This window comes from Vibrio sp. 2433-A1 (assembly GCF_056726085.1).
In genome coordinates this window covers 57672-173014 of sequence record NZ_JBRESC010000003.1, presented here as the reverse complement: position 1 = coordinate 173014, position 115343 = coordinate 57672, and the positions used below count along the sequence as shown (strand labels likewise).

Sequence of the window (115343 nt, the reverse complement as noted above, 5' to 3'; positions counted from 1 at the left end):
ATGTGAAGCAGCACCAGTTAGCTGAATGGGTTATGGTTCATGACGCAGCAAGACCGTGTGTTGATTTAACGGATATTGATCGTCTGATTGAGAGTTCCCTAGCCAATCAATTAGGGGGGATCCTCGCAGCTCCGGTTCGAGATACGATGAAACGCTCGAACCAGAATCAAGAGATTGATCATACTGTCGATAGGGAAGCACTGTGGCACGCACTTACTCCACAGATGTTTAAAACTCAGATGCTAACGCACGCTTTGGCTGACGCCTTGAAACAAGGTGTTCAAATTACTGATGAAGCTTCAGCTATCGAGTGGCTAAATCATAAGCCAGCTCTAGTTCAAGGTCGCTCAGACAATATAAAAATAACTCAGCCTGAAGATTTAGCATTAGCCGAGTTTTATCTAAATAGAAACAAAGGATAACTCATGATTCGAATTGGCCACGGCTTTGATGTGCATAAATTTGGTGGCGAAGGCCCTGTGATTATTGGCGGTGTTGCTGTTCCCTATGAACAGGGGCTTATTGCTCACTCTGACGGTGACGTGGCGCTACATGCACTGTGTGATGCGCTTTTAGGTGCAATCGCCGAGGGCGATATTGGTCGCCACTTTCCTGATACTGATGACAAGTGGAAAGGAGCAAATAGTCGAGATTTGCTAAGAGATGTCTACCGCCGCGTAAAAGAAAAAGGCTATGTGCTAGGTAATGCAGATGTCACCATTATGGCTCAAGCACCTAAAATGGCGCCTCATATAGAATCTATGTGCCAAGTGATTGCACAAGATCTTGAAACTGAACTTGGTAATGTCAACGTCAAAGCGACCACCACGGAGCGACTAGGCTTCACTGGACGCAAAGAAGGCATTGCAACGGAAGCGGTTGTACTACTGCTTAAAAAATAATGAATGCTAGGTTGCTTTACACTATCTAAAGCGACCTAGTAGTGGAAAGAGTATGTCTGATATTTTATCTTCTTTGGCTTATCTTAATGGCAAGCCAAATGCGAAAGGCAAATTAAAAGCCAAAGCTGAGCATTTTCAAGTTAACGAAAACCTAGGTTTCGAATTTACCGGCTCGGGTGAGCATCTGATGGTGCGTATCCGTAAAACGGGTGAGAACACTAGCTTTGTTGCCAATGAACTGGCGAAGACTTGTGGTGTCAAATCCAAAGATGTGAGTTGGGCTGGCTTGAAAGACCGCCATGCGGTGACGGAGCAGTGGTTGAGTGTGCACTTACCTAAGGGTGATACACCTGACTTCAGTCAGTTTCTAGCTCAGTACCCTAATATTGAAATTTTAGCGACTGACCGTCATAACAAAAAGCTGCGCCCTGGTGACTTAGAGGGTAACCAATTTGTGGTGACGTTATCAGATATCAGCGATGTGGATGAAGTATTAGCGCGACTCGAGTCGATTGCGAAAACCGGGGTGCCAAACTATTTTGGTAGCCAGCGTTTTGGTCATCAAGGTAACAACCTAGAAGAGGCTCGTCGTTGGGGGCGTGAGAACGTTCGTACTCGTAATCAGAATAAGCGTAGTCTTTATCTTTCTGCTGCTCGTTCATGGATTTTTAATACCATTGTTTCTGAACGTATTGAAAAAGGTTGCTTTGACCAAGTTCTATTGGGTGATCTCGTTGAAATTAATGGCCAGCAAGAATCAGTGACGGCCGATACGGAAGAGGCCTTCAATAATGGCATTGCGGAAGGTACGACACAGTTAACAGCAGCACTTGCTGGTGATAATGCACTACCGACAACTGAGCAGGCATTAGCTCTAGAGCAGCCTCACTTAGATGCAGAGCCTGACCTAATGGCGCTAATTCGTGGTAATCGTATGCGCCATGATCGCCGCGCTATTTCTTTAATGCCACAGGATCTCACTTGGCAAATTGATGGCGATAACATCACACTACGTTTTTCATTAGATGCAGGCTGTTTTGCTACGGCTATCATCCGAGAGCTGATTGAAGAAGTTGAAGTGGAGCGCCAATATTAATGAGCGACAACTTACTTAAAATCTTAATAAGTAATGACGATGGTGTGCACGCTGAAGGTATTCATACTTTGGCTGATGCACTGCGTGATATGGCTGAAGTCACGATTGTTGCCCCTGACCGAAATCGTTCCGGGGCATCAAACTCATTAACGCTCGAACAGCCTTTACGTGTTACTGAAATTGCGCCGAGAATCTATTCGGTACAAGGCACGCCGACCGACTGTGTTCATTTCGCTCTTAATGAGTTGATGAAAGATGAACTGCCAGATTTAGTGCTGACAGGCATTAACCATGGTGCGAACCTTGGTGATGATGTCCTTTATTCTGGTACGGTTGCGGCAGCGATGGAAGGGCACTTCCTTGGAGTGCAATCTATCGCATTCTCGCTGGTGGGTAAGGAAAACTTTGCCACTGCGGCGGTGATAGCGCGTCAATTGGTTTCACAGCATGCGAATAAGCCAATTCCAACTAACCGTTTGTTAAATGTCAATGTGCCTGATTTACCTTATGGTGCACTCAAGGGAACGCAAGTAACGCGACTTGGTGCGCGTCATCACGCTGAAGCGATGATTAAGCAGAAAGATCCTCGTGGGCATGATATTTATTGGTTGGGTCCTCCGGGCAAAGAGCAGGATGCTGGAGAGGGCACGGACTTTTATACTATCGAACAAGGCTTTGTTTCAATCACGCCATTACAGGTGGATTTAACGGCTCATGAGTCGATACAAAGCATGGGTAATTGGTTAAAGGATAGTTAAGCATGACAAACCCACATGCCGATAGATTACGAGATTTTCTGGTTGCGAATGGGATTCAAGACCAGAAAGTGCTAGAGGCAATTTACAGATTGCCGCGAGAGCAATTTGTCTCTCAGGCAATGATTCATCAAGCGTATGACAACAATGCATTGCCAATAGGGCAAGGGCAGACTATTTCTCAGCCATACATAGTGGCCAAGATGACAGAGATGTTGGAACTCACGCGCAGCAGTACGGTACTTGAAGTAGGCACTGGCTCTGGTTATCAGACCGCGGTGTTGTCACAACTTGTTGAGCACGTCTATTCGATTGAGCGTATTAAGGCCCTGCAATGGGAAGCAAAGCGTCGCCTAAAGCAGTTGGATATCTACAATATATCCACTAAACATGGTGATGGCTGGCAAGGCTGGGCAGCGAAAGGTCCATTTGATGCCATCATTGTTACTGCTGCGGCTGAATCCGTTCCTTCTGCACTGTTAGAGCAACTGAAAGAGGGCGGGATACTGATGATCCCTGTCGGCACGGATGAACAGCAATTGCTAAAAATCGTTCGTAGTGGCGATGAGTTTCTCTCTCAAGTGGTAGAAATGGTTCGTTTTGTTCCTTTGATTGCTGGTGATCTAGCTTAGCGATGAAGTTTACGTCTTACTTTCTATTAGTCTTAGGTATTTGCAGTACATTATTAGGATGTGCTGCGCATTCCCCTGCGCCTGTGACTGGATTGAAGAAAGATTATAGCTCTGTTTCACGAGGGAGTTATCGAGGCAGTTACTATCAGGTCGACAAAGGCGATACGCTGTATTTTATAGCCTATGTCACAGACAAAGATGTAAATGAAATCATTAGTTACAACGGTTTAACCAAGCCTTACACTATCTTTCCTGGTCAAAAACTCAAACTTTGGCAGCCTGCTTATAATGCGCCAGCGTACGGTGGCACAGGGGCTGGCGTCTCAGTTGCTGCAGTTGCTCCCCCTTCTACTCCAAAACAGAATACGGCATCGAGCAAAAACTCTACCCAGAAGGTTAATACGAGTAGTTTGAAAAATAACCAACAAACGGTGGCAAAACAACCACCAAAGAAGGTTGATCAATCGAAATCAAAGGAGTATGTTAAATCTACTGGTAAACAAAATGTTAACAAAAATACCAGTAGTACATCGACAAACAACAATAAAGTTTCCAAGTGGTTATGGCCAACTAAAGGGAGAGTAATCAAGAACTTTTCTGCTGGGGATCAAGGAAATAAAGGCATTGATATCGCAGGGCAGCGTGGGCAATCCATTGTTTCTACAGCAGGCGGCACCGTGGTTTATTCGGGCAATGCACTACGTGGTTACGGTAATCTCGTGATTATAAAACATAACGACAATTACCTGAGTGCATACGCACATAATGATCGGTTGCTAGTACGCGAAGGGCAAAGTGTCAAAGCTGGTCAAAAAATCGCAACAATGGGCAGCTCTGGAGCCAGCAGTGTTCGCTTACACTTTGAAATTCGCTATCAAGGTAAGTCAGTGAATCCAAAACGCTACTTACCGTAAAAACTTACTGTTAGGTAATATAGCGACATTAGACGTAGTAATGTCTTGCTAGCTCGCCAGGGGGAGGCGCTATGAGTATCAGCAATGCAGCAACGAAAGTCGAAGAATTCGAAATCGATCAAGAAACTGTTCAAACGTTTCAAAAGCAAAAACTGACCAAATCTACACAAGCTGAAGAGGCTAAAGAAGAGTTTGATGCATCGACGAAAAGTCTAGATGCGACACAACTTTATTTAGGTGAAATTGGCTTTTCTCCACTACTTACCGCCGAAGAAGAAGTTCTCTACGCCCGTCGTGCCTTGCGAGGTGACGAAGCTGCGCGTAAACGTATGATTGAAAGTAACCTTCGCTTAGTAGTGAAAATTTCCCGTCGTTACAGTAATCGTGGTTTGGCATTACTTGATCTTATTGAAGAAGGAAACCTCGGTTTAATCCGAGCAGTAGAGAAGTTTGACCCTGAACGTGGTTTTCGATTCTCTACCTACGCAACATGGTGGATTCGTCAAACCATTGAGCGTGCTTTGATGAACCAAACACGTACCATTCGTTTACCTATCCACGTAGTTAAAGAGCTCAATATTTATCTGCGAACTGCTCGTGAGCTATCGCAAAAACTTGACCATGAGCCAACGGCGGAAGAAATTGCAACTCAGCTTGATAAACCCGTTGATGATGTGAGCAAAATGCTACGTTTGAATGAACGAATTAGCTCAGTTGATACGCCAATTGGTGGTGACGGTGAAAAGGCTCTACTTGATATCATTCCTGACATTAACAATTCTGACCCTGAAGTTTCGACGCAGGATGATGATATTAAGAGCTCGCTTATTCATTGGTTAGATGAGCTGAATCCTAAGCAGAAAGAAGTGCTAGCACGTCGTTTCGGTTTGTTAGGTTATGAACCATCAACGCTGGAAGAGGTAGGTCGTGAAATCAATCTAACTCGTGAGCGTGTTCGCCAAATTCAAGTAGAAGGGCTACGCCGCTTAAGAGAGATTCTGATCAAACAAGGTTTGAATATGGAAAACCTATTTAGTGTGGCAGAAGATTAAGTACGATAAAGATGGAAAAAGCCTCGGATTACCGAGGCTTTTTTGATTGTGCAGTTTAAGGTTACTCTGTCTTAATCATTGGGAATACTTTGACCAGCTTAATTCGATTTTCTTCGAGCTCAACGATTTCCATTGGGTGCCCTGATACCTGGACACTTAAATGACTTTCTGGAATGTCTTCTAAATGCTCTAAGATCAGACCGTTCAATGTTCTTGGTCCATCGGTTGGTAGCTTCCACTTTAAGCCTTTATTGATATCACGGATATTGGCACTGCCCTCAATAAGGAAACTACCATCACCTTGTGGTGTGATTTCATCAGACAAGCTTGGTGCAATCGATGTGGTAAATTCGCCTACGATCTCTTCGAGGATATCCTCTAAGGTCACAAGGCCAATAATGTCACCATACTCATCGACGATAAGACCAATACGCTCTTTATTGCGTTGAAACTTAAGTAGCTGAACATTAAGTGGGGTGCTTTCTGGAATAAAGTACACCTCATCAGCGGCGCGAAGCAACGTCTCCTTGGTGAACTCATTTTTCTCCAGCATTAAACGGTATGATTCACGTAAGCGCAGCATACCGACTACTTCATCAATCTGATCGCGGTAGAGAACTACGCGACCGTGAGGAGAGTGAGTTAACTGTCTAACGATCGACTTCCAATCATCATTGATGTCGATCCCGGTAATTTCATTTCTCGGCACCATGATGTCGTTTACCGTAACATGCTCTAAGTCGAGAATCGAAATCAGCATATCTTGGTGACGGCGCGGGATCAGGCTGCCAGCTTCATTGACTACGGTGCGGAGCTCTTCAGAGCTGAGGTGATCATCACCGCCATGATCGACTTTGATGCCCAGCAAGCGAATAAAGCCATTGGTAATAAAGTTAACTAACATCACTAGCGGTGAGAGTAGCTTCATTAAAATAGTAAGAACAATACTGCTGGCGTAAGAAACGCGCTCAGGATAGAGCGAAGCGAGTGTTTTTGGTGTTACTTCAGCAAAGACAAGCACCACCATGGTCAGAGCACCAGTGGCGATTGCAACACCGAGATCGCCATAAAGGCGCATACCTAAAATGGTCGCGATAGCTGAAGCGAGAATATTAACGAGGTTATTGCCGATTAAGATAAGCCCAATAAGGCGGTCTGGACGGTCGAGCAGTTTTTCAACTCGCCTTGCACCTTTGTGGCCATTATTAGCTAGGTGCTTGAGGCGGTAGCGGTTCAAAGACATCATCCCTGTCTCTGAGCCTGAAAAATATCCTGAAATAATGATAAGACACGCGAGTAGCGCAAATAAGATACCCGTTGATATGTCGTCCAAAGCTTATCTTTTCCTTATGATTGTTTGGTTAATTTATGACCTAAACTGCGCGCTAAGTCAATTTCAAATACAGAATGAAGCATTGTAAATTAAAGGTGCACTTAACGCATCTTTCTACGTTGATTAGTTAAGAATGATTTCGCGGACAAAGCGACTACCGAAATAGGCTAAGGTAAGCAAGGTAGCACCTGCGACTGCAAACCACGTTACCTTGCGGCCGCGCCAACCTTTGCGGTAATGACCCCAAAGCAGGACTGAGTAAACCACCCAAGCAATAAAGGATAGAATACCTTTATGCGCTTTACCCTGAGCAAACATATCTTGAACAAACACAAAGCCGGTTAATAACGTACCCGTCAGTAGCAAGTTACCGATCAAAATAATATTGAACAGCTGACGCTCGACCATAAGTAATGGTGGCAGGTTTGGGTTGATCGCTAGTGCTTTCTTCGCTTTCAACTTGTAATCCAACCACGCCAGTTGCAGTGCATATAGAGCACCAATGTTTAAGGTTGAATAGGAAAATAGCGCTAAAGAGATATGAATCAGTAGCTTAGGGTCTTGCTCTAGATGGGTAATATACGTGCTTGGTAAGAAAGCTGCTGCGATTAAGTTAAGCGCTGAGAAACTGTATACCACAGGTAATAAGAACCACAGGCGAGTTTTCAACATTGCCCCGCTCATCACCAAAGCAATGATAAAGCTAATCAGAGAAGCAACATTGAGGATACTTAGGTTTTGACCTGAGTAGCCTAAGATAAGATCGTTAAGCAACCACGCATGAAAAGCCAGCGCAAGAATAGCACTGACGAAAACGGTTTTAACGCGGATCCCTGTTTGATGAACAAGTCCCGGAACTATGGTTGCAATCGCTAACGAATAAAGTATTGCAGCAACAACGGCGATTAAGTTGTCCATTATTCTCTAACAGCTGGTGGATTTTTAACAAATTATACCCTGCATCAACGGCTTGAGCTATGAATTATCACTTTCATTTCCTTAGCATGAGATATCAAAAGTAATCTAGGCAGTGTCAAGCTAGGGTTGGCTAAGGTATACTCATAGTAATTTTTCGCTAAAAGTGATGGGCGAGCCTACTTGCAACCGTCTAGGTAAAGAGACAAAGATGTTTGAGAATTTAACGGATCGATTATCCAAAACGCTGAAAAACATCAGCGGTAAAGGTCGACTGACCGAAGATAATATTAAAGATACGTTGCGCGAAGTGCGCATGGCACTTCTTGAAGCTGACGTAGCACTGCCTGTAGTACGTGACTTTATTAAACGTATTAAAGAGAGTGCAGTGGGTGTAGAGGTGTCGAAATCTCTAACGCCAGGACAAGAGTTCATTAAGATTGTTCAATCTGAGCTTGAAGCAGTAATGGGAGAGTCTAACGAGGCTCTTAACTTAGCGGCTCAACCTCCAGCAGTGATCTTAATGGCAGGTCTACAGGGGGCAGGTAAAACGACCTCTGTCGGTAAGCTATCTAAACTTTTAACAGAGCGTGATAAAAAGAAAGTCCTGGTTGTTTCTGCCGACGTTTACCGCCCGGCGGCGATCAAACAATTAGAAACGTTGGCATCTGATGTTGGTGTGGACTTCTTCCCATCGACAGCCGATCAGAAGCCTATCGACATTGCTAACGCAGCGATTGACCACGCGAAGAAGAAATTCTACGACGTACTTATTGTCGATACCGCAGGTCGTTTAGCGGTTGATGAGCAGATGATGGCTGAAATTCAACAGCTACATAGTGCAATTAACCCGGTTGAGACACTATTCGTTGTTGATGCAATGACAGGTCAAGATGCGGCGAATACGGCAAAAGCTTTTGGTGACACACTTCCACTAACGGGTGTGGTTCTAACCAAAGTTGATGGTGATGCGCGTGGTGGTGCTGCGCTGTCTGTTCGTCATATCACAGGTAAACCGATTAAGTTCTTAGGTGTTGGTGAAAAAACTGATGCTCTAGAACCGTTCCACCCAGATCGTGTTGCTTCACGTATTCTTGGTATGGGTGACGTACTGTCCCTGATTGAAGACCTTCAGCGTAATGTCGATACCGAAAAAGCAGAGAAACTAGCTAAGAAGTTCAAAGAGAAGAAAGGTTTTGACCTTGAAGACTTCCGTGAACAGCTAGGACAAATGCAAAACATGGGCGGCATGATGGGCATGATGGATAAGCTGCCAGGCATGAACAATCTACCGGACAACGTGAAAGATAAAGTTGACGATAAGATGTTTAAGCAGATGGAAGCGATCATCAACTCAATGACGATGAAAGAGCGTCAGCGCCCTGAGCTAATTAAAGGTTCGCGTAAAAAGCGTATTGCTGCGGGCTCTGGTACTCAAGTACAAGACGTTAACCGTTTGCTGAAGCAGTTCACCCAAATGCAGAAAATGATGAAGAAGATGCAGAAAGGTGGCATGAAAGGCATGATGCGCAATATGCAAGGCATGATGGGCGGTATGGGTGGAATGGGCGGAGGTGGTGGCTTTAATCCATTCGGTCGTTAATTTCGTCTAGCGATAAAAATTTCAAGGTGTTAGCTAGCTCACAAACTTAAAAGCAGTTTTATGTTGGTGAAAAAGTAGCTAAAGACCTTGCATTGCTCCGGAATAAGAGTAAAATTCCGGAGCTTTATTTTGGCACGAGCCCCAAATCATTTAGCAATAAATGATCTCTGGGGTTAATTTTATTTTTGAGAAGCAAAGAGGACGACATGGTAACCATTCGTTTGGCACGTCACGGCGCTAAGAAGCGTCCATTTTATCAAATCGTAGTAGCGGACAGCCGCAATGCAGCAACTGGCCGTTTCATCGAGAAAGTTGGTTTCTTTAACCCAACAGCTCAAGGTCAAGAAGAAGGTCTACGCCTAGACCTAGATCGCGTTAACCACTGGGTTGGTCAAGGCGCATCTCTATCTGACCGCGTTGCTAAGCTAGTTAAAGACGCTCAAAAAGCGGCTTAATTCTTATCAAAAGAAGAAATTAGCTTATGTCGATGAAAGGTAATGAAACGATGAGCGATAACAAGATTGTTGTGGGTAAGTTCGGTGCTTCTTACGGCATTCGTGGATGGCTTAAAGTTTTATCCTACACAGACAATGCTGAAAGCATATTTGATTACGCTCCTTGGTGGATTAACCAAGGTGGTCAGTGGGTCGAATACAAAGCAGAAAGCTGGAAGCGCCATAACAAAGGTTTGGTGGTAAAGCTGGAAGGTCTGGATGTGCGTGAAGAAGCGCAATTACTGACAAACTTTGAGATTCTAATTGACCCTGCGGTATTACCAGAATTGCCATCAGACGAGTTCTATTGGCGTGATTTGATTGGAATGCAAGTAGTAACTGATAAAGGTTACGATCTAGGTACTGTCTCTGACATGCTAGAAACTGGCTCCAACGATGTTTTGGTAATTAAAGCAAATCTTAAAGATGCTTTCGGGCAAAAGGAACGATTAATCCCGTTCCTTGAAGAGCAAGTGATCAAAAACATTGATCGCGAAGCTCAACGGATCGAAGTTGACTGGGATCCTGGATTCTAAACTCCAAATATTCAGAGCGAGATAAACATGTGGGTTGGCGTTATTAGCCTATTTCCTGAAATGTTCCGTTCTGTTACCGATTTTGGAGTAACAGGTCAAGCGGTTAAAAAAGGTCTTTTGTCGATTAAGACTTGGAATCCTCGTGATTTCACGCACGACAAACATCGCACTGTTGATGACAGACCTTATGGTGGTGGCCCAGGTATGCTGATGATGGTACAGCCTTTGCGCGATGCTATTCATACAGCTAAGCAAGCCTCACCAGGTAAGACGAAAGTCATTTACCTTTCTCCTCAAGGTCGAAAACTAGACCAAAAAGGAGTTGAAGAGCTGGCAACAAATGAGAACTTGCTTCTAATTTGTGGTCGCTACGAAGGGGTAGATGAGCGCGTCATCCAATCCGAAGTTGATGAAGAATGGTCAATTGGGGATTTTGTGATGACGGGTGGGGAAATCCCAGCCATGACGCTAATTGATTCAGTATCTCGGTTTATTCCGGGTGTGCTTGGAGATTTTGCGTCAGCAGAAGAAGACTCTTTTGCGAATGGCTTGTTAGATTGTCCACACTATACGCGTCCTGAGGTGTTAGACGGTAAAGAAGTGCCTGCGGTACTCAAATCTGGTAACCATAAGGATATTCGTCACTGGCGACTTAAACAGTCGTTAGGCCGTACTTGGCTTAGAAGACCAGAACTCCTGGAAAACCTAGCTCTGACTGACGAACAGGAACAATTACTGGCCGAATTTATCAAAGAGCACCGCTCTGATAACAAGTAAGCAGTAACCTATTAAATTTAGTATCAGTTTATTCTAGGAATATAAAAAATGAGTAACATCATCAAGGCTCTTGAAGAAGAGCAAATGAAAAAAGACCTACCTAACTACGCACCTGGTGACACAGTTGTTGTTCAAGTTAAGGTAAAAGAAGGTGACCGTGAGCGTCTACAGGCTTTCGAAGGCGTTGTAATCGCAATCCGTAACCGTGGTCTACACTCTGCATTCACTGTACGTAAGATTTCTAACGGTGAAGGCGTAGAGCGTACGTTCCAAACTCACTCTCCTATGGTTGATAGCATCGAAGTTAAACGCCGTGGTGCAGTACGTCGTGCCAAGTTGTACTACCTACGTGAGCGTTCTGGTAAGTCAGCTCGTATCAAAGAGAAACTTGCTAAGAAGTAATGCTATAACTAGCGTTCTCATAGTATTAGCGGAGGCCCTTAGGCCTCCGCTTTTTTATTCTTTGCTTATAACTTGCTATTTCCCTCTCTACCGTTGTCATCGGTGCTCATTTACTGGCGTAAACTCCGCGCCTCTTCCTAGGTAGAAAGACAAATATCTACGTTCTAAGCTAAAAATAACGTATGACATGACAGCCCAAGTAATGCGACGGATACAAAAAAAGCCGATGTTCTTACATCAGCTTCTCTTCTTTCATATCCTGTAGTGCAGCGCTCTCGACCTACTAGTATTGGTCTTCTGACCAACCATCTGAATCAGACATATCTGGTGCGCCAGGAATGGTGTTCTCTTCATCAGCCCACTCGCCGAAATCGATCATTTGACACTGCTTACTACAGAATGGGCGGAAAGGGCTTTGCTCGCCCCATGGAACGTCTTGGCCACATTGCGGGCATGGCACTATGGTAATTTTTGACATGGTAATTCTCTAACTTAAGGCGAACGATATCGCTAGTATACTAGGAATAATAAGGTAATCGGGGTGGATTAGCAGCAAACTGCTAATTTGAAGTCAATATCTGCGGTCGAAGCTTGGCCCGACTCAAACTCGATAAACTTGATAGCAAAGCGATTTTTGTGGCCAGAAATCATTGGGTACACCCCGTAATGAATTGGCAGCTCAAGGCGCAAAATATTTGCTTCCTCAGCATCGCTTTGGTAAAAGCCTGACTTTGCTTGAATCGCACGAAAGTGTCCTGTTTCACGAGTGAGTTTGAGCCATTGCTTGAGAGCGATTGAGAGAGGTTCTAATGTGCTCAACCATTTATTCGCATCGGCACGTTTTTTCTCGATAGGTAGATGTAACCAGTGATGCAGCGCTGGTAGGTCAAAACAGCATGAGCCACCTGGTAAATTGAAACGTTGGCGTATGGCACTTAAGAAGCGATCTTCCTTTAAGCTCTGACCGAAACGTTCTGCACCCATTAACCCACTGTGCGCAGCATCTACTTCCGTTAATACATTTTTTAGCATCTCTTGGTCAACACCTTCGACATTGAGCCAAGAACGATAAGCAAGGCGTTGCTTCTCGATATCTTTAGCCAATTCACTTTTGAGTTGGATTTGCTCGAAGATTTCGACGATATCAAACAGAGAGCGATAAAAGGTCAGGTGCTGCATGTCGTCACTAAACTTCGCCGCAATATTTAGCTGATTGAGCAGGGCTTCTACTCTCAGGTAAATACGGGTTTTTTCATTGAGTGGGTGTTCGAAGTAGTGGGTTGTCATCAATATGCAGCTCTGGGTTCTTGTCATCCTATTTTCACAGATTTTCACTGCACATTTCTAGGAACTTTTGGTGCAATTCTGTGATTTGAGGCAAAAGTTTTTGGTTTTTTGTATCATTTTTAATCACATAGTCAGCGATGGCCAGTCGTTGCTCTCGGCTTGCTTGAGAGGCTAGGATGGATTTCGCTTGAGATGCGCCCACCTTATCACGCTCTACGGTGCGTTGGATCTGAGTTTCTTCATCGACATCAACAACTAAAATCTTATCTGCCAGAGCTTGTAGATTGTTTTCGACCATCAACGGGATAACCAGTAGCGCATAGTCAGATTTAACCTTAGTAAGCTCATCAAGCATTTGCGTTCTGATCATCGGATGCAGTAGTTGGTTTAGCCAGGTTTTACTCTCTGGTTGGTTAAATATGATTTCTCTAAGCTTTGCTCTATCGAGCGTGCCATCATGTTGTATAACTTGATGACCAAACTTCTCCATGATGGCATTAAGCCCCGGCGTTCCTGGTTCAACGACTTGTCTCGCGACAATGTCAGCATCAACAATCTCAATTCCAAATTCTTGATTGAAGAGATCCGCTACGGTTGTTTTGCCACTGGCTATGCCGCCAGTTAATCCAATCACTAAGGCCATATTTAAATACCTACAAAGTTGCCCAAATACCAGTCAAGGATAAGGTCGCCCCACATTAAACTGATCCAACCTGCGATTGCGAGGTAAGGGCCAAAAGGGAAGGCTTTATCAATACCTTGTCGCTTAAGTCTTAATTGAATCAATCCAAATACCAGCCCAACCAATGAAGAGATCAAAATGATCATAGGCAGGTATTGCCAGCCTAACCAAGCGCCCAATGCAGCGAGTAATTTGAAATCGCCATAGCCCATACCTTCTTTGCCTGTCGTGAGCTTAAATGCCCAATAGACAATCCAGAGTGCTAAGTATCCACCGATGGCGCCGATAACGGCATCTGGCAATGATACAGGGCTGATACCAATAAGTGCTACGGTTATACCTGCCCAGGTTAACGGCAGAGTTAACTGGTCCGGCAGTAACATGGTATCTAAGTCGATAAAGGTGGCGGAGATGAGCACGAAGGTGAAAAATATTAGGCAAATAGCATAAAAGCTAAAGCCAAATTGATAGGCCACCATCAATGACATTAATCCGCTCAGTAGCTCGACAAACGGATAGCGTGGACTAATTTTATTGCTGCATTGGTGGCACTTTCCTCTTAGTATCAACCAGCTAATGACGGGGACATTGTCGATAATACGAATGCGGGTATCGCATTTAGGGCAAGTTGAAGCTGGGATGCTCAGGTTATAAGTCCCTCTCGGCGGCTCAATTTTATATTCAGGGAAGCTTTCCGCGCACTCTTTGCGCCACTCGCGCTCCATTATGATTGGCAGACGGTGGATGACGACATTGAGGAAGCTACCTATTATCAGACCGAAAATAGTGGCCAATACAGGAAATAGCCAAGGGTAATAATAAAAAATATCCATAAATAGGTGCAGCTTGGTCGCCAATAAAGAGTGTTGATTTGTATCTTATCCTAAGACACTCATTAAGTTAAAGATAGGCAGGTACATTGCCACCACTAATCCACCGACGACAGTGCCAAGGAATACAATTATCATAGGTTCTAGCGCCTTACCTAGATTATCGACGGTATTCTCAACTTCAAACTCATAGATGGCGGCGACTTTGTTAAGCATATCGTCTAAGCGTCCCGACTCTTCACCAATCATCACCATTTGCAAGACCATCTCGGGAAAACAGTTTGCGTTGCGCATAGCAATATAGATAGGGACTCCGGAAGCGGTATCATCATAAATACGCTCAATTGCCTGCTGATAGTAGGTGTTGTCCGCCGTTTTGGCTGAACTTGTTAAGCAACTAAGAATTGGGATGCCGGCGTTTAAGCTGGTTGCTAATGTACGGCTGAACTTGGCGATTGAAGCTTTACCAATGACAGCCCCAATGACCGGCATTTTAAGTCCTAGTCGACTAGCACTCAGGCGTGCACGAGAAGATCGCTTACTGATTTGACTCATGATGAAGACAGCGCCGCCAAGCGTTAAGAATATGGTCGAGCTGTAAGTCTGAGTGAAATAAGAGAACTGAAGAACCTTTTCGGTAAACCATGGTAGGTCTGCGCCAAACCCTTTAAACATAGATTCAAATTGAGGAATAACCATAGTGAGCATTAAGTAGGAAACCATTATCGCCGTGACGACTACCATGCAGGGGTAAATCAAAGCCTTAATGACTTTTGCTCTAAGCCGCTCTGATTTTTCTCGATAGTCGGCGATACGCTCAAAGGCGTCAGACAGGTTACCGGTTTGCTCTCCTGTGGCGATCAGATCAATGTATAGACTGTCAAAGTGATTGCTTGCCGCGTGTATGGCTTTTGACACTGGCGCACCTGACTCTACTCCTTTCGATATTTGTGCGAGTATTGATTTCATTTCTGCTTTACGGTGATTATCGGCCACCAGTTTTAGCGCATGAATGATTGGTACCCCTGTCGAGAGCATGGTTGCAAGCTGCCGAGTTAAAAGAGTCACGTCTTTGCTTTTTGCCTGCTGAGCGAAACGAGTAAAGGCTGAGACCCTTTTCGCCTTGAGTTTTCTAATTCGTATCTGTTGTTGCTTAAGCTTCTCCCTTACGTCGGTTTCATTTAACGCCAGAAGTTGTCCAGAGACACGCTTACCTGAACGATGGGTACCTTTCCAACGATAGTTTTTTAATTGAATTTGTGAGCGCTTTGTCATCTGCATTTCTCGTTAAATGTAGAGCACTCGCTGCAGCTCTTGATAGCTGGTTATTCCGGCCAGTAGTTTTTCAATACCAGACTCCTTTAAGGTCTGCATACCTTGCTGCTTAGCGAGGGTTTCGATCTGTTCTATATTTGCGTCTTGATTGACAGCTTGCGCTAGGCAGTGGTCAAAGGGCATCATTTCGTAGATACCTGTTCGACCGGAGTAGCCTTGGTTGCATTCGCTACAGCCCTTCTTACTGGCTTGATAAATGACCTTCTCCGGAGCAAGGTTCAGTTGTTGTTCTATTGAGTGAGGCAGAGAGGCTGGTTGCTTACAGTGAGGGCAGAGTTTTCTCGCCAGACGCTGGGCTATAATTAGGCTTAAGGATGAGGCGATATTAAATGGCTCTATACCCATATTACGCATTCTAACCACGCTCTCAGCAGCAGAATTGGTATGTAGGGTAGATAGTACCAAATGGCCAGTTTGTGCCGCTTTAACTGCAACTTCGGCTGTTTCTAAGTCGCGAATTTCTCCAACCATCACAACATCAGGGTCTTGGCGAAGAAATGCACGCAGTGCCTGTGCAAAGTCGAAGCCGATTTGTGGTTGGAGTTGTACTTGGTTGATTCCGGCTAGGTTGATTTCTATCGGATCTTCGGCGGTGGCGATATTCACCTCGCTGGTATTAAGAATTTGCAGTCCAGTGTAGAGGGAGGTGGTTTTGCCGCTACCAGTCGGCCCAGTCATTAAAATCATCCCCTGTGGCTTGTTTAAGGCGGACAAGTACAGTGCTTGCTGCTGAGCGTTATAACCGAGACTGTCTATATTGAGGGTTGTACTGCTGCTGTCTAAAATTCGCAGAACAATTTTTTCTCCCCATTGTGTGGGTAAGGTTGAGACTCGCATATCCACCGATATCTCTGAATTCAGCTTTAGTTTAATTCGCCCATCTTGAGGTAAACGTTTCTCGGCGATATCGAGCTTGGCGAGTATTTTTAGTCGAGCCGCGAGGCGGCGATTAAGGTGGTGCGTAGGTTGCTGAGTTTCAATTAAAATACCATCGCAACGGAGCCGAATTCGGTAAAGGTGCTCATAGGGTTCGAAATGAACATCAGACGCCCGCTTTCGCACGGCATCAAGTAAGACTTGATGGATGAAGCGGCTGATTGGTGCTTCATCGGTACTCAGATCTTCAATGTTTGTTAGCTCATCTGCAGACACTTGGACTAATGAGGCGAGTTGTTGTTCATTGAGCTCTTTGTTGTTGGTCAAGGTTTCTCCAGCAATTGCCTGACCATAGACTTGACGAATTGCTCCCTGAAGTTGCTTTATATCAGCCAAGACAAGTTCGACTTGTACCCCAGTTGCAAAGCGAAATTCATCTTCAACTTCTAAATTGGTCGGGTCGGCGACGGCTAGGGTTAAAAGCTGTGAAGTTTGATTGATAGGCAGGGCTTGAAAGCGGCTGATAAGTTCTCTTAAGCCAAGTTTGTTGCACAAAGTCTGGTAGTTAAACTGACTGAGAGTTGTTTCTGGCAGGCCAAAAATCATTGAGAGTTGTTTAGTGAGCTCACGATGTTCAATGAAACGTAACTCAACTGCAGCTTCAGGCACCGTTACGCCCGAAGCTTGAACGTATTCAACCAGTTGGGCTTCTTGCGCCGTGTCGATGAGTTGAGCTTGGCGCAAGATAGAAGGAAGGTTGGTTAGCATAGTTTGCTTTCTAACATCCGGTTAACGTTGGAACTGTGCTGGTGGCGCTACAGCTCCATCCACTCGCACTATCGCGAGAGTAGGTGAGAACTTCTGAGCTGGTCATTGAGCTGCCAGATCCGAAGGTAAACTTAAGTGTCGGCGCAGACCCTGAACTAGCCAGTTCTGATACGAGAGCGCCCAACTTATTGGCGCTACTGTCTGTACCTAATTGAGCCAATGTGGCAGCGGAAGTGGTGCCATTCTCTTGATAGAAAAGTTCAGCGGGAGTAATCAGTGATTTGAGCGTTGCCAAAGCTGAGGCTGCTTCAGACTGTTTGACGTAGTTGGTATAGGCCGGGATAGCAATGGTTGCCAGTACGCCAATGATGGCGACAACAATCATCAGTTCAATCAGGGTAAAGCCCGTCTGATAGCGGTGTTGTTTAGCTTGCATTATTTCTCTCCATGGACGAAATGCGAAAAGTGGGAGAGAGGATAATCACTATGTATCAGTGAAGATAACGCTGGCTTAGGGCTTTCCGAGCCGATTGTGGAAACTTGCTACGTTATTTGATTTTGCTTTGCATATTCATTGGAGCGAGCGCAAAGTTTATGGGGAGATATTAGTTAGATACAAAAACAGAGACTCAATGGTCTCTGCTTTGGGAGTTAATAATCAGTGCTATTCGCTAACGTTGATTACTTAAAACGCATCGAAAGATCCATCGCTTTCAAGTGTTTAGTCAGTGCACCTACTGAGATATAGTCAACACCCGTTTCAGCGTACTCACGTAGCGTCTCAAGAGTCACGTTACCTGAGTTCTCTAACGCAGCGCGACCAGCATTAAGCTTGACGGCTTCTCGCATCATGTCGGTAGTGAAGTTATCCAGCATGATGATATCTGCGCCTGCTTCAATCGCTTCTTGCAGCTCTGCAAGGCTTTCTGTTTCAACTTCTACAGGCTTACCTGGGTTAAGCTCTTTAGCGGTTTTGATCGTCTGAGCAATGCCACCATTGGCGATGATGTGGTTTTCTTTAATGAGGTACGCATCAAACACGCCAATACGATGGTTAAAGCCGCCGCCACATGCTACCGCATACTTTAATGCGCTGCGCAGGCCAGGAATGGTTTTACGTGTATCGAGTAGTCGACAATCCGTGCCTTCAAGCTCTTTTGCATATTGGTCGGTAATCGTTGCACAGCCAGAAAGCGTTTGAATGAAATTCATCGCATTACGCTCGCCAGTTAGCAGCGCGCGTGCTGGGCCTGAAAGGGTACAAAGTACTTGGTTCGGTTCAACGCGATCACCATCTTCGACGTTCCACTTGATAACCACTTCGCCGCCAAGCTGTTTGAATACTTCATCCGCCCAAGCTTTACCACAGAAGATACCGTGTTCACGAGTGATCAGCGTTGCCTCATTGTGAGCATCGGCCGGAATTAGACTTGCGGTAATATCTGCAGCAGGATCGAGTGTTCCACCTAGATCTTCCTTAATCGTTTCGGCAACAGTGCGAGCAATTTCTAGAGGCAGTTGCTGTTTCAAATATTCGAGGCGTTCTTGGCTGTTATGTGTGTTTTTCATCGCAAATCTAATACGCAGTTGAACAAGTGGTGGGCATGATACGATGACTAAGCATGAAATTCAGCCATTAATCTCGCATTTCATGGTCAAAGGGATAAAATCATCATTGATTAGGATAGAAAGAGCTGAAAAATGATTGATAACCAAGGCTGGCACAGTAACGCAAGACATGTCCCTTCACCGTTTTATGACCACAGAACCGATGAGGCGGATATCTCACTGCTAGTGGTGCACAACATTAGTCTGCCTCCGGGCCAATTTGGTGGGCCTTATATCGAGCAGTTCTTTACCGGAAAATTGGATCCTAACGAGCACCCGTTTTTTAAAGTCATTCACCAAATGGGTGTATCGGCCCATTGCTTGATTCGACGTGATGGTGAAGTAGTGCAATTTGTCCCTTTTACTGCCCGCGCATGGCATGCAGGAGCCTCCAGTTTTGCTGGTCGAGATAAGTGTAACGACTATTCGATTGGTATTGAGCTAGAAGGGAGTGACTTTGTTGCTTATACCGATGATCAATACGCGGCGTTAACTGAGCTGACCAAGCAGATACAGACTACATATCCGCTGATTACTTTATCGAGAATTACTGGCCATCAATATATTGCGCCGTTGCGTAAAACCGATCCGGGTCTGGTGTTTGATTGGGGTAGGTACAGAAACGGGCTGCGCCCTTAGGAACGCTGCGCTCCGAGAATCGAGATCGGGCTTCGTCATTCGAGAGGAGAGTGTTGCAATATACCGTCATTCCCTAGACTGACGAAGGAAGGAGTAGGGAATCTCATAGAGCGGTTGACTTGCTTTAAGAGATCCCCAACTCTCTCATTCTTCGTTCTTGAGGATGACAGTTTAATTCATTGAAATAAAGGGTTTAAGCAAAGCGCCAACCCTCCAAAATTTTCTCGCTTCTCGCTTCTCGCTTCTCGCTTCTCGCTTCTCGCTTCTCGCTTCTCGCTTCTCGCTGTTAAAGCGACTCTTGGTACTCAACAAGAATTTGCTCAACCCAAGTTGCGATACGCTCATCGCTGAGTTCATATTGCGAGTCTTCATCCAGAGCGAGGCCGACAAACTTAGTGTCATTTTCAGTTAGCGCTTTCGACGCTTCAAACTCATAACTGTCGTCATTTGGCCAGTAACCGACGATATTGGCGCCAGTCTTTTTAACCTCGTCGTGCAGGAGCCCCATCGCATCGAGATACCATTCGCCATAACCTTCTTGATCGCCTAAGCCGAACAGAGCGACGGTTTTGCCAGCGAGCGCTACGCCCTCGATTTGATCCCATAATTCGCTCCAGTCTTCTTGGATTTCTCCAAAGTCCCACGTCGAGATACCTAAGATTAGAAAATCATACTCCGCCATTAAAGAAAGAGGAGATTCTTTAACATTATGAATATCAACAATATCAGCACCAATGATATCGCGGATCTTCTCTGCCGCCATTTCTGTGTAGCATGTGGTTGAGCCGTAAAATAGAGCGATTTTCATAGTATTCTTTATTATCGTGACAAATTGGTGGTGAATTCTAACCACAAATTGGCGAGCTTTGCAGCGAATATCGATCTCTGATGTGATTTTTTATAGCTTTATTTGTGTCGGACACTTACATTTGAGCGCATAACGAAAATTAGAGGTGTGCTGTGTCAGAACAAATGTCACCCGATCAAGGCATTGTAGAGCAGTTTCTCGACGCGATGTGGATGGAGCGCGGATTGTCCGAAAATACGCTCGCTTCCTATCGTACCGATTTAGTCAAACTGCTGCGTTGGATGTCGACAAATAACTATAAGTTGGATTTTATTAGTCTATCGGGTTTGCAAGAGTACCAAGCTTGGTTGGTAGACGAGGGATATAAGCAAACCTCTCGAGCAAGAATGCTTTCAGCCATTCGCCGTCTGTTTCAATACCTCCATCGAGAGAAGGTTCGTGGTGATGACCCGAGTGCGTTATTGGTCAGCCCTAAACTGCCGAAAAGATTGCCTAAAGATCTCAGTGAAGAACAAGTTGATGCGTTGCTTGATGCGCCCGATCCTAATGAGCCGATGGAACTGCGCGACAAAGCGATGTTGGAACTGCTGTATGCTACCGGTTTACGTGTGACCGAATTGGTTAGCTTAACGATGGAAAATGTCAGCTTGCGTCAAGGGGTTGTAAGGGTAACGGGTAAAGGCGGTAAAGAGCGCTTGGTTCCAATGGGCGAAAATGCGGTTGATTGGATTGAAACTTTTTTGCAACAAGGGCGGTCTGAGTTACTTGGGGAAACGACATCCGACGTGGTTTTTCCGAGTAAGCGAGCAAGGCAAATGACCAGACAGACCTTTTGGCATCGTATTAAGCATTACGCGGTAATTGCGGGGATTGATACTGAACAGTTATCACCACACGTATTACGCCATGCGTTTGCGACACATTTACTCAATTACGGTGCAGATTTACGTGTTGTGCAAATGTTGTTAGGCCATAGTGACTTGTCTACCACACAAATTTATACTCATGTAGCGACAGAGAGATTAAAACAGCTACATAGTGAACATCATCCGAGAGCCTAACGAACAAAGTTAAGCTTAAATTGATTTAAGGTGAATTGAATGAGCGTATTACGCCGAATGACTCTACTTACGTTGCCATTACTATTGGCGGCGCAGAGCGTGTCAGCAAACGAAGTAAAATTTGATAAAGGCCAGCTAGAAGAACGATTTTCAAAACTGGGCCTTGAAGTTAAAGAAGTTGCTCCTGCTGACATTGATGGATTGGTAGAAGTTCAGACCAGCGGCGGCATCTTGTTTGCTTCTCCAAACGGAGACTACTTCTTAGCGGGCACTTTGTATAAGTTAGATGAAAACGGTCAATATGAAGATGTATTGGCTAAACGCCAAGCACCCATCAATGCCGCTAAGATTGAAGCGTTTAAAGACAGCATGATTGAGTTTAAGGCGGACGACGAAAAGTACGTTGTGACTGTTTTTACTGATATTACTTGTGGTTACTGTGTTCGTCTGCATAGCCAAATGAAAGGCTATAACGACTTAGGTATAACAGTTCGTTACATGGCTTACCCGCGTCAAGGTGCTACAGGTGATGTTGCCGATCAAATGGCCGCAATTTGGGGCGCAGAAGATCCGCATACAGCGATTCATAATGGTAAGGTAAAGCGTGAGATCCCTGAGCAAGGTAAAGACTTTGCTAAGTACCAAGAAATCATTAAGCAGCATTACACGCTAGGTCGTGAGCTAGGTATTACTGGTACGCCTGCTATCTTCTTGCCAAATGGCGAAATGGTTGGTGGATATTTACCGCCAGCGCAACTTATTAAACGCTTAGAGCAAACTAAATAAATTGAAAAAGAGCCTCTTCACGAGGCTCTCATATTTTTTATGATAGAAATCCAACGTAGACCCGAGATCGACCTAAACTTACTTCCTGATACGATACCTGCCTTGCTGAAGCGAATTTACATTTCGCGTGGTATCCATAGTCTTGAACAGCTAGAAACTACCGCACGTTCGCTGCATTCTTATCAAAAGCTTCACGGTATTGAGCTAGCGGTTGAGCTGCTGTTCAAGGCGATCCAAGACAGCAAGCGTATTATTGTCGTTGGAGACTTTGATGCCGATGGCGCGACGAGTTCAGCGCTATCGGTACTGGCTCTGCGCATGTTGGGGTCGAGTAATGTTGACTATCTGGTACCCAACCGCTTTGAAGATGGCTACGGTTTAAGTCCTGAGGTTGTTGACCAAGCGATTGAACTTGGCGCGCAAGTTATTATGACCGTGGATAATGGTGTCTCTTCCATTGATGGTGTTCGTTACGCTAAAGAGAAAGGGCTGCAAGTTCTGGTGACTGATCACCACTTGCCAGGGCATGAGTTACCCAACGTCGATGCCATGGTCAATCCGAACCTTCAAGAATGTGCCTTTCCATCAAAAGCACTGGCGGGTGTTGGTGTCGCTTTCTATTTAATGATGGCGCTGTGTGTTCATATGCGAAAAGTTGGATGGTTTACTCAGCAAGGTATGACTGAACCTAAGCTAATGGAGCTCATTGACCTAGTCGCATTGGGCACCGTTGCGGACGTGGCACCGCTTGATGAAAATAATCGCATTTTGGTTCACCAAGGGCTGCAACGCATTCGAGCAGGCAAAGCGCGCCCAGGTATTCAAGCGCTGATTGAAGTGGCGAAACGTGACGCCAAAAGGCTAGTCGCGTCTGATTTTGGTTTTGCATTAGGACCACGTATCAATGCGGCAGGCCGACTGGATGATATGTCATTTGGTGTTGAGCTGCTGCTGAGTAACAATATTCATGCTGCCCGCCGCATGGCTACTGAGTTAGATGGCCTTAACCAAACTCGTAAAGAGATTGAAGAGGGTATGAAGCAAGAAGCGATGGCTATTTGTGAGCGTCTTCAATTCGGTGAGAACATGCCTCACGGTTTGGTTATGTTTCAGCGTGATTGGCACCAAGGTGTTATTGGCATTTTAGCTTCGCGTATTAAAGAAAAATTTCATCGTCCAGTGATTGCATTCGCTGATGGCGGAGAGGGTAGCATCAAAGGTTCATGTCGTTCTATTCCCGGCTTGCATATGCGTGATGTGCTAGATCGCATTGATACGCAAAACCCTGGATTGATTGTGAAGTTCGGTGGCCACGCGATGGCCGCAGGCTTAACTATCATGGAAAACAACTTTGAGCATTTTTCTAAGTTGTTTGATGAGGCAGTGAAACAGGACTTAGATGAAGCGGCATTGAAAGGTGTGTTTTTATCCGATGGTGAGTTAACGCCAGAAGAGTTCTCGATGCATACTGCGGAAATGCTGCGCGCTGGTGGACCTTGGGGACAAGCTTTCCCGGAGCCGATGTTCGATGGTGAGTTTAAAGTGTTACACCAGAAGTTAGTTGGTGAAAAACACTTAAAGCTGATGCTTGAACCACTGCACAAAGGCCATCCGACTAATATTATGATTGATGGTATAGCGTTTAATGTTGATCTGCGCCGCTGGCCAGATGCCTCAGCTAAAACGGTCCGACTTGCCTATAAACTTGATATCAACGAGTTCCGTGGTAATCAGTCACTGCAATTGATGATTGACCACATTGAGGCCAGCTAGTAGGGAACCCCTATAGGTTTCTACTCGCTTTAAAAGATCCCCAACTCGTTCGTGCCTCACTCTTGAGGATGACACTATTTCGTATGGTTTGATATCTGAATTGTCATTCCATAGAGCGACGAAGGAGTGAGTAGGGAATCTAAAAGGTTCTCTACTCGCTTTAAGAGATCCCCGACTCATACGTGCCTCACTCTTGAGGCTGACGCTGTTTCGTATGGTTTGATATCTGAATTGTCATTCCATAGAGCGACGAAGGAGTGAGTAGGCAATCTAAAGGTTTTCTACGGGCTTTAAGATATCCCAACTCATGCGTCCCTCACTCTTTAGGATGACGCTGTTTCAAAGTTTTACTCTTGTAAATCATCTATCCCTTCACACTTTTCTTCTCACTCCCTAATAACCTTTCATACTTATTTAAAACTTACCAATCAAACTGTGATGGCTGGCACGTTTTTCCCCCATCTGTTTATATTTTGTAATTGGTCAGACCAATTTAATTGCTGTTTTAATCGACTATTGTTATCAAAGTGTTTATACACCACTCATTCTATGATTTGGGTCAATTTTTGACTGGAACTTGCGTTTTAATTATGTTAATTTTCTTGCCAACTTAAAATTGGTATTACCAATTACCTGCAAAGAGTAGAAGAACAATAACTATGGCTTATCAAAGGATTCGTCAGCCAAAACTTTCTGATGTCATTGAACAAGAATTGGAAAGGCTGATTGTGGAAGGAACATTGTCTCCGGGGCAGCAGCTGCCACCTGAGCGTGAGCTGGCAAAGCAGTTCGATGTGTCCCGTCCATCAATCCGTGAGGCGATTCAACGCCTTGAAGCTAAACGTCTTCTTACTCGTCGCCAGGGCGGTGGCACATTTGTTAGCGAGAACATCTGGACCAGCTTTTCAGATCCTCTGCTAAATTTATTGTCTAGTCACTCTGAGACTCAGCTGGATTTACTGGAAACGCGCCATGCGATGGAAGGTATTTCTGCTTACTTTGCAGCGGTTCGTGGTACCGAGGAAGACTTTGAGCGAATTCAGGCTTGCCTGACAAGTATCAGTGAAGAGCAAGTGAACAAAAATGTTGAAGCAGAAGCGGCAGCGGTTATGCAGTTTTTGATTGCTTTAACGGAAGCGGCTCACAATGTTGTGCTTCTTCATATCGTTCGCAGCTTAGCACCACTGCTTGAGCAAAATGTCTTACAGAATTTAAAGCTCTTACATCGCCGCGATGAAGTGGTCGAAAAAGTAAGTAAACACCGAGCTAATATTGTCGATGCGATTGTTTCGGGCCAGCCAGAGCAGGCTCGTGAAATGTGTCATTCACACTTAGCTTATATCGAAGAAACATTGTTGGATTTGACTCGTGAAGAGTCGCGCAGAGAGCGCTCTTTGCGTCGAATTCAACAAGGTAACGACTCTTAAAGTCGTTGCGTAAATAACTAGATCCAACCAACAGAAGGATAGATCGCCATGTCTGACATGAAGCATGACGTAGACGCACTGGAAACTCAAGATTGGCTACAAGCCCTAGAGTCAGTAGTACGTGAAGAAGGTGTAGAACGTGCACAGTTCCTACTAGAAACCGTTCTAGAGAAAGCACGTCTAGACGGCGTTGATATGCCAACTGGTATCAACACTAACTACATCAACACGATTCCGGCAGCACAAGAGCCAGCATACCCTGGTGATGTAACTCTTGAACGTCGTATTCGCTCAATCATTCGCTGGAACGCAATCATGATCGTATTGCGTGCTTCTAAGAAAGACCTAGACCTAGGTGGTCACATGGCTTCTTACCAGTCAGCGGCTGCATTCTACGAAGTATGTTTCAACCACTTCTTCCGCGCTCCAAACGAGACGGACGGTGGCGATCTAGTTTATTACCAAGGTCATATCTCACCGGGTATCTACTCTCGTGCATTCGTTGAAGGTCGTCTAACTGAAGAGCAGCTAGATAACTTCCGTCAAGAAGTAGACGGTAAAGGTATTCCATCATACCCGCACCCTAAACTGATGCCTGAGTTCTGGCAGTTCCCAACAGTATCTATGGGTCTTGGTCCTATCTCTGCTATTTACCAAGCACGTTTCCTTAAGTACCTAAACGGCCGTGGCCTTAAAGATACCTCTGCTCAACGTGTATACGCTTTCCTAGGCGACGGTGAGATGGATGAGCCAGAATCACGTGGTGCAATTTCTTTCGCTGCGCGTGAGAAACTAGACAACCTATGTTTCCTAATCAACTGTAACCTACAGCGTCTAGATGGCCCTGTAATGGGTAACGGTAAGATCATTCAAGAGCTTGAAGGTCTATTCAAAGGTGCAGGTTGGAACGTAGTTAAAGTTATCTGGGGTAACAACTGGGATGCACTACTAGCTAAAGATACGACTGGTAAGCTACTACAGCTTATGAACGAAACGATCGATGGCGACTACCAAACATTCAAATCTAAAGATGGCGCATACGTACGTGAGCACTTCTTTGGTAAGTACCCTGAGACTGCTGCACTAGTTGCAGACATGACTGACGACCAAATCTTCGAATTGAAGCGTGGTGGTCACGATTCTTCTAAGCTGTTTGCTGCATTTAACAATGCAAAAGAAACAAACGGCAAGCCAACAGTAATCCTAGCTAAGACTGTTAAAGGTTACGGCATGGGTGAAGCGGCTGAAGGTAAGAACATCGCTCACGGTGTTAAGAAGATGGACATGACTCACGTACAATACCTACGTGATCGTCTAGGTCTACAAGACATTCTTTCTGATGAGAAAGTAGCTGAACTGCCTTACCTAAAACTGGAAGAAGGTTCTGCTGAGTACGAATACCTACATGCTCGTCGTAAAGCTCTGAAAGGTTACACGCCACAGCGTCTACCTAAGTTCACACAAGAGTTCAAAGTACCTGAGCTAGAAGAGTTTGCTCCTCTACTTGGTGCTCAGAAGCGTGAAATCTCAACGACTATGGCTTACGTACGTACGTTGAACATCCTGCTTAAAGACAAGAACATCGGTAAGAACATCGTTCCTATCATCTGTGATGAAGCGCGTACGTTCGGTATGGAAGGTCTATTCCGTCAAGTGGGTATCTACAACCCAGACGGTCAAGAATACACACCTGAAGATAAAGGCATCGTTTCTTACTACAAAGAAGCAACATCAGGCCAAGTTCTTCAAGAAGGTATCAACGAACTAGGTTCAATGGCATCTTGGGTTGCTGCTGCTACTTCTTACAGCACAAACGATCTGCCAATGATCCCGTTCTACATCTACTACTCAATGTTCGGTTTCCAACGTATTGGTGACATGGCATGGCTAGCAGGTGACCAACAAGCTCGTGGCTTCCTACTAGGTGCTACAGCTGGTCGTACAACACTGAACGGTGAAGGTCTACAGCACGAAGATGGTCACTCGCACATTCAAGCGAACACTATCCCGAACTGTATCTCTTACGACCCAACATTCGCTTACGAGCTAGCAGTAATCATGCAAGATGGTATCCGTCGTATGTACGGTCCTGAGCAAGAAAACATTTACTACTACCTAACAGTAATGAATGAAAACTACGCAATGCCAGCAATGCCAGAAGGCGCTGAAGAAGGCATCCGTAAAGGTATCTACAAGCTTGAGTCTCACGAAGGTGCTAAGGGTAAAGTTCAGCTAATGAGCTCTGGTACTATCATGAACGAAGTACGTAAAGCAGCGACTATCCTAAGCGAAGAGTACGGCGTAGCATCTGACGTGTTCTCTGTAACTTCATTCAACGAGCTAACTCGTGATGGTCAAAATGCAGAGCGTTACAACATGCTTCACCCAGAAGCTGAAGCGAAAGTGCCTTACATCACTACTGTTCTTGGTAACGAACCAGCAATCGCTGCGACGGATTACATGAAGAACTACGCTGAGCAAGTACGTGCATTCATGCCAACTGAGTCTTACAAAGTTCTTGGTACTGACGGCTTCGGTCGCTCAGACAGCCGTGAGAACCTACGTCGTCACTTCGAAGTTAATGCAGGCTACGTGGTAGTTGCAGCACTAACTGAACTAGCGAAACGTGGTGATGTTGAGAAGTCTGTTGTTGCTGAAGCAATTGCTAAGTTCAACATCGACACTGAAAAAACAAACCCACTTTACGCTTAATACAGCGCTTAACTAGAAGGTAAATAAGCAATGGCAATCGAAATTAATGTACCTGACATCGGTGCGGATGAGGTTGAAGTTACTGAGATTCTTGTAAGCGTTGGCGACAAGGTTGAAGAAGAACAGTCTCTGATCACTGTTGAAGGCGACAAAGCTTCTATGGAAGTTCCAGCGTCTCAAGCAGGTATCGTAAAAGAAATCAAAGTTGCGGAAGGCGATTCAGTAACAACTGGTTCTCTTATCATGATTTTCGAAGCTGAGGCGGCCGGCGCTCCGGGTGCAGCTGACGCTGCACCTGCTCCTGCGGCGGAAGCAGCTCCAGTAGCAGCTCCAGCTCCAGCAGCAGCGGCAGCAGAACTAAAAGAAGTTCACGTTCCTGATATTGGTGGCGACGAAGTAGAAGTTACTGAGATCATGGTTAAAGTTGGCGATGCAGTAGAAGAAGAGCAATCACTTCTAACTGTAGAAGGCGACAAAGCTTCTATGGAAGTACCAGCACCATTTGCAGGTACGGTTAAAGAGATCAAGATTGCTGAAGGCGATTCAGTAACAACTGGCTCTCTTGTGATGGTATTCGAAGTGGCAGGCTCTGGTGCGCCAGTAGCAGCTGCTCCTGCAGTTGAAGCGGCTCCAGCAGCAGCTCCTGCGGCATCCGCAGCGCCGGCCGCAGCCGAAAAAGAAGTTAACGTTCCAGATATCGGCGGTGACGAAGTAGAAGTTACTGAGATCATGGTTAAAGTTGGCGATACAGTAGAAGAAGAGCAATCTCTAATCACTGTTGAAGGCGACAAAGCTTCAATGGAAGTACCAGCTCCATTCGCAGGTACAGTGAAAGAGATCAAGATTATTGAAGGCGACAAAGTAACGACTGGTTCTCTAATCATGGTATTTGAGGTAGCAGGCGCAGCTCCGGCACCGGTTGCAGCTCCTGCTCAAGCAGCGGCACCTGCAGCACCAGCTCCTAAAGCTGAAGCCCCAGCGGCAGCAGCTCCAGCAGCGGCTGGCGATTTCCAAGAAAACAACGATTACGCGCACGCTTCTCCAGTTGTTCGTCGTCTTGCTCGTGAATTTGGCGTTAACCTATCTAAGGTTAAAGGTACTGGTCGTAAGAGCCGTATCCTAAAAGAAGACGTTCAAGCTTACGTTAAAGAAGCGCTTAAGCGTCTTGAGTCTGGTACTGCGGCATCTGGCAAAGGCGGTGACGGCTCTGCTCTTGGTCTACTACCATGGCCAAAAGTTGACTTCAGCAAGTTCGGCGAAACTGAAGTTCAAAAGCTTTCTAAGATCAAGAAAATCTCTGGTGCAAACCTACACCGTAACTGGGTAATGATCCCTCACGTTACACAGTGGGATAACGCAGACATCACTGAGCTTGAAGCATTCCGTAAAGAGCAGAACGCAATCGAAGCTAAGAAAGACACGGGTATGAAGATCACTCCACTTGTGTTCATCATGAAAGCGGTTGCGAAAGCACTAGAAGCGTTCCCAGCGTTTAACTCTTCTCTTTCTGAAGATGGCGAAAGCATCATTCTTAAGAAGTACGTAAACGTAGGTATCGCAGTCGATACGCCAAACGGTCTAGTTGTTCCAGTCTTCAAAGACGTGAACAAGAAAGGCATCTACGAGCTATCTGAAGAGCTAATGGCAATTTCTAAGAAAGCACGTGCTGGTAAGCTAACAGCTGGCGATATGCAAGGCGGTTGTTTCACAATCTCTAGTCTTGGTGGTATCGGCGGTACAGCATTTACGCCAATCGTAAACGCTCCAGAAGTAGGTATCCTAGGTGTATCTAAGTCTGAAATGAAGCCAGTGTGGAACGGCAAAGAGTTCGAACCACGTCTACAGCTTCCACTGTCTCTATCATACGACCACCGTGTGATTGATGGTGCCGAAGGTGCACGCTTCATTACTTTCCTAAACGGCGCACTATCAGACATTCGTCGCCTAGTACTGTAATTTAGAAAGTAATAATTAAGGTGGCTTTCGAGTCACCTTAATTCTTTATAGAAGAATAATTTTAGACAGCATTTTCAATTCTCTTTCAGAAACTGAAAGGTGAATTGTTGTCTAGCTCACAGGCTAACTTAAAGCTACTTTCACACGGTTAACAACTCTGTAAAATGTTGACCGTTTGAAAGCCCATATTTAAGAACATCTACTCAGCCTGTTAGGGATAATGACTACAAGAGGTCACAATGAGCAAAGAAATTAAAGCCCAAGTTGTTGTACTTGGTTCTGGTCCTGCTGGTTACTCAGCGGCATTCCGTTGTGCGGACTTAGGTCTAGAAACAGTACTAGTTGAACGTTACAGCACTCTTGGTGGTGTATGTCTAAACGTTGGTTGTATTCCATCTAAAGCACTTCTTCACGTTTCTAAAGTAATCGAAGAAGCGAAAGCGATGGCTGAGCACGGTGTTGTGTTTGGCGAACCACAAACTGACATCAGCAAAATCCGTATCTGGAAAGAAAAAGTTGTGAACCAACTGACGGGCGGTCTTGGCGGTATGGCTAAGATGCGTAACGTTACAGTAGTTAATGGTTACGGTAAATTCACTGGTCCTAACTCTATCCTTGTAGAAGGCGAAGGCGAGTCAACAACAGTTAACTTCGACAACGCTATCATTGCTGCGGGTTCACGCCCAATCAAACTTCCGTTCATCCCGCATGAAGACCCACGTATTTGGGATTCAACGGATGCATTAGAGCTGAAAGAAGTACCAGAAAAACTGCTTATCATGGGTGGTGGTATCATCGGTCTAGAAATGGGTACGGTTTACCACTCTCTAGGTTCTAAAGTTGAAGTCGTTGAAATGTTCGACCAGGTAATCCCTGCGGCGGATAAAGACATCGTTAAAGTCTTCACTAAGCGTATTAAAGACAAGTTCAAGCTAATGCTTGAGACGAAAGTAACAGCAGTTGAAGCGAAAGAAGACGGTATCTACGTTTCAATGGAAGGCAAGAAAGCGCCAGCGGAAGCTGAGCGTTACGATGCAGTTCTTGTTGCTATCGGTCGTGTTCCAAACGGTGCACTTATCGATGCTGAAAAAGCGGGTATCGAAGTGGACGAGCGTGGCTTCATCAACGTTGATAAGCAGATGCGCACAAACGTACCTCACATCCACGCGATCGGTGACGTAGTTGGTCAACCAATGCTTGCTCACAAAGGTGTGCATGAAGGTCACGTAGCGGCAGAAGTTATCTCTGGTAAGAAGCACTACTTCGACCCTAAAGTAATTCCATCAATCGCGTACACTGAGCCAGAAGTTGCATGGGTTGGTAAGACTGAGAAAGAAGCAAAAGCGGAAGGCATCAACTACGAAGTTGCGACTTTCCCTTGGGCTGCTTCTGGTCGTGCAATCGCATCTGACTGTGCTGATGGTATGACGAAGATGATCTTCGACAAAGATACTCACCGTGTAATTGGTGGTGCAATCGTTGGTACTAACGGTGGTGAACTACTAGGTGAAATCGGTCTAGCAATCGAAATGGGTTGTGATGCAGAAGATATCGCGCTAACTATCCACGCTCACCCAACTCTACACGAGTCTGTGGGTCTAGCTGCGGAAGTATTCGAAGGCTCAATCACTGACCTTCCGAACAAGAAAGCTGTGAAAAAGAAAAAGTAAATACCTTTATACTTGAAGCCGCTGAGTAATCAGCGGTTTTTTTATGTCTGCGATTTAGTGATGAATGCTCAGATATGTAGAAAAAAAAGCCGATGCATGAACATCGGCTTTTCGTTTTCTCAAATCTAGAGGTTAGCTTTCATTTTTGTAGATACAAAGCATGTCTAAGTGACTTAGAGTCAAGCGTCGAATCGAATCTTCATCTTGAATACGGTTTGCTTGAATAAACAGTGAGTAGCAAATGCCGTGGAACAAGGTTGCCAGATCAGAGGGATCGTGACGGTCACACACTTCACCACGCTCAATTGCTTTGATAAACATGTTCTGAACAAGCAGTTGGTTAGTACGGTTGGTCGTTACGAACAGAGGCCATACTTCATCACGCGTTGACGTACTCCATTCAAACCAAACTTTTAGCCAGTGGCAGTCTGCGATAACAAGCTCAGTCATTGCAGCGGTCAGGTTGGTTAAGTTTTCTTTTGCGTGAAGATCAAGGTCGATATTGTCCGAAAGGAAGTTTGAGAATTGACGAACAACGTGGTTTAAAACGTCATCGACTAAATCTTCACGAGTTGGGAAGTAGTTAAATACAGTTGCAACGGATACCTGAGCGATCTCTGCAATGTCAGCGTGACCACCGCGGCCAATGCCACGACGAGCAAATACTTCCAGCGAGATTTCCATCAGCTGTTGCTTTCGTTTTTGTGGAGATAGACGCGTACGCGGGCGTTTCTCTATAGAGTCCATAGTTATTTCCTTGCCAAAAGAGTTGTTTATAGTTATTGGGCTTTTCGCCCTATTTAGTATTTTATTAATTTTGCTATGACGCTTTATGAGTGTAATGGTGCATATAGGCAAGGTCAACGGTTTCTGGCTGTTTTATAGCCATCTTTGTTAATGCCGTGCTAAGGATCAATATGCAATACTCCAAACAATTGGGTTAATTTGAGGCAAACGTTTTTCCTCGTGGCTAGCTGGTGTTAAACTATTCGCCTGCAAAATCAGACCGTATTTGAGCGAATATAATAGCGCTCAACACGACTAACGCGAAAAACGAGATTGGTATGAAGCATACAGTAGAAGTTATGATTTCTGAGCAAGAGGTCAGCAAACGAGTACAAGAGCTAGGTAAACAGATTACTGAGCACTATAAAGGTAGCGAAGATCTGGTCATGGTTGGCCTGCTACGCGGATCATTTGTATTTATGGCTGATTTGGCACGTGCGATCGATATTACTCACTGCGTTGATTTCATGACGGCATCGAGCTACGGCAACACAATGGAAAGCTCGCGTGATGTTCGCATCCTTAAAGATCTAGATGATGACATTAAGGGTAAAGATGTCCTACTTGTTGAAGACATCATTGATACGGGTAATACACTGAACAAGGTAAAAGAAATCCTGTCGCTACGTGAGCCTAAATCTATCGAGATTTGTACGCTGCTAGACAAGCCTTCTCGTCGTGAAGTGAACGTTGACGTGAAGTGGATTGGTTTCGAGATTCCAGATGAGTTCGTTGTTGGTGTGGGTATTGATTACGCTCAGAAATACCGTCACCTACCATTTATCGGTAAGGTTGTACCTCAATAGTAATCCCACTCTAGTGTAAGAATAAACAAACGCCCGCTAACTTAGCAGGCGTTTTTGTTTGGCTAGTTTTAGCGACGTGAGCTTAGCGACAAAGAAGTTTATGCTCTGGGTTGAGAATAGACTCCATTGCTACTTGGTAGGAAGTATCAACGCTTTCTTGAGAGTTAGAGCGAACACCTAAGTACTCTAACTTACCATCACCGATACCATAGACAACACCGTGGATCTCGATGTCTTGGCCTCTCTCCCATGCGTTTTGCATGATGGTGGAATTAGCAAGGTTATAGACTTGCTCGGCAACGTTAATTTCACCTAGCTTATCAGCACGATCATCCTCTGGCATTGCTTCTAAGTAATTACGGTGTTTGAAGTAGAGATCGCGGATATGTAGCAGCCAGTTGTTGATCAGACCAAGCTGCGGGTTATCAATCGCCGCTTTTACGCCGCCACAACCGTAGTGACCACATACGATGACGTGTTTAACCTTCAATACATCGACCGCGTATTGCACTACAGATAGGCAGTTCAAATCGGTATGAATAACTTGGTTAGCGACATTACGGTGGACAAACAGTTCACCAGAATAAAGCCCGGTTAGGCGCTCTGCGGGTACTCGGCTGTCTGAACAACCAATCCATAGAAAGCCTGGACTCTGACCCTCTTCAAGTTTAGCAAAATACTCAGGGCGTTCTGCTTTGATCGATTCAGACCACTTTGAGTTGTTTTCAAATAGCTGTTTAATTTCCGGCATCTCGTTCGCAATCCTTAAAAAATTCTTGCATCACTATACACAATGTTACAATTTCGTTCCCGCTAATATTGCTCGAAAAGGCACTCATCTGACGTGTTTGAGTGCCAAAAATCATAAACTTAGCACTCATCCTAACTAACAGTTATAACGTATGAGTGATGAAATGTGATTAACACTTATCTCTCTGAAATAACATTTGTTAATATGATGAAGTTAGCTACATTTCGCAGCATTTTGATTACATTTCTCGCGAGATATAGCTACAAAGTTCAGGGTTATTCTCGCTTACCTCTAGTGTATAGCAGCTTAACCTAAAAGTAAGATGTCGTTATTGCACCTCATTCAGTTTGAATACTGGGTGATTGAACGCATGTGCTGCGTTTAAGGTGTGCACATTTAGCAGGGAGTAGCATTGTGTTCGCTAGTCGTTTTGAAGATATGAATCTCAAAGGAGATCTGTTTGGTGGCGTGACCACCGCTATTATCTCTTTACCTTTAGCGCTTGCCTTTGGTGTTGCATCCGGTGCGGGCGCAGAAGCAGGCCTATGGGGCGCCATAATGGTGGGCTTATTTGCCTCACTGTTTGGTGGCTCAAACACATTAATCTCGGAACCGACCGGTCCGATGACGGTGATTATGACCGCGGTATTAACCAGTATGATGGCCAAATACCCTGAAACAGGTATGGCAATGACCTTTACTGTGGTTATGATGGCCGGCGCTTTCCAGATACTTCTAGGTACATTGAAGTTAGGTAAATACGTTACTTTGATGCCATATAGCGTGATATCGGGCTTTATGTCGGGTATTGGCGTTATTCTTATCATTCTCCAGCTCTCACCATTACTTGGCCATGCAGCTCCGGCCGGTGGGGTAATGGGAACCCTTTCTGCATTGCCTGATACCGTTGCAAACATGAAGTTCAGCGAGTTATTTTTAGGTTTGCTAACCCTTGGTATCTTGTTTTTCTTCCCTAAACGTTATCGAAAGTATGTGCCGGCTCAGCTGGTAGCCTTAGTGGCGGTAACGCTACTTTCCGTTATCTTTTTTGATACTGACACGATACGCCGAATCGGTGAGATCCCAGCGGGTTTACCGTCTTTGGTTGTTCCACATATTGATGCGTCGATGTTCACTGAGATGGTGATTGACGCTTTGGTACTGGGTACGCTGGGTTGTATCGATACGCTTTTGACAGCGGTAATTGGTGACTCGCTAACACGTAAAGAGCACGACTCAGATAAAGAACTGCGTGGCCAAGGTCTAGCTAATATGATTTCAGGCCTGTTTGGTGCCTTGCCTGGTGCAGGTGCTACCATGGGAACAGTAACCAATATTCAGGTTGGTGCTCGTTCACCATTGTCCGGTGTGGTTCGTGCATTGATGCTAGCGCTGGTAGTACTGGTTGCGGGTGGATTGACTGAGCCGATCCCAATGGCGGTACTGGCAGGTATTGCAGTGTATGTTGGCTTCAACATCCTCGATTGGAGTTTTATTCAGCGTGCGCATAAAGTGAGTTTTGCGGGCATGGCGGTCATGTATGGCGTGATGCTGCTGACTGTGTTTGTTGATTTGATTGTTGCGGTTGGCCTTGGAGTCTTCATTTCTAACATTATTATTATTGAGCGTTTGAGCCGTGAGCAAGCGCGTCAAGTGAAGGCGATCAGTGATGCTGAAGAAGATGATGTGCCGCTTAGTGACAGTGAACGTGGCTTGCTTGATATGGCCAACGGCAAAGTGTTGTTTTTCTATCTGTCAGGTCCAATGATCTTCAGTGTCTCTAAGGCGATATCTCGTCAGCACACCAGTATCTCCGATTATGAAGTGATGATTCTTGACTTGACCGATGTACCTATGATCGATGTGACGGTAGGTCTTGCGTTAGAGAATGCGATCAAAGATGCGTTAGATGCCGACTGTCAGGTCTACTTACTCTGTCCGAATGATAAAACGCGTCAGCAACTTGAGAAGTTCCATGTTATCGACTTAGTAGCGGACGAAAACACATTTAAGTTCCGCTATGAAGCGCTTAAAGCTGCGATCAAGCATGTTGAGGCAGACGAACACCAGACTACTGTTGTTTAATTAACTAACTGTTTTATAAAACAAACGCCGCAGGGATATTCTGCGGCGTTTTTATTTCTTACGTTCAATCGTGATAACATTTCCAAATTATTCGAAAGGTTTAATTGTAATCATCGTTATTCAACGATAGACTTGTTTACGATTGGATAAGCAATGGCAATATTATTCTATGTATGCACTCGAAATTGAGCAGCTTCGCAAGACCTACGCGGGAGGCTTCGAAGCGTTAAAAGGTATCAGCCTTAATGTCAAAAAAGGCGATTTCTACGCGTTACTCGGGCCTAACGGCGCAGGAAAATCGACAACGATCGGTGTTATTTCATCTTTGGTCAATAAGACCGCAGGCAAGGTTAAGGTCTTCGGTTTTGATATTGATAAAGACCTTGAGCTGGCAAAACAGAACCTAGGCTTAGTACCGCAGGAATTTAATTTTAACCAGTTTGAGACAGTTGAGCAGATTGTCCTACAGCAAGCGGGTTATTACGGAGTGTCTAAATCCCTCGCTAAAGAACGAGCAAAAAAATACCTAACTAAGCTCGATTTGTGGGGGAAACGTAGCGAACGTGCGCGTAACTTATCAGGTGGTATGAAGCGACGTTTAATGATTGCTCGCGCCTTAATGCATGAACCACAGTTACTGATTCTTGATGAACCAACCGCTGGGGTTGATATCGAGCTGCGTCGATCGATGTGGGAGTTCCTCAAAGAAATTAACTCTGAGCAAGGCATTACCATTATTCTAACGACTCATTATCTAGAAGAAGCAGAAATGCTGTGCCGCAATATCGGCATCATCAACAAAGGTGAGCTGATTGAGAATACCACCATGAAAGCCTTACTCGGTAAGCTTCATGTTGAGACGTTTATTCTTGATCTTGAAGAGGGCAGTGCTGAACCGAAATTAGATGGTGTAAATAACCAGACCTTTACTAATGGTTCTTTAGAGCTTGAGATTGAAAAGAGCCAAGGGTTGAATGGCATCTTTGCTCAGCTTTCAGCACAAGGCATTAAAGTGCTGTCGATGCGCAATAAAGCTAATCGTCTTGAAGAGTTGTTCGTCAGTATTGTACGAGAGGGGAGCCAATAATATGTATCGTTTGTATTGGACTGCGTTTTGCAGCTTGCTGACTAAAGAAGTGAACCGCTTTACTCGTATTTGGGTTCAGACTCTGGTTCCGCCAGCGATCACTATGACGCTTTACTTCATTATCTTTGGTAGCTTGATAGGTTCGCGCATTGGTGAGATGAACGGATTTAGCTACATGGAGTACATAGTACCGGGCTTGATCATGATGTCGGTGATTACTAACTCCTACTCAAATGTCGCCTCGTCATTCTTCAGTGCTAAGTTTCAAAAGAACATCGAAGAGTTGCTTGTCGCGCCAGTACCCAACTATGTGATCATCTTAGGCTTTGTTATGGGTGGCGTTGTTCGTGGCCTACTGGTTGGAACGATTGTTACATTTGTATCGCTGTTCTTTGTTGATCTACAAGTCGATCATTGGGGCATCATTATCGCAACGGTGTTTATGACCTCAGTAGTGTTTGCACTAGGAGGTTTGATCAATGCGGTGTTTGCCAAGACATTTGATGATATCTCGATCATTCCTACCTTTGTTTTGACACCTCTGACCTATCTTGGCGGTGTATTCTATTCGATCAGTTTGCTGCCTGAATTCTGGCAAGGCGTATCTAAGATCAATCCGATCGTCTATATGGTCAACGCGTTCCGTTATGGTTTCTTAGGTGTGTCGGATGTGGGTATTGTGACTTCGTTTAGTGTGCTCGGTGTGTTTGTTGTGGCACTTTACGTGGTGGCGCATTTCCTAGTGACACGCGGAATTGGCTTACGCAGTTAATAGCCTAAGGTAATTCTATAGAGCGACGCAGGAGAGAGTAGGGAATCTCCTTACGTTTTCAACTTGTTAGAAGAGATCTCCATTTCATTGTTCCTCACTCTCGAGGGTGACAGTAATAAAAAAGGGTTGATGCTTTCGCATCAACCCTTTTTAGCTTTTCATTAAGCTCTATTCTGCGCTTTCTGATGGTGCTTCAGGCGCTTCTTCTTCCTTCGACTCGACAACCATTTCAACTACTTGGTTATCAATCAAGCGAGCTTTGCCAAGGAATGCAGACATTAGAATCACCGCTTGAGTCGTCTCTTCGGTTACTGCTTGCAGTGTGCGAGCATCACGAATAAAGATCTCATCGGGATGCAGTCCTGCTGCGCGCAGTTGATCGCTAGCATCTTCAATTACCGAAGCGTAATCATCACGACCGCCACGCATAGCACTGCTGATCCAACGCATTGTACGTGCAAGTACTGGAGCACGTTGGCGTTCATCAATTGTCAGTAAGCCATTGCGAGAGCTCATTGCTAGGCCATCCATCTCACGTACTGTTGTGACGCCGATGATTTCGATATCGATTGCCAAGTCTTCAGTCATCTTACGAATGACAGCTAATTGCTGGAAGTCTTTTTCACCGAAGCAAGCTACGTCAGGTTGAACGATATTGAAGAGTTTCGTCACCACGGTGGCAACACCACGGAAGTGGCCTGGACGCGAGGCACCTTCAAGAATATTAGAAAGTCCCGGAACTTCCACTGAACTCTGAGTTTCTACTCCGTATGGGTAGATAATCTCAGGTGTTGGAGTGAACACTAACTCAACACCTTCAGCAGTTAATTTGCTGAGGTCGTCTTCTAACGTACGTGGGTAATTATTTAAATCATCAACACGGTCAAACTGCATCGGATTGACAAAGATGCTGACAACGACGATATCCGCATGTTCACGTGCTTTACGTACTAAAGTCAGGTGACCTTCGTGCAAGTTGCCCATGGTTGGGACAAATGCCACTTTACGGCCATCACGTTTGTACTGCTTGATTTGCTCACGAAGAGCGGCTATTTCGGCAAAAGTTTGCATGGCTAAATCCTTACGCGATGGTATGTGCTTCGCTAGGGAAGGCACCACTTTCTACATCTTCCTTGTATTTAGCGACAGCTTTACGCATGTCCCCCGTTTCAGCAAGGAAGTTTTTCGAGAATTTTGGCATGTAGTTCGCTGCAATTCCAAACATATCGTGCATAACTAAGATCTGACCATCAGTGACGTTACCTGCGCCGATACCAATGACAGGTACGTCACAAACTTCAGTAATTCGTGCGGCAAGCTCTTTAGGTACACACTCAAGTAGGATGATTTGAGCACCGGCTTCTTGAAGCGCAAGTGCATCACGTACCATGCGGTCTGCTTTATCTTGCTCACGGCCTTGAACTTTGAAGCCACCAAAGATATTCACCGATTGAGGTGTTAAGCCTAGGTGTGCACAAACCGGCACTGCACGTTCTGTAAGCGTCTTAACGGTATCAACTAACCAATCACCGCCTTCGATCTTAACCATGTTTGCTCCAGCACGCATTAGCGCAGCAGCGCTCTCAGACGCTTGCTCAGGCGTTGCGTAGCTCATGAATGGCATATCAGCCATTAATAGGCAGTTAGGGCTACCAGCGCGTACACAGCGCGTGTGGTAAGCAATATCTTCTACAGTGACAGGTAAAGTAGAAGATTCGCCTTGAAGAACCATGCCTAAAGAGTCACCGACCAACAGTACTGGCATCTCTTGGCTTTCGAATAGCTGGGCAAAGCTTGCATCGTAAGCGGTAGAAGTCGCGAATTTACGGCCTTCTTGCTTCCACTTCATCAGATCATTGATGGAAATTTTTTTCATGATTTTTCCTTACAGAATTTGGCTATGATTGCCAAATACGCAGACCGTTTTGGGCAACGACTTTGAGTAAGTCATCCAGTCTAGTCCCACATGGGAGGGTTAAATTTGGTGCGATTTCTGCGAGCGGGTAGAGCACAAACTCACGCTCTTTCATTCCATAGTGTGGAACGGTCAAACGCTCGGAATCCATCACCTCATTGCCATAAAGCAGAATATCGAGATCTAAGGTTCTTGGGCCCCAGCGTTCTTCTTTACGGACGCGCCCTTGCTCTAACTCAATTGTTTGAGTGCAATCGAGTAGTTCAAGTGGCGTTAATTCTGTTGTCAGCTCGATAACCGCATTGATGTAGTCAGGTTGATCCTGAGGCCCCATCGGTGTACTGCTGTAGAGCGACGAAGTTTGTACAAATTGCGTTTTAGGCAACTGTTTTAATGCATCAATAGCTACGTTAGCTTGAGATACTGGATCACCTAGATTACTGCCAACAGCGACAAATACTGTGATCATGATGATGCCTTAGGCTTTTTCTTGCGGTAATTTTTACGGCGGCGCTGACGCGGTTGGCCATCGCTACTTACGTCTAGGTCTGCCGCCATCGCTTGGCGCATGTTGCGACCAGCATTTTGGAAGGTTTCCCACCACTTAGCGAGTTCTTTGACTTCACCTTGCTCGATTTCACCACGCATTTCTAAGAAGTCGAAACCAGCGCGGAACTTATTAAGCTCCATCAAGCGGAAGGCACGTTTACCATTGCGGCGAGGCATACGCAGCTGTAACTGCCAGATCTCACGGATGGTCGCAGTATGGCGACGAGGAATCGCAATGGTACGTACTTGATCGTCAAGGATGTAGTTACTCGCTTCCATGATCGCATCGTAAGAGGAGAGTTTGCGTTTCTCCATCAACTGCTTGGCTTTCTCCTGCAGTGGATACCACAGCATGGCAGCGAACATAAACGCTGGGTTGATACGCTTACCTTCTTCGATACGTTGGTCGGTAGAATCAAGCACTAGGTCCAACATCTGCTCTGTTGGTGAGTCATACTCTTCAGTAAAGAACTCGGCAATGGTTGGGAATAGCTGCTGGAACAGGTTGTACTCACGCATTAAGTGATACGTCTCTAGACCATGACCAGACTGCAGCATTTTCAGTGACTCTTCGTACAGGCGAGCTGCCGGAATATCTTGCAGTAAGGCCGCCATCTCTTCGATTGGCGCAGCAGTATCTTCTTCGATATCAAAATCGAGCTTCACCGCAAAGCGAATCGCACGCAGCATACGCACTGGGTCTTCGCGGTAGCGTGTTTCAGGGTCGCCGAGCAAGCGGATAAGCTTATCTTCTAAATCTTCATGGCCGCCAGCGTAGTCGTGAATAGAGTAGTCGCCGATGTTGTAGTACATCGCATTGACGGTAAAGTCACGACGTTCAGCATCTTCATCGATTGTGCCATAAACGTTGTCACGAAGTAGCAATCCTTCTTTAGACTGCTGAGAAACGTTTTTGCTTGGCTCTTGGTGGTGGCCACGGAAAGTCGCGACTTCAATGATGTCACGACCAAACATAATATGTGCGAGACGGAAGCGACGGCCAATCAGACGGCAGTTCTTAAACAGCTGTCGGATCTGCTCTGGTGTTGCATTAGTCGCAATATCAAAATCTTTAGGCTGCTGTCCTAGTAATAAGTCACGAACGCCACCGCCGACTAGGTACGCATCAAAGCCAGCACCATTCAGACGGTATAACACCTTCAATGCATTATCACTGATCTGTTTGCGCGAGATGTTATGTTCTTGGCGAGTAATAATATTTAAAGCGAGCTCAGAGAATGTTTCTGTTTCGCTAGGTGTATAATCGTTTTTGTTCATGTGCATCTGGCAATAATTGGGCAAGCCAACCTTGCTTGAGTTTAATATTTTTGGGCCCATAAGGGGCGAATTTGCGGCTAATAATAGCTTACAGCGAGCGGTTTGAGAATATTGGCGTGATCTCGGTCGTTTCTGGTAGTTGAACTACGCGCCAATTTTTAACGCCCCATGCAATGATTTCTTCCACGCTAGCAGATTGAATTTCTTTATCAATATCAAAGCCTAAGAAACTCATTGCATCCAATAGTGCGGGCTTTGGATTGCTATTATCAATCGCTTTTGCATGATTTTGTTTGGACAATTTATGTCCACTTTCATCCAGTGCTAATGGTAGATGTAAGTAGCTGACTGGCTCTGCATCAAGCATTTGATAGAGACTAATCTGACGTCCAGTCGGTTCGATTAGGTCAGCGCCTCTCACCACTTCGGTGATGCCTTGTTCGATGTCATCTAATACTACGGCAAGATTGTAAGCAAATAACCCATCTCGGCGCTTTATAATAAAATCTTCATCTGCCAATACAGCAGGAATAGTTAAAATACCATGACGCTGATCTTCAAATTGGTAGATCGGATGTGTCATGCGCAGTCGAATCGCACATTGTTGATGATTCTGCAAAGCTAAACCGCGACAGGTACCGGTATAAAACCCACCTGACGCTTTAATTTGTTTGCGAGTACATTGGCAGTAATACGCTTGACCAGACTGAAGCCAACGATTGATTTGCTCTTGATACCGTTCGTGACGCTGGCTTTGGTAAACGACTTCGCCATCCCAATGGAGCTGATATGCTTCTAGAGTTTCGAGAATAAGTGAACTCGCGCCCAGCATTTCTCTAGGCGGATCAAGATCTTCAATGCGAACTAACCACTGGCCTTGTTGTGACTTTGCTTGAAAGTAACTGCCGAGTGCAGCAATCAGTGAGCCAAAGTGTAATGGACCAGAAGGAGAGGGGGCGAAACGGCCAATATAACTCATAGATGGGTACTGTTTTTAATAAACCAAAAAGGGAGCCAAAGCTCCCTTCAATAGTCAGACAAAGCAATAATTAGCCTTGCATCTGCTTCTCTTTGATTTCTGCAAGTGTTTTACAGTCAATACAAAGGTCTGCAGTTGGACGAGCTTCAAGACGGCGGATACCAATCTCGATGCCACAAGATTCACAGAAGCCAAAATCATCTTCTTCGATTTTATTTAGCGTCTTTTCAATCTTCTTGATTAGGCGACGTTCACGATCACGGTTACGTAGCTCTAAGCTAAACTCTTCTTCTTGAGAAGCACGGTCAACGGGATCTGGAAAATTTGCTGCTTCGTCCTGCATGTGGTGCACAGTGCGATCAACTTCTTCCATGAGCTGGTTGCGCCAAGCTGATAAAATTTTTGTAAAATGAGCCATTTGCTCAGGTGACATGTATTCTTCACCTGCTTTCTCTTGGTATGGCTCAACCCCTGCAATGGCTAGGATGCCTAGCGCTTTTTTCTTTGATTCTGGCATGCAGCATCTCCTACTAACACCTAATCAACTGCGCTCGCAGTTAATTTAAGGCGGGTATCTATAGCAAAAAGAGTCATCAGAGGCAAATACTGGTGAGTAAAGTTATTGTCAATGTGAAGGCGTCATCACTTTTAGCCGTTAATGACTGAAATTAAGCGCTTCGACTAATTTTATCTCACTGTTGGAAAGTTGTGCTTTGTAGCACACCACTTCCACCCCTTGCTCTTGTGCGTATTTAAGTAATTGTGAATATTTGGCGTCTATATGGGTTGCAGGAGAAACTTTTTCAATACCTGAATGTAAAACAGTAAACAAAAGTACCGCTCTGCTTCCATTTTGCGCCATTTCTGTGAGTTCTCTCAGATGCTTCTGACCACGTGTGGTAACCGCATCTGGGAAATACCCTTGCCCCGGTTTTTTCTCATCCAATAAGGTGACGCTTTTGACCTCTATATAGCATTTTGGTGCATTTTCTGAATTGAGCAAGATATCAATCCGGCTATTTTCTTTGCCATATTTCACTTCAGTTTGAAGTAGGTCGTATCCTTGGAGCTCTTTAATGACACCAGACTCGATAGCTTCAACGGCCAATTGGTTTGCTCTGGCGGTATTGATGCAGATGCGGTGACCTAAGGTGGTTTCAGTCAGTTCCCAGCTATTTGGGTACTTTCTCTTTGGGTTATCAGAGGTGGAATACCACACTTTATTGCCTTGAGTCGCGCAACCTGTCATCGCACCCGTGTTGGCACAATGGATGGTTCGCTCGCTTCCATCTGGCAAAGTAATGTCAGTCAGAAAACGTTTGTAGCGCTTGATTAGTGTTGCTTGTTCTAATGGTGGTTCGAACTTCATTTGGCACTGTTTTTATGTACAATAGTTCCACTCATTACACCACAAGGTTTCCCCATTGTCACAATTGCCTATTCAAGGCGTGATGCCAGAACTACTCTCTGGTGTACGCGAAAGCTCTCAGCTGATTTTAAAAGCGGCTCCTGGTGCAGGTAAATCGACCTACTTTCCTTTGCAATTGCTACTAGAAAACGTAGTTGATGGCAAAATCATCATGCTTGAACCAAGACGTTTAGCGGCGAGAAACATTGCTCGTTATCTTGCCAACCAACTGGGTGAAAGTGTCGGTGAGCGTATTGGTTATCGTGTCCGCGGGGAGAACAAAACCAGTGCGCGTACTCAGCTTGAAGTCGTGACCGAAGGGGTTCTAACTCGTATGATCCAATCGGATCCTGAACTGTCAGGTATTGATTTGGTTATCTTTGATGAGTTCCATGAACGTAGCATTCATGCCGATACCGCGTTAGCTTTTTGTCTAGAGATTCAAGAGGCGTTACGTGACGATCTTAAATTGGTGGTGATGTCGGCGACACTTGATCAGCATGCGCTTGGCAAATTGCTGCCTGAGGCGGTGTTTATTGAGTCGCACGGGCGCAGTTACCCCGTTGAGTATCGCTATATCAATGCCAAAGCTAATGATCGTTTAGAAGATTTGATGGCGAAACAGATCACTAGCCTGATGAGTAGCGAAAGCGGCTCTTTACTCGCATTTTTACCCGGCGTGGCAGCCATTAAGCGGGTTGAAGATAAATTGCAAACTCTTCCTGCTAACGTTCAAGTGTGTCCTTTGTACGGACAATTGGATTTTGCTCAGCAGCAAGCGGCGATTCAACCAGCAAGAGATGGGCAACGTAAGGTAGTGTTGGCAACCAACATTGCTGAAACGTCATTAACGATTGAGGGTATCCGCTTGGTGGTCGATTCAGGTTTAGAGCGTGTCGCTAAGTTTGATCTAAAAAGTGGTGTTACGCGCTTAGAGCAAGTACGAATTGCGCAATCTTCTGCTGAGCAGCGCGCAGGGCGAGCGGGGCGTATCGAAGCTGGGATTTGTGTTCGTCTCTACAGTGAAGGTCAACTCAATCAGCAACCTTATGTGCCTCAAGCTGAAATTGTGCATAGTGATTTATCAAATTTAGTTCTAGAGCTAGCACAATGGGGTGCACAAAACCCAGAAGACTTGTGCTGGTTAGACACTCCTCCTGCGGCGGCGGTTAATCAGGCCAAGTCGCTATTGCTGCAACTTGGCCTCATCGATAGTAAAGGCCAGCTCACCGAAGCGGGCGTATTAGCGGGTGAGCTTGGATTAGAGCCAAGAACCAGTGCGATGCTAGCCAATGCGGGTGGTGAATTGAATACTGCGCTGGCGATTAGTGCGTTACTCGAAGAGCCTGAGCGAAACACGCTCGACTTTATGCATAGCGTTCACCGCTTAAAATCGGTTAAACACAGTAAGCAAAAGCTAGTGACTCAACGAACCAAAACGCTAGCGGCTAAGATGAAGCATCGTTTTGAGCTCTCACAGATTAATGAATCTCAGGTTGCTTGTTTGCTGGCGATGGCGTTTCCGGACCGAGTTGCGCAGGCGCGGCGCAATCAATTGGGCCGGTTTATTCTCGCTAATGGTCACGGTGCGCAGCTGCAAGATACCGAACGTCTGGCAGCCAGTGAGTATTTAGTTGTTATCGATCTGATGCGCGGTCAGTCTGACTCGTCGATGATCTACTCTGCGCTTGAGTTAGATATTGCTCAGCTGCAATCGCATTGCCCTGATTTATTTGTAGCTATTGATAGCGTTGATTGGGATGAACAGAAAGGACGTTTGGTTGCAGAGCGACAGACAAAACTAGGTAGGCTTGTTATTGACAGTAAAGCGCTGCCTGAGCCATCTAGCGAAAAAATGACCGAAGCTTTACTTACTTTTATTCAGCGTAAAGGGCTATCAGTATTAAATTGGACGCCAGCGAGCCAAGAGCTATTAGAACGGCTGCGCTGCGGACAGGAGTGGTTGCCAGAGCAGTCATGGCCAGATCTTGATGATGCAAGTCTGTTGGCTAATTTAGATGGTTGGTTAGCGCCTTACTTGAATGGCATTAACTCAGTTAAAGCAATGGCTAAAGTCGATCTTGAAGCGGCGTTATTGGCGTATATAGGTTGGCCACTGAATCAAGACATTGAACAGTGGTTGCCAACTCATTACCAAGTTCCAACTGGTAGCAGAAAGAAAATTCGTTACCAACAAGGGCAAGAGCCCGTATTATCGGTGCGCATGCAAGAAGTATTTGGTGAGCAAGCGTCACCAGAAATCGCGCAAGGAAGAAAGCGACTGGTATTGGAGTTACTCTCTCCGGCTCAAAGGCCGCTGCAGGTGACCCGAGACCTAGCAAGCTTTTGGACGGGCGCTTACAAAGAAGTACAAAAAGAGATGAAAGGGCGCTATCCAAAACATGTTTGGCCGGATAATCCAGCGACACATGTAGCGACAACTAAAACCAAACGACAGTTAAACTCATGACCAAGAAGAACACGACGGCGAGCGCAAAAAGTAAAACAACCAAAACGGCCAAAAAGCCAGCTCGTAAATCGAGTCGCAAGCCGACCAAACGTAAAACGAATAACTCAGGTCAGCGCCATTGGCTGAAAATGCTCTGGGGAATTGGTTGGAAACTAGGTATAGCTGTATTCGCTGTGCTGTTATTCGTCGGTATTTACCTTGACAGCGTCGTCAAACAGCGCTTTGAGGGACAGTTGTTTGATTTGCCTACAGTAGTGTATGCACGCATCTTGAATCTTGCGCCTGGTGATGCGGTTACCATTCAGGAAGTGCGTAACGAGTTAGATGTGCTGAACTATCGTAAAGTGCGCCAGCCTCGTTACCCTGGTGAATACTCTTCATCCTCAACCAAGATTGAGCTGATTCGTCGACCGTTTGAGTTTAGCGATGGCCCTGAGCCTGATCGTCATGTAATGCTATATTTCGATTCCAACAGCCTAACCCGTATTCAATCTCTGGAGAAAAAAGGAGATATGGGGTACTTGCGTATCGAACCAAAAATGTTGGGGATGTTGGAAAAGAATAACGATCAACAACGTCTGTTCTTACGCCGTGACCAATTCCCTGAAGTGATGGTTGATGCATTACTCGTCACAGAAGATCGCGACTTCTATCAGCATGATGGTGTTTCCCCGTTGGCGATTGCTCGTGCTTTAGTTGCCAACGTCAAAGCGGGTCGCACGGTTCAAGGTGGCAGTACCTTGACTCAACAGTTAGCAAAAAACATCTTCCTGTCTAGTGATCGCACCTTGTGGCGAAAAGTGCGTGAAGCCTATATCGCACTTATTCTCGACTACCGTTACAGCAAAGATCGCATCTTAGAAGCGTATCTAAATGAAGTCTATTTGGGTCAAAGCGGCGGTGAAGCGGTGCATGGTTTTGGTCTTGCATCTCGCCTTTACTTCGGTCAGCCGATTCAAGAGCTACGCATCGATCAATTGGCTTTGCTAGTAGGTATGGTGAAAGGCCCATCTTATTACAACCCGATTCGTTTTCCTGAACGTGCCAAAAAGCGTCGTGATTTAGTTTTGCGTCTTATGATGCAACAAGGCATCTTAACCGCGAATCAATTTGATATGGCGGCGAGTCGACCACTGGATATTCAAGACAACCCACGTATTGCCAGCAGACAGCCTGCTTACTTTCAACAGCTTAAAATTGAACTGAAAGAAAAAGTCGGCGAAGCGTTTCAGTCGGATGTTGGTCTACGAGTATTCACTTCACTTGATCCGGTTTCACAGCAAAAATTGGAGCAAGCGATCGCGCGTAAGATCCCTCAGTTAGCCAATGTTGCAGGTAAGTCCTTGGAAGGTGCAGCGGTAGCGGTTGACCGTCATACGGGGGAAATTCGCGCTATGGTTGGTGGTAAACGTACTGGCTATGATGGCTTTAACCGCGCGCTAAATGCCAGTCGTCAAATTGGCTCGTTAGCGAAACCTGCTGTTTATCTTGCCGCGTTAGAGCAGCCGGAGAAATATAACTTAGCCACGACCTTGCATGATAAGCCAATTAGCTTAAAGGGCAGCAAAGGCAATATTTGGTCACCAAGAAACTATGACCGCAAGTTCCGGGGTGACGTACCGCTTTATACCGCATTGGCTAAATCACTCAATGTCCCAACGGTTGAACTGGGCATGCGGGTCGGTATACCTAGTGTGGTCAAAACCTTAGAGAAACTTGGCGTTGATAAAAGTGAAATACGCCCAGTGCCATCAATGTTCTTAGGTTCATTTACTCTGACGCCATTCCAAGTTGCACAGATGTACCAAACGCTGACTAATTCTGGTAAACAAGCGAAGTTGTCCGCGCTGCGTTCAGTGATTGATCTTGATGGCAATGTACTATTCCAATCATTGCCACGAGTTTCTCAAACTGTAGACCAGCAAGCAGCATGGCTTACCACTTATGCCATGAAGCGCGGCGTGTTAGAAGGCACCGGGCGTTACCTCAATCATCAATTTGCTTGGGCGGCGTTAGCGGGTAAAACTGGTACCAGTAATGACACCAAAGATAGTTGGTTTGTCGGTGTGGATGGTCGTGAGGTGACCACTATTTGGCTTGGGCGTGACGATAATAAGTCGACCAAGCTAACAGGTGCGAGTGGTGCACTGCGAGTTTACGCTGAGTACCTAAAGCATCGTATTCCTCAAAAGTTAGCATTGCCTTGGCCACATGAGATCTCAACGTATGGCTTTGCAAAAACTGCACAAGGCAATTTGGCTCTCGATTGCAGTAACGATTTTAAGCTACCAGTCTGGGATGCCGAAGGAACGTTTAAAAGCCAGTGTGACAACCAACCGAAGCAATGGATCCACAAGCTATTTAACTGGTAGCGATCAATTTGATGAATAATTATAAGAATTAGGCCTTTACGCCATTTTACGCACCCAGTATAAACGTAAGAACGAACTTAGAAAGGAACTCGCACTGTGAGAAAGATGACTTACCTCATCATAAGCATATTCAGCATGATGACATTTGGTGTGATGGCGCAATCGCCCGGTAAGGAAGCGTCAAGACCAAAAGTTGCTTTAGTTCTGGCTGGTGGTGGAGCCAAAGGTGCAGCACATATTGGCGTGCTAAAAGCGCTCGAAGAGCTCAGAATTCCTGTTGATTACATTACTGGCACCAGTATGGGGTCCTTTGTTGGTGGATTATACGCGACAGGAATGAGCGCTGAAGAGATTGAATCTTTTATTGATACCGTCGACTGGAATAGTGGTTATCGCGATCGCGTTGATCGTAGTCAGCGAAAAGTGCAAGACAAAGAGTACGAAGATAGATACCAGCTGACCACTGATCTTGGTCTACGCTGGGGCGAGGTTCGCGCGACTAAGGGGATTGTTCAAGGGCAGGGGATGCTGAAATTATTACGTGAAACTGTGGGGAATCTACCTCCTTTTCACTCGTTTGATCAATTAGCGATCCCCTACCGTTCTGTGGCGACGGACATTGTTCATTTAAAGCCAGTCATCATTGGTGAGGGATATCTTGTTGATGCCATGATGGCGAGTATGTCGGTGCCGGGGGCATTGCCTCCATATAAGTTAAATGGACAGTTATTAGTTGATGGTGGCGTGACCAATAACATGCCTGTTGACGTGGCTCGTGAGCTTGGTGCTGATATTGTTATTGCTGTGGATATCAGCACTGAGTATAAAAATGAAGAGGACTTTACCAACTTATTTAGTGTCGCTGATCAGCTTTCTAATTACTTGGTGCGCAGTACCACTAACAGTCAAGCTGAAACCTTAACTGACAAGGATTATTTCTTACACCCCAAAGTAGGCAAAATGCAAACCACAGAGTTTGACAAAATGCCTGAAGCGTTCGAAAAGGGCTATCAAGAAGCGATGGCGTTCAAGGATAAGTTGAGTAAGCTCAGCCTATCGTCGGCAGACTATCAAGCCTATTTAGAACATAAGCAAAATGCTCGGAAAAAGCTGCGTTATGGCGACAATATTACGGTTGAAAATATCGTCATTAATAATAATACCCACTATTCTGATGACCTACTTGAGAAGCGTTTAGGTTTAAAAGAGGGAGAACAGTACAAAATTGCTCAAGTGGAAGATAGTGTCCAAGCGCTTTATGCCCTAGACCGCTTTGAGTTGGTGACCTATCGTTATGATAACCTTAATGGGGAAGACAGCCTAATATTCGACGTAAACGAAAAGTCTTGGGGGCCAAATTACCTCAATTTTCGTTTCTTTTTAGAAGATGATTTTTCGACAGATAGCCAATATTCATTAGGTACCTCAGCTAATTTCACTGACCTGAACTCTGAAGGTGCGGAGTTAAGAACTAACTTCGAAATCGGTACCGACAAACTTATCGAATTTGAGTTCTACTCCCCTTTTCTGTCTAGTCAAAAAAGTTTTACTACATTAGAGCTTGCGTACCGCAATGAAAAGCATAATGCGCCGCTATCTGGATTTGAGGATACATCTCTTAAAGCAACAAAGGACTATCTGCCAGTCTCTTATCGTCAGTGGTCAGCAGAATGGGCACTTGGCTATCAAGATACCTTATGGCGTCGTTTCATGTTGGGTATCCGTTATGTGGATGGAACAGGGGGCTTGTCGACTTTACCAAGTTATGGCGACTCCAGTTATACTCGCTTAGGCGCTTTTGCTAGCTACAAAATTGATACCTTAGATAACTTTAGTTTACCAACCAAAGGCATCTATTTAGATCTCGATTATATGGTGTCTCATGATAATAGTTTGAATGAAGCCCAACTCTCCAATCCGGAGAGAGAAAAGGATACTTCTTATGAGTTTGGTGCTAAGTTTATCGCCGCTCATACTTTTTCTCGCCATACTTTGGTCGCGAATGCTGATCTTGGTTTTGTGACGAGTAAGAACTCGTCAGTCCCACTTGATCCTAAAGCTATTGGTGGTTTTTTAAACCTGTCAGGGATCCCTCGCAATAGTTTAATTGGTGAGAATAAAGTGTATGGCAGTTTGATCTATCGTTACCGCTGGTTTGATAATGACTTTGGCCTCTTTACATCACCTTTCTATGTCGGTACATCTTTAGAGTATGGTGGTGTCTGGTCAGGAAAGGATACCGATTTGAGCGAAGCGCCGTTGTATGTCGCAGGGTCAGTGTTTGCTGGGGTCGATTCACCAATAGGCCCGATTATGTTTGGTTATGGCCGAACAGAGAAAAACTATGACTCGGTCTATTTGATCATAGGTACGACCTTTAAGTAGCTAAAAAGGTATGCCTTATAGTAGTCTTCCATTCTTATTGAGCGGGATATTACACTGACTTAACAACGAAAATCATAGAACTTTAGTCTTAAGTTGCTATGTTGGTCAAAATGATGAGATTTTAATTTAAGGTTAAATTTGCTATTCTACCGCCCACAGTTTGGCCTCTCTGGCACTGTTTCTCAGTCAGCATTGAATGAAAAATATGGCAAGGAGAGCCAAGTTTCCAAGGATGTTCACTCCCTTATTCTTTGAATAAATAGTAATAAGAGGGAGGAACCGCAATGAGAGGAAAAAAGTCGTGCTTGAAGCCTACCGTAAACACGTCGAAGAGCGTGCTGCCGAAGGAGTTGTTCCTAAACCACTAGATGCTGAGCAAGTTGCCGGCCTAGTTGAACTTCTTAAAACCCCCCCTCAAGGTGAAGAGGCATTTATTCTTGACCTACTAGAGAATCGAATCCCACCTGGTGTTGATGAAGCTGCATACGTAAAAGCAGGCTTCTTGACGGCAGTAGCAAAAGGTGAAGTGGAATCACCGCTTGTAAGCCGTGAAAAAGCAGCGGAATTACTTGGTACTATGCAAGGTGGTTACAATATTGCACCGCTTGTCGAGTTCTTAGATGATGAACTACTTGCCCCGATCTCTGTAAAAGCGTTATCTCATACGCTACTTATGTTTGACGCTTTCTACGACGTAGAAGAAAAAGCAAAAGCAGGCAATAGTTACGCACAACAAGTACTTCAGTCATGGGCGGACGCTGAGTGGTTTACTGCAAAAGAAAAAGTCGCAGAAAAGATCACCGTTAAAGTATTCAAAGTCACTGGTGAAACAAACACTGATGACCTATCTCCAGCACCCGATGCATGGTCTCGTCCTGATATCCCAGTACACGCGAAAGCGATGCTGAAGATGGAGCGTGATGGCATTAACCCTGATGATGCAGGTAATGTTGGTCCAATCAAACAAATCGAAGAGCTACAGAAAGACGGTATCCCACTTGCTTACGTAGGTGATGTTGTTGGTACTGGTTCTTCACGTAAATCTGCGACAAACTCTGTGCTTTGGTTTATGGGTGAAGATATCCCATACGTACCGAACAAACGCACTGGTGGTGTGTGTCTAGGTGGTAAGATCGCGCCAATCTTCTACAACACAATGGAAGATTCAGGTGCACTACCGATCGAATTAAATGTGCAAGACATGAACATGGGTGATGTGATTGATATCTACCCATACGAAGGTGTTGTACGCAAAGACGGCGCGGAGATCTCAAGTTTTGAATTAAGCAAAGTACTACTTGATGAAGTGCGTGCTGGTGGTCGTATCCCACTGATCATCGGTCGTGGTCTAACAAGCCGTGCTCGTACATCTCTAGGTCTAGAAGAAACAGACCTATTTGCTAAGCCTGTTGACCCATCTGCTTCAGATAAGGGCTACACGCTCGCTCAGAAGATGGTTGGTAAAGCATGTGGTGTTGAAGGCGTTCGCGCAGGTCAATACTGTGAGCCTAAAATGACAACGGTTGGTTCTCAGGATACTACGGGTCCTATGACGCGTGATGAGCTAAAAGACCTTGCGTGTCTAGGCTTCTCTGCTGATCTTGTGATGCAGTCTTTCTGTCATACATCGGCATACCCTAAACCAGTTGACGTAAATACTCACCACACACTACCTGATTTCATCATGAACCGTGGCGGTGTATCACTACGTCCGGGTGATGGTGTTATCCACTCATGGCTAAACCGTATGCTACTACCTGATACAGTAGGCACAGGTGGTGACTCGCATACTCGTTTCCCACTAGGTATTTCGTTCCCTGCGGGTTCTGGTCTTGTAGCATTTGCTGCAGCGACAGGTGTTATGCCACTTGATATGCCAGAATCAATCTTGGTGCGCTTCAAAGGTGAAATGCAGCCAGGTATCACGCTACGTGACCTAGTACATGCCATTCCACTATACGGCATCAAGCAAGGTCTACTAACGGTAGAGAAAGCCGGTAAGATCAACGAATTCTCTGGCCGCGTTCTAGAGATCGAAGGTGTTGAACACTTATCTGTTGAGCAGGCATTTGAGCTTTCAGATGCATCGGCAGAGCGCTCTGCTGCAGGCTGTACCGTTAAGCTGTCTCAAGAGTCTATCGAAGAGTACCTAAACTCGAACATCACTATGCTTAAGTGGATGATCGCAGAAGGTTACGGTGACGTACGTACGATTGAGCGCCGCATTAAAGGCATGGAAGAGTGGTTGGCTAACCCTGAACTTCTATCGGCAGATGCAGATGCAGAATACGCACACGTAATCGAAATCGATCTAGCGGATATTACAGAACCAGTGCTATGTGCACCAAACGATCCAGATGACGCACGTCTACTGTCTGAAGTGCAAGGTACAGAGATTCAAGAAGTGTTCATCGGTTCTTGCATGACGAACATCGGTCACTTCCGTGCAGCGGGTAAGATGCTAGAAGAGTTTAATGGTTCTCTAAGCACTCGCCTATGGGTTGCGCCACCAACTAAGATGGATAAAGACCAGCTAACGGAAGAAGGTTACTACGGTATCTTTGGCCGCGCTGGGGTTCGTATTGAAACTCCGGGTTGTTCTCTATGTATGGGTAACCAGGCACGCGTAGCAGACAAAGCAACAGTAATGTCTACATCAACGCGTAACTTCCCGAACCGCCTAGGTACAGGTGCTAACGTTTACCTAGCGTCTGCAGAGCTTTCTGCAGTGGGTGCAATCTTAGGTCGTATTCCGACTAAAGAAGAGTACCTAGAGTACGCGAAGAAGATTGATGCAACGGCAGCAGATACATACCGCTACCTCAATTTCCATCGTATGGATCAGTACACCAATAAAGCGGACCAAGTGATCTTCCAAGAGCCAGCTTAATGGCATCATGAATATTGACTAGCTAAACAAGCGCCCACCTATTGGTGGGCGCTTTTTTTTCAGCGTTACTTGCGACTGAACTTCACAAGGCCGAATCCAGCACAGCGAGTATATTGAGTCGAAAGCTTCAAGTTAAAGTAAAGACTAGCGCTTGAAAGTGAATTGGCGGTTTATTTTTCTGTAAATTCGACCTCTTCATTCGAGACTAGAGGAGCAATACACTTGGTGAAATTTCGTAATTCTGATACAGGTACTTCGGATTCAGTTTTATCGCCATTATCTACTGATAATAATTTAACCTTGGCCTTTTCATCTTTAACAACGATTTCCACTCGAACAGAGTATTTTCCATCGGGAAGCTGGTGATTATCTGCACAGTGAATGATGTATGGGGAATCTTGTTCTGCATACGCGAAACTTGAAGTAAATAGAGCGGCAGCGACTAACGTAAAGAATTTCATGGAAAATGTCCTTATATAGGTGTGGTCATAGTGACTCTATATGGACAATCCCACTCACAACAAGTTCATGGAATTGAACGAAGTTTCGTCAAATGGCATAAACTGACCACTAATATGTTGGACGCATCTGCGTTGATGTAGTTTTATAATGCCGAAAATCAAACTTGTGGAATAAATACGAGGTCTGCTGTGGAATTTGAATTCATTCGTAATACCTTGATGGGCGAATACTATGTTAAGTCCAGTATGGGGCATGAAATTGTAGCTCGTTGGTTACAAGAGGAAATAAGCAATGATTGGCAGAAAATCGAGAAAGTAGAAAACCTGCTTGAGCAAGTTCGCCAAGCGCCTCAACTTGAACACACGCTTGTCGGTGCGGAGATTTCACTCAATGCCCAAGGTGACGAGATTGTGGTACAAGAAAATGTGCTTGGCCACGGCCAAGAGATAGACGCAGGCAGTGAGTTTGATTTTTACGATAGTGAAAGTACCGCTAGCTGCGGCATTGATGATTTTGAAGATCTTATTGAGCAGTGGAAAACGTTCTTAACGACTAAGTAGTGCACTTAATTGGTGAACGTTAGTTATGTTGCTTTAATGTTGTGAAAAGGGCGCACCGATATGGTGCGCCCTTTTTGTTTTTATGTTGCTCTTTAAATGTATTTTCTATTTAAATCAATGAGATATAAAGTTGGCACGCACCTTGGATTGTATAAGACAAAAGGATGACAGCTTGCAGAGAGGATGCGATGAAACTTATTAATGCGATTATCAAACCGTTCAAATTAGATGACGTACGTGAAGCCCTAGCCGATGTTGGTATTGAGGGTATGACGGTCTCAGAGGTAAAAGGTTTTGGCCGTCAGAAAGGCCACACTGAACTGTACCGTGGTGCAGAATACCAAGTGGACTTCTTACCGAAAGTAAAACTAGAGATCGCAACTCAAGCGGAAAATGTTGATCGAGTGATTGAAGCGGTATCTAAAGCTGCGCACACCGGGAAAATTGGCGATGGTAAAATCTTCGTGTATGACCTTAGCCAAGCCGTACGTATTCGTACCGGTGAAATGGACGCTGAAGCGCTATAAGAATTCAAAGGACTGGAGACAATAAGATGGAATTATCAACAACAGTAACTGAGTTACGTTACGCACTAGACACTTTTTTCTTCCTAATTTCAGGTGCGTTAGTAATGTGGATGGCAGCGGGTTTTGCAATGTTAGAAGCAGGCCTAGTTCGCTCTAAAAATACAACCGAGATCTTAACTAAAAACATCTGCCTATACGCGATTGCTTGTACCATGTACCTGATTGTGGGCTACAACATCATGTATGTCGATAATGGCGATAGCAGTTGGCTACCATCGTTTGGCGCACTGATCGGCACTCAAGGTGAGGGCGCAGACCACTCACTTGAATCTGACTTCTTCTTCCAAGTGGTATTCGTTGCAACAGCAATGTCAGTGGTATCAGGTGCAGTAGCTGAACGTATGAAGCTTTGGTCATTCCTAATCTTCTCAGCTGTTCTAACGGCGTTTATCTACCCAATGGAAGGTTACTGGACTTGGGGCGGTGGTTTCCTATCACAAGCGGGTTTCAGTGATTTTGCTGGCTCAGGCATCGTTCACATGGCAGGTGCTGCGGCGGCGCTAGCAGGTGTACTACTACTAGGTGCTCGTAAAGGTAAATATGGTAAGAACGGTGAAATCTACCCAATTCCAGGTTCGAATATGCCTCTAGCAACATTAGGCACATTCATCCTTTGGTTCGGTTGGTTTGGTTTCAACGGTGGTTCGCAGTTGATGGTTTCTGATTTTGAGAACGCAACAGCCGTTGGTCAAATCTTCCTTAACACAAACGCAGCAGCAGCAGCGGGGGCAATTGCAGCGCTACTTGTATGTAAAACGACTTGGGGCAAAGCAGACTTAACCATGATTCTAAACGGTGCATTAGCAGGTCTTGTTGCAATTACTGCAGACCCTCTATCACCATCACCGTTATACGCTGTTGCTATTGGTTCAGTTGCGGGAGCACTCGTGGTATTTAGTATCATCGGTTTAGACAAGGTTAAGATTGATGATCCAGTAGGTGCGATTTCAGTTCACGGTGTGTGTGGTTTCTTCGGTCTAATGGTTGTGCCGCTGAGTAATGCAGACGCGACATTTGGTGCTCAGCTACTTGGTGCTGCCGTGATATTTGCTTGGGTATTTGGTGCAAGCTTGGTGGTGTGGGCTATCCTTAAAGCGACAGTAGGTATTCGAGTTTCAGAAGACGAAGAGCTAGAAGGTATGGATATGCATGACTGTGGTGTTGGCGCTTATCCTGAGTTTGTAACGGTGAAATAATTTACAAGCGGTTACATATTTCTAAGGCAAAAACCTGCTCAGATGAGCAGGTTTTTTTGTTCATAGTCATTGTTTTCTAAATTATGATGAATATAATAACGCAACTGATAAACGTTATCATTACGATATTAAAGGACTGAACCAATGAAAAAATTGCTGACTCTTTCTGCATTAGCTTGTGCGACAATTGCACCAACAGCGGCAATCGCTGCAGAAGAAGTGAACGTATACTCTTACCGTCAACCTTTCCTAGTTGAGCCTATGTTCAACGAGTTCACTAAAGAGACGGGCATTAAAGTAAACGTTAAGTTTGCAAAGAAAGGTCTAGCAGAGAAGCTGGCTCAAGAAGGCGAATACAGCCCAGCTGACGTTATCCTAACGGTAGATATCAGCCGTCTATCTGAGCTAACTAAGAAAGACCTCGTTCAAGCGGTAGAAAGCGACGTCCTTGAGAAAAACATCCCAGCGCAGTACCAAGATACTGACAATAAGTGGTTTGCTCTAACAACTCGTACTCGTAGCGTTTACTCTTCACGTGACCGTGTTGGTCGTCTAGGTGATGATTTCACATATGCAGACCTAGCTAAGCCTGAGTTCAAAGGTAAGATCTGTACTCGTAGCGGTAAGCACCCATACAACGTATCTCTAGTATCTGCGATGATCGCTCATAAAGGCGAAGCGGAAACGAAAGAGTGGCTAGAAGGCGTGAAAGCAAACCTAGCTCGTAAACCTCAAGGTAACGACCGTGCACAGGTTAAAGCGATCAAAGAAGGTCTATGTGACGTTTCTCTTGGTAACAGCTACTACCTAGGTAAGATGGTTAACGATAAAGAGCAGAAAGCATGGGCTGACGCGGTATACATTAACTTCCCTAACCAAGAGACAACAGGTACTCACGTAAACATCTCTGGTATGGCGATGGCTAAGTACTCTCCTAACAAAGAGAACGCAGTTAAGCTAATGGAATTCCTAGCGGGTAACACAGCTCAGAGCATGTACGCAGAAGTTAACTACGAATACCCAGTGAAAGCAGACGTGAAACCTTCTGAGCTAGTTGCATCTTGGGGTGAATTCAAAGCAGACACTATCTCTCTAGATGCAATTGCTGATCACCACGAAGCGGCAATTAAACTTCTAGATGAAGTTAAATTCGACCTATAATAGTCTGAATAGTGGGTCTCTGACCTATTAGAGTACAACCTCAAGCTGTCTGGTTTTAAGGCACTTGGGGTTGTTTGTTTTATACTGAAACACTTCCACTGCACGCTAATGTACAGTGTACCTTGAAGTCACTTACGTATATCGGTATAAATACCCCTAGACTATCAAAGGGATATGAGATGTATTTGCAAACGCATTTATATTTCATACAGCCTCGTTGTAATTAGGCGATGAAAGAAAAGAATTACTTATGGAAAACCAGTAGCGGAGTATTAGCTGTGCTACTGGTTTTGCCGATCTTAGCAATATTCACTACCGCTGTTGGCGAAACAAATGAGCTTTTCACTCATTTGATGTCCACAGTGATGCCCACCTATGCCTACAATACAGTTGTCCTCGTGTTAGGTACTATGGCGCTTTCTCTTGTTCTAGGTATTCCTTCTGCGTGGATTATGGCAATGTGCCGTATCCCCGGTGAGAAAGTACTGCAATGGGCACTGGTGCTTCCTCTCGCGATGCCAGGCTATATTGTCGGTTATATTTTTACGGACTGGTTTGATTTTGCAGGGCCAATTCAAATCCTATTGCGTGATGTAACTGGCTGGGGACCTGGGGAGTATTGGTTCCCAGATATTCGCACCATTAGCGGTGCGATCATCGTTCTATCGTTAGTATTGTATCCATACGTCTATCTACTTTGCCGCGCTGCATTTATGGAGCAAAACGTCTCGCTACTGCAGTCAGCTCGTCTATTAAAGTGCTCTCCTTGGGAGAGTTTTCGCCGCATCTCACTACCTCTAGTTCGTCCTTCGATTGCGGTTGGTCTTTCTCTGGTTGCGATGGAAACCATTGGTGACTTTGGCACGGTCAGTTACTTTGCGGTGAATACACTAACTACGGCGGTTTATGACACTTGGCTTGGTTATTCGAGCCTGACCGCTGCAGCCAAGATCTCTGCAATTATGCTAGTGGTGGTTATCTTGCTGCTTAGCTCTGAAAGATATAGTCGTCGCAAGCAGAAGCTATTCCAAAATCAATTTAGCAGTCGCGAAGATTTTCGTTACGTGTTGGTAGGGTGGAGAAAGTGGTTAGCGGTCTCTTGGTGCTGGGGATTAGTTTGTATCGCCTTTATTTTCCCGCTTGGTCAGCTCATTATCTATGCTTACAAGTATTTTGCCCAAAGTTGGACTGCAGAGTTTCGTGAGTACGCACTGAATAGTCTATATGTTTCGTTCACTGCGGCGATTATTGGTGTCTTGGTTGCGCTGGTGGTTAACTTCTGCCAACGAGTAAATCCAGGCCGAAGAAGTTTGGCATTTATGCGTATCTCATCGATGGGCTATGCTGTACCGGGAACTGTCTTAGCGATTGGTGTCATGGTTCCAGTTTTATTTATGGATCATTTAGTGAATGATGTTGCTAAGTGGATGGAGTGGGGTAGACCGGGGCTGATTTTCTCGGGCTCAATGTTCGCACTGATTTTTGCCATGGTAGTGCGCTTTTCTGCGGTAGCAATTGGCAGTATTGAAAGCAGCTTGAGTAAAGTCTCTCCTTCGCTCGATATGGCTTCTCGCACTATGGGCTGTAACGCTAACTCGATGCTATGGCGCATCCACTTTCCATTGGTTCGTCGTGGTGCTTTGATTGCTGGCCTACTTGTCTTTATCGAGTCAATGAAAGAGCTTAATGCCGCGCTATTACTAAGACCTTTTAACTTTGAAACCTTGGCTACGTACGTTTATAACTTTGCCTCTGATGAGCACTTGGAACTGGCTGCGATGCCGGCGGTGTTGCTTGTTTTGGTCGGTTTAGTTCCGCTAGTCATTGTTAACCGTTCTTTGGAGCATTCCCACTAATGAGCTGTGCATTATCTATTAATAACTTAACGTGTAAATACGATGAGCAGACAACGGTTTTAGAGTCTTTGTCACTCGAAGTTGCTCAAGGTGAGATTGTTTGTCTGCTAGGTGCAAGTGGCTGTGGTAAGACAACTTTACTTAAAGCTATTGCGGGCTTATTGCCATTAAGTTCAGGCACTATGAGCTTGAATTGTATGATGATTGATGATGGAGCGAATTGGTTACCACCCGAGCAACGTAATATCGGCATGATCTTTCAAGATTATGCGCTGTTCCCTCATCTGACAGTGGCAGAAAACGTCGCTTTCGGTCTACGTGATGTTTCTGCAGCTGATAAAAATGCCAAAGTTGCCGAGATGCTGGATCTAGTACATCTATCCGGTTATGCAGAGCGTTATCCTCACCAACTCTCTGGTGGTCAACAGCAACGTGTCGCGATTGCACGTTCACTGGCGTATAAGCCAGATCTATTGCTGCTTGATGAACCGTTTTCGAATATTGATACTCAAGTGCGTCATGAGTTGATTGGTGAGATCCGTAAGATCTTCAAGAAGCAGGGGGTGACCGCTATTTTTGTGACTCACAGCCGTGAAGAGGCGTTCGCATTTGCTGATAAAATGGCCGTGATGAACCACGGTGTTATCGAGCAATATGGCACGGCAAGTGAGCTCTACTATCAGCCGTCAAGTAAGTTTGTTGCTGATTTCTTAGGTGGAGGTAGCTACTTGAGCGCGACTCGTTCATCTGAGTCTGAGTTTGAAACTGAGCTTGGTATAGTGGAAGCGACAGCGCAGCAGCATATTCAGATTGGCGATCAGTGTGAGTTACTACTGCGCCCACAGCATGTACAAATTAGTGCTGCAGAAGAGAGTGCTGTGACCGTACTTGAGCAGCAGTTTATGGGCGACCATTGCCGTTATGTGATTGATGCGAGTGGCAGTCGTCTATTAGCAAGCTCAGCTGAGCCATTAACGATTGGCCAACAGGTGTCAGTCAAGGTGGAAACCCAAGGTGTTCTAGCCTTCTAAAGATAAAAAAGCCCGGTATGCAATCCATACCGGGCTTTTTAGTTTCAAATTAAGTCTAGTGAGACTATAGCTGCAAAAAGTCTTTCACTTGCTGAACAACTGTCTCTGCGGTCTCTTTATCCGCCATTTCTGCAAAGATACGCAGCAGTGGTTCAGTACCAGAGAAGCGAGCGATCACCCAGCCACCATTCTTAAAGTACACTTTGGCCCCATCGTCATAGCTAACCTTGTCGATCTCATACTCAAACTCAGGTAACTGTTTTTCAACATAGATACGGCTGTACAGAGTCTCTTTCTGGGCAGGCTTAAAGGTGCAGTCACCCTCTGCGGTATAAGCGTAGCCATATTTACCGTAGATTTCATCAAGCAGCTCAGACAGTTTTTTGCCAGTAACGGATAGCATTTCTACCAATAGGCTTGAAGCAAACACACCATCTTTACCTTTGATATGGCCACGAATCGTTAGACCACCAGAGCTCTCACCGCCAATCAGTGAGTCATCGGCTTCCATCTGCGAGCTGATGTGCTTAAAGCCCACTGGAACTTCGAAAGATTTCTCGCCATGATCTTCAGCGATCTTATCGAGAATATGTGTGGTAGCAATATTACGTACTACCGACCCTTTCCAGCCTTTGTATTCCAGTAGGTAGTAGTAAAGCAGCATTAGCACTTCATTCGGGTGAATAAAGTTACCTTTTTCATCGATGATCCCTAAGCGGTCAGCATCGCCATCAGTACCAATACCAATATCGTAGCCTTCAGCCGCCACAAGGTGTTTTAGGCGATATAGGGTTGCGGCACTTGGTGATGGCATTAAGCCACCAAAATCAGGGTTTTTGCCGTCATTGATTACGTCAACATCACAACGACCATTGATCAATACTGTCTGTAGCGCATTTTTCGCCACACCAAACATTGGGTCGATCAGTACGCGTAAGTTGGCTTTTTTGATTGATTCGATATCAATGAAGTTAATGATCGAGTCAACAAACTCGTTCATTGGGTTAATCACTTCAACCAGCTTATCTTCAACCGCTTGTTCAAATTCGACTGACTTTACTTTAGCTAGCGTTAGTTGAGCGATTTGAGTTTCAATTTTTTCAGTGATGATTTCATCTGCATCACGTCCGCCTTCAATAAACACCTTAATACCGTTGTAGTCGGCCGGGTTGTGTGAAGCCGTGATACATGCCGAGTAGGCACAGCCCATCTCTTTGGCCTTGAACATCACGATGGGGGTTGGGACAAACTTATCAATAAAGCTAACTTTGATAGCATTGGCTGCGAGTACTTCTGTAAACCAGCGGCCTGCTTTGTCTGATAAAAAGCGGCGGTCATAGCCGACCACGAAACCTTTGTCTGCCACTTGTTCGTTGTTAATGATGTTTGCTAGTGCTTGGGCGACGAGTTGGACATTGTCTTTGGTAAACTCTTCGCCGATAAATGCGCGCCAACCACCTGTTCCGAACTTAATCATGGTTTAATCCTTTAAGTAAACAAAGAGCCTCTGTGAAGAGGCTCTGCCGACAATTAACCGAGTACAACAACAACGTCGTTGACGCTGCCATCAGCTTGAACTGGAACAGCATTACCGGTGATAAGCTCACCGTTAACAGTGATTGATTTAACGCCTTTGCTCACTGAGCTCGGGTTTTCAACTTTGATGTTGTAAGTCGCACCTAGCCATTGACGAGTTACCTCGAAACCAGGCCAATCCGTTGGGATACATGGATCAATCGTTAGACCATCGAAGCCAGTGCGTACACCAAGGATAAAGTTGGTTACCGCAAAGTATGCCCAGCCAGATGTACCTGTTAGCCAAGGGTGGTTTGCACGGCCATGGTCTTGGTGATCGCGACCCATGATGAACTGAACGTATGAGTATGGTTCTGCAATACGTTTTTCGATGATGTCATTTTGGTTGTATGGGTTAAGTGCGTCGTAGAACTTCATTGCACGGTCACCACGGCCAAGCTTCGCTTCAGCAACCCATGCCCATGGGTTAGGGTGTGAGAAGATAGCGCCGTTCTCTTTCACGCCTTGGTATACGCGAGTTACAAAGCCAATATCATCGTTTGGTGTCGCGAATGATGGTGAGTTTAGATGTAGGCCGTATTCAGAGAATAGGTTTTCATCTACTGCATCCATCGCTTTCTCGCCACGCTCCTGAGAAACCGCACCAGAAAGAACGGCTAGGGTATTTGACTCTAGGTGTACACGGCCTTCAGCTTGTTGTGCAGTACCAATCTTATCGCCGTTCTTAGTTAGACCACGAATGTACCAACCGCCTTCTTCATCCCAAAGGTGACTTTCACATGCTTCACGAACGTTCGCTGCCATTTCAGTGTACTTAGCGACATCTTCATTTTTATCAAGGAACTTAGCGAGGTCGATAAACTCTTGTAGCGCCCAGAAATGTAGGAATGACACCATTGATGATTCACCGCCACCTAGGTTTAGACAGTCATTCCAGTCTGCGCGAAGACCTTTACAGATACCAGTTTGGCCTACGTACTCAGCAGAGAAATCTAGCGCTGCTTTCATGTGTTCATAAACAGACGCATCACCGCCGTCTGCGTATGGAATCACTTCATCAAAGAAGCTGTGCTCACCAGTTTCCATTACGTACTTACAGATAGTTGGAACTAGCCATAGGTGGTCATCAGAACAGGTATCTTCAATACCGTGGATCTTGTCATCGTCTGATGGTGTAGGAACAACAGTTGGAGATTTAGATGGTGCGACATCGGCCTTCTCTGGATCGAACCAATCTGGATCAAACAGGTGAAGACCGTAACCCGCTTTCACCTGACCACGTAGCAGGTCAACGATACGCTTACGCGTCATTGCAGGGTTGGCATGTGGAACAGAAATCGCGTCTTGCGCAGTATCGCGGTAACCAAGACCGGTACGTCCACCAACTTCAATAAATGAAGCGAAACGAGACCATACAACACAGGTTTCTGCTTGGTAGAGTGTCCAAGCGTTGATCATAGTGTCTAGACCTTCGTTTGGAGACTTCACTTGGAATTTCTCACAACGTTCATTCCAGTGCTGTTTAATGCCAGCAAATGCAGCATCAACATTAGCAAGATCTTGGTACTTCTCACGTAGGCGCTCACCATTGCCTTTACCTATACCTAGAATGTAAGCAAAGCGTACTTCTTCACCCGGCTGGATAGTGAACTGCTTGTGTAGTGAACCACAATGGTTGTAACAAGTTTGCGCTGTGTTCGAACACTTACCTTGCTCTACTGCGATTGGGTTTGCTTCATCGCGGTATAGACCTAAGAAGCTATCACGTTGGCCATCGTATGAGTCTGGGCTAAATGTTGAAGCTAGGTAGTAGAAACCTTCAAACTCATTGGTGTTGTAGTAAAGGTCGTATTCGATCACGCCTTCACGGTACTCAGTCCCCGCAGAGTAAAGAGACATCTGATGGTTTTGGTTATCAGATTGAATGTGGCTAAATGAGAACTCAACAAATGAGAACGCACTGATTGTACGTGGCTTGTCAGAGGTGTTCTTAATCACCACATCCCATACTTCTGCATCTTCACCTTTAGGCACGAACAGTGTTTTCGTTGCCGAGATACCGCTGTAGTCACATTTGAATTTTGAGTAAGAAAGACCGTGACGAACTTCGTAGCTAGCCTCGTCTAAGCTTTTTGCTACTGGTTGCCAAGAGATTGACCAGTAATCACCAGTTTCATCATCACGTAGGTATACATAGTGTCCAGGGCGGTCAAACGTTGCGTTCGGACGGAACTTAGTAACACGGTTATACTCTGGAGAGTTGTAGAAAGAGTAGCCTCCAGCGTTGTGTGAGATAACGGTACAGAACTTTTCTGTGCCTAAGTAGTTAGTCCATGGCGCAGGGACGTCAGGGCGAGTAATGACGTATTCGCGATTGTCGTTATCGAAATAGCCGTATTTCATGTTAATTTCCTTTTTACCAAGCTACCAGTGGGGTAGCCAAAACTTTAAGCTAGTGAAAACTGCGAATGGATACCATTCGCTCAGTTGTTATTTCCACGGTTGGCGGTATTCAATCTCTTGTTTATCAAGTAGAACTAAATGACTCTTCAACCGTGATAGATAATCTTCCCAATCCCGCACTGGCTTTTCGGTCCAACAGGCTTCTGCCATAGCGGTCAATCTTGGGAAAATCATGTAATCCATGCGAGATTGGGTCGTGACAATCTCACTCCATAAAGCACATTGAATGCCTAAAATACGTTTACGAATTGGGTCATGTTCAGGAACCTGAGCCAGTGGTTCGTAGCGATATGCGCTTTCTAACGGAATCACCGCAGCCCAATCGACACCAGGCTCCTCCGGACTATAGTCTTGAGTCATATCTAGATATGTTGACTGACCCGGCTGCAAGATCACATCGAAGCCTTGTTTGGCGCAGTTAAGCGCAGCTTCTTCGCTAAGCCATGAATAAATCACCGTATCTTTGCTGACTTTGTCGCCATGTTGCGCTTCTTCCCAGCCGACCATACGTTTGCCAAGTGAACGAAGCTTTTTCTCAGCGTAGCGAAGTAGGTGGCCTTGAAGCTCCTTAGCACTTTGGTAGCCTTCCTGCTTCATCAATGCTTGGCAGGCAGGGCTTTCAAGCCAAACTCCATCAGGTACTTCGTCTGCGCCGATATGAATCCAAGTAGAAGGGAATAGTTCTGCGACTTCTTCTAATACTTTATCTAAGAACAGATAGGTTCCTGGTAGCGCAGGAGAAAGCACATTGTCGTTGTAGTGCTGGATACTGCGGTATTGAGAACGATCTTCCGGATCAGCAAGTAGTTCAGGTAGTGATTTGATTGCCGCGCGGCAGTGACCGGGGATATCGATCTCTGGGATGACGTTAATGCCTCGCTCTTGCGCATAGGCGATCACTTCTTTGATCTCTTCCTGGCTGTAATAACCACCGTACACATCCGCTAAATGGCTGTATTGCGGTTCGAGTGCTGTTTGAGTACCGCGGTAAGCGCCAGCAGACGTCAGCTCTGGCAGTGATTTGATTTCAATGCGCCACCCTTCATCGTCTGTAAGGTGCCAGTGAAAGGTATTGAATTTGTAGTGAGCAAGTTGATTGATCAGTCGCTTAACCATTTCGAGTGAATGGAAGTGGCGAGCACAGTCCAGCATCATGCCACGGTATTTAAAACGTGGGCGATCGATAATTTTAAGATAAGGGATCGAAAGGTTGTTTTGTTCGTCCACTTTAATTAATTGGATCAGAGTTGCACTTGCATGGACAAAGCCTGAGCGAGAACCAGACTCTAGTCGAGCGCCTGAGCTGTTGACCGTTAATTGGTATTCCCCTTCATCAAGTGTTGGGTTGTTGCGATAGACAATGTCACTTTGACCAATCGCTGGCGCAGTGAAGTCATATAATTGCGTTAGCTCTTGTTGTAACCAAGTTGCTGCTTTTTCAGCCAGCGATGTCTGAAGAGTAATCTGGCTTGAGTGAGTAAGAGAGAAATGGCCCTCTTGAACTTCGATGTGATTCGGCTTTGGAATCAAGGCTAGCTCACTTGGTTTGGCCTGCGGGAGTTCGCTGCGTTCACGGTAAGGTGAAGCTAAAGCAATTGGGGTTAGGGTGACTGGGTATTTATTTTCGCCGCCATCAGCCACAATCAATGCGTCTTTAAAGCCGTCGGTATAAAAACGCAGTGGAGCGGTACCAATGCTAAATTCACAATAGTAATGTTGGTTCGCTGCTAGGCAGTCGACGTCGGGCTGCACGGTGCAGAAGCTACCAATTTGTTCCACTTCACCGTGAGTAAAACTGTCAGGTAAAATAAAGCGATCAATGATGAATTGTAGGCACCAGTCGGTTAAATCCTTGTCACTTAGGTTATGAATAGTTAGGCCGAAGCGGCAAAATTGTTTTTGCTCGGAAAGTACTGCAAGTTCAACGCGGTAGCTCATAGTTCTCGTCCTTAATACAAATTATGTTCAGGCTTGCCTGCAAACATAAGAGCGCCTTCAATTGCATCAAACTGAGGTTCAACAACCCAAGCTTGTACGGGTGGAGATAGCCACGCTTTGATTCGTTCAGCGATACTACCCATTAAACAGATACGCGTGGCTCCTTTACGATTCAGTGCAACAAGAAACATCTCTATATCAGCAGCTGTTTGTTGCAGCATTTTGATCGCTAATGGATCGCCTTGATCGGCATGTTGGAAAATCGCAGGTGAAAACTGACCGTAATCGCGAGGCAGTGCGCTTTTTGACCATGCGACGATTTGATCGACATCGTGGTTAAAGTGAGCCATTACATGTTGAGAAAGTGGTGTTTTCTCAATGATATCGTCTTGTGCGAGTAGTACTTGCTGGATCAGATGAAGGCCCATCACCGCGCCACCACCTTGATCGGAAATTGGGAACTCTCGGCCACCAACAACGTGCTGTGTGCCACCCGCTAGGTATATGCCGCACGAACCGGTACCTGCAATCATGATCGCGCCTTCATCACCATTATGCGCACCAACACATGCACCGTAAGCGTCAGTATTGAGTACCATAGAGGCAAATGGGTGAGCCAAAGCCATAAATTGCTGCCAAGCTGACTTTTGCTCTGCGCCTGCCAAAGCAAGGCCTACGTGCATGGAACCAAAATCAGACTCACTTAGGTCGCCTTGTTTAGCCGCTTGAGTAATCGCATCGACAATTGACGTCATTGCGACATCGATGCCTAATAAAATATTGGCGCTACCACTTTTGGCTTCGCCGATAAACTCGCCGCTTTCAGTACGAATACGTGCGCGGCAAGAAGTACCACCGCCATCAATGCCAACATAGTAAAGGGTCATTGTTGCTCTCCCTTAGCGATGAAGTAAGTAGAGTGGTTAAGAATCGCTAGTAGGTACCAAGCGCCGTGAGGGATCCATTGCTCACCCCAGCGCCAATTCTGCAGCATGTCATCTTTCTGTTTCGGTGGGTTGAAGGCGATGTCTTCTTCATCCTCAAATCCACCAGTAATGCCGTTGCAAACACCACCTTTGGCATTGAAAAAGCCAAGATCAGGCAGGTAGTCCGGATTGTTATACCCGTGACCATCCAGCATGCACATATGGTACGGGTTTAGGCCTAAAATCCAGTTGAGGCAATCTTGTGAGAAAGTCATCAGTTGCTGTTTCAGTGCCGGATCTTGCAGGTATGGTAAGGCAAAGAAAACCATGCTGCTTAGAGAGCCTAAACGTGCATTTTCACCTTGCCACCAATACCCTGTTTCGTTGTTATGTGCGACAAAGAAGGCATCACGTTTATCACTATCAACCGCTTTGACATATTGGCGTGGGTAACCAAATGGGTTCGCTACGTGGGAAGTTATCGCCAGTTCAAATTGCAGTGCTTGAGTCACGGTATTGAGTGCAGCTGCGTAAAGCGCTTCATCAGATTCAATTGCGAGGTATTCACATAGGGCGATGACAGGTAAGCCAGCTTCAGCTGCGTGATAATATGGACGACTGCCATCACTATTGGCTGACCAGAAGTGATTAAACTGCTCATCAGAGTATTGGCGCTGCTGAAGTTTCTCGCTCCAAACACGCGATTCTGTTAGAAATTCAGCGTTGTTAGTGCTCTTGTATAATTCGATGGCAGCAAGCAAAGCACAGTACTCATCGATAATGTTCTCTTCACCGTCGTTTAAGTACTGATGGTTGTGCTCTTTTAAGTGCCAGTAACCGCGAGTTGCGGCATCTAAGTAATCACTGGATTGGAATTCACCATGTTCAGCTTGGCGTGCTGCAGCGGCTAAAGCTGCAATCGCAACGCCACCACCTTGTCGGTACGCCGCTTGATAATCTTCCGACTTAATGCCTTCTTGGGTCGCATAGGCACAGATTTCGCGTTGCTTGATGTCTTTCGACCATTTGTCGAATACCGTCATGTAGAAGAAACCGGTTTCATCTTGCATGCGGACCAAGAAATCAGCGCCGAATAGCGCTTCTTCGGTCAGGCGAACTTTAGAAAATAGCGGGACGTTATCATTGTCGCTAATGAGCTCGGCACCTTTAAACATATTCCACACAACCATTGGAATTTGTTGCGGGTTAAGGTAGTTGGCGTATGAAAGGTGGCTTAGGTATTTACTCACGTCACCTGAGGCATCATACCAACCGCCATGGACGTCAGCAGTTTTGTCTGAACCAAGCAATGGAGCTTGACGATCTTGCTGGTCAAAACGGCCACCACATCGCTGAGACTTAAAGTAATGTAGAACGTCTGAGAAGGTATTTTTCAATAGTAAGCCTTCAGCGACCTGAAATATTTCAGAGCGTAAATTGTCGACTCTTAGGTAGTAACGTCCAGTTTGTTCAAAGTGGGAAAATTCGATGCGAAAAAAATTCCCTTGGTGCCAGTTGGCGACCTTAGTACCCTTATTGATACTAAAAGACGCTACAGTTTGATGACTGTCAGCACAGACTAACAGCGCAGTGGTAGAAGAAAGTCGTGGCTTACGTGTCATCAAAACGGCCTGCTTAGGCCCAAGGGCTTCATAACCAATATGGTTAGTAAGTAGCAGCATCAAAATCTCCGAAATTAATATGTTATAGGTCTAGTTGAAGCGCCAAGAGCTGAGGCCCTTGGCGTAGGTTATTAATTTTCGTATAGGTAACAACGGACAAAGTGGTTTTCAGACAGCTGAGTTACTGCTGGTAATTGTTCACGACACTTGTCTGATGCGTGTTGGCAGCGGCCTGCAAATGGACAGCCAGCAGAAGCAGGAGTCCAAAGAGGGATTTCCCCTTTGTTGCCTTTCAGCTTCTCATGGATCGATTTGCTTGGATCTGGTACCGCTGAAACCAAAAGTTGGGTGTATGGGTGTTGCGGGTTATGAATGATCTCATCAGTGTCACCCCATTCCACCATATGGCCCACATACATAACCGAAAGATCTTCAGCGATGTAACGTGCGGTTGCGATATCATGCGTGATGTAAAGCAGAGACATCTGCTTTTCAAATTTCATCTCTTCCATCAGGTTTAAAACGCCCGCACGGATTGATACATCAAGCATCGACGTCGGTTCATCTGCCAATACCACTTCAGCGCCAACAGCAATGTTACGAGCAAGGTTTACACGCTGACGTTGACCACCAGAAAGTTGGTGAGGGAACTTCTGCGCTGTCTCTTTTGGCGGTATCAAACCTACTTGTTCTAGTAGATCGTACACGCGTTCTTCCTGCTCTTTCTTATTGCGTGGGTCGACTTTTTTGTGGATCAGCAGTGGACGTAAAATATGGTGAAAGATGTTATGAGTTGGGTTAAGCGAACCAAATGGGTCCTGCCATACCATCTGCACACCTTCACGGTAATTCATGACATCAGAACGTGAAGTGATGTTTTGAATATCACGCCCTTTGTATTCGATGGTGCCTGACGTTGGTGCGTACATTTTGGCAATCATCTTCGCGGTGGTCGATTTACCAGAACCAGACTCACCCACAACAGCAAGGCCGCGACTTTTATACATTTTGAAAGACACGTCATTGATTGCACGCATCATAGGTTGTTGTAAGGAATTACTATTGATCGGGAAATCCTTAATTAGGTTTTTTCCTTCGACTAGTAGTTCACCAAATTCTTTGCTCATGATTGTCTCCAGTAATCTTTATTATTATTTCTCAATCGCTTTCTAGAGCTTCGCCTGAGCGATTGGCTCACCATATAGGTGGCAGTTTGAGAAACGATTTGGCTCAATTTGTCTTAGCTGAGTAGGGACGCGAGTACAAGCTTCATGAACACGGTCACAGCGAGCTTGGAAACGACAGCCTTGAGGTATCTCTAAAAGGTTTAGAGGGTTACCTGGAATCCCTGTTAGCTTAGTTTTAGGGCCTGTTAATGGAGGGAAAGAACTACCCAAACCTTTCGTGTATGGGTGGAAAGGGCTTTCCAAGATCTCTTTTGATGGCGCAACTTCGATCAGTTCACCAGAGTACATGATGCCGATGCGGTCTGAGAATTCGACCATCAAAGAAAGATCGTGAGTAATGAATAGGATAGAGAAACCAAACTCTTCTTTTAGCGCATAAATCTTTTGTAGGATTTCCCGTTGTACAACCACATCTAGTGCAGTTGTTGGCTCATCCATGATGATCATTTTCGGGTTAAGCGCGAGTGCAATCGCAATAACTAGGCGCTGACGCATACCACCAGAAAACTGGTGAGGGTAGTCATTAAGACGGCTAGGGTGAATATCAACGATTTCCAATAGACCTTCAGCGCGCTTACGTGCTTGTTCACGAGTCATGTTGGTATGACGCATGATTACGTCGCAAAATTGGTCTTCCATTGTCAGTACTGGGTTTAGCGCGTTCATCGCACTTTGGAACACCATGGACATCTCACTCCAGCGGAACGCCTGCATATGCTCATCGCTGTATTTCAGAATATCTTCACCGTTGAAGATTACCTCACCACCAGTAATAAATGCTGGCGGCTTGTGAAGGCGCATTAGTGAGAATGCGACGGTTGATTTACCACAGCCTGACTCGCCTGCTAGGCCGAAAACTTCGCCTGGTGCAATATCAAAGCTCACATTGTTACAGGCACGGACGTCGCCCGCTTCTGTAATATAGTCAACGCATAAGTTGCGGATAGAAATGAGTGGTGCTGTCATGATTATTTATCTCCGCTCCAAAGTGCATTTTGAGGTGGTAGTTCTGGCTCACGCTCTTTTTGGTCTTGTGCTGCTAGCTTCTTCCAACGCTTCATTCCTTTGTGCGAACGAAGTTGTGGGTTAGCAATTTCATCAACTGCGAAGTTTAGGAGTGCTAGGCCAGTAACTAGAACTGTTAGTGCGATACACGGTGCAACAACTTCCCACCATGCGCCAATTAGCATTGCAGATGATGTTTGTACGTTGTACAGCATGATGCCCCAACTGATGGTGCTTGGGTCGCCTAGACCTAGGAATGAAATAATCGACTCCATACCAATTGCGTACATTACTGAACCAATGAAGCTTGCGCCTACGATTGGGATTAGATTCGGTAGAATCTCAACGAAGATGATTCGGAATGAAGACTCACCTAATACTTCAGCGGCTTTTACGAACTCTTTTTCACGTATCGCTAAAGTCTGAGAGCGTATTACCCTCGCACCCCAAGCCCAGGAGGTACAACCAATTATGATAGCAATGGTGAGTGGGCCTGCTTCTCCGATGAATGCAGCAAGAACGAACAGTAGTGGATATTGCGGAATTACCAGCATGATGTTCATCGCAGCAGTGAGCACGTCATCAACGCGACCGCCAAAGTAACCGGCTGAGATACCGATGATTGTTGCTAAGAAACAGACTGTTAGGCCGGCACCAAAGCCCACACCTAGCGAGATACGTGCACCGTAAACTAGCTGTGACCAAATGTCACGGCCCATGCGGCTTGTACCCAAAATGTGATCCGCTTTCTTTGACATGATCATAGTGCGGCGGTCAGTTGCCAAGTTTTTAGCGATCCAACCATCTGGGTTTGCTTGAGCTGATTTTACGATATAGCTTGGGTATTCGTGTGGGTTACCCGTACGTTTATCAGGAGCATGCTTAGCGATAAGTGGCGCAGCAAGAGCCATAAAGATAAACAATGAAACAATCACTAAGCCTACGCATGCGTATGCGTTACCAAGAATAAGTTTGAATAGGTTTTTCATAATTATTTCCCTCCCTTACGAAGGCGAGGATCTAGAACAACGTAAAGCATGTCGGCAATAAGGTTAAATGACAGCATGAATAGCGTCATGATGATTAACTGCCCTTGCAGTACTTGATAATCGCGAGCGTGGATAGCATTAAGAAGAACCGTACCAAGACCTGGGTAGTTAAAGATGATTTCAATGATTAACTGACCACCGATTGCCATACCTAACGACATAGATAGAGCGGTGACACTTGGCAGTAATGCGTTACGAGCTGCGTAGTTGAAGACGACGCGGTTTTCACTTAGGCCCTTACCTTTTGCCATTGTGATGTAGTCTTCAGCCAGTAGGTTGATCATGTTGTTACGCATGTTCACTAGGAAGCCGCCGACTTGGATAATAGATGCACAGAAAAGAGGCAACACGGCGTGATAAGCTACGTCTTTATAGAACGCCCAGCTCGTCCAGTCTGGCACTGTGCCTGCAGTGTAAGCGTATCCTGTAGGAAACCATTTCAAGCCAATTGCGAAAATAAACAATGCTAGCATTGCAATTACTACTTGAGGCACTGCCTGAATAATTAGCATTCCTGGTGTAACAAACGCATCGTATTTACTACCGCGTTTCCAAGCTGCGAAAATACCGAGGATCGAACCTAGCGAGAAAGAAAGGATAACCGCAGAGCCCGCTAAGAAGAGAGACCAACCGAAAGCACCGCCCAGTAGTTTATTTACTGATAGCGGGTAGAACTGGATAGAAGTACCTAGCTCCCAGCTCAAAATATTTTTCATGTAGGTAATATATTGTGTAAATAGACCGCCATCGACAAAGCCTAGTAGCTCTTTCATAGCAGCAATACGTTCCGGTGTTACCTGTACCGAAGCGTTAGCAAACATCATGGTGACCGGATCGCCCGGCATCGCACGAGGAATAATAAAGTTTAGTGTCGCAGCAACTAATAACGCGACAAAGTAAAACGACAAACGTCTTAAAAAATAACCCATAACTCACACCTTACAGACCCAGATTTTCCCTGTTTCTGGTTTCAGGTCGCTCCTAGTGAAAACTCAAATTTGGAGCGAATAATCCCCTGACGACAGGCGCCATATTGTAAATAACTCATAGAGTGGGGGATTGAGTGGCGCACAGAGTGTGCGCCACGAGATAGAACAACTACTTATTTAACTGGTTTTAGGTCCAGTACTTGAAGTAAACGCTCTGGGATACCTGCCCAAATGTTTGGACGACCTTTTGGATTGTCTTCGTTCCACCAACCTGTAAAGCGAGTTGTGTTGTATTGGAACATGTATGCACCAGACATCACTGGAATCGTTACTTGGTCAGCGGCGATGATTTGCTGGATGCCGTGAGCGATTTCAAGTTGCTCGTTCTTATCAGCCGTTTTGTAGAAGCTGTTTAGAAGATCATCTAGCTTTTTGTTCTTGTAGAAGTGCATCGCGAAGCGTGGCATACCTTCACCAGATTGAAGTGCTGAGTTGTAAGCACTATTCCAGTAAGTGTATGGATCTGCACCGTGGAAGTAGTTTGTGTAAGCTACATCATATGTGCCTTCTAGCATTGCTTGGTTGTATACCGAGAAGTCAGGTGTACGAGCCTTAGCTTTAATGCCTACTTCAGCGAGTTGCTCAACGGCTAGTTGAACAGTGTTATTGAAGTCCGTCCAACCGTTTGGTGATTGAATTAGAAGTTCGAAAGATTTACCAGATGGAGTGTCAACAAAACCGTCATTGTTGACATCTTTAAATCCAGCTTTCTTAAGCAGCTCTTTAGAACCCTCAACATTGTACGTGTTGTAGCGTTTGTACTTGTTGTGTACTTTTTCGTCAGACCAAGCTTCAAATGCGTAGCCCAGACCTGATGCGAAGTCATTCACTGTACCGCCACCGTAGAATGCGATATCAATAATAGTTTGACGGTCAAGAGCCATTGAGAACGCACGACGGAAGTCAACGTTAGTTAGCGCTTCTCTTTTCGCTGGATCAGGGTCTTTGAAGTTAACCATGAATGCTTGAGTACCTGCTGGCGGGTACCAGTAGTGATGATTAGGACTTGCTGCTGCGTAAGTGCGGTCGATGTCAGGAATGAACGAAGAAGACCAGTCCAGTTCGCCGTTAACAACTTTACCTAGGAATTGATCGTTGTTCGCGATCTGTGGAACACGTAGACAATCAACATCTAGGTTGTCAGCATCCCAGTAGTAGGGGTTAGCACACTGAATGTACAGTTGCGGTGTAAATGTATCAATTTCAGTAAACGGACCCGAACCTACTGGGTTTTCGTTCGTAAACGTCGAAGGGTCTTTAACGTTCTTCCAAATATGCTCAGGTACAACAGGTACTTTAGCAATTTCGTAAGGAACATTTGAGTTCGCTTCTGTTAGGTTAAATTTGACTTGGTAGTCGTTTAGTTTCTCAACAGAAGATACCCAAGAGTTGATACCACTTTGGTCTAATTCTGGCTTCTCTTTAACTAGATTGAAAGAGTAAACCACATCATTAGCATCAAAAGTTTCGCCATCTGACCACTTCACGCCCTTACGAATATCGAAAATTACGCTCTTTAAGTCGTCAGACATTTTAAAGTTTTCTGCTAAACGGAATACTGGCGTGTTGCCGTGCATTTCGTTGAAAACAACTAGCGGCTCATAAAGGAAGTCAGTAGTTGTATGTAAGTTGGTCGCACCAAGGTACGGGTTAAAGTTACGAACAAAAGTTGTATATTCTTTAGGGTGGATCGTTAGTTCACTGCGTTCAGCTGCTGCTGCAACAGATGTGAATCCAGTTGCTGCTGTTGCAATAATTGCTGTTGCTAGTGCTGTTTTTTTTATGTTGGCAAGCATAGCTGTTCCTTACTATTTGCTTTCATTTCACTTATGTGGATGGAATGTCATCAATTGATAAACACTCACTAAGGCCTACCTCTCTGTCTGAACATCTTCCGGTGGAGGTTGAGGTTCGAGAGTGGCCTGTAGGCCTTAGGCACAGTAAGAAAACACCTTAACGTTAATTTTCGCAATTGCTATTCCCGTTAAAACCGTTAAAACACTATCTAGCATCGTTAATTCCGTTGAAAAATTTGATTTTGTTGTTTTTTTGTTCGAATTTTTCACTTTGAACTGAGTCGCATAAAACCCTACCTTAGAACTTTTATGTGAGTGGTTACTTACTCTTTAAGGTTTTACTAACAATGTTTTTTTTGGTGGTTGATTATCTTGAGATCTCGATCACTGGTGAGAATTGGTGTTAATTTATGTGCCTAAATAAAAACTGCCGTCTTGTTGTGATTGTCTTCGCAATATGAACTCTTTTTATCCAATTAACGCGATTTTAGGCAGATTTAGACGCCCTATGGACGCTTATATACCGCTGCTGGTTGACGTGAAATAGTGTTGTTTCACGCAGCGTAATAACTATAAGTGAAGGCGATATTGGTGATTTCTAGCCATAAAGAAGCCCGCACATGGCGGGCTTCTTTGTTGAGTGTTGGGATTTTCTTTAATTGGTGAGCAAGTGTTGTAGTTTATCGCGGAGTGCTTCGATATGGCTGCGTTCAGGGCTTTGCTCATTACAGTGCTCTAAGATGTAATCTAGAGAGCTCAAAACCGTTCTCCAGCGCGGGGTTTTTGGCAAAGTTTCTGGGCGTAGATACTTATCAAGAGTTCGTGTCTGTAAGGTACTACGGTCAAGGTATACACGCCATAAACCGCTCTGCTCTGCGAATGCGAACTTGGTTTGCCCTGTGACTGATTCCCAATAGTTTAGTGCACTTGTCATGGCCTCTACTAGAACCTCACGCATAATGTCTTGCTTAGACTTACTATCACTTGCGACGCGTTCCGCTAGGCGGGTAAATTCGCCCCCCAGCTCTTTTAGTTCTTGAAGCTTGGCTTTATCTCCTTCAAAGGCAAAGCTTGAAAGCGCCTCAATTGCGGTCTCTAAATTATTAATACGAGATGCATTTATGCTACCGCCAACATTAAAGATATACATCGACTTCAAGCCCGCACCTTCTGGCAGTTTAAGAATGTCGGCAGAGAGGTGCTGTCTGACATCTTCCACATAGATATCAATAAGGCCACAGTAATGCTCCTGCACGACATTTAAGAACTTAGGTGCGATCAGTTCGTCAGCATTAGAGCGTTTCAACTGCTCTGTCGAACGTTTGAATAGGCGCGAAGCCGCTTCATTAGCAAAGCGAATCTTATTGTCATCTCGAATACAGACAATCGCTTCAGGGGCGGTTTCAAGTTGCTCAAGTAGGCGGCCTTGTGTTTCCAATAAGCTTGCTTCAACCATTGCACGGTGCTTAAGCTCTTGTTGTAGAGACTGATTTTCTAAGCGACGTTGCTCTGCCTTGCTTGCAGTTAGATGAGCGACAATACGAGCAGCCAGTTCTTGCTTATTAAATGGTTTGGATAGGTAATCGTTCGCGCCAGCATTAAAGCCACGTACTCTATCATCGCTTTGGTTTAGTGCCGTCAGCATGATAATTGGAAGTTCTGCGTGATCGTAGCGTTCACGTAACGTTTCACACACTTGGTAGCCACTCATACCTGGCATCATGATATCGAGTAGTACTAACTCTGGTTTCTCTTTTTCGACAGCAGTAATTGCATCATGACCATCTTTAGCTGTTCGTACTCGGTAGCCCTCAATACGTAAGAAACTGCCTAATACTCTTAAGTTGACCGGTTCATCATCAACGACGAGTAATAGAGGACCATCAGGGTTTTCTGGCTGGTTAGCAGATTCTGTTAACTCAATATTTCCTACTTCTGGCGCTTTAAAGTGTGGCGCTTCATACTGGCTAGCGACTTCGATTTGCTCAAGTGAAGCGATTGGTAGAGTAAAGCTAAAGGTAGTACCGACCATTGGCTGGCTGCTGACATACAACGAGCCGTTCATTAACTCAATGAGTTGACGACTGATTGATAGTCCGAGGCCCGCCCCTTGACGGTAACGACTAGAATCATTGCCTGCCTGAATTAACGGTTCGAAGATATGTTCAAGCTGATCGGCTGGGATACCTTGACCAGTATCGACCACTTGTACACGAATATTGTCATCAACCTCAGTAGCCGAAATAACGATCTTACCTTCACTGGTGTATTTGATCGCATTGCCAACTAGGTTATACAGCACTTGCTCTAAGCGCTGAGGATCTGCGCTAACCCAAACTGGTTCATTCGGCACTTGGTTAATGATGCGAATCGGTTTACTGCCCAATAAATGTGAAGAGAGCTCAAGTACGAGGCTGGTTGAACCTGAAAGATCAACCGCACTGGTCTCAATGTCTAAGTTGCCATAGCGCATCTTGTGGTAGTCGAGCAGGTCATCCACCAAGGTGGCGAGCCGTTGGCCGCTACTGATGATGATATCAAGTTGATACTTATGCTCTGAGGTGATGGGCCCATTCGCGCCAGAGGCCAAAGCTTCGGCGATGCCTACCATACCGTGCAGAGGAGTGCGCAGTTCGTGAGAGGTGGTTGCTAAGAATTCATCTTTTAGCTTGTTGGCTAGTTGTAACTCATCATTTTGCTTTTGAATAAGCTTAAGGTTGCTTTCTAGCTCTTCGTTTTGCTGCTTAATGAGCAAGAGCTTTTCACGAATCGAACGTTGCATACGCTCAAAACTAACCGCAAGTCGGCCAATCTCATCTTTGCGTTGAGTATTGGTCATATCTGCATCGAGGTCACCCGCCGAGACTTTTTCCGCAGCCCAAGTCAATTTAAGCAGCGGCGCAGTGATAAAGTTAGAGAGATAATGAGAGGCCATCACTACTAGCAAAATAGCGGTCAACATGGCGAAGATAAACAGCGTTTCGAGTTGATTAACTCGCGCAAAAGCCACATTTTCAGGCACTTCAACAATAATCGCCCAATCAATACCAGTTAGGGAAATTGGACTATAAGCTGCGATGACTGCTTCATTTTCTGTATTGGAATAGGTACCAACATTTGTCTGTCCTGATAGGGCGAGCTCGACCACTTGGCGGCTCTTATCAATATCTTCTTGTTGATAAGCAAGCGTACGAGATTGGTGATCACTGCCGACTAGCAGAGTTTTCATTGAGGCAATGTTGTTGGTGTCAGCGATTAACTTGGTGATGCCATTGTTAGGTAGACGGAATAACGCATAGCTGTGCAAATAGCCTTGTTGGATGATCGGCGCACCGAACCAAGCGACTGATTTGCCTTGCTCTTGAGAGAAGTCAGAAATGACAACCGGAGTAAAATCTTCATTGGTTTTACGTTTTTCTGTTACTAAGCTTTGTAGTTTAGCGAAGGTTTTACCTAAGTTTGCGTCTTTATACTTTCCGGTCAGTAAGTTGGTACCGTAGTTGTCGTACTTATAAATAGAGTAGGTAACGTTACCATCTCTATCGACCAAGAGAATGTCGTCAAAGTCAGAACGTTTAAGTAACTCCTGATACGCCCAGTGATAGCGTTTATGCAGCAGTCGGTAGCGCTCTGTGCCATTGTAGTTGATCGATTGCGGCAATATTGACGTTTTTATTTGATCTCCTGAGCCTTCAATATAGCGCTTTTGAGCATATTGACGTGCTTGTTCGATATCGCCGCCTAGGCTTTGAAAAGCGTTAACCAAACCGTAGAATCGTCCACCACTCGCGAAAGCCAGTTCTGAGCGGACGAATCCCATCACTTCTGACTCTTTGGCATGCAAGTAGTCAATCACTTGCTGCTGTTTGTTATCTCGCACAGAGACTAGGTGAGATGTACTCTGCTCTTGCAGATCTTTAGTGTGAGATTGTAAGAAGAAAATGGCGATAACAGTAAGAGGGGTAATGCTCAAGACGAGAAACGCGAGCATTAAGGTATTCTGCAGACGCTTAAATTTTTGCTTTCGATACAGCTTAAACATGATCTATTTAGACTTTCCGTGAGAATTCAGCTTGCTGCGTCAAATTGCCCATCAACAAGCTAGTTGAAAACGTTATTTTCCTAAGATGACAAAATTAACGAGTTTTTTTACTTTGACAAGTAAGTTGCAAGGAAAGCGTGGAGGTAAGCGCAATTTTAGCGAATTGCGCTGAAGGTTTGCCCAATCAAAGCTGCTCGTTGGGCAGTTGTATTACTTTTTCGCCTGATAGATAGCGAATTTGTTGGTCTTATTTAGCGTCTCGCAATTACCGAATGCTTTTTCAATAATTGGTGGATATTTCAGAAAGCTATTGGCCACAATAAACAGCTGGCCCGCTTTAGCTTGATAGTTTGGCGCTTTGGCAAGTAAGGCCTCAGTCGCACTGTAGCTAGTGTCTAACCCTGCATGGAATGGAGGGTTGCTGATAATAAAGTGATAGTCATTACTAGTATCTGAGTAGACGTCAGAAGCAAATACTTTACCGTTTAAGCCATTGGCTGTTAGTGTTGCTTTGCTTGACTCAACGGCTAATGCGCTAATATCGCACATCTCCAGTTCGATCTCTGGATTGAGTATCGCCATGACACTACCAATAACCCCAGCACCACAGCCAAAGTCGAGCACTTTGCCTGAAAGAGTGGGTAGTGTGTCTAGCAGCAGTTTACTGCCAATATCGAATTCACCATGGCTAAATACGCCCGGTAAGCTTTTGATTGTCAGAGAACTCTCTTTGTAGCTTACTTGGTAGCTCTTGAACCATTCAGTGAGCTCAAAATGTTGCGGTGTTTGTGTACATTGACCCCAGTAAAACGAACAGCGTCGCGCAGAGTCGTATTTGGTGATTGGACCGTAAGGTTTGAACATCTTTTCAATGCTCTTAATACCTGAGCGGTTTTCACCTACGACAACGATTTCAGTGTTTTCCCCAAGCTTGCTCATGAGCATCGCAAGTAAGTACTCAGCCTCAGCCTTAGCCTTTGGCCAGTACAGCAACACCATATCTGCTTGTGTATCTTGATCAAACTCTGCACCAAACACACTTTTGATGTTTGGCTGCGACTCAAGTTGTCTGTAATAACCATAGTTAGTGGTAAACACAGTGACTGAGTGGCAATGATTCGCTAGTTCAACAGGGAAAAGATCTTCGGCTTCTCCAGCAACTAGGACGTGTTTACCTTCAAAGTAAGCAAGTTGTCGCTGAGCAATTTGGCTAGGAGCGATGTAAGCAGACATAATGAACTCGGTGTAAAAAAGTGAGGGAGGATTCTCGCATAATCCTCCCTCCTCGTGTAGTGGTAAATCGCGTTGACTGGCTAGCTACGATCTTGCTGATCTAAGAAGCCCTGAAACTCTTCTTCATAGATATTAAATAGCACCATAGTGATGGCGAAGATCAGCGGGCCGTAAATTAGGCCGATCAAGCCGAATAAGTGCAGGCCACCTAGTAGCGAGAAGAAAATCATTAGAGTACTCATGCCCGCATTGCCGCTGCCCTGCATCAGTAGTGGGCGTAATAGATTGTCTATAGAGCCAACAATGGCGACGCTCCAAACCGTTAAGAAGATAGCCCAAGTTGTATCTCCGGTAACGTATAAGTAGAGAGCAGCAGGAATCCAAATTAGCGCGGTACCAACGACAGGAATAAAGGAAGCAAAACCCATCATTGTTCCCCAAAACAGCCCAGGGAAGCCAGCAAGCCACATACCTAAACCACCGGCAACACCTTGTGCAATGGCAGTGAGGAATGAGCCCATCACAGCTGACTTTGAAACTTGCTCGATTTCATCCAACAGTTTGTCTTCTTGGCTGCGAGAAAGGGGTAAGATGTGACGCATGGCACTGATGATCTTGTCATGATCTCGCAGCAAGAAGAACAGTACGAACAACATTAAGAAGAAATCCATCAGGAAGCTTGTTGCATCACCTAAGATTTTTGCGCTTATCCCGACGAGGTTACTACCAAATGAAGTGGCGAATTGCGCTACTTTCTGAGCGATCTCTTGTGGTTCGATGGTATCAAAAGGTAGGTAGGTATTGACCAGAGATAAGCTTTTCACCACCCACGGGTGTTCGAAAATCGTTTGGATACCACCGTTTGTTACCCACTGATAGACGTTCTGAGAGAAGGTTGAGCCTTGTTGGACTATCGCTGCGAATACAAATAGTAGTGGCACAACGACTATAAAGGTCAGCACAATACACGACAGCAATGAGGTGATGTTATGGTGGTTGGGCAGACGCTTCTCTAGCCACTCATGAATAGGGAACATTAATAAAGAGATGATGAATGCCATAACAATGGAGTTGATGTAAGGCTCTACAAGTAAGAAGCAAGCAAAGCCGGCAGCAAGTAGAGCAACAATCAATACCCAATGACTGGAAGTTATTTTGACCTTATCTGACACAATAGTTGTCCAATGATGCGATTTTATATCAGTATAATGGCTGTAAAATTTCCAGTCTTCAATTCAAAATCAAAAAGCTACCTATGAGGTATTTTATTTATGGGATGTTGTAACAATGAGAAGTGTTCAAGCGAAGCTGTTGCTAAGAGACGTGAGATTCCTTGGTTTAGCGTACTGCTTGCAGCTTTAGTGATCTTGGTGGCACTTAACTGGCAATAAAAAAAAGCTGCACTAGGCAGCTTTTTTATTAGTAAGATGGCGCTGATTAAGCTTCTTGAGCAAGAATAGAAAAGCAGCGGTCTGCCGCTTCTAGCGTTGCTTCAATTTCTTTACTGCCGTGTGCTAGTGAAGTAAAGCTTGCTTCAAATGCTGAAGGTGCTAGGTAAACACCGTGCTTAAGCATTAGGTGGAAGAAGCGCTTAAAGCGTTCTATATCACACTTAGTGACGTCTTCGTAGCGAGTGATTGTCTCTTGCTCAGTGAAGAAGAAACCAAACATACCGCCCACTTGGTTAACAACCAATGGTATACCGTGGCTCTCTGCCAGTGCTTTAAAGCCATCAGCCAGTTGTTTAGTCTTAGAAGCAAGGCGTTTCTCGTTACCTTCTTCTTTTAGTAGGTTAAGACAAGCAAAACCCGCTGCCATTGCAACTGGGTTACCTGAAAGTGTACCTGCTTGGTAAACTGGACCTGTTGGGGCGATGTATTGCATCACTTCTTTACGGCCACCAAACGCGCCTACTGGCATACCGCCACCAATCACTTTACCTAGCGTAGTTAGGTCTGGTTTGATGTTGTAGTAACCTTGAGCGCCACCAAGAGCAACGCGGAAGCCGGTCATTACTTCATCAAAGATGAGTAGTGCGCCTTCCTCATCACAGATTTGACGAAGACCTTCGTGGAAGCCTTCTACTGGTGGAATACAGTTCATGTTGCCCGCAACTGGCTCAACAATGATACAAGCGATTTCACCTTTGTTTGCCGCGAACAGCTCACGTACAGAGTCAAGATCGTTGAACGTTGCGGTTAGGGTATGCTTTGCAAAGTCTGCTGGTACACCTGGAGAGCTTGGTTGACCTAGTGTTAGTGCACCAGAACCTGCTTTAACTAGTAGGCTATCTGCGTGACCGTGGTAACAACCTTCGAACTTCATGATTTTGTCGCGACCAGTGTATCCACGAGCCAGGCGAATCGCACTCATCGTCGCTTCTGTACCTGAGCTCACCATGCGAATTTGCTCCATTGATGGCACTAGCTCTGACACCAGCTCAGCCATAGCGATTTCCATCTCGGTAGGAGCGCCAAAGCTAAGGCCACGCTGCGCTGCATCGATAACTGCTTCACGGATCACAGCATGGTTGTGACCTAGAATCATAGGACCCCAAGAACCAACGTAGTCAATGTACGCCTTGCCATCAGCATCAAAAATCAAAGGGCCATCAGCACGCTCAACGAAAATCGGTGCGCCGCCAACGCCATTAAAAGCACGTACTGGAGAGTTCACTCCACCAGGAATGGTTTGTTGTGCTTTTTGAAATAGATCTGCTGATTTGGTCATGGGATATCCTCTTTTGATTGCTCGGACCAATTTGGCTCGCATTGTACCTGCCCAATCCAATTCAATAAAACGCTTTGCGCCACATTCTGAGTACTTTGGCAGCAAATAGACCAGTTTTTGCGTAAAAAATAGCTTCAAAAGTGGTGAATACTTGAACGCTTCACTCAGGTATTAGATAATCAGCCTAATATTAGAATAGAAAACTCCAGACGGTGAGAGCGGTCTGGGTGTAGACGACTGAGAGAGGTCATCGTGAGCGAAGTAAATATCCCACTAACATTTTCAGACGCAGCCGCTAACCGAGTTGGGGCGCTGATTGCTGAAGAAGAAAATCCGAATCTAAAACTGCGCGTTTACATCACGGGTGGTGGCTGTAGCGGTTTCCAATACGGTTTCACTTTTGACGAGAGCGTCAATGAAGGTGACACAACAATCGTAAATAGCGGCGTAACATTAGTTGTTGACCCTATGAGCTTACAATACCTAGTTGGTGGTCAAGTCGATTACACTGAAGGCCTAGAAGGAGCGCGCTTCTTTGTGAACAACCCGAATGCGACAACAACCTGTGGCTGCGGTGCATCATTCAGTGTTTAATCACTAATCATTTGCTTAAGGCTGCATTCGCAGCCTTTGTTTTATCTAATACTTTTTATCTTAGTTTCGTGATAATTCCAGAAACTGAGACCTGACCTTAATTACTGTCCAACTGTATTTTATTTTTCACTGGTTAATTTATATCCTGATTAATAGTTCTCGTTTAGTTCTGAGCTGCAATACATAAAGGATGATGTTTAACCGCATTTTACGCGTATCTAAATACTAAGTAGCAACACTAAGGACAGTTATGGCTAGTATCTCTCTACTGCGTTTTTTCGCAGTTCGCCCCTATTTGATCTCTGTGATTCTGGTAACAATACTGACACTGTGGCTTGGTGTAGGTATGTTGAATGCCGAAGACATGGCTCCTCAGAAGGAAATGGAACAGATTCCACTGGCTAAAGTGGCCTTTACCACCTTTACCGCCCAATCGACGCATAAGTCGATAGATCTCTATGGCCGCACTGCGCCGAACAAACAAGCTAAGTTAGGCGCTGAAATTGCTGGCAAGATCATTCAGCTTAAAGTGAGAAAAGGGGACAGCGTTAAGCAAGGTCAGGTTATTGCCCTGATTGATAAAGGCGATCTCGAGATTCAACTTCAGCGTGCTCAAGCGATGCTGAAAGTAAAAGAAAAAGAGTATAAAGCGGCCCAATCACTGAAGAGTAAGGGTCTACAAGGTGAAGTCGCATTTACCAATGCCCAAGCTGGATTAGTCGAAGCCAAGGCAAGCGTCAGTAATGCCAAAATTGCATTAAGAAACACATCCGTTACCGCTCCTTTTGGTGGCGTGGTGGATCATTTGTTTATCGAGAAAGGTGACTTTGTTGGCGTTGGCGATCCGGTAGCGACGCTGATTGATCTAGAAAAAATTATTATTGAAGCGGATGTCAGTGAGCGTCATATTCAAGACTTGCTCGCTGATCAACAAGCTAAAGTGCGCTTTATTAATGGCCAAGAAGCGATGGGGACAGTGCGCTACATTTCGCGTGTTTCATCTTCTTCGACCAATACCTTCCCAATTGAAATCGAAATGGCCAACCCCAAGCAGAAAATCCCAGCCGGTATTAGCGCCGAAGTGACATTAAACCTACAAGAACAGTTGGCGATTAAGATTACCCCTGCAATGTTGGCGCTTGATGAGGCCGGCAATCTAGGCGTCAAAACATTAGTCAAAGAACATATCGAGTTTGTGCCTATCCAGCTGGTAAAGGCCGAGCAAGATGGTGTTTGGCTAACCGGTCTTGGTGAGAGAGTCAATATCGTTACGACTGGACAAGGTTTTGTGCGTGATGGTGACCAAGTCATCGCCGTTGAACAGCAAAACTAGGAGGCACAATTATGTTTGCATTAATTGATGCCGCGATGTCGCGTACTCGCACCATGATGGTATTGCTGATATTCATTTTACTGGCAGGTATCGTCACTTATATCACCATTCCTAAAGAATCGAGCCCGGATATCACTATCCCGATTATTTATGTTTCGGTTGGTCACCAAGGTATTTCCCCTAACGATGCTGAGCGATTGCTAGTTCGACCTATCGAACAAGAGCTGCGAGCGATTGAAGGGGTGAAAGAGATGACCTCTACTGCCTCAGAAGGCCACGCTTCGGTCATGCTTGAGTTTAGTGTTGGTGTCGATTTGAATAAAGCGATGGCAGATGTCCGTGAAGCGGTCGACTTAGCTAAGCCTAAGCTGCCTAGTGACAGTGATGAGCCAACGGTAAATGAAGTGACGCTAGCCTCGGAAGAGCCAGCGTTATCCGTGGTACTTTATGGCACCGTGCCGGAAAGAACCATTGTACAAATTTCTCGTCAGATAAGAGACAAACTGGAAAGCTATCGTCAGATCCTTGAAGTCGATATTGCCGGTGATCGAGAAGATATTGTTGAGATCATCGTCGATCCGCTGCTGATGGAAAGCTACGGTCTTGATCAAGCGGATATCTACAACCTCATTGCACTGAATAACCGTGTGGTTGCCGCAGGCTTTGTTGATACCGGTTATGGGCGTTTTTCAGTCAAAGTGCCATCGGTCTTTGATTCATTGAAAGATGTGCTGGATCTGCCGGTTAAAGTCGACGGTAAGCAAGTGATTACCTTTGGCGATGTTGCAACAGTTAGACGAGCATTCCGAGATCCTGAAAGTTATGCACGATTGGATGGCAAATCAGCCATCGTTATGGATGTGAAAAAGCGTGCTGGCGAGAACATCATTGAAACCGTTGACTTGATTAAGCTGGTATTTGAAGAAGCGCAGAAGCGCCCTGAATGGCCGAATAACTTATTGGTTAAGTACACTTGGGATCAGTCGAAAGACGTCAAAGTGATGCTCAACGATCTGCAAAACAACATCTTGTCAGCGATCATATTAGTGGTGATTGTTATCATTGCTATCTTAGGCGTCAGAACCGCATTTCTGGTTGGAGTGTCGATCCCAGGTTCTTTCCTGACCGGTTTATTAGTGCTTTCCGTATTTGGCCTCACGGTCAATATTGTGGTGCTGTTCTCATTGATCATGGCCGTGGGCATGCTGGTGGATGGCGCGATTGTTGTTACCGAGTTTGCTGATAGGCGCATGCAAGAGGGGACGCCGAGGCGAGAAGCGTACCGAGATGCCGCTAAGCGCATGGCTTGGCCGATTACCGCATCAACGGCAACAACACTAGCTGCATTCGCTCCGTTACTATTCTGGCCTGATGTCACCGGTGAGTTTATGAAGTACTTGCCGTTAACGTTGATCGCAACGCTCAGTGCTTCGCTAGCCATGGCGCTACTACTGGTGCCTGTGTTAGGTAGTTTGATTGGCCGACCGCAACATGTAACTAAAGAACAACGCGAGAAAATGGTGGCGTTGCACGATGGTGATTTTTCTAAAGCGACAGGGCTGACCAAACTCTATTTCCATACCTTAGATATTGCGCTCAAGCATCCGCTAAAAATCCTGTTTAGTGCTATTTTACTCACTATTGCAGTGGGCTTTACCTATGCCAAAGCAGGGCTTGGCGCGGAGTTTTTCCCTGAAGTCGATCCGCCATTCTTTACCGTAAAAGTACGCTCGTATGGCGATTTATCTCTAGATGAGAAAGACGTGATTATGCGCGACATTGAAGCAGTAATGCTTGGCCATGATGAGTTCGAAAGTGTTTATACACGTACTGGTGGAGATGACGAAATCGGTCAGATTCAGATTACCCCAGTTGACTGGCAGTATCGACGTAAAGTGAAAACCATCATTGAAGAGCTGAAACAGAAAACCGATCATTATGCAGGGGTCGAGATTGAATATAAGTTCCCAGACGCTGGTCCTCCGGTGGCTCACGACCTAGTGATCGAAATGTCTGCTCGCATCCCAGGTGAGTTAGACAACGCGGCTAAGTTAGTCAGACAGTGGGCAGACAACCACCCTGCGTTTACCAATATCAGCGATACCTCCAGTAAAGAAGGTATCGACTGGCAGATTGATATTCGCCGTGATGACGCCTCTCGTTTTGCAGCCGATGCCACACTGGTTGGCAATACGGTTCAGTTTGTAACGAATGGCCTCAAAATTGGCGACTACCTGCCAGATGACGCTACCGAAGAAGTAGATATTCTGGTTCGTTATCCAGAAGAGAAGCGCGATATTGGGCGGTTCGATCAGTTGCGGGTAAAAACGCCCGCTGGATTGGTGCCGATCACCAACTTTGCCAATATTGTTCCTGAACATAAGCAAGACACAATCCGCCGTATTGATGGTCATCGCGTGATCAACATAATGGCTGATATGAAAGAGGGCTATAACTTAGCGCTAGAACTGCCCAAGATAGAGGAGGCAGTCGCACAGCTTGATTTGCCTTCCGGTGTGGAGTTTAAGATCCGCGGACAGAACGAGGAGCAAGAGAACTCTTCTGCCTTCTTACAAAATGCGTTTATGGTTGCACTTGTTGTGATGGCGCTGATATTGATTACTCAATTTAATAGCTTCTATCAGGCATTCTTGATTCTAAGTGCCGTGTTGTTCTCAACCGTCGGTGTATTTGTGGGTTTGCTAGTCTTTCAAAAACCATTTGGCATCATTATGTCGGGTATTGGTGTGATTGCCTTAGCCGGCATAGTGGTCAATAACAATATCGTTTTGATTGATACATACAATCAGTTGCTAAAACGTGGACTGGATAAACGAGAAGCGATATTGCGTACTGGTGTCCAGCGTCTACGCCCAGTGTTACTCACGACAGTGACGACGATTCTTGGCTTGCTACCTATGGTGCTCGAGATGAATATCGACTTAATTAACCAGAAGATTGAGTTTGGTGCGCCGAGTACTCAGTGGTGGTCACAGCTTGCTACTGCAGTTGCGGGTGGGTTGGCATTTGCTACGGTTCTGACCTTAGTCCTAACTCCGTGTTTATTAATGTTAGGTAAGCAGCACAAGGTAGAAGAACAAGCCAATGCAGTGATAGAGGCTGATTAGACTAAGATAATTAAATAGCAACAGACCCGCACTAGGCGGGTCTTTTTATTGGCATTTATTGTGTGGCGAGCAGTTCACCATACCTATCTAACTTCTCTAATCTGATTTTCGCATTAGCAATAAAGGTAGCCTTTGTTTTACCAGTTAAAGACTTCGACTGAGGTAACTTCACAGTACGTGGGTTTTTATGCACCCCATTGACGAGGAACTCATAATGCAGGTGAGGTCCTGTCACACGACCCGTACCGCCCAAAGTACCAATGGTCTGTCCCTGTTTGACACGTTGACCCGTTTTGACCGTACGTTTAGTTAGGTGTAAGTACTTGGTAATATAAGTATTACTGTGCTTGATAAATACGTAGTTACCATTGAATTGGTTGTAGCTAGACTTCTGAACAATACCGTCACCAGCCGCCCAAATTGGAGTGCCTACTGGTGCTGCGTAGTCTGTACCACGGTGCGCTCGGACTTTACCCGTCACAGGGTGGCGGCGAGTTGGGTTAAAGTTTGATGTTACACGACGGAAATCAAGCGGCGAGCGCAAAAAGGCTTTCTTCATCGCACGGCCGTTTTCATCATAGTAATTTCCGCTCTTATCATCACGGATGGCAGTAAAGGTATCACCTTGGTTAGTAAAGATCGCTGCGATGATTTTACCTCGACCAACCACTTCGCCTTCGACCACTTTTTCTTGGTAGAGGATTTTAAAGTTATCGCCATTACGAATGTCGAGTGCGAAATCGATATCCCAACCAAAAATCCCAGCCAGCTCCATAATTTGATTGGCGGTCAAACCAGCGCTCATACCCGCATTCCAGAAGTTGGACGTAATCTTGGCTTCGGCGTAGTTATATTGAAAGTGGACGTCTTTTTTATCAATGGTGGAGGTGTAGCCATTATCAGACTTAGTGACTAAGAAAGCTTCATAAGGGCTAAGTTGACGCTTAATTTGAATCAGTTGATTGTCCGCATCAAAACCAAACTGAAAAGAGTCACCAGGTCTTACTCGCGTTAACTGACGCTCAATATCTTTGTTGGTCGACGTGAGCTCATACAGTAGGCGAGAAGATAGACCGGCACGTTGAAACAGCAAAGCCATACTATCACCGGAGCCTATGGTGTGTTTTTCCCAACGTAGTACAGCAAGTGTAGGTAGTGAAGATTGCTCTGCGAATATCCCTTGATCAATTTCGATCGGGTAAGCCTTGCCGATTTGGTAATTGCTGTCTTCCTCACGTAGATCTTTCGGTGCAGGAAGAAACAGCGCGACAACAATAATGGCGCTAAAAAAAGCGATGAGAGCTCGGTGAATCCATGGAAGTCGAGCGAAAAGCGACAACATCTTATGTCCGTTCTAAAAAATTCGTAAAAAAGCTAAGCTTCTTAGTCTAACTGGTTTCAAAAAGCATCGCTATTCAAGTAAGATGGCAAACTATTAAATTTTTGCCAAATCTGTGGGAGTGAACAAGAATGGCGAGCATTGAAGCTGCACTAGCAGAGATTAAGCGCGGTGTTGAAGAGCTAATTCCAGAAGAAGAACTGATTGCTAAATTGAAAGAGGGTCGACCTCTTCGCATTAAGCTAGGCGCCGATCCAACTGCACCGGATATCCACTTAGGCCATACAGTTATTTTCAATAAGCTTCGTGCATTTCAGGAACTAGGCCACGATGTTACTTTCCTTATCGGTGATTTTACCGCGATGGTCGGTGACCCAACGGGCAAAAACAACACTCGTCCACCGCTAAGCCGTGAAGATGTTCTACGTAACGCTGAGACGTACAAAGAACAGGTGTTTAAGATCCTAGATCCAGCGAAAACAAAGATTCAGTTTAACTCTGAATGGCTATCTGAGCTAGGTGCTGAAGGTATGATTCGCCTTGCAGCTAACCAAACGGTTGCTCGTATGCTTGAGCGTGATGACTTTAAAAAGCGTTATGCTGGCGGTCAGCCAATTGCTATCCATGAGTTTATGTATCCACTCCTACAAGGTTATGACTCAGTAGCAATGGAAACAGACGTAGAGCTTGGTGGTACAGACCAGAAGTTCAACCTGTTAATGGGCCGTGAACTGCAAAAAGCGAATGGTCAAAAGCCTCAAGCGGTTCTAATGATGCCTCTTCTTGTTGGTCTAGACGGCGAGAAGAAGATGTCTAAATCTGCCAATAACTACATTGGTATCAGCGAAGCACCAAGCGAGATGTTTGGTAAGATCATGTCGATCTCAGATGACCTAATGTGGAACTACTACGACTTGCTTTCTTTCCGTCCTCTTGACGAAGTAGCACAGCTTAAAGCTGACGTTGAAGCGGGCCAAAACCCACGTGATGTGAAAGTTGCACTAGCAAAAGAGATCATCGCACGTTTCCACAGTGAAGCTGATGCTGACGCTGCAGAGCAAGAGTTTGTAAACCGTTTTGCTAAGAACCAAATTCCTGACGAAATGCCAGAGTTTGAGTTCGATGCAGGTCTTCCTGTGAGCAATCTTCTTAAAGAAGCTGGCCTATGTACGTCTACTTCAGAAGCGATGCGTATGGTTAAGCAGGGCGCAGCGAAGATTGAAGGTGAGAAGGTCGCAGACGCTAAATTTGCACCACAAGCAGGCACATACGTATTCCAAGTTGGTAAGCGTAAGTTTGCTCGTATTACTATCAAGTAATCGATGATCAAGTCATTGAGCTGACTGCCAATTAAAGCGCCTAATTAGGCGCTTTTTTTATATGTGCTATTCAACTTATAACTCGGTCAAATGTTGTGTTTTTTTGCTTAAAGTGACTGATTTTCAGTTTGGGTTTTGTTACTATGCCCGCGCTGCTATTACAGCAGTTTATTCGGAGACTTTTATGAACAATATCGACCATCCTCCTAGTATCAAGGGAGAAAAATAAACCTCATCGGTATTGTCATATTCGCCTCTACCTATGTGGTAGAGCAGTCCGCTTTTCTCTGATTCCTCTCATTTTTCTCCATGAAAACTAGTACTTAAATACTCAGCTAGCTTCACTGAACTGTTTAGTGATCGTAGTTAGTCGTATTCTAACTTCGTCAGCACTGCCATATTTGTTGGTTAGCTGGTGTTTGATGGTCGTTACCTATTGCCAATCGGGAGATTCGCCATGACGGTAATGAGCAATACTTACATTGAAAATACACCTCACTTTTCCAACGAAGAGATCGGGGCCGCTCGCAATGCATTTTTGCGTTATGAGCAAACTCAACAAGTTCACCTATTAACGGTAATGCCTGTTGAAGAAGCGGTAGCCATACTTCACCACTGTTCTATTGGTTACGTGCAACAGTTGATTTCGGCGTTAGAAGTGGAAGGACATGACAAGCTAGCAAGGCATTACGCTCACCAGCTTGGTTTCATCCATTCTGAAGTAGAGACATCAAGCAGCTATCTCGATACTACGGTGATTGAGCATGTTAAGCAGCGTATCGGTTGGATCATCGCTCTAGCGTTACTAGGCATAGTATCTGGGCTGATTATTTCCCAGTATGAAGATACTTTAAGCCAGCTTGTACTTTTAGCGATTTACATGCCAGTTATTGCGGCGGCAGGGGGAAATACCGGCACTCAGGCGGCGACCTTGGTTATTCGAGCGCTAGCAACTGGGGAGCTGCGTAAACGCCAATGGCTAGCGGTATTTTGGAAAGAGAGTAGAGTGGCTTTATGTTTAGCGCTGGCTATCGCGTTAGTGATTGTTGGTCGAATTATACTCTTCAGTGATGCCAGTTCTATAGGTGGTTTTGACCTTAACCTTATTGCTTTAGCGATTGCGGTGGCGCTGTTTATTCAAGTGACCATGTCGACTACGTTGGGCGGGTTACTGCCTATCTTGGCCAGAGCGTTTAAACTGGACCCAGCCGTATTGGTGAGCCCAGTGTTAGCATCAATTGTCGATATCTCGGGGATGTGGATCTATTTCTCGGTGGTGAATTACTTTTTAGGCATTGCCTGACTGAAGTTCACCACATCTTGATAGAACAAAGTTTCAAATTGAGTAATTGGAGCGACGGTAGGTTTACTGTCGCTCTTTACTTGAGGTGGATGGTAGTCTGAGACAAACTGAACAAACAGTGTGCTTGGCTTGCCTGATTTATCTAACCCAAATCCTGCCATATTTGAACTGCCGTATAGCGAGCCACTTTTGGCGGTGATCTCACCTTTAACTGGCGCTTCACGCATACTACGGCGGTATTTTAATGTGCCATTTGTACCAGAAGTTGGCATTAACGAAATCAGATTTAACTCATCATCATGTTGCCAGATATAGCGTAAAACTGCGGCCATATTTTGGCTGGTAAAGCGGTTGTTGCGTGATAAGCCAGATCCATCCGCCAGTGGCGTGTGTTCGATATCAATCCCTGTGTTAGCAAATAAGATCTGCTTGATCGCTTGAGTACCATTACCAAAACTTCCAGGCTGTATATAGAACTTAGCACCAATGGTTTTAGTTAGATTATCAGCAATTAAGTTGTCTGATTTATGTAGCATCATCTCGAGTAATTGTGGAAGAGGCTGTGAGTTATGGATCGCTAGTGTCTTACCTTGCTGTTCACCTGGGCCGATCTTAATGCTTCCCTTAAGGGTAATATTTAGCTGAGAAAGCAGTGTATAAATGATGCGTTGGGTATAGAGGGAAGGATCTTGCACCGCAAACTTAAGCGGTAACGGCTTACTACGTTGCTGCAGGCATCCTTGCAATTGGTAATGATTGTCTGGAGAGGTGAGGAGTTCTAAATCGCACTGAAGGCTCTCTTGCTCACTTTTAGAGACGCTGGCTGCCTGTGTCGTTACATAGATTGGTTGATGCTCCGGGACATAAACCCTAGTTTTGCCATCATTTTGGCTATAAATGGAAGCTTGGACACAGTTATGATCGAGAGTTATAGCACTTGCTGGAGCACTATAGCAGACGCCAAGGATATCCCACGGCCAACCGACGGCACGGTCATAGCCAGTAAACGCGCTATTGTCTAACCACAAATCTCCTTGAATTGATTTTATGCCAGCATCTCGCATCGTGGTGAGGAGCTGCTTAAGATCTTGTGTAGTTAAGGTCGGGTCGCCACTAAAGCGAATAACAATGTCTTTGCCTGATTTATCGATACTGGTTTGATAATAGAAGTCATCTCCAAGTTCTAGTTTTGCAGCTAAAGCCGTGACGATTTTTAGGGTACTGGCTGGTGGAAAAAACTGGCTTTGATTATCAGTGGTGATATAGCTTTGATTATTCGATAGTCCTTGCACTTTAAGTGCTGCGCGACTGCCTTGAGGCAATTCGTTGAGTGGAGAGTACGAAGACGCTACGGCTAATGCAGGGAGAAAAAGCGCTAATAAAGCGAGAGAGAGTTGCTGTAAGGAGTGTCGCATAGTTAAAGAGCCACTATTGAGTCGGGAAGTTTCAGTATAACGAGGAAAAAAAACACCCGCTAGAGAGCGGGCGTTTTAGATTTATGACATTAAGCCACAAATTAGAAGTCGTAACGTAGACCGATTGCTAGCTCGTCTTCAGCTTGTGCTTTAGTTGCCTGACCTGTAGTTAGGTTCTTCGTATCACCAAAATTGTCGCCTTCACTGATTAGGTTGAAGTTGTATGAGATGTAAGTACGGAAGTTAGGCTTGAAGTAGTAAGTCGCATCGATTGCAACATTATCTGCAGCAGTTTCGTTGTCGAATTCAGCATTGTTGTACGTCAGAGTGAATGCAGTTTTCTCCAGCGTGTACGCAGTTGCGAATTCGTAACCAGTGTAATCACCGTTGTCTTTCGCTAGTTCACCGTCTGTGAATGTACCTGCGAAGTAGAAATCGCTAATGCGGTAAGATGCAGCAAGCATGTATTCGTTTTGCTCGTCTTGATCAGCGTAACCACCACCAAGTTTAAGACCAGTATCACCTAGAGCGTAGATAGCAGATAGAGAGTAGCCGTCTTGTTTATTATCAGTGTAACCACCAGTAACTGTGTTGTCTTCGCGGTCAGCAAAGCGGTAGCTTGCTTTAACACCTAAGTCAGCAAATTGACCTTTGTAAGAAACCATGTTGTCTGTGCGGTCTGCAACAGCAATTTTATAAGCAGCAGAGTTACCGTGGTAAGACATGATATCAGTAAAGTCAGTGATTACGCCTAGCGCACCATCATTTTTACCGTAAGTGACTTCACCGAAGTTACCGCCGATACCAGCGTATGCGTAACGGTTGTCTAGAGAATCAACAGTTACATTGTTACCGTTAACATCTTTCACTGTAGCCGGGTTTGTTACAAACTCACCTTCGTAGAAGCCAACACCGTATAGGTCATCGTTGATTTGAGTCTTACCCTTGAAGTTTAGACGTACACGTGTTTTGTCTTCAGATTTACCATCTTTTAGAGACATACGAGCTTCAGCACGACCGCCGATCTCTAGAGAGTTGCCGTTTGAGCTGTATACAGAAGTACCGTCGATACCGCTAGCTTGTTTACCGTCAGCCGCTACTGCACCTGTCGCCACTGCTGCAGCTGAAACTGCTAGAGCAATCAGAGTTTTGTTCATCTTATTAGTCCTAATTTACTGTCCATAAATAGTTGTTTTTGCGAGTGATAACTCACGTAGGGTTATCCTCTACTTATTACTCCAGTGAATCAATGTTCATATGTGAGACTGATGTCAAAATTACGAAGCATCTAAAAACACGCATGAGTAATTGCTGAGCAACGTTTTACCGTTAAAGTTCCGCTATGGGGTAGTAAAACGATATAAAAGGCGATTATGAACGGTGTTTTATTTTTAGTGGTAAAGGTATCAAGTTATTGTTTTTTTTTAATTTTTCTTCGTTTTTTAATTGTATTTTGCTTTGAAGTGGTTTTAGTTTTTTTTTATTCAATGATGTTTGAGTTAGAGTTTTTGAAGTTTTTTGAAGTTTTTTATAGTGTTGGTTAATTTGGCACCGATCTCACTTTTTGGGCCGGGGTTGATTTAAGGTGATTTAGTTGCCAAGTTTGTTTACACTAGAAGAAATTGTTAGTTAATACACTACCTAGTCCATCGGATTAGGTAGTTTTGTTTTGTCCAAAGATTGCTTTGGCAAAGAGGTACATAATGGAAAAAGTCCCAATGACGCAACGTGGCGAACAGCAGCTACGTGTAGAATTAGACCGTTTATTAAAGCTTCGTCCACAGATTTCTGAAGCAATTGCAGAAGCTCGTGAACTTGGCGATCTAAAAGAGAACGCTGAATACCACGCTGCACGTGAAGAGCAAGGTATCTGTGAAGCACAGATTCGTGATATCGAATACAAGCTGTCTGTGGCTCAAGTTATTGACGTAACTAAGATGGACAACTCAGGTAAAGTTATCTTTGGTTCAACAGTGACTCTAATTGACTGTGACACTGAAGAAGAGAAAACTTACCAGATTGTTGGTGATGACGAAGCGGACATTAAAGCTGGCCGTATTTCAGTAAGCTCGCCAATCGCACGTGGTCTAATCGGTAAGATGGAAGGTGACGAAGTGGTCATTTCGACACCGGGCGGTGATCGTGATTTTGAAATTGATCGCGTAGAGTATCTCTAAACTAGTAATATCTATTGCATAAATATCAAAAAAGGTCGCATTAGCGACCTTTTTTATTGCCGAATGACGTAAAATTACTTACGTGGCAATTCGATTTTACGCTCTTCGCCTTGGCGGAACAGCACAAGAGTTTTACCAATGACTTGTACTTTTTCTGCGCCAGTCTCACGAACGATAGCTTCAATGATCAAGTTTTTTGTGTCGCGGTCTTCAGACGCAACTTTCACTTTGATCAGCTCGTGGTGGTTAAGGGCAATTTCGATTTCCGCTAGAACAGCTTCAGTTAGTCCGTTAGCGCCCATAAGCACAACAGGTTTTAGACTGTGCGCTAGGCCTTTTAGATGCTGCTTTTGTTTAGTGCTTAAGTTCATTACGCGGCCAATTTTCTTTAATATAAGGGTTGAAAAATACCATTTTAACGCCATCTAACCCTGAAGACTATAATTTATTAGGTTAGTTGTTCCCTCTAGCTATTAGGAAACCAATGAGTAAACAGAAACACTCGGCCAGTTCTGGTCGCTGGTTGAAAGAGCATTTTGATGATAAGTACGCTAACGAAGCGAGAAAAAAAGGCTATCGTTCACGCGCTTATTTCAAAATTGAAGAGATCCAAACCAAGGATAAACTGCTAAAACCAGGCATGACAGTTGTCGATCTTGGCGCAGCTCCGGGCGGTTGGTCTCAATATGCTGCTAAGATAATAGGTGAAGAAGGACAGATCATAGCATGTGACCTACTTCCTATGGACCCAATTGCTGGCGTAAGCTTTTTACAAGGTGATTTCCGTGATGAAGCGGTACTTGAAGCATTACTTGAACGTATACAACCTTCAATGGTGGACGTCGTAATGTCGGATATGGCACCAAACATTGCTGGCAATAACTCTGTCGATCAGCCGCGTGCTATGTATTTAGTTGAATTGGCTTTAGATATGTGTCGACAAGTTCTAGCACCTAATGGTAGCTTTGTTGTAAAGGTTTTCCAGGGTGAAGGCTTCGATCAATTTGTGAAAGAAGCTCGTAACATGTTTAAAGCTGTGAAAATCCGAAAACCCGACTCATCGAGAGCTCGCTCACGAGAAGTCTTTGTTGTAGCCACTGGTTACAAAGGTTAACTATTTTGGCCTCTAATGGCCGAGTTAACACTATAGCTACAGGTTATAAACTGTAGTACCCTACCTTTAATTACAATTAGTTATCGAGAGGCTGACACCTTGAGTGACATGGCAAAAAATTTAATTCTGTGGCTTGTTATCGCTGTCGTATTGATGTCGGTTTTCCAGAGCTTTGGCCCTGGAGAGAGCAATGGCAGAGCGGTGGATTACACCACGTTTGTACAGGAAGTTGGCCAAGGCCAGATTCAGGAAGCAACTTTTAAAGACGGTGAGATTAGTTTCACTCGTCGTGGCGGCGGCGCGCGTTATGTTACTTACATGCCAGTCTACGACCAAAAGCTCCTTGATGACCTAATTAACCAGAATGTGAAAGTACAAGGCACACCTCCTGAAGAGCAAAGCCTACTAGGTACTATCTTTATTTCTTGGTTCCCTATGATCTTACTGATTGGTGTATGGATTTTCTTCATGCGTCAAATGCAAGGCGGCGGTGGTAAAGGCGCTATGTCTTTCGGTAAGAGCAAAGCTCGAATGATGAGCGAAGAACAAATTAAGACCACTTTTGCTGATGTAGCAGGCTGTGACGAAGCAAAAGAAGATGTAAAAGAGCTAGTGGACTACCTACGTGATCCAAGCCGCTTCCAGAAACTGGGCGGTAAGATTCCAACGGGTGTGCTAATGGTTGGTCCTCCTGGTACCGGTAAAACGCTACTTGCAAAAGCGATTGCAGGTGAAGCGAAAGTACCATTCTTTACTATTTCAGGTTCTGACTTCGTTGAAATGTTTGTTGGTGTTGGTGCATCTCGTGTGCGTGACATGTTCGAACAGGCGAAGAAAGCGGCACCTTGTATTATCTTCATCGATGAAATTGATGCGGTAGGTCGTCAGCGTGGTGCTGGTGTTGGTGGTGGTCATGATGAACGTGAACAAACACTGAACCAAATGCTGGTTGAGATGGATGGTTTCGAAGGTAACGAAGGTATTATCGTTATCGCCGCGACTAACCGTCCTGACGTACTTGACCCTGCACTATTGCGTCCGGGCCGTTTTGACCGTCAAGTCGTGGTTGGTCTACCAGATGTACGTGGTCGTGAACAGATTCTTAAAGTACACATGCGTAAAGTTCCTCTATCAGGTGACGTAGAGCCATCTCTAATCGCACGTGGTACACCTGGTTTCTCTGGTGCAGACCTAGCGAACCTAGTGAATGAGGCGGCATTGTTCGCGGCTCGCGGTAACAAGCGCAACGTATCTATGGTTGAGTTTGAACTGGCTAAAGACAAGATCATGATGGGTGCAGAGCGCCGTTCTATGGTGATGTCTGAAGAGACTAAAGAATCCACAGCGTACCACGAAGCAGGTCACGCAATTGTTGGTCGTCTAGTTCCAGAGCACGATCCTGTATACAAGGTGTCGATCATTCCACGTGGCCGTGCGCTAGGTGTGACTATGTATCTTCCTGAGCAAGACCGCGTAAGCATGTCTCGCCAACATCTTGAGTCTATGGTTTCAAGCCTATACGGTGGTCGTCTTGCTGAAGAGCTAATCTACGGTGCAGACAAAGTATCAACGGGTGCTTCAAACGATATTGAACGTGCGACGGATATTGCGCGCAAGATGGTGACTCAATGGGGCTTCTCTGAAAAGCTTGGTCCTCTTCTTTACGCAGAAGAAGAAGGTGAAGTATTCCTAGGCCGTAGCGTGACACAGACTAAACATATGTCTGATGACACTGCAAAGCTAATCGACACAGAGATTCGTCAAATCATCGACCGCAACTACGCTCGTGCTCGACAGATCCTTGAAGATAACATGGATATCATGCACGCAATGAAAGATGCGCTGATGAAGTACGAAACGATCGATGCTGGTCAAATTGATGACCTAATGGCACGTAAAGACGATATTCGTGAACCAGCTGGTTGGGGCGATAACGCCAACAAACCTGAAGAAAAGCCAGAAATGAAAGCTGAAGAAGCATCTTCAGAGCAGGCGGCTGATAAACCAGCAGAAGAAAAAGTAGCTTCTGAGGAAACAACCACTGAAGCGCCAGAGAAAAAAGACTCTGAGTAATTATTGCTTAAGGAGAAACCCCGGGGAAACTCGGGGTTTTTGCATTTATCATGATCTTGAAAGCCAATCATAAATCTCTCGATTTATCCCAGCCCCAAGTGATGGGGATTCTTAACGTTACACCTGATTCATTCTCTGATGGTGGTAAGTTTGACACATTAGATAATGCACTTACGCAGGCTAAACGTATGATTGAAGCCGGTGTGACCATTATCGATATCGGTGGTGAGTCGACGCGTCCAGGGGCTCCAGATGTTGCGTTAGAAGAAGAGCTACAACGTGTCATTCCGGTTATTACTGCTATTCGCCAACATTGTGATGTGTGGATTTCGATTGATACCAGCAAAGCAGAGGTGATGCGCCAAGCTATCCTAGCGGGAGCTGATATCATTAATGATGTTCGTGCACTGCAAGAACCGGGCGCATTAGAAGTAGCAGCGCAAGCGGGTCTACCGATTTGTTTAATGCATATGCAAGGTCAGCCTCGCACTATGCAAGCAAACCCTCACTACGAAGACTTAGTTAAAGAAGTCGGGGAGTTTTTGCAAGAACGTATTGAAGCTTGTGAGAAAGTTGGTATTCAACGCGAACAGCTGATTCTCGATCCCGGTTTTGGTTTTGGCAAAACGCTAGAACATAACTATCATATGCTTTCTCATCTTGAAGAGTTCCATCAGTTTGGCCTACCAATTCTTGCTGGTATGTCACGTAAATCGATGCTGTTTAAGTTACTTGATAAAGCCCCTGCAGAATGTGTCGCTGCCAGTGTCAGCTGTGCAACGATTGCTGCGATGAAGGGCGCACAAATTATTCGTGTTCACGATTTTGAACAAACGCTTGATGCTATGAAAATTGTCTCAATGGTCAAAGCAAACCATTGAGAATTATAAAAATATAAAGGAATAACCATGTCAGATAAGAGACGTTATTTTGGTACCGATGGTGTCCGTGGCAAAGTAGGCCAATACCCTATTACTCCTGATTTTGTCTTGAAGTTAGGTTGGGCTGCAGGCCGAGTGCTAGCGAAGCAAGGCACTAAGAAAGTGATCATTGGTAAAGATACCCGTATTTCAGGTTATATGCTGGAGTCAGCGCTAGAAGCTGGACTTGCGGCTGCCGGTTTGAAAGCGACTTTTACTGGCCCAATGCCAACGCCTGCTGTTGCTTATCTAACACAGACATTTCGAGCTGAAGCTGGCATTGTTATCTCAGCATCACACAACCCGTACTACGATAATGGCATCAAATTTTTCTCATCTGAAGGCACCAAACTACCGGATGATATTGAGTTAGCGATTGAAGCTGAGCTAGATAAAGATATTGAGTGTGTTGAGTCATCACTGCTTGGTAAAGCGACGCGACTTAACGATGCTGCGGGTCGTTACATTGAATTCTGTAAGAGTACTTTTCCAACAGAGTTAAGCCTAGCAGGTCAAAAAATTGTGGTCGATTGTGCACATGGCGCGACTTACCATATTGCTCCTGCGGTATTTAGCGAGCTAGGGGCAGAAGTGGTTGCCATGGGTATTGAGCCAAATGGTACTAACATCAACCATGAAGTTGGCGCTACCGATGTTCGTGCGCTACAAAAGCGTGTCGTTGAAGAAGGTGCTGCTCTTGGTCTAGCTTTTGATGGTGATGGCGATCGAATCATCATGGTCGATCACTTAGGCAATAAGATCGACGGTGACCAAATTGCTTATATTATCGCTCGTGATGCGCTACGTCGCGGTGAGCTAAAAGGCGGTGTCGTTGGCACATTGATGACTAACCTAGGTATGGAAAATGGCCTTAAGCAGCTGGGAATTCCATTTGTTCGTGCCGCTGTTGGTGACCGTTATGTGATGGAGCAATTGCTGGCGAAAGGTTGGAAGATCGGTGCAGAAAACTCAGGTCACGTTATTCTATTAGACAAAGTAACCACAGGTGACGCAATTGTAGCTGCACTGCAAGTACTTGCTTCTGTCGTCGGCAGCGATATGTCTCTGCATGACTTATCACAAGGCATGACACTCTACCCGCAGGTGCTAGAAAACGTTCGATTTGAAGGTGATTCAAACCCACTTGAAGCGGTGGCCGTAAAACAAGCGACGGCGGAAGTAGAAGCTGAGCTAGGTGATAAAGGCCGAGTGCTATTACGTAAATCAGGTACTGAGCCACTGATTCGTGTCATGGTGGAAGGACAAGATGGTGAACTTGTTCAAGCTTCAGCACTTAAGATTGCTGATGCAGTAAAAGCGAGCTTCTAACAGTAAACGCTAACTTTGATGAAAGAAGCCACCTGACGAGGTGGCTTTTTATATCTAAATCGTTACTTTTCTTCTGTACGCTTTTTGCCCCAAACTTCAATCTTTGCTTTTTTGCTTAAGCCGACTGCGCTGAGCGTGTTGCTGCCCCAGCTATCATAAGTCATATCGAGTTTTTTAAACTTGGCCTTTTCGTCACCCGGTAAAGTCCATGCTCGAGTCGACATGCCTTTGGTCAAGGTCCCCATTGTTTTAAGCTCTTTAATGCTACCATCCGACATAGTGACTACCAGCTCTTTAAGGTTTAGTGTGCCTTGAACAACTTTGATTTTTAACTTACTGAAGTTTCGTTCACTGATATAGGCTAAAGGCTCAACCGTATCAGTCTCAGCTTTATAGTTAACGACTTTATCGCTGATTAATACCCAACCATCGGCCTCTTTAGCGAAACTGTGCGGAGCAAAAAATAGAACCAGTGATGACAGTAAAATAGTGATGATTTGTTTCATGTTACCTCTACGTTTTATGTTAGGATTGCCTCGTTTAACTTAGTGATGATTCCTTATGCCACACCACGAGATACAGTATTTACAAGAAATGGGAATTCAGTATTACCAGCTGAACCACCCAGAAAGGCTGCAAGGCTATCAATCGCCAAATTTAGTATTGCAAGAGTCGTGTAAACTTTTGCTGGTATCTCCCCAATATCCGAAAAAAGAGACAGCTTTAATGTTTGAGCGGGTCTTAAAAAGTATCAAATTGGACTTATCACAGGCGTTACATATCTACCCAGAGCAGCTGGCTCAACTCGAGCAGCCTTTTAATGGCTGGATTTGGTTCGCTGGCTGTGAAGCGCCGTCGCAAGTTTCAGGACAGGTGTTAACGTCTCCTTTGCTCAGTGATATTGATGGCAACAACGAGCAACGTCGCGCTCTTTGGCAACAAATTTGTTCATACCAATAATGAAAAATTCAATCCTTCCTCTAGAAAATGTTCACTTAGACAGCGTGCTCCGTATTGAGCGCGCAGCACATACTCATCCTTGGTCAGAAAATCTGATTCGCGACGTAAACAGTCGCGGTGCCAGTCACCATGTATTACTGCAAGATGACAAGGTAGTCGGGTACTTTTACGCTCAGAACATTGTCGGTGAAGTGACTTTGCTTAATATTGCGGTTGATCCGAATGAGCAGGGCAAAGGCTATGGTAAGCAGCTGATTGAAGGCTTCCTAACAATGTGTGAGCAGGCGAAAGCAGATAGTGCGTGGCTTGAGGTGAGAGAAAGTAATATGCGCGCTGCAGCTCTGTATGAGGCGGTAGGCTTTAATGAAGTCGATCGACGCATCAACTATTACCCGACGAGTGCAGGTAAAGAGGATGCGATTATCATGAGCTATATCTTTTTCTAAACTACTTCTGCACTGCTTTTATCACTGTTGGCTCATCGACTGGATAGAAGTTCTTTTCAAATCGCGCAGTCAACTCGGCAACGGGAAGAGGCTTATCAAATAAGTAGCCTTGGAATTGGTCACAGCCGAGTTGTTTTAGTGCTTTCAGTTCATATGCATCTTCGACACCTTCCGCAATCACTTCTAGATTGAGTCTTTTGGCCGTCATAATGATGGTATCCACGATCGCTTGGTCACTCTCATCTAAGTGAAGTTGAGTGACGAAAGATCGATCGATTTTCAATACATCGACATTTAGGTGCTTGAGGTAACGCAGCGATGAATATCCAGTACCAAAATCGTCGATAGAGGTCTTTAAGTTGTGTTGCTTAAGCTCCTTCATCTTTTGCACAGTCCCTTCGACATTTTCTAATAGCAAGTTCTCGGTAATTTCGAGTTCAATATGCTCACCACTAATATCGGCCTGCGCCATTGAATCAATGACATGTTCCACAAACGAGCTCTGTGAAAATTGCAAAGGGCTAATATTGATCGCTAAGCGACGGAAGGTGTTGGGTAGCACGTCTTGTTTCTTCCAAGAGGCATATTGATAACAGGCTTGTTCAATAATCCAGTTACCGATTTGCAGTATCTGACCTGTCTCCTCTGCAATAGGCATGAATACTCCAGGAGGTAATAGTCCTTTCTCTGGATGATTCCAACGGATCAGAGCCTCCACACCAATGATATGGTGTTTGTCATCCACCTGAGGTTGATAGTAGAGTTCTAGCTGACCTTTATTAATTGCTTCATGCAGTCCTTTCTCTATTTCTAAGAATGACTCTACTTGAGCTTGCATCTCAGGTTCATAGAACATGTACTTATTACGACCTGCCACTTTTGCTCGATAGAGGGCCGTATCCGCTTGGCGAAGCACATCAATATTGGTGCCACCAACAGAAGGGAAAACAGCGATACCAACACTGACCGTACAATAAAGCTGATGATCATCAATCGAATAAGGGTTGGATATAAGAGCCAGTAACTGTTGAGCCAGCTCATGGGCTTTATTGATCGATGTGTTGGGAAGGAGTATGGCAAACTCGTCACCACCGATGCGAGCGGCAGTAAATTCTTCTTGTAGCCAGGCTTCTACGCGCATTGAAATCGCTTTTATCAAGTGGTCACCAATGGTGTGTCCAAGAGAATCATTGATGGTTTTAAAACGGTCTAAATCGAGATAAAAGAGTGCCCCGGCTTGATTGTCCTTGTTGGCGTGAATAATGGCTTCTTCTAGCATTTGTAGTAACAGGCTGCGGTTTGCTAAGCCTGTTAAGGAGTCATAGTAAGCAAGTTGATTGAGTTTAACCTCTGCGGCCTCTCTGTCTTTCCAAAGGGTATGGAAAGTTTTTGCGAGGTGGCCGAGCTCATCGTCGCGATACTGTGTCGGAGGTGGGAGTACACTGTCTTTATGCTGTAGCGAACGCACCCAGTCTATCAGTGTGACTAATGGTTTTGACAGTTTTTGATAAAAGAACATCAACAAAATCGAAGTCAGCAGGATATTCCGGAACAGATCAAAGAGAAGAATCTGAGTTGTCTTAGCAATAAAGTCTTTAGCGATATAAGCTCCGTTCACCGAAAAGCTTAAAGTACCAACTACTACATGAGAATTAGGTTGGTGCAGGTCTGTTTTGTAAATAGGTGTTGTTGGAGTTAAGTAACTGGAGAGTGCTTCGGTAAAATCACCTTGCTGTGAAATATTTTTTTCCCGTTCAGTCAGGGTGTCACCAAAGTCGTCAATAATCTGAACTTTATAGATAGCATTATCCATCATTAAGCTAGATGCGACCTGCTCTGCGAGGAGTTGATTTAAGTGATACGCAGATTGGCTTGCATTAGAGTAATTTTGCAATAGCTTAAATTGATAGTGTTCTTCAATGCGCTTTTGCTCCTGATGGAGGTCCACCAAAATATGATAAAAGCTAAAACAGACCCCTAGAATCACCGATACGAGGAAAACTGTTTTTGCTTGTCGAAAAGCGAGTGAGTTAATTTTTTTGCTTTCTGGCATAGTTGAGATAAGTTCCTTCTACTTCTTTAGTTATAGCCCATATTTATTGATATTTTAATTTGTAGTGGAATAGAAACTCTTTTTACGTCATTTTCATTGATGAAGTTGCCCCTTAAGTGAATATAAGCGAAAATACCGCGCAAAATTGAATCGAACCGCTAGAGCTAGAGTTATGACTCGCTCAATATAGCTCACAGACAGAAGAAGACCCCTTTCATGTCAAATACTCCTTTTCTTGGTGAAGTTTCTAAACGTAGAACTTTCGCTATTATCTCGCACCCAGATGCGGGTAAAACCACCATTACAGAAAAAGTACTGTTATTCGGAAACGCAATCCAAAAAGCAGGTACAGTAAAAGGTCGTGGCTCTGCTCAACATGCGAAATCTGACTGGATGGAGATGGAGAAAGAGCGTGGCATCTCGGTAACGACCTCTGTGATGCAGTTCCCTTACAATGACTGTCTCGTAAACTTACTCGATACCCCAGGACACGAAGACTTCTCGGAAGATACTTACCGCACCCTGACAGCGGTAGACTCATGTCTAATGGTTATCGATGCAGCGAAAGGTGTCGAGGATCGTACTCGTAAACTAATGGAAGTAACGCGCTTACGTGATACTCCAATCGTGACCTTCATGAACAAATTGGATCGTGATGTACGTGACCCAATGGAAGTGCTTGATGAAGTTGAAAGTGAGCTAGGGATGGCGTGTGCGCCAATTTCATGGCCTATTGGCTGTGGTAAAGAGTTCAAAGGTGTTTACCATATTCACCGTGATGAAACGATTTTGTACGAATCAGGCCACGGTCACGAAATCCAAGAAGTACGCATCATCAAAGGTCTAGATAACCCAGAGCTTGATGAAAAAGTCGGTGCAGATCTCGCGGAAAGTGTTCGTGAAGAACTTGAACTTGTAATGGGCGCTTGTCCTGAGTTTGACCACGAACTGTTCTTAGCGGGTGAACTGACGCCAGTATATTTTGGTACCGCATTAGGTAACTTTGGTGTTGATCACATGCTTGATGGCTTAACTAAATGGGCTCCTGCGCCGAAAGCGCGTCAAGCGGTAGAACGTGACGTAGAAGCAACAGAAGACAAGTTTTCTGGCTTTGTATTTAAGATCCAAGCAAACATGGATCCTAAACACCGTGACCGTATTGCTTTCATGCGTATTGTGTCGGGTACTTACACCCAAGGCATGAAAATGAACCACGTTCGTACTGGTAAAAACGTCAGTATTTCTGATGCGGTAACCTTTATGGCAGGCGACCGTTCTCGTGCTGAGAATGCTTACGCAGGTGACATCATTGGTCTGCATAACCACGGTACGATTCAGATTGGTGATACCTTTACTCAAGGTGAAGCTCTAAAGTTCTCTGGTATACCAAACTTTGCTCCTGAGCTATTCCGTCGCATCCGACTAAAAGATCCATTGAAGCAGAAGCAGCTACTAAAAGGTCTGGTTCAGCTTTCTGAAGAAGGTGCAGTGCAAGTATTCCGTCCGCTACAAAACAATGACCTTATCGTTGGCGCAGTAGGTGTTCTTCAGTTTGATGTGGTTGTTGCACGTCTAAAAGCGGAATATAACGTAGAAGCTATCTATGAAGGTGTTAACGTAGCGACAGCTCGTTGGGTAGAGTGTTCAGATGGTAAGAAGCTAGATGACTTCCAACGTAAGAACCAAACTAACCTAGCACTGGATGGTGGTGACAACTTGACGTACATCGCGCCAACTATGGTGAATTTGAATCTGGCGAAAGAGCGTTTTCCAGATGTGGAGTTCCGCGCGACTCGCGAACACTAATCTTCTTCGCCTTTGCTGCGATAGCGGCGTTGACTGCGTAAACTCACCTTAGTCACGTAGCGTACTACGCTCCCAAGGCTGAGTTTACTTGTCGCCTTGCTCTCACAACAAACGCTTTGAAGATGGCACGTGAGTATGTTCTTGGGGATGAATTTGCTGGTTGCCTTGTTCTCGCAGCAAGTACTTTGAAGAACCGTGTCTGAAATACCGCCTGATTAGGGCGGTATTTTTTTTGGTTGTCATTCCTCAGAACGACGAAGGAGAGAGTAAGGAATCTCTTAAAGCGAGTTGTGAATTAGATGAGCTTTACCGTGTGGTCTGTACAAAAAAGAAAGGGTTGATGCTTTCACATCAACCCTTACCAATCTTATTTAAATCAAAAGATTACTTTTTCTTCTTCGCGACTTTTTTCTTACCTTTAACGGCAGCTTTCTTTTTATCGTCTTTTTTCTTGTTCTTTTTCTTAAACACAGGCTTTTTGTGTTTAGGACGCATCTCTTTGATAAAGCGCTCTTTGATCTCTTCTTTTACGTAGCGAGCAACGCGATCTAGCATTGGTTGGTCGTGCGCTTCAACAAGAGATACGGCATTACCTTTTTTACCAGCGCGGGCAGTGCGACCAATTCGGTGCAAATAAACGTCCGCACTACGAGGCATGTCGTAGTTGATCACATGGCTAACATCAGGAAGGTCGATACCACGTGCAGCAACGTCGGTTGCTAGTAGTACGTTCACTGTACCATCACGGAAACGGGCGATAGCGTTATTACGACGATCCTGTGGCATTTCGCCTTGAATCCAAGCACAAGGAATTTGCGCTTTTTCAAGTTCAGCACGAAGTTCAGCAAGACGCTCACGAGTTTTTAAGAACACAATTGAGCGCTCAGCTTGATCAGTAATGATCTTTTTAAGCAGCTCAAGTTTATGGTTCATATCATCTGCACGGTGGTACCACTGTGCAATTTTCTTACGCTCACGACGAGATGGTTCTGCGTCAATTTCTGCAGGCTCTTTTAGTAGGTCAGCGGTGAAGCCTTCTACACCTTTACCTTCTAGGGTTGCAGAGAATAGCAATGTCTGTTTACGCCAGCGACATTCTGTAGAAAGACGATCAACTGTTGGACCAAAGCCCATATCTAGCATGCGGTCAGCTTCATCAAGGATTAGCCACTCAATCGCACGACAGTCAAAACGTTCTGCGTTTATGTATTCCATCAAGCGCCCCGGTGTCGCTACGACGATATCTTGGGTTTTGCCTAAGATATCAGCGTGTTCTTGGTACTGAACACCACCAGTGATAGTAAAGATGTTGAGCTTAGTATGCTTTGCTAGGGCACGTGCTTGGTCTGCAACCTGCATCGCTAACTCACGTGTTGGAGTCAGGATCAGCACACGAGCTGGTCCCGGCTTACGACGAGGAAAATCTTGCAAATATTGCAGTGCAGGCAATGCAAATGCAGCGGTCTTTCCCGTACCTGTTGGGGCAGAAGCCAAGATATCTCGGCCATCTAACGCTTGCGGAATGGCTTCAGCCTGAATTTGTGTTGGGCGGTCATAACCCATTTCTTCAATGGCGAGGAGTAGGTTAGGGTCTAGCTCCAATTCAGCGAAATTTCTGATCACTATAAGGTCTCCACAAGCGAGTTGGTGTGAGCATTAAATTTAAGGGGTCGTATTATAGAGTGTTCGGTGATAAGGATCACACCTTATTTTCTACATCTTTAGATAAAATCCCTTTGTTAGCTGGATAAAGTCATCGCTATAGCCACCACTCTCATGAATGGTCATTGTTGAATACTCCTCCGTAGTAGGCACTTTACCTAATTGAATCAGTAATCTAGATACCTCTTTGCGCTCAGTTGGCTTAACTTGGCAAAGACGTTGTAGTGACCAACCTTGCTGCTTGGCTAAGACGATAAATGCTTCCCCTTCAACTTTGGGTAGTACAAAGCTAGCGTAACCTTGATCAGTTAATAGATCCCAACAACGCTTGAGTAAGTCTTGATGGCTTAGGCTACATGTATGTCTTGCGGTTGCTCGGCTGATATTTTGCGCTTGTTCGCCACTATTAAAGTAAGGCGGATTACAGATAATGCAATCAAACCGATTAGGGAATAAGTGGGTCAATACATCCCCTGAGTGCAGCTTGATGCGAGCATACCAAGGAGAATGGGTAAAATTGTATTGCGCCGCTTCCACAGCATGGCGGTCTATCTCAATTGCATCAATATTTAAAGATAGGTTACGCTGGGCACACATCAGACTCAGTAGCCCAGTACCAGTACCAATGTCGAGTAAGGTTTTAGAACTCTTTAGTTCAGCCCATGCACCCAATAGCACTCCATCGGTGCTGACAGGCATCCCCGAGTATCCTCCCGAGACGCTAAATTGTTTAAATTCAAAACTTTTTGTCTTTTTCATAAAAAATTATGTTTATCGGCTAATGTTCGATTTTTAAGTTAAATGATCTGTTGTTAATTAATAGTTTGGTTTTTTATTCTAATTGTTTTCTTTTTGTAATGTGTATTGTTTAGTTAATTGGCCTGGCTATCCTTTCTGTCCTAGTGATATATGCTGTGTTTATATCGATCTTTTGAATTTATGTGGCGTTTTTAGTCGATGACTTGCTACTGAATAAGGATTTCGTCATTATGCGCGCCTAAATTTTATAGAGTGGACATTGTTTTGTACTACTCAACAAACACAACATCGATTAAATAATAGTGAAAGGGTCTACAGTGAATCAGACTTTAAAATTAACAGATATTATTGCGGTAGGCTTTATGCTTTTCGCATTCTTTTTAGGTGCAGGTAACATCATATTCCCTCCATTGGCAGGTCAGCTTGCTGGTGAGAACTTAATGCCGGCGATGACTGGTTTCCTTTTAACTGCAGTAGGTCTTCCTTTAGTTACAATCGTTGCTATTGCAGTTGCTGGTGGTTCTTGGGAGCACCTAACTAAAGATCTACCTAAGCGTGCGGCTATGATTATGGCGGTATTGATCTTTATCATCATTGGTCCCGCATTTGCAGCGCCACGTACCGGCCTTGTTGCGTACGAGATGGCGGTAAAACCATTCTTTATCGATGCGGCTCAATCACATTTAACTATTTTCTCGATTCTGTTCTTTGCAGTAGCGATGTTCTTTGCATGGTCTCAAGGCAAATTGATCGATGTTATTGGTAAGGTGCTGACACCAGCGCTGTTCATCGGCCTGATCATTCTGGCAGTGGCGGTATTTATTGATCCTCAAGGTGAGATTGTTGCAGCGCATGGTGAGTATCTTACTCATCCACTACAGAAAGGTTTCCTTGAAGGCTACAACACCATGGATACGTTTGGTTCCTTGATGTTTGGTGTCCTAATTGTTGATGCATTACGCCAAAAAGGTATCACAGAGCAAAAAGCAACAGCAAAGTACCTGATCAGTTCTGCGTGTATTGCTGCTGCGGGTCTCGCGTTCGTCTACATTTCACTATTCTACCTTGGTGCGACAAGTTCAGTTGTGGCAGCAGGTGCGGATAATGGTGGTGTGGTACTGAGTCTTTATGTTCAGTCTCTATTTGGTCCATACGGTCAAATCGTACTGTCTGTAATTGTACTGCTAGCGTGTCTAACGACAGCGATTGGCCTTATCTCAGCATGTTCTGATTACTTTAGCTCGCTAACGCCAATGTCTTACAAGACTTGGGTCATCATTAATGGTGTAGCATGTGCGACGGTAGCAAACGTAGGTCTATCTCAACTGATTGCATTGTCTGTTCCAGTTCTATTTGCACTTTACCCAGTGGCGATTGCTTTGGTTGCACTGACGTTCATTCGTAAGAAGCTGCCAAATCCAAAAGCGGCGTATCGCGTGGTTATTCTCGTATCACTGCTATTTGCTCTTATCGATGCGGTAAAAGTAGCGGGTGTGGATGTGTCTGCACTGAACATGCTACCTCTGTTTGATATTGGCATGGGCTGGCTACTACCGACAGTTGTGGCAATGATTGCGATGTTTTTTGTTGGTAAATCTGAGCAACCAGAGCTAACAGAAGAAACGGCATAGTCAATCAGTAAAGCTGAATCAAAGATCCCCTGTCGCGTAAGGCGTGGCAGGGGATTTTTTATATCGGTGGATTTTTATTCAGCTCTAAAAAATTTCTGTATCTTCATCACACTTTTGAGTACAATTCTTCGGTTAAATTCTACTCATAAATGTTGAGCAAACATGTTTGAAATCAATCCTATTAAAAACCGCCTAAAGGACGTGTCTGAGCGCACAAATGTCCTGAGGGGGTACCTTTGACTATGACGCTAAACAAGAGCGTCTAGAAGAAGTCAACGCAGAACTAGAACAACCGGATGTATGGAACGAGCCTGAACGTGCACAAGCGCTAGGTAAAGAACGTTCTGCATTAGAAGCGGTTGTAGAAACGATTGATCAACTTGAGCAAGGTGTTGAAGACGTTGATGGTCTTTTAGAGCTTGCGGTTGAAGAAGAAGATCAAGAAACGTTTGACGAAATCGAACCGGAACTGGCAGAGCTAGAAGCAAAGCTAGAGAAACTTGAATTCCGCCGTATGTTCTCAGGCGACCACGATGCATCAGACTGCTATATCGATTTGCAGTCAGGTTCAGGTGGTACTGAGGCGCAAGACTGGACTTCAATGATGCTACGTATGTACCTTCGTTGGGCTGAAGCAAAAGGCTTTAAGACCGAGGTTATCGAAGTATCAGAAGGTGAAGTTGCAGGCCTTAAAGGCGCAACGGTTAAGATTTCTGGCGAATACGCTTACGGTTGGCTACGTACTGAGACTGGTGTCCACCGTCTAGTTCGTAAATCGCCATTTGACTCAAGCGGTCGTCGTCATACTTCGTTTGCTTCTGCGTTTATCTACCCAGAGATTGATGACAACATCGACATCGACATTAACCCTTCTGACCTGCGCATTGACGTATACCGTGCATCAGGTGCGGGTGGTCAGCACGTTAACACCACGGAATCTGCGGTACGTATTACTCACGTTCCAACAAATACTGTGGTTCAATGTCAGAATGATCGTTCTCAGCATAAGAACAAAGACCAAGCGATGAAGCAGCTTCGTGCAAAACTGTTTGAATTAGAGATTCAAAAGCAGAACGCAGAGAAGCAAGCCAATGAAGATGCGAAATCTGACATCGGTTGGGGTAGCCAAATCCGCTCTTACGTACTTGATGACTCGCGCATCAAAGATCTCCGTACTGGCGTAGAAAACCGCAACACTCAAGCGGTTCTAGACGGCGACCTAGACAAATTTATCGAAGCTAGCCTGAAATCAGGTCTATAAGCTTTTCACCGAAAAAACTCTCGTTAATAACGAAAACAGGATACATCGAAAATGACTGATGCTGTTCAAAACGAAAACGTACAAGAAGAAAACAAGCTAATTGCTGAGCGTCGCGCTAAGTTGGATCATATCCGTCAAAGCTGCAAAGCAAATGGCCACCCAAATGATTTCCGTCGTGAGCACCTAGCTGGCGATCTTCAAGCGGAATTCGGTGAAAAGACGAAGGAAGAGCTAGAAGAGCTAAACCACGTAGTTGCAATCGCTGGTCGTGTAATGGCTAAGCGTGGTCCATTCCTAGCTATCCAAGAAACATCTGGCCGTATCCAAGCATACGCTGCAAAAGATGTTCAAAAAGAGCTGAAAGAGAAATACCAAGGCCTAGATATCGGTGACATCATCGGTGTTAAAGGTGCACTTCACAAGTCAGGTAAAGGCGACCTTTACGTGAACATGGAATCATACGAGCTGCTAACGAAAGCACTTCGTCCACTTCCAGAGAAGTTCCACGGTCTAACTGACCAAGAGATGCGTTACCGTCAGCGTTACGTTGACCTAATCGTGAACCAAGATTCACGTGAAGCGTTCATCATCCGTTCTAAGCTTGTATCGGCTATCCGTAACTTCATGAGCTCAAAAGGCTACCTAGAAGTTGAAACGCCAATGATGCACGTGATCCCTGGTGGTGCAACGGCTCGTCCATTCATCACTCACCACAATGCACTAGACATCGACATGTACCTACGTGTTGCACCAGAGCTTTACCTTAAGCGTCTAGTGGTAGGTGGTTTTGACCGTGTATTCGAGATCAACCGTAACTTCCGTAACGAAGGTCTTTCTCCGCGTCACAACCCAGAATTCACAATGATGGAATTCTACCAAGCGTACTCTGACTACAAAGATCTAATGGATCTAACAGAAGAGATGCTAAGCACTGTTGCTATGGATGTTCTAGGTTCAACATCTATGCCTTACGGTGACGAGACGGTTGAGTTTGGTGGTAAGTACGCTCGCATGAGCATGTTTGAAGCAATCAAACACTACAACCCTGAGCACGCTGAAATTCAAGCGCTAACAGAAGAAGATCTGCAAGACCGTGAGAAGATGGTAGCTATCGCGAAATCTGTACATGTGGAAGTAGAAACATTCTGGACATGCGGTCAGCTTCTTGAAGAGATCTTTGGTGAGACAGCTGAACCTCAACTAATCCAACCAACGTTCATCACTGGCTACCCAGCGGATATTTCTCCACTAGCACGTCGTAGCGATGACAACCCATTCTTCACTGACCGTTTCGAGTTCTTTATCGGTGGTCGTGAAGTAGCGAACGGCTTCTCAGAGCTTAACGATGCACAAGACCAAGACGAGCGTTTCAAAGCGCAAGTTAACGCGAAAGATGCTGGTGATGATGAAGCAATGTACTACGATGCAGACTACATCACTGCACTAGAGCACGGTCTACCGCCAACGGCAGGTCAGGGTATCGGTATCGATCGCCTAGCAATGCTATTTACTAACACGCACACAATCCGTGACGTGATTCTATTCCCAGCGATGCGCCCACAAGCATAAGCGAAGAAATAGACGATTTGAAAAGCCACCTTCGGGTGGCTTTTTTGTTGTCTAAGAAATGACACCTTCACGAAATGTCATCCTGTAACCTACTAAAAACCAAAATAAAGTCACAAATTTCTTTGAAACTACTCTCACTATGTATGGAAAAAGTCCGATTCAATCACTAGTCTTATTATTGAGACAGATTCTCTGTTCGAGTCTCTATAATGTAACCTCATAAGTTGTTATGTGTTTTTGTGCGCATATTATTTACGTTATCAATAATAAGGAACTAGCTTCATGGGTAGTCAATTCCGGATGGATTCCGTTCCAGGCTCTTTGGTTGTAGTTGGAGGAACCTATGAGCCCTGGCTTTCAGTCTTAGAGCAAGTGGGTTGGAGATGCACTCAGTGCGGCGATTTGCGCAAAGCAGATGAGCTGTTTATTGAAACGGGTCCTTGTATCGGCATTGTGGATTTGAGCCACGACGAGTTTAGCTTAAACGGAATTGCTAACTTGGTGAGCAAACATAAGCAGGTTCGTTGGTTAGCGTTTATTCGAGAGTCACAACTGAGCTCAGATACTATCTGCCAATTTATCGTCAACTTTTGTATCGACTTTTTCACAGCCCCAATTCCTGATGCGCAGCTATTAAGCACCATTGGTCATCAACTCGGTATGCTTAAGCTAGAGAAAAAAGTCTGGCCTCACTATGGCAATCAAAGTGATATGGGGTTAATTGGTGACTCGATGCCTGTTAAGCGTCTGCGTGACCAAATCAAGCGCATTGGGCCTACAGATGTAAGCATTCTTATTTATGGTGAGAGCGGTACTGGTAAAGAGACGGTTGCTCGTGCGGCTCATCGCACTTCCGCACGTGCCAATAAAGAATTCATCTCGGTTAACTGTCGCGCGATGTCTGAGCGTCGTATCGAAAGTGATCTATTTGGTATTAACCGTGAAGACACATCAGAACCGTCAATCCTAGAAAAAGCGCACGGTGGTACTATTCTGCTCAATGATATTCTTACCCTGCCTAAATCTCAGCAATTTAACTTATTGCGCTTTTTACAAGAGGGCACAGTGGATACTGCATCAGGTCGTAAAGAAGTGGATGTACGCATCCTTGCTGCAAACTCAGCAGACATTGAAAAAGCCCTGATCGATGGTGATTTCAATGAGGAGCTTTATCACTACATCAATGTGCTGAGAATTAATGTCCCGAGCTTGAAAGAGCGAGCAGGAGACATTGTTATCTTAGCCCGTCACTTCTTGCAAGAATATTCCAAAGAGTACAACGCTCAGGCTCGTAGCTTTACAGAAGATGCGGCACGTGCACTGACTCGCCATCATTGGCCTGGTAACGTCCGTGAGTTGATGAACCAAATTAAGCGAGTGGTATTGATGTCAGATAGCGTGATGCTTGATGAGGTCGACCTTGATTTACCGAAACGCAGCGATAGTCGCCGCAGCTTGAAGAACATTCGTGAGCGTAGTGAGAGGGATGCATTGCTGTTGGTTTTGGAATCTCATGCAGGGCAAGTGTCGATGGCGGCCAAAGAGTTGGGTGTATCTCGTGCAACAATGTATCGCTTGTTAAACAAACATAACCTAATCTCAGACATACCAGCCTAGCTGA

General features: G+C 45.0%; 94 protein-coding genes (1 of these 94 only partly in view). 51 read left to right on the top strand and 43 right to left on the bottom strand.

Going from position 1 to position 115343, the window contains the following annotated elements; genetic code table 11:
- The 7 genes from ispD to rpoS all read left to right on the top strand — a co-directional run.
- On the top strand, positions 1–422 hold the 3' portion of the coding sequence (ispD, locus tag ACU01J_RS04615) for a 2-C-methyl-D-erythritol 4-phosphate cytidylyltransferase (RefSeq protein WP_481084609.1). 283 nt of this gene lie to the left of the window's left edge; the window shows 422 of its 705 coding nt (coding positions 284–705); its start codon lies beyond the left edge, outside the window; the stop codon is at positions 420–422.
- A gap of 3 nt (positions 423–425) precedes the next feature.
- Complete coding sequence (gene ispF / locus ACU01J_RS04610) at positions 426–902, top strand: 2-C-methyl-D-erythritol 2,4-cyclodiphosphate synthase (protein WP_481084608.1); 477 nt, start codon at positions 426–428, stop codon at positions 900–902.
- Between the two features lie 52 nt (positions 903–954).
- Positions 955–1998 carry a tRNA pseudouridine(13) synthase TruD gene (truD, locus tag ACU01J_RS04605; RefSeq protein WP_481084607.1) on the top strand — a complete coding sequence of 348 codons (1044 nt, stop codon included), beginning with the start codon at positions 955–957 and terminating at the stop codon, positions 1996–1998.
- A complete protein-coding gene (gene surE, locus ACU01J_RS04600) occupies positions 1998–2756 on the top strand; it encodes a 5'/3'-nucleotidase SurE (RefSeq protein WP_481084606.1) in 759 nt (252 codons plus the stop codon). Before truD ends, surE begins: the two co-directional genes overlap by 1 nt.
- A 2-nt stretch (positions 2757–2758) precedes the next feature.
- Entirely contained in the window at positions 2759–3385 is a 627-nt protein-coding gene (locus ACU01J_RS04595; protein ID WP_481084605.1) for a protein-L-isoaspartate(D-aspartate) O-methyltransferase, read from the top strand.
- 2 nt (positions 3386–3387) lie between these two features.
- A complete protein-coding gene (nlpD, locus tag ACU01J_RS04590) occupies positions 3388–4299 on the top strand; it encodes a murein hydrolase activator NlpD (RefSeq protein ID WP_481084604.1) in 912 nt (303 codons plus the stop codon).
- Between the two features lie 71 nt (positions 4300–4370).
- Complete coding sequence (rpoS, locus tag ACU01J_RS04585; RefSeq protein WP_481084603.1) at positions 4371–5351, top strand: RNA polymerase sigma factor RpoS; 981 nt, start codon at positions 4371–4373, stop codon at positions 5349–5351.
- Between the two features lie 61 nt (positions 5352–5412).
- Here the strand turns inward: rpoS and ACU01J_RS04580 are convergent, their stop codons facing one another.
- Positions 5413–6684 (bottom strand): HlyC/CorC family transporter, encoded by a 1272-nt coding sequence (locus tag ACU01J_RS04580; protein WP_481084602.1) that lies wholly within the window; start codon positions 6682–6684, stop codon positions 5413–5415.
- 123 nt (positions 6685–6807) lie between these two features.
- Positions 6808–7602, bottom strand: coding sequence for a cytochrome C assembly family protein (locus ACU01J_RS04575; RefSeq protein WP_481084601.1), 795 nt, complete (start codon positions 7600–7602; stop codon positions 6808–6810).
- Between the two features lie 208 nt (positions 7603–7810).
- Between ACU01J_RS04575 and ffh the strand changes: the two genes are divergently transcribed.
- The 5 genes from ffh (at position 7811) to rplS (ending at position 11411) form a co-directional block, all read left to right on the top strand.
- The gene (gene ffh, locus ACU01J_RS04570) at positions 7811–9202 is read left to right on the top strand and encodes a signal recognition particle protein (protein WP_053441247.1); all 1392 of its coding nucleotides are present in this window, start codon (positions 7811–7813) and stop codon (positions 9200–9202) included.
- Between the two features lie 206 nt (positions 9203–9408).
- A complete protein-coding gene (gene rpsP, locus ACU01J_RS04565) occupies positions 9409–9657 on the top strand; it encodes a 30S ribosomal protein S16 (RefSeq protein WP_004410028.1) in 249 nt (82 codons plus the stop codon).
- Positions 9658–9683: 26 nt separating this feature from the next.
- Complete coding sequence (gene rimM / locus ACU01J_RS04560; RefSeq protein WP_053441122.1) at positions 9684–10232, top strand: ribosome maturation factor RimM; 549 nt, start codon at positions 9684–9686, stop codon at positions 10230–10232.
- Between the two features lie 27 nt (positions 10233–10259).
- Complete coding sequence (gene trmD / locus ACU01J_RS04555) at positions 10260–11009, top strand: tRNA (guanosine(37)-N1)-methyltransferase TrmD (protein WP_481084600.1); 750 nt, start codon at positions 10260–10262, stop codon at positions 11007–11009.
- 48 nt (positions 11010–11057) lie between these two features.
- Positions 11058–11411, top strand: coding sequence for a 50S ribosomal protein L19 (gene rplS, locus ACU01J_RS04550; protein WP_004410033.1), 354 nt, complete (start codon positions 11058–11060; stop codon positions 11409–11411).
- 283 nt (positions 11412–11694) lie between these two features.
- On the opposite strand, the gene yacG is transcribed toward rplS, so the two are convergent.
- From yacG to nadC, 8 genes are all read right to left on the bottom strand, one after another.
- Positions 11695–11889: a DNA gyrase inhibitor YacG gene (yacG, locus tag ACU01J_RS04545; RefSeq protein ID WP_053441124.1), complete on the bottom strand. Its 195-nt coding sequence runs from the start codon at positions 11887–11889 to the stop codon at positions 11695–11697.
- A 68-nt stretch (positions 11890–11957) separates the two neighbouring features.
- Positions 11958–12698: a cell division protein ZapD gene (gene zapD, locus ACU01J_RS04540; protein WP_481084703.1), complete on the bottom strand. Its 741-nt coding sequence runs from the start codon at positions 12696–12698 to the stop codon at positions 11958–11960.
- Positions 12699–12732: 34 nt separating this feature from the next.
- The gene (gene coaE / locus ACU01J_RS04535) at positions 12733–13341 is read right to left on the bottom strand and encodes a dephospho-CoA kinase (protein WP_481084599.1); all 609 of its coding nucleotides are present in this window, start codon (positions 13339–13341) and stop codon (positions 12733–12735) included.
- 2 nt (positions 13342–13343) lie between these two features.
- Positions 13344–14213, bottom strand: a complete 870-nt coding sequence (locus ACU01J_RS04530) for a prepilin peptidase (RefSeq protein ID WP_481084598.1) — start codon at positions 14211–14213, stop codon at positions 13344–13346.
- Positions 14214–14258: 45 nt separating this feature from the next.
- Positions 14259–15485, bottom strand: a complete 1227-nt coding sequence (locus ACU01J_RS04525) for a type II secretion system F family protein (protein ID WP_481084597.1) — start codon at positions 15483–15485, stop codon at positions 14259–14261.
- Between the two features lie 12 nt (positions 15486–15497).
- On the bottom strand, positions 15498–17189 hold the full coding sequence (gene pilB / locus ACU01J_RS04520; protein ID WP_481084596.1) for a type IV-A pilus assembly ATPase PilB: 1692 nt from the start codon (positions 17187–17189) through the stop codon (positions 15498–15500).
- 10 nt (positions 17190–17199) lie between these two features.
- Positions 17200–17625 carry a pilin gene (locus ACU01J_RS04515; RefSeq protein WP_481084595.1) on the bottom strand — a complete coding sequence of 142 codons (426 nt, stop codon included), beginning with the start codon at positions 17623–17625 and terminating at the stop codon, positions 17200–17202.
- 245 nt (positions 17626–17870) lie between these two features.
- Positions 17871–18758, bottom strand: a complete 888-nt coding sequence (nadC, locus tag ACU01J_RS04510; protein ID WP_481084594.1) for a carboxylating nicotinate-nucleotide diphosphorylase — start codon at positions 18756–18758, stop codon at positions 17871–17873.
- A gap of 132 nt (positions 18759–18890) precedes the next feature.
- On the opposite strand from nadC, the gene ampD reads away from it, so the two are divergent.
- On the top strand, positions 18891–19436 hold the full coding sequence (gene ampD, locus ACU01J_RS04505; RefSeq protein ID WP_481084593.1) for a 1,6-anhydro-N-acetylmuramyl-L-alanine amidase AmpD: 546 nt from the start codon (positions 18891–18893) through the stop codon (positions 19434–19436).
- A 286-nt stretch (positions 19437–19722) separates the two neighbouring features.
- On the opposite strand, the gene fldB is transcribed toward ampD, so the two are convergent.
- Positions 19723–20244 (bottom strand): flavodoxin FldB, encoded by a 522-nt coding sequence (fldB, locus tag ACU01J_RS04500; protein WP_481084592.1) that lies wholly within the window; start codon positions 20242–20244, stop codon positions 19723–19725.
- A gap of 164 nt (positions 20245–20408) precedes the next feature.
- On the opposite strand from fldB, the gene xerD reads away from it, so the two are divergent.
- The 7 genes from xerD (at position 20409) to lpdA (ending at position 31629) form a co-directional block, all read left to right on the top strand.
- Positions 20409–21305: a site-specific tyrosine recombinase XerD gene (xerD, locus tag ACU01J_RS04495; RefSeq protein WP_481084702.1), complete on the top strand. Its 897-nt coding sequence runs from the start codon at positions 20409–20411 to the stop codon at positions 21303–21305.
- Between the two features lie 39 nt (positions 21306–21344).
- Positions 21345–22091 carry a thioredoxin fold domain-containing protein gene (locus tag ACU01J_RS04490; RefSeq protein WP_481084591.1) on the top strand — a complete coding sequence of 249 codons (747 nt, stop codon included), beginning with the start codon at positions 21345–21347 and terminating at the stop codon, positions 22089–22091.
- 39 nt (positions 22092–22130) lie between these two features.
- Entirely contained in the window at positions 22131–23864 is a 1734-nt protein-coding gene (gene recJ / locus ACU01J_RS04485) for a single-stranded-DNA-specific exonuclease RecJ (RefSeq protein ID WP_481084590.1), read from the top strand.
- Positions 23865–24523: 659 nt separating this feature from the next.
- On the top strand, positions 24524–25291 hold the full coding sequence (pdhR, locus tag ACU01J_RS04480) for a pyruvate dehydrogenase complex transcriptional repressor PdhR (RefSeq protein ID WP_171759781.1): 768 nt from the start codon (positions 24524–24526) through the stop codon (positions 25289–25291).
- A gap of 48 nt (positions 25292–25339) precedes the next feature.
- Entirely contained in the window at positions 25340–28003 is a 2664-nt protein-coding gene (aceE, locus tag ACU01J_RS04475; RefSeq protein WP_481084589.1) for a pyruvate dehydrogenase (acetyl-transferring), homodimeric type, read from the top strand.
- A 30-nt stretch (positions 28004–28033) separates the two neighbouring features.
- Positions 28034–29959, top strand: coding sequence for a pyruvate dehydrogenase complex dihydrolipoyllysine-residue acetyltransferase (aceF, locus tag ACU01J_RS04470; protein ID WP_481084588.1), 1926 nt, complete (start codon positions 28034–28036; stop codon positions 29957–29959).
- Between the two features lie 239 nt (positions 29960–30198).
- Positions 30199–31629, top strand: a complete 1431-nt coding sequence (gene lpdA, locus ACU01J_RS04465; RefSeq protein WP_053441138.1) for a dihydrolipoyl dehydrogenase — start codon at positions 30199–30201, stop codon at positions 31627–31629.
- A gap of 132 nt (positions 31630–31761) precedes the next feature.
- On the opposite strand, the gene ACU01J_RS04460 is transcribed toward lpdA, so the two are convergent.
- Positions 31762–32376, bottom strand: a complete 615-nt coding sequence (locus tag ACU01J_RS04460; protein WP_481084587.1) for a LuxR/HapR/OpaR family quorum-sensing transcriptional regulator — start codon at positions 32374–32376, stop codon at positions 31762–31764.
- A gap of 317 nt (positions 32377–32693) precedes the next feature.
- Here ACU01J_RS04460 and hpt point away from each other — a divergent pair, with 317 nt between their 5' ends.
- A complete protein-coding gene (gene hpt / locus ACU01J_RS04455; RefSeq protein WP_481084586.1) occupies positions 32694–33221 on the top strand; it encodes a hypoxanthine phosphoribosyltransferase in 528 nt (175 codons plus the stop codon).
- A gap of 82 nt (positions 33222–33303) precedes the next feature.
- Here the strand turns inward: hpt and can are convergent, their stop codons facing one another.
- On the bottom strand, positions 33304–33972 hold the full coding sequence (gene can / locus ACU01J_RS04450) for a carbonate dehydratase (RefSeq protein ID WP_481084585.1): 669 nt from the start codon (positions 33970–33972) through the stop codon (positions 33304–33306).
- 414 nt (positions 33973–34386) lie between these two features.
- On the opposite strand from can, the gene ACU01J_RS04445 reads away from it, so the two are divergent.
- The 3 genes from ACU01J_RS04445 (at position 34387) to ACU01J_RS04435 (ending at position 37916) form a co-directional block, all read left to right on the top strand.
- Complete coding sequence (locus ACU01J_RS04445) at positions 34387–36057, top strand: SulP family inorganic anion transporter (protein ID WP_481084584.1); 1671 nt, start codon at positions 34387–34389, stop codon at positions 36055–36057.
- A gap of 169 nt (positions 36058–36226) precedes the next feature.
- On the top strand, positions 36227–37144 hold the full coding sequence (locus ACU01J_RS04440) for an ABC transporter ATP-binding protein (protein ID WP_481084583.1): 918 nt from the start codon (positions 36227–36229) through the stop codon (positions 37142–37144).
- A 1-nt stretch (position 37145) separates the two neighbouring features.
- Positions 37146–37916, top strand: coding sequence for an ABC transporter permease (locus ACU01J_RS04435; RefSeq protein ID WP_481084582.1), 771 nt, complete (start codon positions 37146–37148; stop codon positions 37914–37916).
- Positions 37917–38084: 168 nt separating this feature from the next.
- On the opposite strand, the gene panC is transcribed toward ACU01J_RS04435, so the two are convergent.
- The 7 genes from panC to sfsA all read right to left on the bottom strand — a co-directional run bounded on the left by panC (position 38085) and on the right by sfsA (position 44006).
- Complete coding sequence (panC, locus tag ACU01J_RS04430) at positions 38085–38987, bottom strand: pantoate--beta-alanine ligase (protein ID WP_481084581.1); 903 nt, start codon at positions 38985–38987, stop codon at positions 38085–38087.
- A gap of 10 nt (positions 38988–38997) precedes the next feature.
- Positions 38998–39792 (bottom strand): 3-methyl-2-oxobutanoate hydroxymethyltransferase, encoded by a 795-nt coding sequence (panB, locus tag ACU01J_RS04425; protein WP_481084580.1) that lies wholly within the window; start codon positions 39790–39792, stop codon positions 38998–39000.
- Between the two features lie 22 nt (positions 39793–39814).
- Positions 39815–40300 carry a 2-amino-4-hydroxy-6-hydroxymethyldihydropteridine diphosphokinase gene (folK, locus tag ACU01J_RS04420; RefSeq protein ID WP_481084579.1) on the bottom strand — a complete coding sequence of 162 codons (486 nt, stop codon included), beginning with the start codon at positions 40298–40300 and terminating at the stop codon, positions 39815–39817.
- The gene (gene pcnB, locus ACU01J_RS04415; RefSeq protein WP_481084578.1) at positions 40297–41664 is read right to left on the bottom strand and encodes a polynucleotide adenylyltransferase PcnB; all 1368 of its coding nucleotides are present in this window, start codon (positions 41662–41664) and stop codon (positions 40297–40299) included. The genes folK and pcnB overlap by 4 nt, the downstream gene beginning before the upstream one ends.
- A gap of 82 nt (positions 41665–41746) precedes the next feature.
- The gene (gluQRS, locus tag ACU01J_RS04410; RefSeq protein ID WP_481084577.1) at positions 41747–42637 is read right to left on the bottom strand and encodes a tRNA glutamyl-Q(34) synthetase GluQRS; all 891 of its coding nucleotides are present in this window, start codon (positions 42635–42637) and stop codon (positions 41747–41749) included.
- A 70-nt stretch (positions 42638–42707) separates the two neighbouring features.
- The gene (gene dksA, locus ACU01J_RS04405; protein ID WP_053441150.1) at positions 42708–43154 is read right to left on the bottom strand and encodes an RNA polymerase-binding protein DksA; all 447 of its coding nucleotides are present in this window, start codon (positions 43152–43154) and stop codon (positions 42708–42710) included.
- A gap of 138 nt (positions 43155–43292) precedes the next feature.
- Entirely contained in the window at positions 43293–44006 is a 714-nt protein-coding gene (sfsA, locus tag ACU01J_RS04400) for a DNA/RNA nuclease SfsA (protein WP_481084576.1), read from the bottom strand.
- A gap of 55 nt (positions 44007–44061) precedes the next feature.
- Between sfsA and hrpB the strand changes: the two genes are divergently transcribed.
- The 4 genes from hrpB (at position 44062) to acnB (ending at position 54162) form a co-directional block, all read left to right on the top strand.
- The gene (hrpB, locus tag ACU01J_RS04395) at positions 44062–46515 is read left to right on the top strand and encodes an ATP-dependent helicase HrpB (protein ID WP_481084575.1); all 2454 of its coding nucleotides are present in this window, start codon (positions 44062–44064) and stop codon (positions 46513–46515) included.
- Positions 46512–48887, top strand: coding sequence for a penicillin-binding protein 1B (gene mrcB / locus ACU01J_RS04390; protein ID WP_481084574.1), 2376 nt, complete (start codon positions 46512–46514; stop codon positions 48885–48887). Before hrpB ends, mrcB begins: the two co-directional genes overlap by 4 nt.
- A 135-nt stretch (positions 48888–49022) precedes the next feature.
- Complete coding sequence (locus tag ACU01J_RS04385) at positions 49023–51272, top strand: patatin-like phospholipase family protein (RefSeq protein WP_481084701.1); 2250 nt, start codon at positions 49023–49025, stop codon at positions 51270–51272.
- A gap of 301 nt (positions 51273–51573) precedes the next feature.
- Positions 51574–54162 (top strand): bifunctional aconitate hydratase 2/2-methylisocitrate dehydratase, encoded by a 2589-nt coding sequence (gene acnB / locus ACU01J_RS04380; RefSeq protein ID WP_481084573.1) that lies wholly within the window; start codon positions 51574–51576, stop codon positions 54160–54162.
- A gap of 170 nt (positions 54163–54332) precedes the next feature.
- On the opposite strand, the gene ACU01J_RS04375 is transcribed toward acnB, so the two are convergent.
- Positions 54333–54623 (bottom strand): hypothetical protein, encoded by a 291-nt coding sequence (locus tag ACU01J_RS04375; RefSeq protein WP_481084572.1) that lies wholly within the window; start codon positions 54621–54623, stop codon positions 54333–54335.
- A 189-nt stretch (positions 54624–54812) separates the two neighbouring features.
- Between ACU01J_RS04375 and ACU01J_RS04370 the strand changes: the two genes are divergently transcribed.
- The 6 genes from ACU01J_RS04370 to ACU01J_RS04345 all read left to right on the top strand — a co-directional run bounded on the left by ACU01J_RS04370 (position 54813) and on the right by ACU01J_RS04345 (position 61015).
- On the top strand, positions 54813–55184 hold the full coding sequence (locus ACU01J_RS04370; RefSeq protein WP_481084571.1) for a YacL family protein: 372 nt from the start codon (positions 54813–54815) through the stop codon (positions 55182–55184).
- Between the two features lie 188 nt (positions 55185–55372).
- Positions 55373–55711, top strand: coding sequence for a P-II family nitrogen regulator (glnK, locus tag ACU01J_RS04365; protein ID WP_004742633.1), 339 nt, complete (start codon positions 55373–55375; stop codon positions 55709–55711).
- A gap of 26 nt (positions 55712–55737) precedes the next feature.
- Positions 55738–56967, top strand: a complete 1230-nt coding sequence (locus ACU01J_RS04360; RefSeq protein WP_481084570.1) for an ammonium transporter — start codon at positions 55738–55740, stop codon at positions 56965–56967.
- 144 nt (positions 56968–57111) lie between these two features.
- Entirely contained in the window at positions 57112–58128 is a 1017-nt protein-coding gene (locus ACU01J_RS04355; RefSeq protein ID WP_481084569.1) for a Fe(3+) ABC transporter substrate-binding protein, read from the top strand.
- A 230-nt stretch (positions 58129–58358) separates the two neighbouring features.
- Positions 58359–59984 (top strand): ABC transporter permease, encoded by a 1626-nt coding sequence (locus tag ACU01J_RS04350; RefSeq protein WP_481084568.1) that lies wholly within the window; start codon positions 58359–58361, stop codon positions 59982–59984.
- Positions 59984–61015, top strand: a complete 1032-nt coding sequence (locus ACU01J_RS04345) for an ABC transporter ATP-binding protein (RefSeq protein WP_481084567.1) — start codon at positions 59984–59986, stop codon at positions 61013–61015. Before ACU01J_RS04350 ends, ACU01J_RS04345 begins: the two co-directional genes overlap by 1 nt.
- Before the next feature lie 64 nt (positions 61016–61079).
- Here the strand turns inward: ACU01J_RS04345 and ACU01J_RS04340 are convergent, their stop codons facing one another.
- The 14 genes from ACU01J_RS04340 to hemL all read right to left on the bottom strand — a co-directional run bounded on the left by ACU01J_RS04340 (position 61080) and on the right by hemL (position 83531).
- Positions 61080–62492 (bottom strand): phosphoglucomutase/phosphomannomutase family protein, encoded by a 1413-nt coding sequence (locus ACU01J_RS04340; RefSeq protein WP_481084566.1) that lies wholly within the window; start codon positions 62490–62492, stop codon positions 61080–61082.
- Between the two features lie 53 nt (positions 62493–62545).
- The gene (locus ACU01J_RS04335) at positions 62546–64954 is read right to left on the bottom strand and encodes a glycoside hydrolase family 94 protein (protein WP_481084565.1); all 2409 of its coding nucleotides are present in this window, start codon (positions 64952–64954) and stop codon (positions 62546–62548) included.
- Between the two features lie 87 nt (positions 64955–65041).
- Complete coding sequence (locus tag ACU01J_RS04330; protein ID WP_481084564.1) at positions 65042–66952, bottom strand: beta-N-acetylhexosaminidase; 1911 nt, start codon at positions 66950–66952, stop codon at positions 65042–65044.
- Between the two features lie 11 nt (positions 66953–66963).
- Positions 66964–67839 (bottom strand): glucosamine kinase nucleotide-binding domain-containing protein, encoded by an 876-nt coding sequence (locus ACU01J_RS04325; RefSeq protein ID WP_481084563.1) that lies wholly within the window; start codon positions 67837–67839, stop codon positions 66964–66966.
- Positions 67836–69560, bottom strand: coding sequence for a glycoside hydrolase family 9 protein (locus tag ACU01J_RS04320; protein WP_481084562.1), 1725 nt, complete (start codon positions 69558–69560; stop codon positions 67836–67838). Before ACU01J_RS04320 ends, ACU01J_RS04325 begins: the two co-directional genes overlap by 4 nt.
- A gap of 71 nt (positions 69561–69631) precedes the next feature.
- Positions 69632–70627 carry an ABC transporter ATP-binding protein gene (locus ACU01J_RS04315; protein ID WP_481084561.1) on the bottom strand — a complete coding sequence of 332 codons (996 nt, stop codon included), beginning with the start codon at positions 70625–70627 and terminating at the stop codon, positions 69632–69634.
- A 42-nt stretch (positions 70628–70669) separates the two neighbouring features.
- Positions 70670–71653 carry an ABC transporter ATP-binding protein gene (locus tag ACU01J_RS04310; RefSeq protein ID WP_481084560.1) on the bottom strand — a complete coding sequence of 328 codons (984 nt, stop codon included), beginning with the start codon at positions 71651–71653 and terminating at the stop codon, positions 70670–70672.
- Between the two features lie 2 nt (positions 71654–71655).
- Complete coding sequence (locus tag ACU01J_RS04305; RefSeq protein ID WP_481084559.1) at positions 71656–72681, bottom strand: ABC transporter permease; 1026 nt, start codon at positions 72679–72681, stop codon at positions 71656–71658.
- A gap of 2 nt (positions 72682–72683) precedes the next feature.
- On the bottom strand, positions 72684–73670 hold the full coding sequence (locus tag ACU01J_RS04300) for an ABC transporter permease (RefSeq protein WP_481084558.1): 987 nt from the start codon (positions 73668–73670) through the stop codon (positions 72684–72686).
- A 173-nt stretch (positions 73671–73843) separates the two neighbouring features.
- Positions 73844–75526 carry an ABC transporter substrate-binding protein gene (locus ACU01J_RS04295; protein WP_481084557.1) on the bottom strand — a complete coding sequence of 561 codons (1683 nt, stop codon included), beginning with the start codon at positions 75524–75526 and terminating at the stop codon, positions 73844–73846.
- Positions 75527–76181: 655 nt separating this feature from the next.
- Positions 76182–79568: a response regulator gene (locus ACU01J_RS04290; RefSeq protein WP_481084556.1), complete on the bottom strand. Its 3387-nt coding sequence runs from the start codon at positions 79566–79568 to the stop codon at positions 76182–76184.
- 210 nt (positions 79569–79778) lie between these two features.
- Positions 79779–80801 (bottom strand): 16S rRNA (guanine(1207)-N(2))-methyltransferase RsmC, encoded by a 1023-nt coding sequence (rsmC, locus tag ACU01J_RS04285; protein ID WP_481084555.1) that lies wholly within the window; start codon positions 80799–80801, stop codon positions 79779–79781.
- Between the two features lie 80 nt (positions 80802–80881).
- Positions 80882–81973 (bottom strand): AI-2E family transporter, encoded by a 1092-nt coding sequence (locus ACU01J_RS04280; RefSeq protein WP_481084554.1) that lies wholly within the window; start codon positions 81971–81973, stop codon positions 80882–80884.
- 265 nt (positions 81974–82238) lie between these two features.
- A complete protein-coding gene (gene hemL, locus ACU01J_RS04275; protein ID WP_481084553.1) occupies positions 82239–83531 on the bottom strand; it encodes a glutamate-1-semialdehyde 2,1-aminomutase in 1293 nt (430 codons plus the stop codon).
- Positions 83532–83783: 252 nt separating this feature from the next.
- On the opposite strand from hemL, the gene erpA reads away from it, so the two are divergent.
- The 3 genes from erpA to ACU01J_RS04260 all read left to right on the top strand — a co-directional run bounded on the left by erpA (position 83784) and on the right by ACU01J_RS04260 (position 88586).
- Positions 83784–84125: an iron-sulfur cluster insertion protein ErpA gene (gene erpA / locus ACU01J_RS04270; protein ID WP_004410128.1), complete on the top strand. Its 342-nt coding sequence runs from the start codon at positions 83784–83786 to the stop codon at positions 84123–84125.
- Positions 84126–84375: 250 nt separating this feature from the next.
- Positions 84376–85458, top strand: a complete 1083-nt coding sequence (locus ACU01J_RS04265; protein WP_481084552.1) for an efflux RND transporter periplasmic adaptor subunit — start codon at positions 84376–84378, stop codon at positions 85456–85458.
- A gap of 11 nt (positions 85459–85469) precedes the next feature.
- Positions 85470–88586: an efflux RND transporter permease subunit gene (locus ACU01J_RS04260; protein ID WP_481084551.1), complete on the top strand. Its 3117-nt coding sequence runs from the start codon at positions 85470–85472 to the stop codon at positions 88584–88586.
- 55 nt (positions 88587–88641) lie between these two features.
- Here ACU01J_RS04260 and ACU01J_RS04255 read toward each other — a convergent pair whose 3' ends face one another.
- Positions 88642–89928, bottom strand: coding sequence for a peptidoglycan DD-metalloendopeptidase family protein (locus tag ACU01J_RS04255; protein ID WP_481084550.1), 1287 nt, complete (start codon positions 89926–89928; stop codon positions 88642–88644).
- Positions 89929–90056: 128 nt separating this feature from the next.
- On the opposite strand from ACU01J_RS04255, the gene tyrS reads away from it, so the two are divergent.
- Positions 90057–91244, top strand: coding sequence for a tyrosine--tRNA ligase (gene tyrS, locus ACU01J_RS04250; RefSeq protein ID WP_481084549.1), 1188 nt, complete (start codon positions 90057–90059; stop codon positions 91242–91244).
- A 457-nt stretch (positions 91245–91701) separates the two neighbouring features.
- Positions 91702–92547: a magnesium transporter gene (locus ACU01J_RS04245; protein WP_481084548.1), complete on the top strand. Its 846-nt coding sequence runs from the start codon at positions 91702–91704 to the stop codon at positions 92545–92547.
- On the opposite strand, the gene dacB is transcribed toward ACU01J_RS04245, so the two are convergent.
- Together dacB and ACU01J_RS04235 are read right to left on the bottom strand one after the other, a co-directional pair.
- Positions 92526–93962 carry a serine-type D-Ala-D-Ala carboxypeptidase gene (gene dacB / locus ACU01J_RS04240; protein WP_481084547.1) on the bottom strand — a complete coding sequence of 479 codons (1437 nt, stop codon included), beginning with the start codon at positions 93960–93962 and terminating at the stop codon, positions 92526–92528. The two genes, ACU01J_RS04245 and dacB, sit on opposite strands and share 22 nt — an antisense overlap.
- Before the next feature lie 101 nt (positions 93963–94063).
- The gene (locus ACU01J_RS04235) at positions 94064–95119 is read right to left on the bottom strand and encodes a porin (protein WP_481084546.1); all 1056 of its coding nucleotides are present in this window, start codon (positions 95117–95119) and stop codon (positions 94064–94066) included.
- A 546-nt stretch (positions 95120–95665) separates the two neighbouring features.
- Between ACU01J_RS04235 and greA the strand changes: the two genes are divergently transcribed.
- The gene (gene greA / locus ACU01J_RS04230; RefSeq protein ID WP_481084545.1) at positions 95666–96139 is read left to right on the top strand and encodes a transcription elongation factor GreA; all 474 of its coding nucleotides are present in this window, start codon (positions 95666–95668) and stop codon (positions 96137–96139) included.
- Between the two features lie 74 nt (positions 96140–96213).
- On the opposite strand, the gene yhbY is transcribed toward greA, so the two are convergent.
- Positions 96214–96510, bottom strand: a complete 297-nt coding sequence (yhbY, locus tag ACU01J_RS04225; RefSeq protein WP_134836012.1) for a ribosome assembly RNA-binding protein YhbY — start codon at positions 96508–96510, stop codon at positions 96214–96216.
- A 113-nt stretch (positions 96511–96623) separates the two neighbouring features.
- On the opposite strand from yhbY, the gene rlmE reads away from it, so the two are divergent.
- The 4 genes from rlmE to glmM all read left to right on the top strand — a co-directional run bounded on the left by rlmE (position 96624) and on the right by glmM (position 101575).
- On the top strand, positions 96624–97253 hold the full coding sequence (rlmE, locus tag ACU01J_RS04220; protein WP_481084544.1) for a 23S rRNA (uridine(2552)-2'-O)-methyltransferase RlmE: 630 nt from the start codon (positions 96624–96626) through the stop codon (positions 97251–97253).
- 108 nt (positions 97254–97361) lie between these two features.
- Positions 97362–99326, top strand: coding sequence for an ATP-dependent zinc metalloprotease FtsH (gene ftsH, locus ACU01J_RS04215; RefSeq protein WP_481084543.1), 1965 nt, complete (start codon positions 97362–97364; stop codon positions 99324–99326).
- 50 nt (positions 99327–99376) lie between these two features.
- Entirely contained in the window at positions 99377–100207 is an 831-nt protein-coding gene (folP, locus tag ACU01J_RS04210) for a dihydropteroate synthase (RefSeq protein WP_481084542.1), read from the top strand.
- 27 nt (positions 100208–100234) lie between these two features.
- The gene (gene glmM, locus ACU01J_RS04205; protein ID WP_481084541.1) at positions 100235–101575 is read left to right on the top strand and encodes a phosphoglucosamine mutase; all 1341 of its coding nucleotides are present in this window, start codon (positions 100235–100237) and stop codon (positions 101573–101575) included.
- Positions 101576–101637: 62 nt separating this feature from the next.
- Here glmM and ACU01J_RS04200 read toward each other — a convergent pair whose 3' ends face one another.
- Complete coding sequence (locus ACU01J_RS04200; protein WP_481084540.1) at positions 101638–102081, bottom strand: hypothetical protein; 444 nt, start codon at positions 102079–102081, stop codon at positions 101638–101640.
- A 55-nt stretch (positions 102082–102136) separates the two neighbouring features.
- Here ACU01J_RS04200 and ACU01J_RS04195 point away from each other — a divergent pair, with 55 nt between their 5' ends.
- Positions 102137–102535: a DNA polymerase III subunit psi gene (locus ACU01J_RS04195; protein WP_481084539.1), complete on the top strand. Its 399-nt coding sequence runs from the start codon at positions 102137–102139 to the stop codon at positions 102533–102535.
- A complete protein-coding gene (gene rimI, locus ACU01J_RS04190; protein ID WP_481084538.1) occupies positions 102535–102981 on the top strand; it encodes a ribosomal protein S18-alanine N-acetyltransferase in 447 nt (148 codons plus the stop codon). The genes ACU01J_RS04195 and rimI overlap by 1 nt, the downstream gene beginning before the upstream one ends.
- Position 102982: 1 nt before the next feature.
- Here the strand turns inward: rimI and ACU01J_RS04185 are convergent, their stop codons facing one another.
- Positions 102983–105034 (bottom strand): putative bifunctional diguanylate cyclase/phosphodiesterase, encoded by a 2052-nt coding sequence (locus ACU01J_RS04185; protein ID WP_481084537.1) that lies wholly within the window; start codon positions 105032–105034, stop codon positions 102983–102985.
- 216 nt (positions 105035–105250) lie between these two features.
- Here ACU01J_RS04185 and prfC point away from each other — a divergent pair, with 216 nt between their 5' ends.
- On the top strand, positions 105251–106840 hold the full coding sequence (gene prfC / locus ACU01J_RS04180; protein WP_481084536.1) for a peptide chain release factor 3: 1590 nt from the start codon (positions 105251–105253) through the stop codon (positions 106838–106840).
- 384 nt (positions 106841–107224) lie between these two features.
- Here the strand turns inward: prfC and srmB are convergent, their stop codons facing one another.
- Positions 107225–108463, bottom strand: a complete 1239-nt coding sequence (srmB, locus tag ACU01J_RS04175) for an ATP-dependent RNA helicase SrmB (RefSeq protein ID WP_481084535.1) — start codon at positions 108461–108463, stop codon at positions 107225–107227.
- Positions 108464–108553: 90 nt separating this feature from the next.
- Complete coding sequence (locus ACU01J_RS04170) at positions 108554–109261, bottom strand: tRNA1(Val) (adenine(37)-N6)-methyltransferase (RefSeq protein ID WP_481084534.1); 708 nt, start codon at positions 109259–109261, stop codon at positions 108554–108556.
- A 317-nt stretch (positions 109262–109578) separates the two neighbouring features.
- On the opposite strand from ACU01J_RS04170, the gene brnQ reads away from it, so the two are divergent.
- The 4 genes from brnQ (at position 109579) to vpsR (ending at position 115339) form a co-directional block, all read left to right on the top strand.
- The gene (gene brnQ, locus ACU01J_RS04165; RefSeq protein ID WP_481084533.1) at positions 109579–110892 is read left to right on the top strand and encodes a branched-chain amino acid transport system II carrier protein; all 1314 of its coding nucleotides are present in this window, start codon (positions 109579–109581) and stop codon (positions 110890–110892) included.
- Between the two features lie 162 nt (positions 110893–111054).
- Positions 111055–112153, top strand: a protein-coding gene (gene prfB / locus ACU01J_RS04160; protein WP_126575070.1) for a peptide chain release factor 2 whose coding sequence is annotated in 2 segments (ribosomal slippage) — positions 111055–111129 and positions 111131–112153 — 1098 coding nt in all. Because the reading frame shifts where the segments join, the coding sequence is not laid out codon by codon here.
- A 51-nt stretch (positions 112154–112204) separates the two neighbouring features.
- A complete protein-coding gene (lysS, locus tag ACU01J_RS04155; RefSeq protein WP_481084532.1) occupies positions 112205–113722 on the top strand; it encodes a lysine--tRNA ligase in 1518 nt (505 codons plus the stop codon).
- Positions 113723–114004: 282 nt separating this feature from the next.
- The gene (vpsR, locus tag ACU01J_RS04150; RefSeq protein ID WP_481084531.1) at positions 114005–115339 is read left to right on the top strand and encodes a cyclic-di-GMP-binding transcriptional regulator VpsR; all 1335 of its coding nucleotides are present in this window, start codon (positions 114005–114007) and stop codon (positions 115337–115339) included.
- Positions 115340–115343: the final 4 nt, after the last annotated feature.

Bases quoted from the DNA above. Each gene is read 5' to 3' on its own strand.
- ACU01J_RS04525 (WP_481084597.1), bottom strand. From the start codon at position 15,485: ATGACAAAGCGCTCACAAATTCAATTAAAAAACTATCGTTGGAAAGGT.
- sfsA (WP_481084576.1), bottom strand. From the start codon at position 44,006: ATGAAGTTCGAACCACCATTAGAACAAGCAACACTAATCAAGCGCTAC.
- ACU01J_RS04340 (WP_481084566.1), bottom strand. From the start codon at position 62,492: ATGATTAAGTTCGGAACAGGTGGTTGGCGCGCATTTATCGGCGAAGAG.
- zapD (WP_481084703.1), bottom strand. From the start codon at position 12,698: ATGACAACCCACTACTTCGAACACCCACTCAATGAAAAAACCCGTATT.
- tyrS (WP_481084549.1), top strand. From the start codon at position 90,057: ATGGCGAGCATTGAAGCTGCACTAGCAGAGATTAAGCGCGGTGTTGAA.
- ACU01J_RS04185 (WP_481084537.1), bottom strand. From the start codon at position 105,034: ATGCCAGAAAGCAAAAAAATTAACTCACTCGCTTTTCGACAAGCAAAA.
- ACU01J_RS04460 (WP_481084587.1), bottom strand. From the start codon at position 32,376: ATGGACTCTATAGAGAAACGCCCGCGTACGCGTCTATCTCCACAAAAA.
- ACU01J_RS04385 (WP_481084701.1), top strand. From the start codon at position 49,023: ATGATGACATTTGGTGTGATGGCGCAATCGCCCGGTAAGGAAGCGTCA.
- ACU01J_RS04330 (WP_481084564.1), bottom strand. From the start codon at position 66,952: ATGAGCTACCGCGTTGAACTTGCAGTACTTTCCGAGCAAAAACAATTT.
- ACU01J_RS04530 (WP_481084598.1), bottom strand. From the start codon at position 14,213: ATGGATATTTTTTATTATTACCCTTGGCTATTTCCTGTATTGGCCACT.
- ACU01J_RS04295 (WP_481084557.1), bottom strand. From the start codon at position 75,526: ATGCTTGCCAACATAAAAAAAACAGCACTAGCAACAGCAATTATTGCA.
- lysS (WP_481084532.1), top strand. From the start codon at position 112,205: ATGACTGATGCTGTTCAAAACGAAAACGTACAAGAAGAAAACAAGCTA.
- ACU01J_RS04260 (WP_481084551.1), top strand. From the start codon at position 85,470: ATGTTTGCATTAATTGATGCCGCGATGTCGCGTACTCGCACCATGATG.
- rlmE (WP_481084544.1), top strand. From the start codon at position 96,624: ATGAGTAAACAGAAACACTCGGCCAGTTCTGGTCGCTGGTTGAAAGAG.
- greA (WP_481084545.1), top strand. From the start codon at position 95,666: ATGGAAAAAGTCCCAATGACGCAACGTGGCGAACAGCAGCTACGTGTA.
- ACU01J_RS04515 (WP_481084595.1), bottom strand. From the start codon at position 17,625: ATGCAAGCTAAACAACACCGCTATCAGACGGGCTTTACCCTGATTGAA.
- xerD (WP_481084702.1), top strand. From the start codon at position 20,409: ATGTCACCCGATCAAGGCATTGTAGAGCAGTTTCTCGACGCGATGTGG.
- ACU01J_RS04235 (WP_481084546.1), bottom strand. From the start codon at position 95,119: ATGAACAAAACTCTGATTGCTCTAGCAGTTTCAGCTGCAGCAGTGGCG.
- ACU01J_RS04335 (WP_481084565.1), bottom strand. From the start codon at position 64,954: ATGAAATACGGCTATTTCGATAACGACAATCGCGAATACGTCATTACT.
- ACU01J_RS04355 (WP_481084569.1), top strand. From the start codon at position 57,112: ATGAAAAAATTGCTGACTCTTTCTGCATTAGCTTGTGCGACAATTGCA.
- prfC (WP_481084536.1), top strand. From the start codon at position 105,251: ATGTCAAATACTCCTTTTCTTGGTGAAGTTTCTAAACGTAGAACTTTC.
- rpsP (WP_004410028.1), top strand. From the start codon at position 9,409: ATGGTAACCATTCGTTTGGCACGTCACGGCGCTAAGAAGCGTCCATTT.
- truD (WP_481084607.1), top strand. From the start codon at position 955: ATGTCTGATATTTTATCTTCTTTGGCTTATCTTAATGGCAAGCCAAAT.
- ACU01J_RS04310 (WP_481084560.1), bottom strand. From the start codon at position 71,653: ATGACAGCACCACTCATTTCTATCCGCAACTTATGCGTTGACTATATT.
- ACU01J_RS04595 (WP_481084605.1), top strand. From the start codon at position 2,759: ATGACAAACCCACATGCCGATAGATTACGAGATTTTCTGGTTGCGAAT.
- folK (WP_481084579.1), bottom strand. From the start codon at position 40,300: ATGATCACAGTATTTGTCGCTGTTGGCAGTAATCTAGGTGATCCAGTA.
- rimM (WP_053441122.1), top strand. From the start codon at position 9,684: ATGTCGATGAAAGGTAATGAAACGATGAGCGATAACAAGATTGTTGTG.
- dksA (WP_053441150.1), bottom strand. From the start codon at position 43,154: ATGCCAGAATCAAAGAAAAAAGCGCTAGGCATCCTAGCCATTGCAGGG.
- yacG (WP_053441124.1), bottom strand. From the start codon at position 11,889: ATGTCAAAAATTACCATAGTGCCATGCCCGCAATGTGGCCAAGACGTT.
- glnK (WP_004742633.1), top strand. From the start codon at position 55,373: ATGAAACTTATTAATGCGATTATCAAACCGTTCAAATTAGATGACGTA.
- ACU01J_RS04305 (WP_481084559.1), bottom strand. From the start codon at position 72,681: ATGAAAAACCTATTCAAACTTATTCTTGGTAACGCATACGCATGCGTA.
- pdhR (WP_171759781.1), top strand. From the start codon at position 24,524: ATGGCTTATCAAAGGATTCGTCAGCCAAAACTTTCTGATGTCATTGAA.
- aceF (WP_481084588.1), top strand. From the start codon at position 28,034: ATGGCAATCGAAATTAATGTACCTGACATCGGTGCGGATGAGGTTGAA.
- recJ (WP_481084590.1), top strand. From the start codon at position 22,131: ATGATAGAAATCCAACGTAGACCCGAGATCGACCTAAACTTACTTCCT.
- surE (WP_481084606.1), top strand. From the start codon at position 1,998: ATGAGCGACAACTTACTTAAAATCTTAATAAGTAATGACGATGGTGTG.
- nlpD (WP_481084604.1), top strand. From the start codon at position 3,388: ATGAAGTTTACGTCTTACTTTCTATTAGTCTTAGGTATTTGCAGTACA.
- ACU01J_RS04200 (WP_481084540.1), bottom strand. From the start codon at position 102,081: ATGAAACAAATCATCACTATTTTACTGTCATCACTGGTTCTATTTTTT.
- ACU01J_RS04320 (WP_481084562.1), bottom strand. From the start codon at position 69,560: ATGCTGCTACTTACTAACCATATTGGTTATGAAGCCCTTGGGCCTAAG.
- pilB (WP_481084596.1), bottom strand. From the start codon at position 17,189: ATGCTAACCAACCTTCCTTCTATCTTGCGCCAAGCTCAACTCATCGAC.
- ftsH (WP_481084543.1), top strand. From the start codon at position 97,362: ATGGCAAAAAATTTAATTCTGTGGCTTGTTATCGCTGTCGTATTGATG.
- ACU01J_RS04490 (WP_481084591.1), top strand. From the start codon at position 21,345: ATGAGCGTATTACGCCGAATGACTCTACTTACGTTGCCATTACTATTG.
- trmD (WP_481084600.1), top strand. From the start codon at position 10,260: ATGTGGGTTGGCGTTATTAGCCTATTTCCTGAAATGTTCCGTTCTGTT.
- ACU01J_RS04195 (WP_481084539.1), top strand. From the start codon at position 102,137: ATGCCACACCACGAGATACAGTATTTACAAGAAATGGGAATTCAGTAT.
- fldB (WP_481084592.1), bottom strand. From the start codon at position 20,244: ATGAAAATCGCTCTATTTTACGGCTCAACCACATGCTACACAGAAATG.
- folP (WP_481084542.1), top strand. From the start codon at position 99,377: ATGATCTTGAAAGCCAATCATAAATCTCTCGATTTATCCCAGCCCCAA.
- aceE (WP_481084589.1), top strand. From the start codon at position 25,340: ATGTCTGACATGAAGCATGACGTAGACGCACTGGAAACTCAAGATTGG.
- ACU01J_RS04575 (WP_481084601.1), bottom strand. From the start codon at position 7,602: ATGGACAACTTAATCGCCGTTGTTGCTGCAATACTTTATTCGTTAGCG.
- glmM (WP_481084541.1), top strand. From the start codon at position 100,235: ATGTCAGATAAGAGACGTTATTTTGGTACCGATGGTGTCCGTGGCAAA.
- coaE (WP_481084599.1), bottom strand. From the start codon at position 13,341: ATGGCCTTAGTGATTGGATTAACTGGCGGCATAGCCAGTGGCAAAACA.
- dacB (WP_481084547.1), bottom strand. From the start codon at position 93,962: ATGCGACACTCCTTACAGCAACTCTCTCTCGCTTTATTAGCGCTTTTT.
- nadC (WP_481084594.1), bottom strand. From the start codon at position 18,758: ATGAAAAACACACATAACAGCCAAGAACGCCTCGAATATTTGAAACAG.
- ACU01J_RS04290 (WP_481084556.1), bottom strand. From the start codon at position 79,568: ATGTTTAAGCTGTATCGAAAGCAAAAATTTAAGCGTCTGCAGAATACC.
- panB (WP_481084580.1), bottom strand. From the start codon at position 39,792: ATGAAAAAAATTTCCATCAATGATCTGATGAAGTGGAAGCAAGAAGGC.
- ampD (WP_481084593.1), top strand. From the start codon at position 18,891: ATGATTGATAACCAAGGCTGGCACAGTAACGCAAGACATGTCCCTTCA.
- ACU01J_RS04315 (WP_481084561.1), bottom strand. From the start codon at position 70,627: ATGAGCAAAGAATTTGGTGAACTACTAGTCGAAGGAAAAAACCTAATT.
- rsmC (WP_481084555.1), bottom strand. From the start codon at position 80,801: ATGTCTGCTTACATCGCTCCTAGCCAAATTGCTCAGCGACAACTTGCT.
- ACU01J_RS04360 (WP_481084570.1), top strand. From the start codon at position 55,738: ATGGAATTATCAACAACAGTAACTGAGTTACGTTACGCACTAGACACT.
- vpsR (WP_481084531.1), top strand. From the start codon at position 114,005: ATGGGTAGTCAATTCCGGATGGATTCCGTTCCAGGCTCTTTGGTTGTA.
- ACU01J_RS04300 (WP_481084558.1), bottom strand. From the start codon at position 73,670: ATGGGTTATTTTTTAAGACGTTTGTCGTTTTACTTTGTCGCGTTATTA.
- pcnB (WP_481084578.1), bottom strand. From the start codon at position 41,664: ATGCACATGAACAAAAACGATTATACACCTAGCGAAACAGAAACATTC.
- ACU01J_RS04325 (WP_481084563.1), bottom strand. From the start codon at position 67,839: ATGACCCTTTACTATGTTGGCATTGATGGCGGTGGTACTTCTTGCCGC.
- ACU01J_RS04345 (WP_481084567.1), top strand. From the start codon at position 59,984: ATGAGCTGTGCATTATCTATTAATAACTTAACGTGTAAATACGATGAG.
- can (WP_481084585.1), bottom strand. From the start codon at position 33,972: ATGCCGGAAATTAAACAGCTATTTGAAAACAACTCAAAGTGGTCTGAA.
- hpt (WP_481084586.1), top strand. From the start codon at position 32,694: ATGAAGCATACAGTAGAAGTTATGATTTCTGAGCAAGAGGTCAGCAAA.
- mrcB (WP_481084574.1), top strand. From the start codon at position 46,512: ATGACCAAGAAGAACACGACGGCGAGCGCAAAAAGTAAAACAACCAAA.
- ACU01J_RS04375 (WP_481084572.1), bottom strand. From the start codon at position 54,623: ATGAAATTCTTTACGTTAGTCGCTGCCGCTCTATTTACTTCAAGTTTC.
- panC (WP_481084581.1), bottom strand. From the start codon at position 38,987: ATGCAAACTTTTGCCGAAATAGCCGCTCTTCGTGAGCAAATCAAGCAG.
- ACU01J_RS04440 (WP_481084583.1), top strand. From the start codon at position 36,227: ATGTATGCACTCGAAATTGAGCAGCTTCGCAAGACCTACGCGGGAGGC.
- yhbY (WP_134836012.1), bottom strand. From the start codon at position 96,510: ATGAACTTAAGCACTAAACAAAAGCAGCATCTAAAAGGCCTAGCGCAC.
- ispF (WP_481084608.1), top strand. From the start codon at position 426: ATGATTCGAATTGGCCACGGCTTTGATGTGCATAAATTTGGTGGCGAA.
- rplS (WP_004410033.1), top strand. From the start codon at position 11,058: ATGAGTAACATCATCAAGGCTCTTGAAGAAGAGCAAATGAAAAAAGAC.
- ACU01J_RS04170 (WP_481084534.1), bottom strand. From the start codon at position 109,261: ATGAAAAAGACAAAAAGTTTTGAATTTAAACAATTTAGCGTCTCGGGA.
- lpdA (WP_053441138.1), top strand. From the start codon at position 30,199: ATGAGCAAAGAAATTAAAGCCCAAGTTGTTGTACTTGGTTCTGGTCCT.
- rpoS (WP_481084603.1), top strand. From the start codon at position 4,371: ATGAGTATCAGCAATGCAGCAACGAAAGTCGAAGAATTCGAAATCGAT.
- hemL (WP_481084553.1), bottom strand. From the start codon at position 83,531: ATGACCAAATCAGCAGATCTATTTCAAAAAGCACAACAAACCATTCCT.
- gluQRS (WP_481084577.1), bottom strand. From the start codon at position 42,637: ATGAGTTATATTGGCCGTTTCGCCCCCTCTCCTTCTGGTCCATTACAC.
- ACU01J_RS04265 (WP_481084552.1), top strand. From the start codon at position 84,376: ATGGCTAGTATCTCTCTACTGCGTTTTTTCGCAGTTCGCCCCTATTTG.
- ACU01J_RS04350 (WP_481084568.1), top strand. From the start codon at position 58,359: ATGAAAGAAAAGAATTACTTATGGAAAACCAGTAGCGGAGTATTAGCT.
- rimI (WP_481084538.1), top strand. From the start codon at position 102,535: ATGAAAAATTCAATCCTTCCTCTAGAAAATGTTCACTTAGACAGCGTG.
- ACU01J_RS04435 (WP_481084582.1), top strand. From the start codon at position 37,146: ATGTATCGTTTGTATTGGACTGCGTTTTGCAGCTTGCTGACTAAAGAA.
- ACU01J_RS04245 (WP_481084548.1), top strand. From the start codon at position 91,702: ATGACGGTAATGAGCAATACTTACATTGAAAATACACCTCACTTTTCC.
- ffh (WP_053441247.1), top strand. From the start codon at position 7,811: ATGTTTGAGAATTTAACGGATCGATTATCCAAAACGCTGAAAAACATC.
- ACU01J_RS04255 (WP_481084550.1), bottom strand. From the start codon at position 89,928: ATGTTGTCGCTTTTCGCTCGACTTCCATGGATTCACCGAGCTCTCATC.